This is a genomic window from Stenotrophomonas sp. SAU14A_NAIMI4_8 (genome assembly GCF_003086695.1).
Classification (GTDB): Bacteria; Pseudomonadota; Gammaproteobacteria; order Xanthomonadales; family Xanthomonadaceae; genus Stenotrophomonas.
The window spans coordinates 1,501,981-1,591,669 of sequence record NZ_CP025999.1 but is presented as its reverse complement, the minus strand read 5'-3'; the positions used below and the strand labels follow the sequence as shown (position 1 = coordinate 1,591,669).

The following is an 89,689-nucleotide window of genomic DNA, read 5'->3' as shown; positions in this document are numbered from 1 at the left end:
ATCCCCAAGGCCTTGGAAATGGTCAGGTAGGTGTGCCGTTTACGGCGGCGCTCCTTGATCTGCTCGACGACCGACGCAGGCGTGGCATGCGGCGTCTGGTGCGGGCGAGAGCTGCGGTTTTCCAGCCCCGACGCCCCGAACTCCCGGAATCGGGCCAGCCACTTGTAGGCCGTACGCACACTTACGCCACACGCTTGTGCTGCCTCCTCCGGCCGCAGGCCCTCGTGGAGGATGCGACGGACAAGAAGTTCTCGACTAAACGGCGTTAAACGGGCATTTTTATGGTTGTTCATCCGGGCTCTTTGGGATCTGGAGAGGTGTGGTAACCACCATTTTCCAGAGATGTCCCGGATGAACAACGTACAGAGAGATCACAACTAACAGTCGGCACCTACCAGTCGGCGCCTGCCAAAGGCGTGCCGACCAACGGTCGGCACCTACTGCTTTGTCAATGCGGTGCGGTAGCGCTCGGCCAGCTGGCCGACCCGGCGCACGTAGTACTGGGTTTCACTGTACGGGGGGACGCCGCCATGGCGGTCGACCGCACCCTCGCCGGCGTTGTAGCCGGCGGCGGCCAGGGTCAGGTCGCCATTGAAGCGCTTCAGCAGCCACGCCAGGTACTGCACGCCACCGCGGATGTTCTGGCTGGCATCGTAGGAATCGGCGACACCGAAGCGTGCCGCGGTGGGCGGCATCAGCTGCATCAGCCCCTGTGCCCCGGCGCGGCTGAGCGCGGTAGGGTTGTAGGCCGATTCGGCATGGATGATCGCGCGCACCACGGCTTCTTCCACACCGAACTCGCGCGCGGCCGAGGCGATCTCGGTCTGGAACGAGGTCGTGTTGAGCCGCACGCTGCCGAAATCGACGCGCGGATTGACCCCGCAGGCGTAGCAGCGTTCGATGAAGCTGTAGCGGATGGTCCGCACCGGCCCCAGGTTGGCCACCTGCGCTGGCCGCGCACTGGTGTAGTGGCGAACCCCGTCCTTCATGTACGAATAGACCTGGCCACTGACCGTGCGGCCCGCGCGCGGTGTGGCCGCAGGTGCCGTGCTGGGGGCGACTGCGGGGCTGGCCGCGCTGGCGGCCACGGCGACCGGATTGCGCTCGGCGCTGGCCACCGCCGCCGGTGCGGCGGCAGGCGTGGGCGTAGGCGCTGGCGTGACCGGGCGTGTTGGACGATTGGGCTGGCGGGTGTAGCTGATGGTGGTGCAGCGCGCACCGGCCACCCGCTTGCTGACATAGCTGGTGACCCCGTCAGCGCCTTCGCACTTGTACAGGGTGCCGGCGCTGGCCGGCGCAGCGGTCAGCGCAGCGATGATGATCGCCGTTTTCCCCAGTCTCCCCTTCATGGGCGCGAGTGTCCCAGCTTCGCCGGGCCTTGCCAAGCGCCGCGGCTCAGTCCGTGACCGCCGGCACAGCCAGCAGCTGGCTCAAGCCGCCCAGCCGCTCGGCCAGCTCCTGCCGCAGCGTTTCCGGGGTGGTCCACAGCGCCAGCGGCAGGCGGTCAAGGCTGAGGATCTGCGCCAGCATCATGCCCAGGCTCTCGGCGCCCATGCGCAGCAGGCAATGCTGCGGCCCATCGGCCTCCAGCACCCCACACCAGGGCGGAATGCGACTTTCCAGCTCGGCCTGGCTGCCGGCCAGGCGCAGGGTGGCCTGCAGGGCAAACGGCGCTTGGCTGACGGCCTGGCGCACCATCACGTCCGGCGGCGCTGGCGTGCGCCGATGCAGGCCGGGTTCGGCCAGCGCCTGCACCGCCCCCATCCGGTCCACGCGCAGGGTGCGCCAGTCCTGCCGCCCCAGGTCCCAGGCCAGCAGGTACCAGCGCCGGCCGTAGTTCACCAGGTGCTGGGCCTCGACCTGGCGCTGGGTGACCACGTCCTGTGCGCTGCGGTACTCGAAGGCCAGCCGCGAGGCCTGCCGGCAGTGCTGGGCCAGCCGCCCCAGCAGGCGCGCGTCGGTGGCCGGCAGCTCGTTCAGCGTGGCCGTGGCGGCGTGTACTTCACCGGCCTGCTGGCGGCGCCGGGTCGGCACCAGCGGGTCGAGCTTGGACAGCAGGCCGCGCGCGGTGTCGTCAATACCGGACACCGTGGCCGAGGCCGCACGCAGGGCAATGGCCAGGGTGGTCGCTTCCTCTTCATCCAGCAGCATGGGCAGCACCGGGGCGCCTGACCCCAGCCGATAGCCGCCACCGACCCCGGCCGAGGCCTGCACCGGGTAGCCCAGCTCGCGCAGCCGCTCGATGTCGCGGCGGATGCTGCGCCGGTCCACGCCCATGCGCTCGGCCAGCTCGGCACCCGACCAGTGGCGGCGGGCCTGCAGCAGGGCGATCAGGCGCAGCAGTCGGTGGGCGGTATGGCGCATGAAGGATCAAGGACAGAAGTCGTCCGCGATTGTGCCCCAGCATGGCCCCACGGTTCACCCATCTCACTGCAAGGAGCACCACCATGTCCTCACGCCTGATCACCCTCTACCACGCCGCCCGGTCGCGCTCGAGCGGTGCGGTGGCCCTGCTGGAAGCGCTGGGGGCGGACTATCGCCTGCACGTGCTGGACCTGAAGGCCGGCGCCAACCTGGCCCCGGCCTACCTGGCCATCAACCCGATGGGCAAGGTGCCGGCCATCGTCCATGACGGTGCGCTGGTGACCGAACAGGTGGCCATCTATCTGTACCTGGCCGACCTGTACCCCGAGGCCGGCCTGGCGCCGCCGATAGGCGATGCCCTGCGTGGCCCCTACCTGCGCTGGATGGCCTTCTACGGGGCCTGCTTCGAACCGGCGATGATCGACCGTGCGATGCACCGCGACCCGCCGCCGCATGCGTTCTCGCCCTACAACGACGCCGACACCGTGCTGCAGGTGATCGAGGCCCAGCTGGCGCAGGGGCCGTACCTGCTGGGTGACACCATGAGCGCCGCCGATGTGCTGTGGGGCAACGCCCTGCAGTGGACCACCGCGTTCGGCCTGGTGAAACCGGCGCCGGCCACGGCCGCGTTCATCGCGCGCATGGCGGAACTGACCGCGTTTGATCGCTCGCGGCAGATCGACGCGGAGCTGGTGGCGGCCTGACGGGTGCCGTTAGATCCACGCCATGCGTGGATGAATTCCGCCGGGCATGGCCCGGCGCTACCGGCGGGCGGCGCGGAACGTAGGTCGCGGCACACCCGGCATTCCGCCGGCCGGCGCACCGGGGGGCGGTAGATCCACGCCATGCGTGGATGAATTCCGCGGGGCATGGCCCGGCGCTACCGGCGGGCGGTGCGGAACGCAGGTCGCGGCGCACCCGGCATTGCGCCGGCCGGCGCACCCGGGGGCGGTAGATCCACGCCATGCGTGGATGAGTTCCGCCGGGCATGGCCCGGCGCTACCGGCGGGCGGTGCGGAACGCAGGTCGCGGCGCACCCGGCATTCCGCCGGCCGGCGCACCGGGGGGCGGTAGATCCACGCCATGCGTGGATGAATTCCGCCGGGCATGGCCCGGTGCTACCGGCGGGAGGTGCGGAACGTAGGTCGCGGCGCACCCGGCATTGCGCCGGCCGGCGCACCGGGGGGCGGTAGATCCACGCCATGCGTGGATGAATTCCGCCAGGCATGGCCCGGCGCTACCGGCGGGCGGTGCGGGATGCGGGTAGAATTGCCGCCTTTCCCGCCACCCGAATGGATTAAGCGCCATGACCGGGACGCCAGACGTCTTTCCGCCCGCCGCCCCGGGCGGTACCCCGCTCGTTGCCCTGCCCACTGGTCCGCGCAAGCCCGACCAGGTGAAAGGCAAGCTCTACATCAAGACCCACGGTTGCCAGATGAATGAGTACGACTCGGCCAAGATGGCCGACGTGCTTGCCGCCAGCGATGGCCTGGAATTGACCGACCGCCCGGAAGACGCCGACGTCATCCTGGTCAACACCTGCTCCATCCGCGAAAAGGCGCAGGAGAAGGTGTTCAGCCAGCTGGGCGTATGGAAGGGCCTGAAGAACAAGGGCCGCGAGGTCATCATCGGCGTGGGAGGCTGCGTGGCATCGCAGGAAGGCGAAGCGATCATCAAGCGCGCGCCGTTCGTCGATCTGGTGTTCGGCCCGCAGACCCTGCACCGCCTGCCCGAACTGATCCGCGCCCGCCGCGAACAGCAGCGCCCGCAGGTGGACATCAGCTTCCCCGAGATCGAGAAGTTCGACCGCATGCCCGAACCGCGCGCCGAAGGTGCGTCTGCGTTCGTATCGATCATGGAAGGCTGTTCCAAGTACTGCTCGTTCTGCGTGGTGCCCTACACCCGCGGCACCGAGGTCAGCCGCCCGTTCGAGGACGTGGTAGTGGAAGTGGCCCAACTGGCCGCGCAGGGCGTGCGCGAGATCAACCTGCTCGGCCAGAACGTCAACGCCTACCGTGGCCCGTATGGCGATGGTGAGTTCGCCGACCTGGGCCTGCTGATCCGCACCATCGCCGAGATCGATGGCGTTGGCCGCATCCGCTTCACCACCTCGCACCCGCTGGAGTTCAGCGATTCGCTGGTCGATGCGTTCCGCGACGTGCCGCAGCTGGCCAACTTCCTGCACCTGCCGGTGCAGGCCGGCAGCGACCGCGTGTTGTCGGCGATGAAGCGCGGCTATACCGCGCTGGAATTCAAGTCGAAGATCCGCAAGCTGCGCGCGGTGCGCCCGGACATCTCGATCAGCTCGGACTTCATCGTCGGTTTCCCCGGCGAGACCGATGCCGATTTCGAGAAGACCATGAAGCTGATCGAAGACATCGGCTTCGACCACAGCTTCTCCTTCATCTATTCGCGCCGCCCGGGCACGCCGGCGGCCGACCTGGAGGACACGATCAGCGATGCGGAGAAGCACGCGCGCCTGTCGCGCCTGCAGGAACGCATCAATGCGCACGCGGCCAGCATCTCCGAAAAGATGGTCGGCACGGTGCAGACCGTGCTGGTGGACGGTCCGTCGCGCAAGAACCCGAACGAGTTGACCGGCAAGACCGAGAACATGCGCTCGGTGAACTTCCCGGCGCCGGCGCGCCTGATCGGCCAGTTCGTGGACGTGGTGATTACCGAAGCGCTGACCAATTCGCTGCGCGCGCGGGTGGTGGCGGAGTAAGGGAGGTGTGCCGACCAACGGTCGGCACCCACCGGGGCCCCATCGATGGGGTCAGAGCCCCTTCGGGGATCTGACCCCGTCGTTGCCTGGCACATTTTTCACCAGCGCTTCACAAGCGTTGCGGGGTGGGCACCGCCCCCACTTGTCCACAGCTTTCTTGGGCGCCGATCCACACCCGGTGTGGAGAACTGTCGCCCCGCCCGTCCGCGCGCTACCCTTGTCTTCCCTGACCCACCGCGGTGGACGGCGAACCCGCCCCACCCTCTGCAATGAAAAGCATCGAGCATCGAGATTTCACCCTGTCGCCGGAAGACACCGAGCGACTGGCCAACCTGTCCGGCCCCTTCGATGGGCACCTGCGCCAGATCGAGCTGAAGCTCGGCGTGGAGATCGCCAACCGCGGCTTCGTGTTCCGCATCAGCGGCCGCGACGAAGCCACCGCCGAAGCGCAGAAGCTGATTGAAGCGCTGTACGCCGAGACGGCCGAGACCACCTTCGACAACCACGCCATCCATCTGCGCCTGGCCAAGGCCAACCTGGACCAGATCGCCGAGCGCGCGTACGAAGCGCAGGAGGTGGCGATCAAGGTCAAGCGTGGCACCGTGCGTGGCCGCGGCGCCAACCAGGCCCGCTACCTGCACCAGATCACCACCCACGACATCAACTTCGGCATCGGCCCGGCCGGCACCGGCAAGACCTTCCTGGCCGTGGCCAGTGCGGTGGAAGCGCTGAACGAATCGCGCGTGCAGCGGCTGATCCTGGTGCGCCCGGCGGTGGAAGCCGGCGAGAAGCTTGGCTTCCTGCCCGGTGACCTGTCACAGAAGGTCGATCCCTACCTGCGCCCGCTGTACGACGCCCTGTACGAAATGCTGGGCGTGGAAAAAGTGGTCAAGCTGCTGGAAAAGAACGTGATCGAGATCGCGCCGCTGGCTTACATGCGCGGGCGCACGCTGAACGATGCGTTCGTGATCCTGGACGAGGCGCAGAACACCACCATCGAACAGATGAAGATGTTCCTGACCCGCCTGGGCTTTGGCTCCACTGCGGTGGTGACCGGCGACCTGACCCAGACCGACCTGCCCAAGCACGTGAAGTCGGGCCTGCGCGATGCCATCGACGTGCTGCGTGACGTTGACGGCGTCAGCTTCACCTTCTTCGAAGCGCGCGACGTGGTGCGCCACCCGCTGGTGGCCCGCATCGTCAGTGCCTACGACCGCCGCGACCTGCACCAGATTCAACCCGGAGCCACCCCATGACCAAAGGTCCCGTGCGACTGGATGTCGCCATCAGCTATGCGCTGCCCCGCACCGGCCTGCCGGCCGCCGTCAGTTTCCGCAAATGGGTGGCGGCGGCATTGAAGGGCCGCATCCGCGAAGCCGACCTGGCCATCCGCGTGGTCGACGCCAAGGAAGGGCAGTCGCTGAACCGCCATTACCGTGGCAAGGACTACGCCACCAACGTGCTCAGCTTCCCCGCCGAGCTGCCCGAAGGCCTGCCCAAGGGGGTGAAGTTCCCGCTGCTGGGTGACCTGGTGATCTGCGCACCGGTGGTGGCGCGCGAGGCCGACGAACAGGGCAAGGCGCTGAACGCGCACTACGCGCACCTGACCGTGCACGGCGTGCTGCACCTGCTGGGCTGGGACCACGAAGACGACAAGGAAGCCGAGGCGATGGAACAGCTGGAGCGCGAGATTCTGGCCGAGCTGGGCATCGAGGATCCCTACGCCGGCGAGCGCTGAGCCGCCGATCGCGCTACCCTGCAGCGGCAACCACCCCGGAGACAAGGATGATGATGGGCGACATGGGGCCGTTCCTGGCCGGAAGTGCGATCTTTGCCCTGCTGCTGGTCGTGGCCGCCAACGTGCTGCGCCGGGTCAGTGCCCGCCACCCGGATGGACAGCACTGGTTGCTGCGTACGCTGGCCCTGGTCTGCCCGGCCAGCCTGCTGGCCGCTGTGGTGCTGGGCAATGTGGGGCCGCATCTGCTGGGCGGTCCAGGATCGGCCAGCAGTACGCCCACGTTGTGGGCCACGACGATGGTGCTGGTCCTGATCGGCGCGTTCTCCGCGCCGGTGTGCTGGCGCGTGGTAATGCAGCATCGCCTGGAGCGGGCCAGCAGCAGCCTGTCGTTCTTCCACGCCACGCGTACCCAGCTGTGCGCGCTGTTCGTGCTTGCCGCGGTCTACGTAACCGCGGTCAAGCGGATCGACGCCGCGGACGTGCCGGCCTGGCTGCTGCAGCCGGGTGTACTGCAGATCGCACTGAGCCAGACGATGCAACTGGTCCATCTGGCCATGGTCGCGGTCATGCTGACCCTGCCCCTGATGGCACTGCGCGCGTTGGCGCGGCGTACGCTGCGGCGTGCGCAGACCCTGCTCGGCCGCGCGCCGCAGGGCTGAGCCCTGCGGACATGACGGGGTCCGGCCGCTACCATGGCCGGGCATCCTCCATCGCGGACCCTCTGCCTGTGCTGCTGCGTACTGCCCTGCCCCTGCTGCTTGCCTCTGTTGCCGCCACCGCCTCGGCGGCACCGCTGGACCTGCCCGCACTGATCGAATGCCGCCAGGGCGTGGCCGACCATGCCGCCCTGGCGCCGCTGCTGGCCGACCCGTTGAAGGCCGTGGCCAACGGCCTGCAGCCGCTGCCGCAGGCCAACCAGTTCATGACCGAGTTCCGCCTGGCCAACCCGATCACCGTGTTCGGGCAGCAGACCGACCATATCGCGGTGGCCGGGGCCAGCGTGATGGCCGTGCTGGACCAGGCCGACCCGCACCCGCTGGCCACCCGCCTGGCGCTGGAAACCGGTTTCGACCAGGGCGGCAAGTTCATGGCCGGCCGCGAAGTGGTCAGCCGCGATGTCACCGACCCGAAGACCGGCGAGGCGCAGATCGAATCGATCATCCTGAGCGTGTCCACGGTGGCCAGCCACCCCGGTAGGACCCTGGCCGGCTGCACCTACAGCCTGGACCTGCCGGCCGAAGACGAGGCCCCCGGCGACGCGGCCAGCGGTCACTGAAAGGCCCCCACATCCTGCTAGACTGGGGCCAACGCCCGGGTTTCCGGGTGCCCTTTTTCCAGAGATGTCTGAAGACGACAGTAGTAGCTCCCCGCAGGAGCCCAATGAAAAGAAGCGCGGCTGGCTGGAACGCCTGACGGCCGCCTTCTCCGGCGAACCCCACACCCGCGACGAGCTGGTGGCCGTGCTGCACACCGCACAGGACGAAGGGCTGATCGCCGCCGATACCCTGAAGATGATGGAAGGCGCCATTTCGGTGGCCGAGCTGACCGTGGGCGACGTGATGATCTCGCGTTCGCAGATGGTCTCGCTGCCGGTCGAGGCGCCCTTCCTGGAACTGATGAAGCAGGTGGTCGAATCCGGCCATTCGCGCTTCCCGGTACACGGCGAGAACAAGGACGACATCCTTGGCATCCTGCTGGCCAAGGACCTGCTGCGCGGCGTGGTGGCCGACAACGGCCCGGCCAACGTGCGCGAGCTGCTGCGGCCGGCGGTGCTGATTCCCGAGGCCAAGAAGCTCAACGTGCTGTTGAAGGAATTCCGCCTGTCGCGCAACCACATGGCGATGGTGGTGGACGAATACGGTGGCGTGGCCGGTCTGGTCACCATCGAAGACGTGCTGGAACAGATCGTCGGCGAGATCGACGACGAGCACGATGAAGCCGAAGACCCCTCGGCGCAGATCGCCATCCAGGCCGATGGCCAGTACGTGGTGGACGCGCTGACCCCGATCGGCGATTTCAACGAGCGCTTTGGTGCCACGTTCTCCGATGAGGACTACGACACCATCGGCGGCCTGGTGACCGAGGCCGTGGGCCACCTGCCGGAAGTGGGCGACGAACTGGCGCTGGACCGCTTCATGTTCCGCGTGGCGCGGGCCGACGCGCGCCGGGTGCAGGCTTTCCATGTGACCGTGCTGCCGCCGGACGCGCAGGACGACGCTTGAAGCGCCGCGGCCTGTTGATGCTGGCATGGCTGGCGCTGTGCACGCTGGCCCTGGCATTGCCAAGGTCGGCCTTCGCGCAGGCCGCCGCGGATTCCGCGGTGGCTGCGGACGCACCGCCGCCGCGTATCGGCGTGGTGACCATGCAGCCGGGCACGGTGTTCTTCGAACGCTTCGGCCACGACGCCATCGTGGTGCTGGACCCGGTCAGTGGTGCGGCCACGTCCTACAACTTCGGCTATTTCGATCCGTCCGAACAGGATTTCATCAGCCGCTTCGTGCGCGGCGAGATGATGTACTACCTGGTGGCGCTGCCGCTGCAGCAGGACCTGTCCTACTACGACGAGACCGGACGCGGGGCCAGCGTGCAGTGGCTGGACCTGCGCCCGGACCAGGCGCGGGCCCTGGCCGATGGACTGGCCGAGCGGGCCAAGCCGGAAAACGCGCGCTACCACTACGATTACTACACCGCCAACTGCGCCACCATGGTGCGCGACACCCTGGACAAGGCCCTGGGTGGCGGCCTGCATGCGCAGCTGTCGGGGCGCTCGCGCGGCAACACTTACCGCAGTGAATCGGTGCGCCTGGCCTCGCCGGCACCGTGGATGTGGCTGGGCTTCGACATCGGCCTGGGTCCGTTTGCCGACCAGCCGCTGTCGCGCTGGCAGGAAGCGTTCGTGCCGATGCGCCTGGCCGATGCCCTGCGCCAGGTACGCAATAGTGATGGCCGCCCGCTGGTGCAGAGCGAGCAGGAACTGCTGCCGCACCGCATTGCCGCCGAACCGAAGGAATCGCCGCGGCGCTGGTGGCCGTGGCTGCTGTGTGGCCTGCTGGCCGCCGCGGGCATCGTGGCCCTGCGCCAGCGCCCGCGCCTGCTGGCCGGCCTGGCCCTGCCGCTGTGGCTGCTGTGCACGATTGCCGGCGGCCTGCTGGTGTTCCTGTGGGGCTTCAGCATCCACTACGCCGCCTGGGCCAACCGCAACCTGCTGCTGCTGTCGCCGCTGGCGGTGCTGCTGCTGCCCGGCGCCATCGCCCTGCTGCGCAGGCGCGTGCCGGGTCGCGTGTTCAGCGTGGTGCTGTGGCTGCTCGCCGTACAGTCGGTGGCCGCACTGGTACTGCACTGGCTGAGCCTGCACGCGCAGTACAACGTGCAGTGGATTGTCCTGCTGCTGCCGGTGCATGTGGCCCTGGCCTGGGTGCTGGGGCGTCGTCCTCACTTGTCCCACACGGCGCAGTGACGCACGATGGCGGGCATGTCATTGCCCGCCCCTGCTTCCACGGCCGCTTCGGCCAACCCCGCCTGTGTCATCAACTGCGTTCACTACGATGACCAGGGCATCCGCCACGACATCAGCCTGGATGCGATCAGCGATGTGATCGCCAGTGGCAACGGCTTCGTCTGGGTGGGTTTGTACGATCCGGCCGACGCCGTGCTGCTGAAACTGCAGGAAGAATTCTGCCTGCATGACCTGGCCATCGAAGACGCACGCAACGCGCACCAGCGGCCCAAGGTCGAGGCCTACGGCAATTCCCTGTTCGTGGTGGTGACCACCGCGCAGATGGTGGACGAGCGCATCCAGTACGGCGAAACCCATGCCTTCCTGGGCCCGCGCTTCCTGGTGACCGTGCGCCACGGTGCGTCGCTGTCCTACGCCCCGGTGCGCGCCCGCGTGGAGCGCGAGCCGCAGCTGCTGAAGATGGGCCCCTCGTACTGCCTGTATGCGGTGACCGACTTCGTGGTGGACAACTACCTGCCCATCACCAATCGCTTCCGCGACACACTGGAGCTGCTGGAGAAGGACATCTTCGCCGAGAGCTACAAGCGCAGCACGGTGGTGCGGCTGTACGAGCTCAAGCGCGAACTGAACAAGATGCGCATGGCGGTGGCGCCGCTGCAGGATGTGCTGGCCCAGCTGCGCCGTTACCAGGGCGATCTGATTCCCGACGAAGTGAAGCTGTATGTGCGCGACGTGCACGACCACGCCGTGCGCATCAGCGATGTGATCGACACCCTGCGCGAGATGCTGGGCACCGCGCTGAGCGTGAACCTGTCGCTGGTGACGCTGGCGCAGGGCGAAACGGTGAAGCGGCTGGGTGCATGGGCAGCGCTGCTGGCCGCGCCGACCCTGATCACCAGCTGGTATGGCATGAACTTCAGCCACATGCCTGAGTTGAACCAGCCGTGGGCCTACCCGTTGATGATCGTCGGCGTGGGCGCGGTGTGCGTGGGGTTGTACCGGTTGTTCAAGCGCGCCAAATGGTTGTGACCCGTATCGACCAACGGTCGATACCCACCAAAACGGTAGGCCACGACCGTTGGTCGTGGCTCTTGTCGCTCCAGTAGAGTCGAGCTTGCTCGACTGCTGTTCGCAGAGCAGTCGAGCGAAGCAGTCGAGCAAGCTCGACTCTACGGAAGCGGGGTATCAGGCCACGTAGACGGTCTTGATGTTCATGAACTCATGGATGCCGTGGTCGGCCAGTTCGCGGCCGAAGCCGGACTGCTTGCTGCCGCCGAACGGCAGCCGCGCATCGCTTTTGACGATGGCATTGACGAAGGCGGCGCCGCATTCCATGCGCTGGGCGAAGGATTCGCCGCGCACCGGATCGCGCGTCCACACGCTGCCGCCCAGGCCGAAACGGGTGTCGTTGGCCACGCGCAGGGCCTCGTCCTCATCGGCCACGCGGATCACCGCCGCCACCGGCCCGAACAGTTCCTCGTCGTAGGCCGGCATGCCCGGGCCCACCTGGTCCAGCACGGTGGCCGGGTAACCGGCGTGGGTACCGGCAATCGGTTCGCCGCCCAACAGAACGCGCGCGCCCTTGGCCACGCTGGCCTGCACCTGCTTGTGCAGCTCATCGCGCAGGTCGGCGCGCGCCATCGGCGCCAGCGTCGTGCCACGCGCATCGGGATCGCCGTACTGCCGCTCCCCCGCTGCTTCCACGAAGCGGCGGGTGAATTCGTCGGCCACGGCATCCACCACGATGAAGCGCTTGGCCGCGATGCAGGTCTGGCCGCTGTTGTCGAAGCGCGACTTCACTGCCGCCGCCACCGCCTTGTCCAGGTCGGCATCGTCGAGCACCACGAAGGCATCGCTGCCGCCCAGTTCCATCACCGATTTCTTCAGCTGGCTGCCGGCATTGGAGGCGATGGAGCGCCCTGCCCGCTCGCTGCCGGTCAGGGTAACGGCCTTGACCCGCGCATCGCGCAGTACCTCGGCGGCCTGGTCGTTGTCGATGTGCAGCACGTCGAACACACCGTCCGGCAGGCCGCCGTCACGGCACACCGCCAGGATCAGGTCGGCACACTGCGGCACGTTGCTGGCGTGCTTGAGCAGGGCCACGTTGCCGGCCATGAACGCCGGCGCCAGGAAACGGAACACCTGCCAGATCGGGAAGTTCCACGGCATCACCGCGAACACGCAGCCGATCGGCTCGTAGCGCACGTAGCTGCGCTGCGCTTCAGTGTCGATCAGCTGCGGCTTCAGGTAATCCGCTGCGTGGTCGGCGTAGTACTCGCAGGCCGCAGCGCACTTGTCCACTTCGGCCAGCGCCTCGGCCTTGAGCTTGCCCATCTCGTGGGTCATCGCCTGCTGCAGGTCGTCGCGACGGCTGCGCAGCTGCGCGGCGATCTGGCGCAGGATGGCGCCGCGCTCCTGCAGCGACCGCTGGGCCCAGCCGCAGAAGGCATCGGCGGCGGCCTGCAGGCGCTGCTCGATATCGGCAGCGCCCATCAGTTCATGGCGGTAGGTCACCTGGCCGGTGGCCGGATCGACGATCTCGACGGTCATGGGGGGTCTCCATCAGGGTGACCCCCATTGTGCGCCGCCGCCCGTGAGCCGGGCGTGGCTGCGGCCTCAGCCGTTGTCCTGGCGGGCCAGCTGCAGGTCGCGCTGGCGGCGCTTTTCCGCACGCGCATTGATGTACCAGCCAATCACTGCAGCAATCGACACTGCCGATACCAGCAGGGTGGCCAGGGCATTGATCTTCGGGCTGATGCCCATGCGCACCGAGGCAAACACCTTCATCGGCAGCGTGGTCGAACCGGGCGTGGCGACGAAGCTGGCCACCACCACGTCATCCAGCGACAGGGTGAAGGCCAGCAGCCAGCCGGCCACCAGCGCCGGGGCGATGATCGGCAGGGTGATGCGGGTGAACACGGTCAGCCGGCTGGCGCCCAGGTCCATCGCCGCTTCTTCCAGCGACAGATCCATTTCCTGCAGGCGCGAGGACACCACCACGGTGACGAAACACAGGGTGAAGGTGACGTGCGCGATCCAGATGGTGGCCAGGCCACGGGCCGGGAAGCCGGGAATGGCGCCCATCGAAGCCAGCAGGGCCATCAGCGAGAACCCCAGGATGACATCGGGCATGACCAGCGGCGCAGTGACCAGCGCACCGAACACCGGCTTGCCACGGAAGCGCTTGAAGCGGGTCATCACCATCGCTGCCAGCGTGCCCAGCACGGTGGCGGTACAGGCGGTCCAGAACGCCACCACCAGGCTGGTCCACATCGCCTCCATCAGCGCGCGGTCGGCGAACAGATCGCCGTAGGCACGGGTGGAGAACCCGGCCCAGACCATTGCCAGCCGCGAGCTGTTGAACGAATAGAACATCAACAACAGGATCGGCAGGTACAGGAAGGCGAAGCCGAGCAGCAGCACGCCCAGCCCCAGGCCCTTGGCGGTACGCGGGCTCATGCCTGCTTCCCTTCCAGCAGGCGCTGCTGGGAACGGTTGAACCACAGGATCGGGACCAGCAGCAGCACGATCATCGCCACGGCCATGGCCGAGGCACCGGGCCAGTTGCGGTTGTTGAAGAACTCGTTCCACAGCTGACGACCGACCATCAGGGTTTCCGAGCCGCCCAGCATTTCCGGAATCACGAATTCACCCACCGCCGGAATCATCACCAGCATGCAGCCGGCGATGATGCCCGCCTTCGACAACGGCAGGGTGATGCGCAGGAACGCCTGCCAGGGCTTGGCGCCCAGGTCGTACGCCGCTTCCAGCAGGCGGTGGTCATGCTTGACCAGGTTGGCGTACAACGGCAGCACCATGAACGGCAGGTAGCAGTAGACGATGCCGATGTAGGCCGCGGTCGGCGTATCGATCAGCTGCAGCTTGGGCAGGCCCATGTGGGTCATCAGCGATTGCAGGCCGGTGAACTGCAGGAACTGATCGAGCAGGCCGTTGCGGTCCAGGATCGCCTTCCAGGCATACACGCGGATCAGGAACGAGGTCCACGACGGCAGCACCACCAGCATCATCCCCACGTTGCGCGCGGCCGGTGACAGGCGGGCGATGGCATAGGCCATCGGATAGCCGATCAGCAGGGTGAGGAAGGTGGAGATCGCCGCGATCTTGATCGAACTGAGGAAGGCCTGGGCGTAGATCGAATCGCGGAACAGCGCCAGGTAGTTTTCCAGGTTCAGCTTCAGCGAGAACGCGCCATCGACGTACTGCAGCAGCCAGGTATACGGCGGCGAGCCGACCCGGCTGTGCGAGAAACTGATCATCAGCACGATCAGGAACGGCACCGCGAAGAACAGCAGCAGCCACAGGTAAGGAATGCCGATGACCGTGGCACGCGTGCCCGGCAGCCAGCGCTTCAGGCCTGCCGTGCTCATGAGGTCAGCACCACGCCGTCGTTGTCGCGCCAGTGCACCCAGACCTGATCGCCCCAGGTCAGGCCATCGCTGGCCCAGCGCTGCGAGTTGGCGAAGTTGGCCAGCACCTTGGCACCACTGGGCAGACGCACGTGGTACACCGAGTGACTGCCAAAGTAGGCGATGTCCTCGATCACGCCCTGCGCCTTGTTGGTGTGCCCTTCCGGCTCGTCCTTGCCGATCATCACCTTTTCCGGGCGCAGCGCGAACGCGACCGGCTGCCCTTCGTAACAGGTGATGCCATGGGCGATGTAGACCGGCGCCGGGAACAGCGGCGAGCGCACGGTCACGTACTCGGGCAGATCCTCGTCGATCACCCCGTCAAACAGGTTCACCGAGCCGATGAAGCCGGCCACGAAGCGGTTGGCCGGCTGTTCGTAGACCTCGTCGGGCTTGCCGACCTGCTGGATCCAGCCGGCATCCATCACCGCGATGCGGGTGGCCATGGTCATGGCCTCTTCCTGGTCGTGAGTGACCATCACGCAGGTCACGCCCGACGATTCGATGATGCTGACCAGTTCCAGCTGCATCTGCGAGCGCAGCTTCTTGTCCAGCGCGCCCATCGGTTCGTCCAGCAGCAACAGCTTGGGCCCCTTGGCCAGCGACCGCGCCAGCGCCACGCGCTGCTGCTGGCCGCCGGACAGTTGGTGCGGCTTGCGCTTGCCCAGGTGGCCCATCTGCACCAGTTCCAGCATCTCGCCCACGCGCCTGGCGATGGCAGCCTTGTCCAGGCCGTCCTGCTTCAGGCCGAAGGCGATGTTCTGTTCCACCGTCATGTGCGGGAACAGCGCGTAGGACTGGAACATCATGTTGACCGGCCGCTGGTACGGCGGCAGCGCGTCCAGGCGCTGGCCATCCAGGGTGATGCTGCCCTTGGTGGGGGTTTCAAAGCCGCCCAGGCAGCGCAGCAGGGTCGATTTGCCACTGCCCGATCCGCCGAGCAGGGCGAAGATCTCGCCCTTGCGCACGTCCAGGTTGACGTCGTCGACGGCGATGAAGCCATCGAATTCCTTGCGCAGATCACGAATGGACAGATAGCCGGGCGCGCTGGCCGTATCAACGGCGGCGGCTTCCGGCTGGGCTTCAACGGGCATGGGGGCTCCGGGAGCGGGCGGTGGACAGCGGCGGCCATTCTACCGGCCGGGGGGCGATGGCGGTATGACGGGGTGTGGCGGGCGGCGGGAGGCCCGCCGGGCAGCACGGTAGCGCCGGGCCATGCCCGGCGGACGGGGTCAACGCGCGGCCACCGGCGGCGCTTCCTGCCAGCCCAGACCCAGGCTCTTCTGCAGCGCCACGTAGCGCACCAGCAGCTGCAGGCGCGCCTGCGCCGCGCCGTCCTGGGCCTGCAGGCGCTGGCGCTGCACGTCCAGCAGGTCGATCTGCGAGGTCGCCCCGGCCTGGCGCCGCTGGGTCATCAGGGCCAGCGAGCGCTCGGCCGAGGCCTGCGCCCGTTCGCTGGCCTGCAGCTGCTCGCGCGCCGCGCCGAAACGGGCCAGCGCGGTGTTGGCGTCCTGCAGGGCCGCCAGCACGCTGCTTTCGTAGGCTGCCAGGCGCGCCTGGTTGCCGGCGCGGGCCTGCGCCACCCGAGCCTTGTTCACCCCGAAATCGAACAGCGACCAGCGCAGGAACGGGGCGACGATGGTGGCCGCCGAATCCCGCCCCAGGTCCGATGCCGAGGTCGCGCCGGCACCGATGGTGCCCAGCAGGGTCACCTGCGGGAAATAGGCGGATAGCGCCTGGCCGATCTGCGCGGACGAGGCGGCCAGCTCGCGCTCGGCCTTGCGCACGTCGGGCCGGCGCTGGATCAGCGCCCCCGCGTCATCCACCGGCACGTTGGCGGGCAGGCGTGGCAGCGGCTGGTCGACGGCCAGACGCGCATCCAGCGCGCCGGGCTCCCGGCCTACCATCAGCGCCAGCACATCGCGTGCTTCATCGGCCTGGGCGCGCAGCGGCGGCAGCGCGGCCTGCTGCTGTTGCAGCTGCGCCTGCGCGCGCTCGACCTGCAGGTCCGAATCGGCGCCGCGCTGGCGGCGTTGCCGGGTCAGCTGCAGGCTCTGCTCGGCCGCACGCAGGTTGTCTTCGGCCAGGGCAATGCGTTCGCGGCTGCTGCGGAAGCCCAGGTAGACCTGGGCCAGCTCGGCAGCCAGCTGCACCTGCGCGTCGGCCAGCGAGGCGGCATTGGCCTCGGCCTCGGCGGCGGCCTGTTCGGCCGCACGGCGGCGGCGCCCGAACAGGTCCAGTTCCCAGCTGGCATCGAAGCCAGCCACGTACAGTTCGGTGTCCAGATCGAGATCGGCAAACTGCTGGCGCAGCTGCGCGGCTTCCTGTGGGCGGCCGTTGGCTTCTGCCACGCCGGCGATGTTCTCGCCCAGCCCGCGCACGCTGTTTTCCAGCGAATCCGGCGCCTTGATGTTGGCGTAGCCGGCGGCGGCGCCGACCGATGGCAGCTGTTCGGCACGGCGCTGCCGCTGCAGCGCGCGCGAGGCCAGCAGCTTGGCCTGCGCGGCACGCAGGTCGGGGCTGTTGCGCAGCGCCTCCTTCACCAGCTGGTCCAGCAGCGGATCATTCAGCGCGCGCCACCATTGGCTGGGGGGCGTAGCCGGCTGCACGCCGGCCTGTGCGGCGCGGTGCAGCTGTGCCTGCGCGGTGGCGTTGCCGGCCAGCTCCGGCTTCACGTAATCGGGCCCCAGCATGCAGCCGGCCAGCAGCAGCGGCAGCAGGGCCAGGCACAGGTGTCGCAGGTGGAAACGAACGGGCAAGGAAGTCGAAGTCATCAGTGCATGGCCAGTGGAACGCCCTTGGGCAGGGGTTTGAGCAGGAACACCAGGGGAAAGGTGAGCACCACGATCAGGCCGAAGATCCAGAACAGATCGTTGTAGGCCATCACCATCGCCTGCATCTGCACGGTCTGCGCCAGCACGGCCACGGCCTGGCCGGCATCGCCCAGCTGCTGGCCGTAGGCGTGCAGCGCGTCCTGGGCCACGGTGGAATTGGCGGTGACGCTGCTGCCGATGGCATCCACATGCAGGGTGGTACGGCGCTCCTGGAAGGTGGAAATGATCGCCAGGCCGATCGAGCCGCCCAGGTTGCGCGCGGCGTTGAACAGGCCCGAGGCATCGCTGGTGTATTCGCGCGGCACCGAAGTGATGGCGGCCTGGTTCAGCGCCATCATCGCCAGCGCCAGCCCGCAGCCCTGCAGCAGCTGGCCGACCACGAAGTGCGGGCCGATGCTGTCCGGGCTCAGGCCCAGGTTGACGAAACACGCCGCTGCAAAGCACAGCATGCCGCCGAACACCATGATGCGCACATCCACCGTTTCCAGCATCTTCGGCATCAACGGCATCAGCAGGATGGTCGGCAGGCCGGCCAGCAGCAGCACGTAGCCGGCCTGTTCGGTGTTGTAGCCGGCGATGATCGCCAGGAACTGCGGGATCATGTACATCACCCCGAACAGGATCATGCCGACCGCCATCACCATCACAAACACGGCGCCGAAGCTGCGCTGAAAGAGGATGTTGAGGCGGATGACCGGCGTCTTGCTGGTGAACTGCGAAACCGCCAGCAGGGCAAAGCCGAGCAGCGAGACGATGCTGAGCACCACGATCAGGGTGGATTCGAACCAGCGCTCGCGCTGGCCATCTTCCAGCACCACGGTCAGCGCGGACAGGCCAGCGGTCATGCCCAGGATGCCCAGCCAATCGGCGCGCAGCAGGCCACCCCAGTCCGATTTTTCGTGCGGCAGGCCGAGCAGCAGCAGCGCGACCAGTCCGGCACAGATCGGCACGTTGATGAAGAACGCGTAGTGCCAGCTGACGTTCTCGGTCAGCCAGCCGCCCAGCAGCGGCCCGATCACCGGGCCGAGGATGACGGTCATGCCGAACAGCGCAGTGCCCAGCGGCTGCTGCTTCGGCGGCAGACGGGTACCGACGATGGTCAGCGCGGTGGGAATCAGTGCGCCACCGGCGAAGCCCTGCCCTACGCGTCCGGCAATCATCATCGGCAGTGAATCGGCCAGACCGCACATCACCGAAAACGCGGTGAACAGCGTGGCGCAGATCAGCAGGAAGGTACGCAGGCCGAGCGTGCGCACGAACCAGCCGGTGAGCGGAATCATCACGATTTCCGAGACCAGGAAGGCGGTGGAGATCCAGGTGCCTTCGGTGCCGCTGGCGCCGACCTCGCCCTGGATGGTGGGCAGTGCGGCGTTGACGATGGAGATATCCAGCGTAGCCATGAACGAGCCGATGGTGCCGGCAGCCACGGCCAGCCACGCTGCGGCATCGGCCTTGCCTTCCGCAGCGGGTGCGGCGGGTGCGGTTGCAGCGTTCATCGGGCGCGGCGTGCCTCGGCTTCGTCGCGGCTGCGATCGGCGTCGTCCTTCGCGCTGCGGGTGTCCACGGTCACCTCCACCGACATGCCCGGCACCAGCACCTTGCGCGCCTCGGCACCGGCATCCACGCGGATGCGCACCGGCACGCGCTGCACGACCTTGGTGAAGTTGCCCGTGGCGTTCTGCGGTGGCAGCAGCGCGAACTGCGAACCGGTGCCTGGCGAGATGCTTTCCACCGTGCCCTTCAGGGTGGTGCCCGGCAGCGCATCGACCTTGATCTCGGCCGGTTGCCCGGCACGCATCAGGCCCACCTGGGTTTCCTTGAAGTTGGCGCTGAGGTACAGCGCGGCCACCGGCACTACGGTCATGGTGCGGGTACCGGCGGCCACGAACTGGCCCACCTGCACGGTCTTGTTGCCGACGCGGCCGTCGATGCGCGCGCGCAGTTCGGTGTCTTCGAAGGCCACGCGGGCCTGGGCGGCGTCGGCCTGGGCCTGCTTCAGCCCTGCCTCGGCCTGTTCGCGCTGGGCCTGGCTGGCTTCGATCTGGCTCTGTGCGCCGGCAATCTGCGCCTTGGCCGCATCGTGCTGCGCCTGTGCGCGTTCCAGGTCGTGGCGCAGGCTTTCCACGTGTTCATGGGTGTCGGCGCCGCTGGCAGCCAGCGGTGTGAAGCGGGCCAGTTCGGCGCGGGCGAAGCGCAGCGAGGCGCTGGCGGCCACCAGTTGCGTGCGTGCCTGCAGCAGGCTGGACTGCTGGCCCTGCACGCCGGCGGTGGCGGCGGCGATATCGGCTTCACGCACGGCGATCACGGCTTCGGCCTGGTCCAGGGTGGCGCGGTAGGTGCGCGGGTCGATGCGCAGCAGCGGTTGCCCGGCCTTCACCCATTGGTTGTCCTGCACCAGGACGTCGGTGACGTAGCCGTTGATGCGCGGGGCGACGGCGACGGCGTCGGCCTGCAGGTAGGCGTTGTTGGTGTCCTGCAGGTAGCGGCCTACGCGCAGGTGGTAGACCAGCCAGATGATCAGTGCGATGGCGACCACGATGCCGATGATCGCCAGGGTCCAGCGGACCTTGGGATTCTTCAGGGGCGAGGGTTTGTCCTCGCTGGCCGAGGGGGGTTGGTCGGTGGGAGCGTCGTCGCGCTGGGGCTGGTCGGTCATCGTCTCGTCATGGCGGTGGTCAGTGCCATACGGGACGGTAGGGGAAGGAGTGCGGAGGTGAGGTGAAAGCGTTTGTCGCTCTGCGGGCTGCTTGATCCGTGCGGCAGGGAGGCCGGGTGGGGCGGCAGGACACGCCGTAAACCCGTCCATGGGGGCTCGTAGGCGCCTTGCTCGCGTGCGCTGTCCTGCGCACGCGGCAAGACCGGGGTTGGGCGTCCTGCCCAACCCGCCGGGCGCATGCGCCCGGCCCATGGCGCCTGCGGTCCTGCCGCCCCACCCGGCCTCCCTGCCCTCCAGTTCCCGCCGGCGGACAGGAGGTCAACGGCAGAGCAGAATCAAGAGCAAAAAAAGGGAGGCCCTTGGCCTCCCTTTTTCTTTTCTGGTGGGGGCCGACCGTTGGTCGGCCCTCCTGGAAAGCGTGCCGACCAACGGTCGGTATTTACTTGCCGGTCTTCACTTCGGTCCACAGGCGGGTGTAGAGCTTGTCGGTTTCCGGGGTGTTGATCGAGTAGGTGAACATCTTCGCGGCGACGTCGGCCGGGGGGTAGATGGTCGGGTCGGTGCGGATCGCTTCGTCCACCAGCGGGGTGGCGGCGGTCACCGGGTTGGCGTAGTGGATGAAGTTGGTGTTGGCTGCGGCGACCTTCGGTTCCAGCAGGTAGTTGATGAAGGCGTAGGCGGCTTCGGGGTGCTTGGCGTCCTTGGGGATGGCCAGCATGTCGAACCACTGCGGGGCGCCTTCCTTGGGGATCGAATAGGCCACGTGCACGCCGTTGCTGGCTTCTTCGGCGCGGTCGCGGGCCTGGATGATGTCACCCGACCAGCCCACCACCAGGCAGGTGCCGCCGTTGGCCAGCGAGCCGACGTACTGCGAGGAGTGGAAGTTCTGCACGTACGGGCGGATCGACTTCAGCAGGTCGGCGGCCTTCTGCAGTTCGGCCGGGTCGCCGCTGTGCGGGTCCAGGCCCAGGTAATGCAGGGCGATCGGGATCATGTCGGCCGGCGTGTCCAGGATGGTCACGCCGCAGTCCTTCATCTTCGCGATGTTTTCCGGCTTGAAGATGAGGTCCCAGCTGTTGGCGATGTCGGCGCTGCCGCCGAAGCGCTCCTTCAGCATGTCCACGTTGTAGCCGATGCCGGTGGTGCCGATCATGTACGGCACGCCGTACTTGTTGTCCGGGTCCTGGGTGGCGATGCGCTGCATCACCGACGGGTCCAGGTTGGCCAGGTTCGGGATCTTGCTCTTGTCCAGCGGCAGGAACACGCCGGCCTGGATCTGGCGGCCGAAGAAGTTCAGCGTGGGCACCACTACGTCGTAGCCGCTGTTGCCGGCCAGCAGCTTGGTTTCGACCATCTCGTCGCTGTCGAACACATCGTAGGTGACCTTGGTCCCGCTCTCCTTCTCGAAGTTCGGGATGGTGTCTTCGGCGATGTAGTCGCTGTAGTTGTAGACGTTCAGGACCTTGCTGTCCTGCGCGCCACCGTTGCCACCGCCGCCACAGGCGGCGAGCAAGGCGGAGGCCAGGCCGAGCGTGAGGATACGCAGCTTCATCGGGTGCTCCAGAATGCGGGTGGGGGGCCGGCCGGGCCGGCGACGGGTGCCAGCCTACCCCCCGGCGGCTCATTCATCAATTACGGGTCTTCACACGTTCAACAGCAGGAACTCGCGCTCCCACGAACTGATCACCCGGAAAAAGGTCTCGTATTCCTTGCGCTTGACCGAGATGTAGGCGCGGCAGAAGCGCTCGCCCAGCAGGGCCTGCAGCTCGCTGCACTGTTCCAGCCCGTCCAGCGCTTCGCCCAGCGAGCGCGGCAGGTTGTAGCCCAGCTCCTTGGCGCTGCCGGTCACCGGCGCGTCCGGGGCCAGCCGCTCGCGGATACCGAGCAGGCCGCAGGCCAGGGTCGCGGCCATCGCCAGGTAGGGGTTGGCATCGGAGCCGGCGAAGCGGCTTTCCACCCGCATGTTTTCCGGCGTGTCCAGCGGCACGCGCAGGCCGCAGGTGCGGTTGTCGTAGCCCCAGTGCACGTTGCTGGGCGAGACTTCGCCGAACACCAGGCGACGGTAGGAATTGACGTTGGGGGCGAAGAAGGCCATCGCCTGCGGCACGTATTTCTGCAGGCCGCCCAGGTAGTGGCCGAATACCGGGCTGAACTCACCTTCGGCGTGGGTTTCGCCGGCGAACACATTGCTGCCGTCGCTCACCCGCACCAGGCTCTGGTGGATGTGCATCGCACTGCCCGGTTCGTTTTCCATCGGCTTGGCCAGGAAGGTGGCGTACACGCCGTGGCGCATGGCCGCCTCGCGCATGGTGCGCTTGAACAGGAATACCTGGTCGGCCAGATCCATCGCATCGGCATGGGTGAAGTTGACCTCCAGCTGCGCCGCGCCGGATTCGTGAATCAAGGTGTCCACGTCCAGCTTCATGGCATCGGCGTAGTCGTACATCAGGTCGAGGATGGGATCGAATTCGTTCACCGCATCGATCGAGTACGACTGCCGCGCCGTTTCCGGGCGCCCGGAGCGGCCGGCCGGCGGCAGCAGCGGGAAGTCCGGGTCGGTGTTCTTCTGCACCAGGAAGAATTCCAGTTCCGGGGCCACCACCGGGCGCAGGCCCAGTTCGGCATAGGCGGCCAGCACGCGGCGCAGTACGTTGCGCGGGGCCAGTTCGTGCGGCTCGCCGCTCTTGGTGTAGCAGTCATGGATGACCTGCGCGGTGGCATCGGCCGCCCACGGCACCATGCGCACCGTGTCCGGGTCGGGGCGCAGCATCATGTCCGAGTCCGACGGCGAGGTCAGGTCGTAGTAATCATCGGGAAATTCGCCGGTGACCGTGGTGGCGAAGATGCCCTCGGGCAGGCGCGTGCCGTAGTCGTGCGAGAACTTGTCGGCCGGAATGATCTTGCCGCGCGCGTTGCCGGTGATGTCCGGCACCAGGCATTCCACTTCGGTGATGCGCCGTTCCTTCAGCCAGCGCAGCAGGCTGCTTTCCTGCGGCTCGGGGGGCGTGGCCGTCTTGCGCGGGCGCGGTCGGGAACTCATCGGGCATCCAGTCGTTTCTGTTGGTACTGACGGCAAGCTTGGCCGAAAGCACGGAAAATAGCGTGATAGAACGGCGTCTGCGTGACACGCCACTCCGGGTGCCACTGTACGCCCAGCACGAAGCGGTGGTGGCCACTGCGTGCGGCTTCCACCAGACCATCGCCGGCGGTGGCCTCGACCTGCAGCGCCGGTGCCAACCGCGCAATGCCCTGCCCGTGCACCGAATTGACCTGCGCCGTGTCGCCGCCGTGCCACTGTGAAAGCCAGCCGCCGGCGACCAGTTGCACGCTGTGCGCTGGCCCGTACTGCACCTCGACCGCGGCCTGCGGATCTTCGCGATGGTCGGCCAGGCCCGGCACGGCATGTACCTGCGGGTGCAGGCTGCCGCCCAGGCTGACATTCAGTTCCTGGAAGCCGCGGCAGACCGCCAGCACCGGCAGGTCCTGCGCAAGGGCGGCCTGCAGCAGCGCGAACGCGTTGACATCGCGCGCCGGGTCATGCGGGTTTCCCGGCCAGGTACGCCCGCCTTCGTAGTGCTGCGGCTCGATGTTGCTGACCGCCCCGGTCAGCAGCAGCCCATCCAGATCCTGCAGCCAGTCTGCGGCAGGCAACGGCGGTTGCAGGCTGGGCAGCAGCCACGGCGTCACCTCGGCGGCGTCCACCAGCGCGCGGACGTATTTTTCGCCGGCCACCGCGAAACGATGGTGGCCCATGACGGTGCTGTCGGTGGGCAGGCCCACCGCGGGCAGGCGGCGCATGCAGGACTCCTTGGCGTGCCTGCACGGTACCTGCGCCGCGACCACGGCGGCAAGCCGCCGCCATCACGTCCACGGGCACGCCGCTGGGCGAAACTACGCGGGTGAACAGCGCCTCCCCTGCCCCGTCCGAACCGCCCACCGCACGCCTGCGAGGAACGCTGTGAGCGCGGCCTTCCCGCCCAGCTGGTATGCGGCCAGCCTGCCCGAGCCGTCGCCACTGCCGCCCCTGCAGGGCCAGGTACGGGCCGACGTGGCGGTGCTGGGCGCCGGCTACACCGGCCTGACCGCCGCGCTGGAGCTGGCCGCGCGCGGCTACCGGGTGGTGGTGCTGGAAGCGCAGCGGATCGGCTGGGGGGCGTCGGGCCGCAACGGCGGCCAGGCGCTGGTGGGCTACGGCTGCGAAGTGGACACGCTGGAGCGCGAGGTCGGCCGCGCCGACGCCCGCCTGCTGTTCGACTGGTCGCGCGAGGCCGTGCAGGCGATGCGCCGGCGCATCGATCGCCATGCCATCGATTGCCACTGGGTGGAAGGCCACGCCAGCGTGGCCATCCGCGCCCGCCACGAACGCGACCTGCAGGGACACTGCGAACACCTGCAGCGCCACTACGACTACCCCATGCAATGGTGGGACCGCCCCACCCTTGCCGCCCAGTTGGACAGTCCGCGCTACCGCGCGGCCATGTTCGACCCACTCAGTGCCCACCTGCACCCGCTGGCCTATGCGCGCGGGCTGGCCGACGCGGCGCGTGCGGCCGGGGTGGTCATCCACGAACGCTCACCGGTGGTGCGGCTGCAGCGCGGTTCGGCGCCGGCCCTGCACACGGCCGCCGGCAGCGTGCACGCCCGCCATCTGGTGGTGGCGGGAAACGCGCTGCTGCAGGGCCTGCTGCCCGACCTGGAGCGCCGCATCATGCCGGTCGGCACCTACGTGGGCGCCAGCGCACCGCTGGGCGCCGAACGCGCGCGCGCATTGATCGCCAACAACATGGCGGTGGCAGACACCGCCTGGGCGCTGGACTACTTCCGCCTCAGCCACGACCACCGCCTGCTGTTCGGCGGCCGCGCCAGCTATTCGGCGCTGCCGCCGCCGGGCCTGCGCGGGGTGATGCAGCGGCGCATGCACCAGGTCTTCCCGCAGCTGGCCGATGTTGGCCTGGAACAGGTCTGGGGCGGCTTGGTGGACATCACCCGCAACCGCGCCCCGCACTGGGGCCGGCTGGACCCGAACCTGTACTTCGCGCAGGGCTTTTCCGGCCACGGCGTGGCCGCGGCCGGGCTGGCCGGCGAGGTGATCGCCGCGGCGATCGCCGGCCAGAGCGAACGCCTGGACGTCTATCAGCGCCTGCGCCATGCCCCCTTCCCGGGCGGGCGCCTGCTGCGGACCCCGCTGCTGGTGGCGGCCATGTCCTGGTACAAGCTGCGGGATGCGTTGTGGTAATCGCCTGATGTGAAAGTGTGAACCCGGTCAGCATCGGCGGCCCGCAGTGGCCACCGGCCGCCGCGGCACGCCGGTTGCAGGCAATTGCAAGCATCCGCGTCAGCCGATACTGTCGCGGACTGGGGCCAGGTGCGATGCCTGGGTGGCGCTTACGCGCAGCAGCAAGGGAGGCTTGCGATTGAACTGGTGGACGAATGGAATTCGCCTGGATGTGCGTATCCGGCCGGCGGGGCTTGCTCTGGCGGCGCTGTATGCGCTTGCCTGCTGGGCCACCCGGCAGATTTCGCTGGACCAGTTCTACCTGCCGGCCGGCATCCGCGTGGCCGCGCTGCTGCTGTGCCCGCCCCGGCTGTGGGGCTATCTGATCCTGGGCGAGTACGCCTACTTCGCGCAGATGCGCTACCCCATGGTCGACCGCTATGGCCTGCCGTGGGTGGTGCTGGCATCGGCCTGCCTGATACCGGCAGTCGCCCTGGTGGTGGGCCTGCACCGTCGTCGCCTGGCCACGGCCGGTGAAGGCTGGGTGCTGTCCATTGCCGCGTGGGCCGCGCTGGCTACCGCGGTACTGAAGCTGGGCCTGGCCCATCTGCTGTGGCCCACCCCGCCGTCCGATCCGGTGCTGGGCACCGCCGTACGCTACGTGCTGGGCGACTACATCGCCATCATCACCGTGGTACCGCTGGCCCTGCTGTGGTCGCAGCGCAGTGCGGGCCATGACTGGTCCAGCTGGCGGCAGTGGCCGACGCTGGCGTCGCTGGCGGCCCTGCTGCTGCTGGGTGGCGCGGCGATCTGGGCCGGCGCCAGTTCCGACCCGGCCAAGACCAGCCTGCAGCTGCTGATGGCCCTGCCTGCGGTGGCCCTGACCTGCATGCACGGCTGGCGTGGCGCAGCGGTGGCCGTGCCGCTGCTGAACATGCTGATCAGCGTGGGCACGCCCAGCAGTGGCCTGCCCGGCTCGTTCGACGAGCGCACCTTCATGACCGTGCAGATCGTGGCGGTGGCTGGTACCGCGCTGCTGGCACTGGGCTCGCGCATCAGCCAGCACTACCACCAGTACGCGCACCACGACCAGGCCGGCCGCCAGGCCGCCGACTTTTCCCGCAACGCGCACATCGCCAACGAAATGGACCTGCGCCAGCGTGCGTTGGCGCTGCGCCGGATTGCCGATGACATCGAAACGTCGCTGGGCGAGACCGCCGAACTGCTGAAGCTGCATGGCCACCACGAGCCCGCACGACAGCTGCTGGGCACCGCGACGAGCCATTCACGACAGTTCCGCGAGCTGACCAGCATGGTCTACCCCGCCGAGCTGGAGCAGCTGGGGCTGTACCTGGCCCTGCAGGCCAGCGGCATCCACCAGGCCTGGGACGCTACAGATCGGCTGGGCCGTCACCAGCTGCGGGGCGACCCCTGCCAGTTGAACCTGGGCCTGCAGCTGGCGACCTACCGCACCCTGGCCGAAGCCGTGTCGCTGCTGCTGAACGGCGAGCGTGGGCAGATCCAGGTGCGTGCACGCTGCGGCCGACGCGGCGCGCAGCGCGGCATCGTGGTGACGGTGGGTCTGCTGGACCGCCATCGCACGCTGTCGGAGGAAACCATGGCGTTGGCGCGGCGCCGCTTGAGCGCGCGGGCCATCGCCTACGGCGGTCGCGTGGACTGCCGTGGCAACCGCATCCGCATGCTGCTGCTGGATTCACCGGCGCAGGTGGAACAGGACGCTCCGCTGCGGGCGCGGCTGGCGCCGCACGGCCTGGGCTGAGCGCTGCAACGACCGGCCCCGCAAGCAGCAGGGCCGGTCATCCACGCTGCTTACTGGCCTTCGCCCGGCAGTTCCACCGACCAGATCGCATCGGCGCCCTTGCCGTAGACCACCAGCGAGAACTCGGCGCGGCGGTACACCACCTGGCGCGACGCGTTGGCCGGAATCACCAGGCGCTGCGAGGGCAGCGAGGTCTTCGCCGGTGACTTGCCCGCCGGCAGGGTCCAGAACACGTTGTCCAGCGTGCCGACGATCAGCTTCACCTGACCGGTCAGGTCATTCACCTGGAAATAGGTGATGCCATCGCGCTGGAACCCATAGACCTGCCAGGCCGGATCCTGGCTCAGGTTCAGTGCGGCGGGCAGCGCTTCGCCCAGACCACTCTTGGCCAGCTGGATACCATTGCCGTCGCTGGGGCAGCAGGCGGCTGCAGCAATCATCGGCGTGGACAGCAGCGCAGCCGCTGCAATTGCGATACGCATACGGGAAAAACGCACGGGCAACCCCCTTGTGGATTGAATGTTGATGGGCGGCCAGGCACTGCCGCGTTCGCCTGGCACAACCGGTGTGCATCGGCGCGGGCACCGGTGGTGCCCAGAAACTCCGAGGGCCCCCGGCCAGGACGGCCGGGTAGCGGCACCGAGCATACCGGTCCGCGGCCAGCGCAGCCATGTGCCGCCCCGACCTGCCCCTGACCGTCCGAGGCTAAAGTTTCGCCTGCAACGGCCGCTACCCCGGCCAAGCCCTCCCACGTGAGCCACCGCACCATGCCCGTCCTGCCGCAGGTCGTTGTCGATGGCGACCTGGCCGATCCCCTGCCGCAGCGGATCCTGCTGGTGGAAAATTCACGTGCGTTCACCGGCATGCTGCGCGAGGCGATCGAACAGCGCCTGGAGCTGCCTGTGGTGGTGGCATCCACCCTGGCCGAGGCCGGCCGCCTGCTGAGCGAGGAAGGCGGCTGGTTCCTGGTGCTGACCGGACTGGTGCTGGCCGATGGTGACCGCGATGCGGTGGTCGAGTTCTTCCTGAAGCGCGATCTGCCCACCGTGGTAGTCAGCGGCGTGTATGACGAAGACCTGCGCAAGCGCGTGCTGCAGCAGCAGATCATCGACTATGTGCTGAAGAACACGCCGGGCAGCATCGATTATCTGGTCTGGCTGGTACAGCGGCTGGAGCGCAACCGGCGCATCGCCGCGCTGGTGGTGGACGATTCGCCATCCGCACGGGGTTATGCAGCCGCGCTGCTGCGCATGTACGGCCATGAAGTGTACGAAGCGGCCGATGGCAGCGAAGGCCTGGCCGCCATCGAGGCCCATCCGGCCATCCGCCTGGCGGTGGTGGACCAGGAAATGCCGGGCATGCAGGGCGTGGAATTCACCCGCCGCCTGCGCACCCTGCGCTCGCGCGACAAGGTGGCGGTGATCGGCATTTCCGGCAACACCGACGCCTCGTTGATTCCGCGCTTCCTGAAGAACGGCGCCAACGATTTCCTGCGCAAGCCATTCTCGCGCGAAGAATTCTTCTGCCGCGTCTCGCAGAACGTGGACCAGCTGGAACTGATCGGCACGCTGCAGGATCTGGCCACCCGCGATTTCCTCACCGGCCTGCCCAACCGCCGCTGCTTCCTGGAACAGAGCCAGCGCCAGCTGCCGCAGCTGCAGTTGCATGGCCAGAGCGTGGCGGTGGCGATGATCGACATCGACCACTTCAAGCACATCAACGATACCTACGGCCACGAAGCCGGCGACGATGCCCTGCGCGCCGTCGCCCGCGCGGTGGGCGACCACGCGCGCAGCCAGGACCTGATCGCACGCTTTGGGGGCGAAGAATTCTGCCTGCTGGTGCCGGACATGGAACAGGACGAAGCGCTGCAGTACTTCGAGGAACTGCGCCAGCGCATCGCCGCGCTGGAAGTGGATATCGGTACCGCCACCCTGCGCATGACCGTCAGCATTGGCCTGTGCTGCCTGCAGCCGCAGCGCGATTCGCTGCACCGGCTGATTTCCGAAGCCGACCGCCAGCTGTACCTGGCCAAAGCCGGCGGCCGCAACCGGGTCAGCAGCACCACGGTGGCACCGCCACAGCGCGCGCGTGAGCCTGCTTTATCCTGACAGGCTTGCTTTGATCCAGATCAACGCCGCCCGCTGGGCGCGCGCCTACAGTCGCTCCCGACATCAGCATGAAGGGGGCGCACGGATGGCACTACTGCTCTGGCAGGACGATCTGAACACGGGCATCGATGTGATCGACCAGCAGCATCGTCGCATCGTGGAAATGCTCAACCACCTGCACGTGGCGCAGTCCAGCCTGCAGCGCGTGGCGGTAGCCGAGGTGATCGACGAGGTGGTGGACTACACCATGTCCCACTTCGCGTTCGAAGAGGAGTTGATGGAGGAAGCGGGTTACCCGTTCTGCGCGGCGCACAAGCGCGTGCATGAAATCTTCATCAAGCGCGTGGCCGAGTACCGGTTGCGCTTCCAGGCTGGCGAGGATGTCAGCGACGAGCTGCGCACCATGCTCTCGCGCTGGTTGTTCAACCACATCCGTGGCGACGACCAGGCCTATGCCGAGCAGGTGAAGGCGCACTTGAACCAGTTCGCCCGCGAGCACCAGAGCGGCGGTTGGCTGGGCCGCACGCTCAAGCGCATCTTCGGCTGACGGCCGTCAACGACCGCGCCGGTGCAGCGCCACCAGCGCGCACAGGGTGGCCACCGCGGTCAGGCACAGGTAGTAGCCCACTGCGACCAGGCCGAAACGTTCGGCCAGCCAGGTGGCCAGGTACGGTGCCGGCGCCGCGCCCAGGATGCCGGCCAGGTTGAACGACAGCGAGGCGCCGGTGTAGCGCACCTCCACCGGGTAGATCTCGGCCAGGAAGGTACCGCAGGGACCGTAGGTCAGGCCCATCAGGAACAGCCCCAGGCACAGGAAGGTGAGCACCAGCCACGGGCTGTGCGCCTGGAACAGCGGCGCGAACAACACACCGAAGCCCAGGATCAGCACGCTGGCGATGATCATCGTGCGGCGCGTGCCCCAGCGGTCGCCATAGCGCGCCGACAACGGGATGCCAATGGCGAAGAACAGCATGGCCACCATCTGCATCAGCAGGAACTGCTCGCGGCTGTAGCCCAGCACCGCGGTGCCGTGGCCCAGGCTGAACACCGTCATCAGGTAGAACAGCACGAAGGTGGCGAAGGCGCCCAGCGTGCCCAGCAGCATGGGCACGGCATGGTGGCGCAGCACGGTCCACATCGGCAGGCGCACCGGCGCCTTGCGATCCAGCGCCTTCTGGAAATCCGGCGTCTCGTGGATGTTCAACCGCACCCACAGCCCCAGGGTGACCAGCAGCGCGCTGGCCACGAACGGAATGCGCCAGCCCCACTGCAGGAAATCCTGCTGGCTGAGCCAGCGCCCGAGCAGCAGGAAGATGCCGGCCGACAACAGGAACCCCAGCGGCGCGCCCAGCTGCGGGAACATGCCGTACCAGGCGCGCTTGCCCGGCGGTGCGTTCTCGGTGGCCAGCAGCACCGCCCCGCCCCATTCGCCGCCCAGCCCCAGACCCTGGCCGAAACGGCACAGGGCCAGCAGTGCCGGCGCCCACAGCCCGATCTGCGCATGGGTCGGCAGCAGGCCGATTGCGACAGTGGACAGCCCCATGGTCAGCAGCGCCGCCACCAGCGTGGCCTTGCGACCGATGCGGTCGCCGAAGTGGCCGAACACCGCCGAGCCCACCGGCCGCGCGATGAAGGCCACCGCGAAGGTCGCCAGCGACTGCAGCAGGGCCGCCTGGTCGCTGCTTTCCGGGAAGAACAGGTGCGGGAACACCAGCACTGCCGCGGTGGCATAGATGTAGAAATCGAAGAATTCGATGGTGGTGCCGATCAGGCTGGCCAGCAGCACACGGCGGGGCGAATTCACGGGGGCTGCAGCAGTGGAGAGCGTGGACATCGGCGAGGCGTGGAAGGTGGATCGACCGATTCTGCCACGCGCGGACGGCCTGACGGGACGATGGTTTCAGCCGACACCAAGACAACGGAATTTTTCTGACCGGGCGTTACGCTGCGCCACCGGTTACTGCATGGATGCGCTGCCGATGGCCCCTGTTGTGGTGTTGCGCTGGTCCGATTCGCCACTGCTGCCGCGCGGCGTGGCCTGCCTGCTGGTGGTGCTGCTGCATGCGCTGCTCGGTGCCTGGCTGTGGCGCAGCGGCCGCATCGACCCGCCACCTGCCGATGAAGCACGCATCAGCCTGCGCTGGCTGCCAGCGGCGCCGGCATTGCCACCGCCCGTGCCGCTGCGCGCTGAACCTGCTGCCGCATCCACGGCGCGGCCAGCCAGGCCGCAGCGTTTGCCCTCCGCAGCGCCGCGCCCTGTCGACAGGGAGACTGATGGGGCGCCGACAATGGCACCGCTGTCGCTGGGCCTGCCAGCCGGCAGCATCGAGGGAGGTGATGGCATCACTGCGGCGGGCGTAGCGCCCAGGCTGCTGGGTCGCCGCGAAGTGCACGCGGCATTCGCCCCGCGCCGGAACTACTTCCACATGCGCCCACAGATGTCACCCGAGCAGATCGTGCAGGGCGTCGCGCAACTGCTGGGCTTGTGGCCGCCGGGCTACATGATCGATCCGTGCGAACTGGGGAAGCAGGACATGGCCTATTTCCAGGGCGCGGTGAAGGACGTGGACCGGCAGGCACTGCGTGACGCCGTGGCCGTGGTCAGCGCACGTTGCCGGTAGCGTCGAGCCTGCTCGACTGCCGTGCCGTCGTAGAGTCGAGCTTGCTCGACTGCTTTGCCGTTGTAGAGTCGAGCTTGCTCGACTGCCGTTCGCGAAGAGCAGTCGAGCAAGCTCGACTCTACAGAAAGCGAAGAGCAGTCGAGCAAGCTCGACGCTACAACTGGATCCAGGTGGCCTTGATCTCGCTGTACTTGTCGAAGGCGTGCAGCGATTTGTCGCGGCCATTTCCCGATTGCTTGTAGCCGCCAAACGGCGCGGTCATGTCACCGCCATCCCAGCCGTTCACCCACACGCTGCCCGCGCGCAGCTGGCGGGCCACGCGGTGGGCGCGGCCCAGATCGCGCGTCCACAGTCCCGCGGCCAGTCCATAACGGCTGTCATTGGCCAGGCGAACGGCCTCGGCTTCACTGTCGAAACCCAGCACCGCCAGCACCGGTCCGAACACTTCTTCGCGGGCCAGCGCCTGTTCCGGCCGCACCTGGTCGAACACGGTGGGCTGCACGTAGCATCCGCCCGCCTCGACCGGCGCGCGTTGCCCGCCCAACAGCAGGCGCGCGCCGTCGGCCTCGGCGCGGGCGATATCGGCCAACACTTTTTCCACGTGCGCCGCATCCACCAGCGCGCCCATCGGCGCGTCCGCTTCCAGCGGGTGCCGAGGTTGCATGTGCCGCGCGTACGCCAGCACCTGGTGCACGAAATCGTCACGGATCGAGCGCTCCACCAACAGGCGCGATCCGGCCGTGCAGACTTCACCCTGGTTGAAGAAGATGCCCTGTGCCACACCCTTGGCTGCGGCATCCAGATCCGGTGCATCGGCGAACACCAGGTGCGGGCTCTTGCCACCGCACTCCAGCCAGACCCGCTTCAGGTTGGAACGCCCGGCGTACTGCAGCAGCCGGGCGCCGGTGGCGGTGGAGCCGGTGAACGCCAGCACGTCCACGTGCATGTGCAGGGCCAGCGGTTCGCCCACGCGTTCGCCATGGCCCGGCAGCACGTTCAGCACACCGTCCGGCAGCCCCGCTTCGGCGGCCAGCGCGGCCAGCCGCAGCGCGCTCAACGGTGAGCGCTCGGACGGCTTCAGCACCACCGAATTGCCCATCGCCAGTGCCGGCGCGATCTTCCAGCAGGCCATCAGCAGCGGAAAATTCCACGGCACGATGGCGCCCACCACACCGGCAGGCTCGCGACTGACCAGGCCCAGCTCGTGTGGCCCGGTGGGCGCTATCCCGCCGTACAGCTTGTCCACCGCCTCGGCCGTCCAGGCCAGGCAGCGCACCACGCCAGGCAGGTCGATGCGCCGCGCATCGCGCACCGGCTTGCCCATGTCCAGGGTTTCCAGCAGGGCCAGTTCGTCGGCATGGTGTTCCACCAGCGCGGCAAGCGCCTGCAGCACGCGCTTGCGATGGGAGGGACTGGCCTGCGACCAGTGGCCCGCATCGAACGCGCGGCGCGCGGCCAGTACCGCACGGTCCACGTCGTGTGCATCACAGTCGGCCACCTGGCCCAGCACGCGCCCATCGATGGGGCTGATGCAGTCGAAGCGGGCGCCGCTGGCCGCGTCCACGTAGCGGCCATCGATGAAGGCCTGCGATGGCAGGGTCAGCTGGCCGGCCAGTGCCTGCCAATGGCTGCGGTCGGGGAAGTCGGCCATGTCCGGTTCCGGGTGAAGATCTGCCACGGTTATACCGCCACGCCCGCATTCCGCCCGTGAGCGGGCATCGCGCCCACCGGCTGCGCTACAGTCAGCGCAACGGACCCGACGGAGGCGGCATGAAGAATCCCGCGATCGACCCGCACGCGCTGGCGACCCAGCGCCCCGAATCGCTCGATGCGTACTGGATGCCGTTCACCGCCAACCGTCAGTACAAGGGTGCGCCACGCATGCTGGTGCGCGCGGCCGGCATGCACTACGAAGATGTGGACGGGCGCAGCATCCTGGATGGCACGGCCGGCCTGTGGTGCTGCAACGCCGGCCACGCCCGTCCCGGCATCATCAAGGCCATCGCCGACCAGGCCGCCACGCTGGACTACGCGCCTGGCTTCCAGATGGGGTCGCCACCGGCCTTCGCCCTGGCCCAGCGCCTGGCCGCACTGGCCCCGGCCAGCCTGAACCATGTGTTCCTGACCAGTTCCGGCTCGGAAGCGGTGGATACCGCGATGAAGATCGTGCTGGCCCACCACCGCCTGCGCGGCGAAGGCCAGCGCACCCGCTTCATCAGCCGCGAGAAGGGCTACCACGGGGTGGGCTTCGGCGGCATGGCGCTGGGCGGACTGCCCAACAACCGCAAACAGTTCGGCCTGCAACTGGGCGGCGTGGACTACCTGCGGCACACCCTGGACCTGGAGCGCAACGCCTTCAGCAAGGGCCTGCCGCGGCAGGGCGCCGAACTGGCCGATGACCTGGAACGGCTGGTCGCCCTGCACGACCCGTCCACCATTGCCGCGGTGTTCGTCGAGCCGGTGGCCGGCTCGGCCGGGGTGATCCTGCCCGCCCCCGGCTACCTGCAGCGGCTGCGCGAGATCTGCGACCAGCACGGCATCCTGCTGGTGTTCGACGAAGTGATCACCGGCTTTGGGCGGGTCGGCATGCCCTTCGCGGCACAGCGCTTCGGGGTCACCCCGGACCTGCTGACCTTCGCCAAGGGCGCCAGCAACGGCGCCGTGCCGCTGGGCGGGGTGCTGGTCAGCGATACGGTGCATGCCAGCTTCATGCAGGGACCTGCGCAGGCCATCGAACTGTTCCACGGCTATACGTATTCGGGCCACCCGCTGGCCTGTGCAGCGGCCCTGGCTACGCTGGACATCTACGCCGAAGAACGGCTGTTCGAACGCGCCATCGAGCTGGGCGAGTACTGGCAGGAACGCCTGCACGCGCTGCAGGGCCTGCCCAACGTGATCGACATCCGCAACTTCGGCCTGGTCGGTGCGGTGGAGCTGGCGCCGCGCCGCGATGCCCCCGGCAGCCGTGGCTACGAGGTGTTCCGGCGCTGCTTCCACGATGGCCGGCTGCTGGTGCGCTGCACCGGCGACATCATCGCGCTGTCGCCGCCGCTGATCGTGGACAAGCCGCAGATCGACCAGATCACCGCCATCCTGGGCGAGATGATCCGGGCCACCGCCTGAGCCGGGGCCGGCCCGGGCGAGCGGGTACAATGGTCGGTTCCGCTCCTGCCTGTTGCCGTGCCCATGGACATCGTCGTCAAAGAAGAACTGAAGGCCTACATCGACCCGCTTACCGCCGATGAACACGACGCGCTGGAGCGCAGCATCCTGGCCGAAGGCTGCCGCGATGCGCTGGTGCTGTGGGGCGATGTGCTGGTGGATGGCCACAACCGTTTCGGCATCTGCCAGAAGCACGGCCTGCCGTTCAACACCGTGCAGAACACCCGCTTCCAGAGCATGGAAGACGTACACCTGTGGATGATCGAGCAGCACCTGGGCCGCCGCAGCGTGTCCGACTTCCAGCGCGGCGTGCTGGCCCTGCGCAAGCGTGACATCCTGTCCGCACGCAAGCAGGTGGAACAGGCGCAGCTGCAGCGCGAAAGCGATGGCACCGCCGAGCCGGCCGATGACACGGGCGAAGACAGCCCGCCGTGGGAACCGGCACCGAAGGTCAGCCGCGCCGAGCTGGCCCGCGAAGCCAAGCTGAGCACCAGCCAGGTGGGCATGATCGAGCGCATCCACGCCCAGGCCGCGGCTGAAGTGGTGGAGGCGGTGAAGGCCGGGGTGATTTCGATCAGCGCGGCCGCCGCCGTGGCCGACCTGCCGGAAGAAGAGCAGCGCGCGGCTGCGGCCGGTGGCAAGGACGAGCTGAAGCAGGCCGCCAAGCGCGTGCGCGAATCCAAGCGCAAGCCGCGCGCGCCGAAGCCCGAACCGGCCGAGATGGATTTTGAAGAGCCCAGCGACGACGAGGTTGCCAGCCGCGATGCCGAGGTGCTGTCGGCGCTGGAGCAGCTGGGCGAAGACGCGCCGGCCCTGCGCCGCCGGGTGGTGGCGCTGACCCGCGAGAACGACACCCTGCGCGCGCAGCTGGCCGCGCTGCGAAAGCAGCTGGAAGCCCTGTAACCGGCTGGCGCCGGGGCCTGCCCGGCGCCACCGTTGCGTTGGCGTCATCCGGTGCCGGTTAGACTGCGGCCATGACGTCTGCCATCGATCCGCGCCGCGCCCAGCTGCGGCGCCTGAAAGCCCTGGCCCTGGGCCTGCTGCTGCTGATGCTGGCCGGTTTCGCGGTCAGCCACTGGCAGGGTGAACGGGGCATCTGGGCCTGGGTGTCGGCCTTCTGCGAAGCGGCCGCGGTGGGCGCGCTGGCCGACTGGTTCGCGGTGGTCGCGCTGTTCCGGCGGCCAATGGGGCTGCCCATTCCGCATACCGCCATCATTCCGCGCAGCAAGGAACGCATCGGTGACAGCCTGGCGCTGTTCGTGCGCGACCAGTTCCTGGAACCGGGCGTGCTGCTGGCCCGCCTGCAGGTGTTCGACCCGGCCAGCCGCCTGGGCAGTTGGCTGGCCGAACCCGAACGCGCGCGCATGCTGGCCGACATGGCCCGCGGCTGGGCCCTGCAGGCGCTGGATTTCTTCGATGAAGGCGCGGTGCGCCGGCAGCTGCATGGATTCGTGGTGCAGCAGCTGCGGCAGTGGAACGCGGCGGCCACCGCCGGCGAACTGCTGGCCCTGCTGACTGCCGATGGCCGCCACCAGCGCGTGCTGGACGAAGGGCTGCAGCGGTTAGGCCGCTGGCTGGAACAGCCAGAGGTGAAAGAACGCGCCTCGCAGCTGATCGTGCGCTACATCCAGCGCGAGTGGCCCACGCTGTCCAGCACGGTGAACTGGGTGAAGCCGATCGACGAGATCGGCGACAGCCTGGCCGAGCGGTTGGCGAGGGCCGTACTGGAGGAACTGCAGCAGGTACTGGCCGAGCCGCAGCATCCGCTGCGCCAGGATTACGAGACCTGGCTGCAGAACTACGTGCAGCGCCTGCGCGATGATCCGGCGCTGGCCGAGCGCATCGAACAGCTGAAGCAGGAAATGATCGACCACCCTGCCCTGCAGGAGTACGTGCAGGGCCTGTGGTCGCGCATCCACGCCACGCTGCGCGCCGACCTGCAGCGCGAGGATTCGGCGCTGGTGGGGCATCTGCAGCGCAGCCTGGCCTCGCTGGGGCAGACCCTGCAGGCCGACCCGGCCCTGCGCGATGCGCTGAACCAGCATCTGCTGGAAGGTGCGCAGCGCTTGACCGGGCGCCTGCGCGAAGGGGTGACCAGCCACATCGCGCAGACGGTGAAGGGCTGGGACGAGCGCCACCTGGTGGGACAGCTGGAACTGAGCGTGGGCCGCGACCTGCAGTTCATCCGGTTCAACGGCACCCTGGTGGGCGGGCTGATCGGGCTGCTGCTGCATGCCGCCACAGTGGTATTCCGGTTCTGAGGGAGGGCGACAGGGCTGCGCCCTGTACCCGCTCAATGCAACGGCAACATCAACGTCAAACGCAGGCTCTCCCGGGGATGCGGGGCGGTGTGGGTGGGCAGGACACGCCGTAAACCCGTCCATGGGGGCTCGTAGGCGCCATCCATGGCGCCTGCGGTCCTGCCCACCCACACCGCCCCGCCTTTGACCGTTTCCTGGGGCCTGCCGGGGTCGGATCCCGTTGCGCAGCAACGGGCTCTGCCCCCATTTCTGGCAAAAGGCGCAGGCGTATTGCGCGACGGGGGTCACACTCCGTATGCTCCCGCGCCATGTGGGCCAGGGTGGCCCACGGGGGGATCCATGCAAAGGATGTTGGTTCTGCTGCCGCTGCTGCTGGCGGCCGGTGAGGCGTGCGCGCAGCGCGTGTACAAGTGCAACGACGGTGGCCGCACCATCTACCAGAGCACGCCCTGCCCGGCTGGGCAGGATACCGGGGTGACCCGCCCGATCGTGCGTGATCCGAAACTGAGCTGGCAGGAGGCCGAGCGCGTGGACCGCGAGCTGCGCGTTGCCCGGCGTGAACTGCAGGCCAATGCCGGCCGTGGTGCCGCACCGGTGACCGGCACGGTGATCGAGGCGGCCAGCAATGCCGAAGCCTGCGACAAGGCCCGCACGCGCCGCGAGCTGGCCGAGTGGTTCGGCTCGCGCACGCCCGCGCGCCAGCTCAACGACGACGTCACCCGCAGCTGCGCTTCACGCTGAAGCGCGGCCACGCCACAGCGCGCGCGTACACACTTGATTAACGAAATGCGAATGCCTATCATTTACTGATCGGTTGTACGCTCAGCCACCTGGCGCCCCCCACTGCGCTTCCGCCCGTGTACATCCCCGGCTCCTCGTGCGCCGACGGCCCTGGCCGTCAGCGCGTGGCGATGGGAGATGCCTCGGGTCGCGCGATTCCGCGCGGGCGCCCGCACGCATGGATTCCATCGCTGATGTTTTTCTCCTGCATGGAATCGCACTGCATGTCCAAACCGAACGTTCCCGTTGTTTCCCCATTGGCGCTGGCGCTGGCCATGCTGCTCTGCGCGCCGCTGGCCCATGCCGATGTGCCGGCCGACGCCGATGCGCGCACGCTGGACACGGTGAAGGTGACCGCCGATGGCGAAATCCAGAACAGCTACACGGTGAAGAACACGCGCAGTGCGACCAAGCTGGACCTGTCGCTGCGCGAGACGCCGCAGTCGGTCACGGTCATCACCCGCCAGCGCCTGGACGACATGGGCCTGTTCTCGCTGTCCGATGTGATGGGCCAGGTGACCGGCGTCACTGTGTCGGTCACTGACAGCGAGCGCATCAACTATGTCTCGCGCGGTTACACCATCGAGAACTTCCAGATCGATGGCATGCTCAACACCTTCGGTGGCTCGATCAAGACCAACACCGACAACGTGATCTACGAGCGCATCGAAGTGATCCGTGGCGCCACCGGCCTGACCACCGGCGCCGGCGATCCGTCGGGCACCATCAGCATGGTGCGCAAGCGCCCGACCGATACCGTGCAGATGGGCGCCAACCTGATCCTGGGCCGCTGGGGCAACCAGCGCATGGAAGTCGACCTGGGCGGCCCGATCGCCTGGGACGGCCGCATCCGTGCACGCGTGGTCGCCGCCAAGCAGCAGAGCGATTCGTTCCGCGATGTCTACAAGCTCGACAAGGACGTGTTCTACGGCATCGTGCAGGCCGACCTGACCGACAGCACCCTGTTTGAACTGGGCTACGAATACCAGTCGCCGCGCACCACCGGTGTGACCTGGGGCGTGGTGCCGTACTGGGGCGCCGATGGCAACCCGGCCAACCTGCCGCGCTCGACCAATCTGTCGGCGTCGTGGAGCAGCTGGCCGATGGTGGAAAAGACCACCTTCGCCCGCCTGGAACAGCAGCTGGGCAATGGCTGGTCGCTGAAGGGCAACGTGACCCATGCCGTGCGCGATACCGACGGCAGCGTCTGGTACGGCGCGGCCGGCAATCCGCGCCCGGACGGCACCGGCGTGACCGCCTATGTCTCGCACTTCAACGAACACAGCACCATGGACGTGTTCGACGTGAACGTCGGCGGCCCGTTCCAGCTGTTCGGGCGCGAGCATGAACTGGTGTTCGGCCTGGGCCAGGCGGTGCGCAAGGGCGAATCGGAGGCGACCTCGTTCGATACCAGCGCACCGGGCTACATGCAGGTCGCCGACTGGCGCCACTGGACCGGCGACGTGCCGGTGCTGCCGGTCACCCGCTACGGCCGCCTGGCCTCGGAAAACGAACTGCGCCAGCGCGCCGCCTACGTGGCCGCGCGCCTGCGCCTGGCCGACCCGCTGCTGGCCGTGGTCGGCGCCCGCTACGGCAGCTGGGAAACGCGCCAGTGGGCCTACGGCTACGATGCCAACGGCAACCGCAACCGCACCACCCGCACCGGCTACAAGCCCGATGACACCCTGACCCCGTACGCCGGCCTGGTCTACGACTTCAACGACATCTTCAGCGGCTATGTCAGCTACACCGACATCTTCAAGCCGCAGAACTACCGCGACCGCAACGGCAACTACCTGGAGCCGGTGGTCGGCGACATGTACGAAGCCGGCGTGAAGGCCGAGTTCTTCGGCGGCCTGCTCAATGCCTCGGCCGCAGTGTTTGAAGGCAAGCAGGACAACGTGGCCGAGATCGATGATTCGGTGCCGCTGAACTCGCTGCCCGATGGCGGCCAGGCCTACCGCTCCACTGGCCAGGGCAACAAGGTGAAGGGCTGGGAAATCGAAACCCAGGGCAGCATCGGCGAGCAGTGGAACGTATCGGCGGGCTTCGCCCATACCAAGATCCGCAACGCCGCCGGCGTGCTGCAGCGGACCACCACCCCGCAGGACACCTTCCGCCTCAACGCCAGCTGGCGCCCCGGCGGTGCCGACAGCCGCTACTGGCTGGGCGGTGGCGTGACCTGGCAGAGCAGCATCTGGAACAACAGCGCCCGGCCGGTCGCCACCGGTGGCACCCAGAGCGCACGCATCACCCAGGACGCGTTCTACCTGCTGAACCTGGGCGGTGGCTACCGCTTCAACGAGAACTTCAGTGCGCAGGTGAACGTCAACAACCTGCTGGACAAGAAGTATTACAACAACGTCGGTTTCTACAACGGCGTGTACTGGGGCGAACCGCGCAATGTCACCATGACCCTGCGCTGGAAGCTCTGATGACCTGATGGATGGTGCCGGTTCTGCGACCGGCACCCGGCCAGGGATGGCCCCCCGGCGCACTTCGGTGCGCCGGCCTTCTTTCAACCAACCTGCAGGATTGCCGTGGATCGCTCGCCCGCTATTGCCAGCTCCCGCCTCAGCACCTTCTTCGCCAGCCCACGCTGGGGCGTGCTGTCCCGTTCGCTGGCCGCCATCTTCGGCGGCTACGCGCTGGGGTCGGTCACCAGTGTGTTCTGCGTGGTCGCCCTGCCCGGCGCGCGCGGGCAGACCGTGCTGACCGGGATGATGCTGGGCATCCTGATGGCCGCCTGCGCCGCGCTGTGGGCATTTGCCACGCGCAGTGCGCTGCGCGCCTGGGTCGGCATCCTCCTGCCCACCCTGCTGATGGCCGCGATCGCGCGCCTGCTGGGGGCCTGGGCATGAAGAACGGATTCCGCCAATCGATGGCCTGGCTGCACACCTGGACCGGCCTGCTGGTGGGCTGGCTGCTGCTGCTGATCTTCATGGCCGGCACCGCCAGCTATTACCGCGAAGAAATCAGCCGCTGGATGCGCCCGGAACTGCCCAGCGCGCGGGTCAGCACCGACGTGGCCGCGCAGCGCGCGGTCGACTACCTGCAGGCCAACGCCGGCAATGCCGAGATGTGGTACGTAACGCTGCCGCAGCCGCGCAACCCGGCCATGAGCACCTTCTGGCGCGTGCCTGCCGACCAGGCCGACCCGACCAAGGGCCGTCGCGGCGCGTTCGGCGATGCCACCCTGGACCCCAACACCGGCAACGAACTGAAGGCGCGCGAAACCCGCGGCGGTGACTTCTTCTACCGCCTGCATTTCGACCTGCACTACATCCCGGTGTACTGGGCGCGCTACCTGGTCGGCTTCTGCGCCATGTTCATGCTGGTGGCGATCATCACCGGGGTGATCACCCACAAGAAAATCTTCAAGGACTTCTTCACCTTCCGCAAGGACAAGGGCCTGCGCTCGTGGCTGGATTTCCACAACGTGAGCGCGGTGATGGCGCTGCCGTACCACGCCATGATCACCTACACCGGCATCGTCACGTTGATGATCATGTACCTGCCGTGGGGGGTGAAGGTGGCCTACCCGCAGGATGAGGACAAGTTCTTCGCCGAAGCCTTCGGCGGCATGGCCGAGGTGAGCGAGCCGGCCCAGGGCAAGGCCGCGCCGGTGGCCATCGCGCGCCTGCTCGACAGCGCCCGCGCGCACTGGCATGGCGTGGAAGTGGCCGGCTTCACCATTTCCAACCCCGGTGCGGGCAATGCGGTGATCGACATCCGCCAGCGTGATGGCAAGCGCCTGTCCATCGACACCCCGTCGCTGCGCTACGACATGGTCAACGGCACGCTGCTGCAGGAAAGCCCGCCCTCCGGCGGTGCCACCGCCACCCGCGGCGTGCTGTACGGCCTGCACCTGGCGCGCTTTGCAGATTGGGGCCTGCGTGCCCTGTTCTTCCTGTCCGGTCTGACCGGCTGCCTGATGGTGGCCAGCGGCGTGGTGCTGTGGGCGGTGAAGGAACGGCCCAAGCATGCCAAGAGTGGCCGCATCGGCTTCGGCCTGCGCCTGGTCGATGCGCTGAACATCGGCGCGGTGGCCGGCCTGCCGATTGCCTTCGCTGCGTACTTCTGGGGCAACCGCTTGCTGCCGCTGGACCTGGCCGAACGCTCCAGCGCCGAAGCCAACGTGTTCTTCTACGCCTGGGGCGCGGCACTGCTGGCGGCCTTCATCTGGCCCAAGCGGATGATGTGGGCCTGGCAGCTGTACCTGGGTGCAGCGTTGTTCGCGCTGCTGCCGGTGGTCAATGCCCTGACCACCCACGCGCACCTGGGCGTGACCCTGCGCAGCGGTGACTGGGTGCTGGCCGGCTTCGATCTGTCGATGCTTGCCTTCGGCGCGATGCTGGCCCTGTGCGGCTGGCGCATGCAGCGCTGGACGCCGCCGTTGAGCGCGGCCGAGAAGAAGAAGCGCGCGGCGGCGGCAGCGGCCAAGGCGTCGGTTGCGGCGCCCGCAGGAGCGGAGGCTGGCGCATGATGCTGCTGGCCCTGACGCTGTCGTTCGCTGCGTTCACCGCGCTGTCGCTGGCGATGGAAAAACACCAGCAGGACCTGCATGGCAAGGCCGCGGCGGCCCCGGCACGGCGCACGCAATGGCGCGTGCTGGGCTGGGCGCTGCTGGGGGTGGCCTTCGCCCTGTGCGTGGTCGACCACGGCTGGGCGATGGGCCCGGTGCTGTGGCTGGGTGCGCTGACCCTGGCCGGCGTACCGCTGGCCTTCGGCCTGTACCCGTACCGCCCGCAGTGGATCGCACCGCTGGCCATCGCCCTGCCGCTGCTGGGCCTGCTGGTGGCGCTGCTGTAACCGCGCCCGGGGTCGGATCCCCTGCGCGCAGCGCAGGGGCTCTGACCCCAGAGACAGCGTCATCCACGCATGGCGTGGATCTACCAGGGTCGGATCCCCTGCGCGCAGCGCAGGGGCTCTGACCCCATAGACGGCGTCATCCACGCGTGGCGTGGATCTACCGGGGTCGGATCCCCTGCGCGCAGCGCAGGGGCTCTGACCCCAGAGTCCCCCAGAGACGGCGCCATCCACGCATGGCGTGGATCTACCAGGATCCCGCACGCCGGGCGTGGCCCGGCGGGGCTTCACCCCACCCGCTTCAATTCCCACGCACGGTGGATGCGTGCGTTGCGCTCGAAGTCCGGACCAATCGTGCGCGCGGTGATCTCGCGGCACCGGGCGAATTCGGCGATGGCGTTCTCTTCCAGCTTGAAGCGGCGGAAGTTGTTGGAGAAGTACAGCACGCCGCCCGGCGCCAGCCGCGCCACGGCCGCGCGCAGCAGCTTCAACTGCTCGCGCTGCACGTCGAAGTCATCGGCGCGGGCCGAGTTGGAGAACGTCGGCGGGTCACAGAAGATCACGTCGTACTGGCCGCGATCGCCTTCCAGCCAGGCCATGGCATCGGCCTGAACCAGCAGGTGCTGGTTGCCGCCCTGCCCGTTCAGCGCCAGGTTGTCGTAGCACCACTGCAGATAGGTGGCCGACAGGTCGACGCTGGTGGTGCTGGCCGCACCGGCCACCGCCGCCTGCACGCTGGCCACGCCGGTGTAGCAGAACAGGTTGAGGAAGCGCTTGCCACGCACCTGCTCGGCCATCATGCGGCGCAGCGGGCGGTGGTCCAGGAACAGGCCGGTATCGAGGTAATCGAACAGGTTCACCTGCAGCAGCGCGTTGTTTTCGCGCACCACGATGAACTCATCGCGCTGCTCGAAACGGCCGTACTTGCTGCCGCCCTTGCCGCGCTCGCGCGACTTCATCGACACCTGTTCCGGCGGCACGCCGAACACCTCGCGCGCGGCGGCCAGCAGTTCGTTGCGGCGGCGGCGCACGTCGTTTTCCGGAATGGCCGCCGGTGCCGCATATTCCTGCACATGCAGGAAGGTGCGGCGCTGGCCACCGTCTTCTTCATAGACGTCGATGGCGGCCGCGTATTCGGGCAGGTCGGCATCGTAGGCGCGGAAGCAGGTGATGTCCTCGCGCGCGCGCCAGCTCTTGAATTTCTTCAGGTTCTTGCGCAGGCGGTTGGCCACCATCTGCGCGCCTTCGCTCAGCTCGCGCGGGTGCGCCGGGTCACGGCCCGGTACGGCAATCGGGTCGCAGACGATCAGCGCGCATTCCAGCGCACCGTTGAACATCTGGTACTTCTTGGACGCACGCAGGCCGGTGGCGAAGGCCAGTTCATCGTTGCCACACAACAGGCTGGCACGCCACTGCGGCACCGCCTTCTGCAGGGCGTTGCCCAGCGCGCGGTACAGGGCCGGGTCGGCGGCCAGGCGCTCGTCGTACGGCGGGTTGCAGACCACCGCGCCGATCTCCTGTTCCGGCGCGGCAAGATCGGCCACGTCGGCACGGGTGAAGCGGATGGCATGGGCCACGCCGGCCACTTCGGCGTTCTCGCGCGCGGCCTGGATCGCTACCGGGTCGATGTCACTGCCGTGGATGACCGGCTTCAAGGCGGCCAGGCCGGCCGCTTCGCGGTCGCGTGCTTCGGTCTGGATCGCCTTCCAGGCGGCCTTGTCGAAGCCCAGCCAACGGCTGGGCGGCAGGCTGCCGTGGCGCATCAGGCCGGGGGCGACGTCGGCGGCCATCAGCGCGCCTTCGATCAGCAGGGTGCCGCTGCCGCACATCGGGTCCAGCAGGCCACCGCCGGCGGCGTGCAGGCGCGGCCACTGCGCGCGCAGCAGCAGCGCGGCAGCCAGGTTTTCCTTCAGCGGTGCCTCGTGGGCGGCACCGCGCCAGCCACGGCGGTGCAGCGGGCCACCGCCCAGATCGATCGACAGCGACGCACGGCCCTTGCGCAGCGACAGGTTCACGCGCACATCGGGCAGATCGGTGTTCACCGACGGCCGTTCCAGGCCTTCATCGCGCATGCGGTCGACGATGGCGTCCTTGATCCGCTGCGCGGCAAAGCGCGCATGGGTGATCTTGTCGCCGGACACGTGCGCGTCCACCGCCAGGGTCATCTCCGGCTTGATGTGCTCGTGCCACGGCAGGGCGCGCACGCCGTCATACAGCGCCTGCTCGTCCGGGCAGTCGAACTCGTCGATCGGCCACAGCACGCGGCTGGCCAGGCGCGACCACATCACGATACGCAGGGCCTGCGCCAGCTCGCCTTCGGCGTTGACGCCGGCGATGGTGGCGGTGGCCTTGCCAAGGCCCAGGGCCGACAGTTCGTCGGCAAGCAGGTATTCCAGGCCCTTGGCGCAGGAGACGAAGAATTTCACGGGATCGGTTCGCAGGTGGACGGGCGCGGCGCGAGCGCCAGGCCTTTCGGAAGGGAGGGCCGCGGAAACGGCCAGCAGGCCCGCGCCGGGGGCGGCGGGGCTGTCATTGTAGTCAATGCGGGCGGGCGCGCCGTGCGCCCGGGCTTCACAGCTGCCGCAGCAGGCGCTCGAAGGCCTGTGCGGAGGCCTCCACGTGCTGTTCCAGGCGGTGGCCATCGTCCACCAGCAGCAGCTGCGCCGAGCGCGCCTGCGCCCAAGCGATCACCCCGGCGGCCGGCACCACGTCATCGTGCCAGGCCTGGACCACACTGGTCGGCACGGCGGCGGCGTCCAGCGCCGGCATCGGGCCCATGGTGGTGGGCGGCACCATCAGGAACAGGCCGGCCACCGGCACCTGCAGCGAGGCGATGGCGGAGATGTAGGCGCCCAGGCTGGAGCCGGCCAGTACCACCGGCCCCTGCCCGGCGGCCGCGGCGGCCCGTTCCACCAGGCGCTGCAGGCGGGTACGTACGTCGCCCACGCGGCTGACCTCGCTCATGGCGTCCAGGTCGGTGTAGTCGGGGCGCTCGTGGGACCAGCCCAGGCGCTGGGCGACTTCGGCCAGCGCGGTGACCTTGGTCGCCTCCGGGCCGCTCTCGAAGCCGTGGGACAGGATGCAGTGGCCGCGGCTCATGCGCACACGCCCGCGAAGCGGTTCGAGGTCGATCGGGAAGGCAGGTTCATCGTGCAATGCTAGCATCGCCGCATGCCCAACCCGCTCCTGCCCGGCCTGCAGCTGCAGCCGCTGCCCTACCACGACCGCCTGCCCCTGCGTGACCCGGCCAGCCTGCGCATGGTGGTCATCCACTGCACCGAACTGCCGGACCTGGCCATGGCCCGCGAGTATGGTGAGCGCGTGCTGTATGACAGTGGCGCCGGCAACAGCGGCCATTTCTACATCGATCGCGACGGCAGCGTGGTGCAGTACGTGGCGCCCGAACGCATCGCCCACCACGTGCGCGGCATGAACGCGGACACGGTGGGCATCGAACTGGTCAACACCGGGCGTTACCCGGACTGGTTCGACAGCCGTCACCAGGCGATGGACGAGCCGTATACCGAGGCGCAGCTGCAGGCGCTGGAGGCCCTGCTGCAGGCGCTGGTGGCGCGCTATCCGTCGCTGCGGCAGATTGCCGGGCATGACCAGCTGGACCTGGAACAGGTACCGGCCAGCGATGATCCAACGCTGACGGTGGCGCGCAAGCGCGATCCCGGCCCGTTGTTCCCCTGGGCACGGGTGCTGGCGAAGGTGCCGCTGCAACCGGTGGGGTGATCGGCAGGGCTGCGCCCTGCACCTGCCGAGGCAACGGCAACGGCAACGTCAAAAGCGGGCTTTCCGTGGAATGGCGAGGTGGGTCCACCTCGCCTTCGACAGTTTCCCGCGTGCTGTCGGAACGGCACGGGGTCAGATCCCGTTGCTACGCAACGGGCTCTGACCCCTTATTGGGGGTCGAATCGTTTGAAGAATGCGGTTGTAGAGTCGAGCGTTGCTCGACTGCGCTTCACACGGATTCCAACCAATGGGGTCAGAGCCGTTTCCCGCCGGGAAACGGATCCGACCCCGTGCCGTTACGCGCCGGTGGCGACCGGGCGGCTGCTGTCGCTTACCCAGCCGCTCCAGGAATCGGCGTAAAGGCGCGCGCCGCTCAGACCGGCGCTTTCCATCGCCAGCAGCAGGTGGCAGGCGGTCACGCCCGAGCCGCACATCAGCACCACCCGCTGCGGGTCCTGGTTGCCGATCACGCTCTGCAGTTCGGCGCGCAGTTCCTGCGCATCGCGCAGGCGACCGTCGGCCACGTTCAGGGCGAAGGGGCGGTTGACCGCTCCGGGCACATGCCCGGCCACCGGATCCAAGGGCTCCACTTCACCGCGGAAGCGCTCGCCGGCACGGGCGTCCACCAGCCAGCCGGGGGCGTGCTTCAGGCGTGCGGCGATCTCATCAGCGCTGGCCACCTGGGTGCTGTCGAAGCGGCCCGGATAGGGCGGCTGGGCGACGACCTCGCTGCGGCCGGTCACCACCGGCTGGCCGGCTGCAAGCCAGGCCGCCATGCCGCCGTCGAGCACGGCCACGCGGCTGTGCCCGATCAAGCGAAGCAGCCACCACAGGCGCGCGGCGGCCATGCTGCCATCGCTGCCGTCGTACACCACCACCTGGGTTTCGGGGGTGATGCCCCACTGCCCCAGCGTTGCGGCAAAGGCATCGCTGTCCGGCAGTGGGTGGCGGCCGTGGCCGCTGCGGCCCAGGTCGGACAGATCGTGGTTCAGATCGGCGTACACCGCACCGGGAATATGGCCGGCGGCGTACTGCCCTGCCCCGGCCTGCGGGTCGGCCAGCGATGCGCGCGCATCGACCACGCGCACGGCGGTGCTGGCAGTGGCGCGGGCATCGACCACGCGGATGGATTCGCCCAGTGCAGCGGCCAGGCGGGGCACATCGACCAGGGTGGTCCACGTCGTGTCGTTCGGCGTCATGTCACTTGCTCCAGGCGGCGGCGCAGGTTGTAGAGGATGGCGGCCGTGGCGCCCCAGATCCGTTGCCCGGGCCAGCCATATTCCAGCACGTGGCGCACGCGCCCACGATGGTTGATTTCGACCTGGTGCAGGTTGTCCGGCGCCATCAGGTAATCCAGCGGCACTTCGAATACTTCGGCCACTTCGCTGGGCTGTGCCACCGGCACGAAGTCCGGATCGATCACCGCCACCACCGGGGTGACCCGATAACCGGTAATGGTCACGAACGGGTCCAGGTAGCCCAGCGCCTGCACCTGGGTGGGCGCCAGCGCGATCTCTTCCTGGCTTTCGCGCAGCGCAGCTGCCAGTGCGTCGCGGTCATCCGGTTCGGTGCGCCCACCGGGAAAACCGACCTGGCCGCCATGCTGGCGCAGGGTTTCGGTGCGGCGGGTCAGGATCACCTGCGCGCCATTGGCACGCGGCACGATGCCGGCCAGCACGGCCGCCTCCACCGCCGGGCCCGGCGGCAGCAGGTCGATCAGTTCGCTGCGGTTCCAGCCATCGCCCTGCGGCGGCTCGGCCAGCGGGTGCAGCGCACGCAGCAGGCGTTCGTGGTCGGCCAGCGAACCCCGCAGGGAGTGCTGCAGTTGTTCGCGCAGCGGCAGCAGCCGATGCAGCACGTGGTCGCGTTCGGTGTCGCTCATCGACGACCACCGCGCGATTTCATCGAGGGTGCGCCCGCAGCCGGTACAGTGCCGGGCCAGGTCCAGCTTGCACACGCCGATGCAGGGGCTTGCGACAACACGCGACGTTTCTTCCATAGATTGCACCCCTGCAACAGTAGCGCGAATGGCCATGTTTGGGGCGGCGTCGGCCACCGTGTGGCGCACAAATGAAAACGCGCCGGTGGAAGCCACCGGCGCGTTCGGTTCACTACTTCGATTTACTTGACGCTGACCAGCTTCACTTCGAACTGCACCGCCACGTTCGGCGGGAAGCCGGTACGCGGGTCGGCGCCGTACGCCTGGTCCGGCGGCAGGGTGATTTCCCACTTCGAGCCTGCCGGCATCTGCAGCAGGGTCTCGCGCATGGCCTTCATTTCGACTTCGCTGACCTTGATCGACGGAATCTGCTGAGCCGGACGCGCTTCGGTCGGACGCTGGCCGAACGGGTACGGACCGGCCACTTCCAGCTGCACGGTGCTGGCCTGGGTCGGCTTGGCGCCCTTGCCGGCTTCGATCACGCGGTACTGCACACCGCTCGGCAGCGACTGCACGCCCGCCTTGGCCTTGTTGGCCGCAACGAACTGGTCGCTCTTGGTCTTGTTTTCGGCAGCAGCCTTTTCGTACTCGGCCTTGGCAGCCTGGGCACGGCCCTGCTCGCGCTTCTGGAAAGCTTCAACGGCCGGCTTCAGCTGGTCGGCGGTGATCGCCGGCTGCTTCTTGGCGTAGGCGTCCTGCAGACCCTTCACCACCGAGTTGATGTCCAGCTGCTCACCGCGGGCGGTCAGCTCTGCCAGGTTGTTGCCGTAGTCGTAACCGAAGTAGTAGCTCAGCTTGCCCTTTTCGGACGAGACGTCCTGGGCGAAGGCATTGCCCGTCAGGGCCAGGGCCGCGACGGCGACCGCGATAGAACGCAACTTCATCAAACAGTTCTCCAGGGGTGGTAACTCAGGGACGTTCTGCGCCGCCCTGAGGCGACGGGTTAGGATAGCGGCCATAAGGTGGAACCGCCACTGACCACGCAGGCTATGACCTGTCTGCGTTTCAAGAGTTCAATCTCACTTTTTTTTAACGTTTCAGGAGTCTTCCGTGGCCCCAGCCCCCGCCGAGCACCCCGTTACCGTGGCCGACGACGGTGCCGTCCGCACCCTCACCGTGCAGCGCCCGGAGAAGCTCAATGCACTGAACGCGGCCACCCTGCAGGCTTTGGCGCAGGCATTCAGCGCCGCGGCGGCCGAGCCTTCGGTGCGGGTGGTGGTGCTGACCGGGGCCGGCCCCAAGGCCTTCGTGGCCGGGGCCGATATCGCGGAAATGAACACGCTCAGCGCGGTTCAGGGACGTGACTTCTCGCTGTTGGGCCAGCAGCTGATGCGGCAGATCGAGCGCATGCCCAAGCCGGTGGTCGCCCGGGTGAACGGGTTCGCACTGGGCGGCGGGCTGGAACTGGCCATGGCATGCCACCTGCGCATCGCGGCCGATACCGCCAAGGTCGGCCAGCCGGAGATCAATCTGGGGCTGATTCCCGGTTTCGGCGGCAGCCAGCGCCTGCTGCGCCTGTGCGGCCGCGCCGCCACCCTGCAACTGTGCCTGCTGGGCACCCCGATCGATGCCGCCCGTGCGCTGGCGCTGGGCATCGTCAACGAAGTGGTGCCCGCCGATGCGCTGGACGCGCGCGTGCAGGCCGTGGCGCGGCAACTGGCGCAGTCGGCGCCGCTGGCCCTGCGTGGCCTGCTGGACGCGGTACACGTGGGGGGCGAATGCAGCCTGGAATCCGGTCTGGAATACGAGAGCGCGCAGTTCGGCCTGCTGTTCGCCACCGAGGACATGCGCGAAGGCACCAGCGCGTTCCTGCAGCGGCGCCCGCCGGCCTTCCAGAACCGCTGACGCCATGGCATCCCGACCCAACCCCGTGCAGCTGTTTGCCCGGGTCCAGGCAGACGATCTCGATGGTGCGCTGCAGGCAGGCCTGATGGACTACGTGGCCAGCGCAGACGATGCGCGCCTGTTGCCCGACCACCCCGAACTTGCGCAGCGCCTGCTGCACGCCCAGCAGCAGCTGCAGCGCGCCTGGGCCGCACGCGAGCGCTATCGCGACCGTGCCGTGCGCCTGGCCCGCCGCGAAGCCGAGCGCGATGCACGGCGCATGCCGGCACCGGCGCCGGACGTGAAACCCGCCCTGCCCTCCGCCGCGGCTGCCATCCTGGCCCGGGCCAAGGCACGCGCGGCAGGCAAGGAACAGTAATGGCCACGGCGAAGAAGACCCCGCGCGCACCGGCGCGCCGCGGCAGCGTGATGCCGCGCGCCGACGTGGTGGAGATGTTCACCCGTCTGCGCGAACTCAATCCGCACCCGAAGACCGAACTGGAATACAGCACGCCCTTCGAGCTGCTGGTGGCGGTAGCGCTGTCCGCGCAGGCCACCGACGTGGGCGTGAACAAGGCTACCCGCCGCCTGTTCCCGGTCGCCAATACCCCAGCGGCGATCCTGGCACTGGGCGAGGAAGGCCTGAAGAAGTACATCGCCACGATTGGTCTGTTCAACGCCAAGGCGAAGAACGTGATCGCCACCTGCGCGATCCTGCTGGAAAAGCATGGCGGCGAAGTGCCGCGCGATCGCGACGCACTGGAAGCCCTGCCCGGCGTGGGCCGCAAGACCGCCAACGTAGTGCTCAACACCGCGTTCGGCGAGCCGGTGATGGCGGTGGACACGCACATCTTCCGCGTGGCCAACCGCACCGGGCTGGCCCCGGGCAAGAACGTGCGCGAAGTCGAGGACCGGCTGGTGAAGGCCATTCCGGCCGAGTTCCTGCTGGATGCGCACCACTGGCTGATCCTGCACGGGCGCTATGTGTGCAAGGCACGCAAACCGGATTGCCCGGGCTGCGTGATTGCCGATCTGTGCCGGTTCAAGGAAAAAACCCCCGCGTAGGCGGGCGTGCCAGGGTCGGATCCCTTTCGCAGAAAGGGCTCTGACCCGCCAGCGAAAAGCATCCACGCGTGGCGTGGATCTACTGCAATCGGGGCGCGCCCCGGGTCGGATCCCTTTCGCAGAAAGGGCTCTGACCCGCCGCGCAGAAGCATCCACGCGTGGCGTGGATCTACGGCAATCGGGGCACACCCTGGGTCGGATCCCTTTCGCAGAAAGGGCGCTGACCCGCCGACGAAAAGCATCCACGCGTGGCGTGGATCTACGGCAATCGGGGCACACCCCGGGTCGGATCCCTTTCGCAGAAAGGGCTCTGACCCGCCGCCGAAAAGCATCCACGCATGGCGCGGATCTACTGCAATCGGGGCACACCCTGGGTCGGATCCCTTTCGCAGAAAGGGCGCTGACCCGCCGACGAAAAGCATCCACGCGTGGCGTGGATCTACGGCAATCGGGGCACACCCTGGGTCGGATCCCTTTCGCAGAAAGGGCTCTGACCCGCCACCGAAAAGCATCCACGCGTGGCGTGGATCTACTGCAATCGGGGCGCAACCGCAGCGTCACACGCAACCGTTTACATCGGCAGGCCCTGCCGTGGCGGGGCGTGTACTTGTGCGTGAACTGTCACATTTACGCAATCTTCACCTTCTAGCCTGCGCGCATCTTCCCACCTGCCTGCAAGGCTCCTTCCCATGAAACTGCATCACCAACTCCTGACGGTGGCCGTGGCTGCTGCGCTGTATGTGCCGGCTGCCCACGCTGAAGTCGCCATCGATGTGATCGGCGGTTCGGAAATCACCTTCGAAGGCCTGGTCCAGGCCGACGGCAACTGGTTCGACAATGACGTCGTGGACCTCAACGGCGGTGACGCCGGCAACGGCAAGGACAGCGAATTCGAACTGCGCCGCGCCGAGCTGGTGCTGAAGGGCAAGGGCCCGGGCAACGTGGAATGGGTAGTCGGCTACGACGCCAAGGCCGACAAGTTCCTGGACACCAACGTGAAGTACAAGCTGGCCGGCAACAGCAGCCACTTCCTGCAGCTGGGCCAGTTCAAGCAGCCCAACAGCCTGGAAGAACTGTCCAGCACCAAGAACAACGACTTCATTTCCAAGGCCGCAGTGACCAACACCTACGCCGTCGCCCGTCGCCTGGGTGGCGCGTACAGCTACGGCCAGGACAACTGGTCGGTCACCGCCAGCGCCTTCGGCCGCGAACTGACCCGCAACCTGGCCCACGGCAGCGGCTACGGCGCACGCGGTACCTGGGCGCCGATCAACGACAAGGGCCAGGTGCTGCACTTCGGCCTGAGCTATGTGGACTACGACGCCGACGCCGACACCCTGCGCGTGCGTGCCCGTCCCAACGCCGACCTGGCCACCGCGCGCCTGGTCGACAGCGGCAACATGACCGACACCGACCGCGTCAGCACCGTCGGCGCCGAAGCCATGTACTTCCAGGGCCCGTTCAAGGCCCAGGCCGAGTACTACAGCAGCAAGGCCAAGCGCTATGACCACGACAACTACACCAGCGACGGCTACTACGTCAGCGGCGTGTGGAACGTGACCGGCGAAACCTGGAGCTACAAGGGCGGCACCCCGGGCACCGGCCTGCCGGACAACCCGGCCAGCGGCCAGTGGCAGCTGGGCGTGCGCTACGACCACATGGATCTGAACGACGGCAACCTGAGTGCCAACCCGGTGGCCGGCCGTCCGCCGATCGTCGATGGCGTGCTGGGCGGCAAGATGGACATCTGGACCGTCGGCGCCAACTGGTACTGGCGTTCGAACTTCAAGCTGATGCTGAACTACGTGATGGTGGACAGCAAGAAGTACAGCTCCAGCGCCCGCGGCTTCGTCAATGACGATCCGAACATCCTGGAAGCCCGCGCCCAGTTCTTCTGGTAAGCGGCGAGCGCCGCGGCGCCCGCGCTGCGCGTACCCAAGGCACGGCTTCGGCCGTGCCTTTTTTTGTTGCGGCCACCGCCACCCACGCTGTCATGGATGCGTCATGTGACAGACGCCGGGGTGTCACGCAACCGTTATGGAATGTGCACCGAAACGTCGGGCAGCCGCCCTTCGACCACCCCAGGAGTCTCTCCCGTGATCCACGCCTTCAAGTCGCGCGCCGCTGTCGCCATCCTGGCCGCATCGTCCGTGTTTGCCGCCAATGCCGCCGATGTGACCGGCGCGGGCGCATCGTTCATCTACCCGGTCATGTCCAAGTGGTCGGCCGACTACAGCGCCGCCACCGGCAAGAAGGTGAACTACCAGTCGATCGGTTCGGGCGGCGGCATTGCCCAGATCAAGGCGGCCACCGTGGACTTCGGCTCGTCCGATGCCCCGCTGAAGCCGGAAGAACTGGCGGCCGCCGGCCTGGCCCAGTTCCCGTCGGTGATCGGCGGCGTGGTGCCGGTGATCAACGTGGCCGGTGTTGCCCCGGGCGCGCTGAAGCTGGACGGCCCGACCCTGGCCAACATCTTCCTGGGCAAGATCAAGACCTGGAACGACCCGGCCATCGCTGCCCTGAACAGCGGCCTGACCCTGCCCAACGCCAAGATCACCATCGTCCACCGTTCGGACGGCTCGGGCACCACCTTCAACTTCGTCAACTACCTGTCCAAGGTCAGCCCGGAGTGGAAGAGCAAGGTTGGTGAAGGCACCTCGGTGCAGTGGCCGGCCGGCATCGGCGGCAAGGGCAACGAAGGCGTGGCCGCCTACGTGAAGCAGATCAAGGGCGGCATCGGCTACGTCGAACTGTCCTATGCGCTGCAGAACAAGATGTCCTACGCGGCGATGAAGAACGCCGCCGGCAAGATCGTGCAGCCGTCCGACGCCTCGTTCTCGGCCGCTGCCGCCAGCGCCGACTGGGCCAGCGCCAAGGACTTCTACCTGGTCATGACCAACGCCCCGGGCGCCGAAGCGTGGCCGATCACCGCCACCAACTTCATCCTGGTGCGCAAGCAGCCGAAGAACGTGGCCGGCGCCAAGGCCACCCAGGAATTCTTCCGCTGGGTCTACAAGAACGGTGATGCACAGGCCAAGCAGCTGGACTACGTGCCGCTGCCGGGCACCCTGGTCAAGCAGATCGAAACCTACTGGACCCAGAACCTGAAGTACTGAGTGGCGTAGCAAGGCGTTCCCCCGCAGGAACGGGGGCCGGCGGGTCCTCTCTCCCCCGCCGGCCCCAACGGGCGCTGGACCTTCGGGTCCGGCGCCTTTCTGTTTGTGGGCCCGGGTGGGTAGAGTCGAGCTTGCTCGACTGGCATGGATGTTCAGTCGAGCAAGCTCGACTCTACGAAGGCGAAAGGCAGTCGAGCAAGCTCGACTCTACGAAGGCTGCGCCCGCGCAATATGCGGGCCGCGGGCCCTCCCGCGGCGGTCGCGCACCCCGTGTAAGCCCCGTCAGAACGTGATGTCCGACACCTCTGTCATGGACGTCATACGGCTGTAACAAAAACATCATTTCATAGCCGCATCCGCCGACGGTGTCGGCTCTACCCCGCTATGGAGTGACCATGAAACTGCACTCGGCCGGCCTCGCCGCCCTTTCCCTGGCCATCGCCCTGGGCCTGTCGGCCTGCGGTGGCGACAAGCAGGCCGCGCAGCAGCCGGCCGCCGACAGCGCCGCCGCCCCGGCCGCCGCCGGCGACAAGGTGACCGCTGAAGTGTCCGGCGCCGGCGCCTCGTTCATCTTCCCGCTGGTGTCCAAGTGGTCGGCTGACTACAACACCGCCACCGGCGCCAAGATCAACTACCAGTCCATCGGTTCGGGTGGCGGCATCGCCCAGATCAAGGCCGGTACCGTCGACTTCGGTTCGTCGGACAAGCCGCTGGCCAGCGACGAACTGGCCCAGGCCGGCCTGGCCCAGTTCCCGTCGGCCATCGGCGGCGTGGTGCCGGTGGTGAACATCGAAGGCCTGGAAGCCGGCAAGCTGCGCCTGACCGGCGCCCTGCTGGCCGACATCTTCCTGGGCAAGGTGAAGACCTGGAACGACCCGGCCATCGCCGCCGCCAACCCGGGCGTGACCCTGCCGGACGGCAAGATCACCTTGGTCCACCGTTCGGATGGTTCGGGCACCACCTTCAACTTCTCCAACTACCTGTCCAAGGTCAGCCCGGAGTGGAAGACCAAGGTCGGCGAAGGCACCTCGGTGCAGTGGCCGGACGGCGTGGGTGGCAAGGGCAACGAAGGCGTGGCCTCGTACGTGAAGCAGATCAAGGGTTCGATCGGCTACGTCGAACTGGCCTACGCGCTGCAGAACGCCATGCCCTACACCGCCCTGCAGAACGCAGCCGGCACCTGGGTGCAGCCGAACGCTGAAACCTTCGCCGCGGCTGCCGCCAGCGCCGACTGGGCCAGCGCGAAGGACTTCAACCTGGTCATCACCAATGCGCCGGGTGAGCAGGCGTGGCCGATCACCGCCACCAACTTCATGCTGATGCAGAAGCAGCCCAAGGATGCCAAGCGCAACCAGGACGCCCTGGCGTTCTTCAAGTGGGCCTTCGAGAACGGCCAGGCCCAGGCCAACGAGCTGCACTACGTGCCGCTGCCGGCCGAGCTGGTCAAGCAGATCGAGGCCTACTGGGGCACCGAGCTGAAGTGATGGACCCGACGGTGCCCGCCGCGTGCGGGCACCGTCTCTACCACGCCGTGCCGCCCCGCCCTTTCTTGGCCCTGCCGTCCCCATGAATGCCATCGCCCAGCCTGTAGCCGCCCCGTCCACGCGTGACACGCGTGATGCCCGCAACGACAAACTGTTCCGATGGGTGCTGGTCGGCACCGTCATCTTCGTCCTGATCGCCCTGGCCTGCGCCGCGCTGTCGATGCTGTGGGGTGGTCGCCACGCCCTGCAGATGCAGGGCCTGAGCTTCTTCTTCTCTTCCGACTGGAACCCGGTCGAAAACAAGTTCGGTGCGCTGGCCCCGATCTACGGCACCCTGGTCACCGCGCTCATCGCGATGGTCATCGCCGTACCGGTCAGCTTCGGCATCGCCTTCTTCCTCACCGAGGTCGCCCCGCGCTGGCTTCGCGGCCCGGTCGGCACCGCCATCGAACTGCTGGCGGGCATTCCCTCGATCATCTACGGCATGTGGGGCCTGTTCGTGCTGGTGCCGGTGATGACCGAGTACGTGACCCCGTTCCTCAATGAAACCCTGGGCGAGTGGCCGATCATCGGCCCGGTGTTCCAGGGCCCGCCGCTGGGCATCGGCATGCTCACCGCCGGGTTCGTGCTGGCGATCATGGTCATTCCCTTCATCTCGTCGGTGATGCGCGAAGTGTTCCTGACCGTGCCCACCCGCCTGAAGGAGTCGGCCTATGCGCTGGGTTCCACCAAGTGGGAAGTGAGCTGGGACATCGTGCTGCCCTACACCCGCTCGGCGGTGATCGGTGGCATCTTCCTGGGCCTGGGCCGTGCGCTGGGCGAAACCATGGCCGTGGCCTTCGTGATCGGCAACAGCGTGCGCCTGTCGCCGTCGCTGCTGGAACCGGGCACCACCATCGCCGCGCTGATCGCCAATGACTTCGGCGAAGCCACTGAAACCTACCGCTCGGCGCTGCTGCTGCTCGGCTTCGTCCTGTTCATCGTCACCTTCGTGGTGCTGGCCATCGCCCGCCTGATGCTGATGCGCCTGTCCCGCAAGGAGGGCAACTGATGTCCACCACCGCTGATTCGCTGTACCTGCGCCGCCGCGTCGGCAACGTCGTTGCCATCGCGCTGTCCTGCGCCACTGCGCTGTTCGGCCTGTTCTTCCTGGGCTGGATCCTGTTCACCCTGGCCGCCAAGGGCCTGGCCGGCATCAACTGGGATCTGTTCACCAAGATGACCCCGCCGCCCATGCAGGAAGGCGGCCTGGCCAATGCCTTCTTCGGCAGCGCGGTGATGTGTGCGCTGGCGATCGGCATCGGCACCCCGCTGGGCGTGCTGGCCGGCACCTGGCTGGCCGAGTACGGCAACGCCCGCAAGGCCGGCACCGTGGTCCGCTTCGTCAACGACATCCTGCTGTCGGCACCGTCCATCGTGCTGGGCCTGTTCGTCTACACCCTGTACGTGATGCAGACCGGCGGCAGCTTCTCCGCCTTCGCAGGTGCGCTGTCGCTGGCCTTCATCGTGCTGCCGGTGGTGGTGCGCACCACCGACGAAATGCTGCGCCTGGTGCCTTCGCAGATGCGTGAAGCGGCCCTGTCGCTGGGCATCCCGCAGTGGAAGGTGATCGTGCAGGTGCTGTACCGCAGTGCATCGGCCGGCATCATCACCGGCATCCTGCTGGCCCTGGCCCGCATTTCCGGTGAAACCGCGCCGCTGCTGTTCACCGCCTTCGGCAACCAGTACTGGAACAGCAACGTGTTCCAGCCGATGGCCTCGGTGCCGGTGGTGATGAACCAGTTCGCCGGCAGCCCGTATGAATCCTGGCAGGTGCTGGCCTGGGCCGGCGCCCTGGTGCTGACTGTCTTCGTGTTGCTGGTCAGCCTTGCCGCCCGCGGCATCCTGCTGCGCAACCGTATCTCCCATGACTGACCTTTCCGTGGATACCGCCATGAACGACCTTTCCAACGCCGTGCCGATGCAGCGCATCGCCGTGCCGTCCTCGCACGAGAGCCTGCACACGCCGGCTCCGGTCAAGCTTGCCGCGCGCGGACTGGACTTCTACTACGACAAGTTCCATGCCCTGAAGGGCATCAACCTGGAAATTCCGGAAAAGCGCGTGACCGCGCTGATCGGCCCCTCCGGCTGCGGCAAATCGACCCTGCTGCGCATCTTCAACCGCATCTACGCGCTGTACCCGAAGCTGGAAGCGCGCGGTGAAGTGCTGCTGGACGGCGAGAACATCCTGTCGCCGAAGTACCCGATGAACCGCCTGCGCAGCAAGGTCGGCATGGTGTTCCAGAAGCCGGTGCCGTTCCCGATGACCATCTTCGAGAACGTGGCCTACGGCATCCGCCACCACGAAAAGCTGAGCAAGGCCGACATGGCCGACCGCGTCGAACAGGCCCTGCGCCAGGGCGCGCTGTGGGACGAAGTGAAGGACAAGCTGAACCAGAGCGCGTTGGGCCTGTCCGGCGGCCAGCAGCAGCGTCTGTGCATCGCCCGTGCCGTGGCCCTGCGCCCGTCGGTGCTGCTGCTGGACGAACCGACCTCGGCGCTGGACCCGATCTCCACCAGCCGCATCGAACAGCTGGTGGAAGAACTCAAGCACGAGTACACCATCGTCATCGTCACCCACAACATGCAGCAGGCCGCGCGTGTGTCCGACTACACCGCCTTCATGTACCTGGGCGACCTGATCGAACACGACCGCACCGAAGTGATCTTCTCGCAGCCGTCGCAGCGGCAGACCGAGGACTACATCACCGGTCGTTTTGGCTGATCGACGCCGCTCCTTCGCCATATGTCCCAGCCAGGCATGGCCTGGCTCTACCCGGATTGCAGACCATGAATCTTCCCAACGACCATATCGTCAAGAGCTACGACGAAGAGCAGCAGCGCCTGGTGGCCGAAATCGTGCGCATGGGCGAGATGGCCGTCGCCCAGCTCGAAGCGTCGATGGACGTGATCGAGAAGCGCGATGAGAACGCCGCCCATCGCATCATCGCCAACGATGAAGCCATCGATGCACTGGAACAGCAGATCAGCCACGACGTGATGCGCCTGGCCCTGCGTGGCCCGATGGCCCGCGACCTGCGCGAGATCCTGGCCGGCCTGCGCATTCCGGCCGACATCGAGCGCATTGGCGACTACGCCGCCAACGTGGCCAAGCGTTCCATCGCGCTGGGCAAGGTGCCGCCGCTGCCGCAGATCCAGGGCCTGCGTGCGCTGGGCCGCCTGGCCGCGCAGCAGGTGCGCCGCGCCATCGCCGCCTACCGCGACAACGATGCCGACGCTGCGCTGGAACTGCGCCAGGACGACGCCCGCCTGGACGCGCAGTACACCGCGCTGTTCCGCGAGCTGCTGACCTACATGATGGAAGACCCGCGCAACATCACCCCGTGCACCCACCTGCTGTTCATGGCCAAGAATCTGGAGCGCGTGGGCGACCACGCCACCAACATCGCCGAGAACGTGTGGTTCCTGGTGCATGGCGAACAGCCGCTGCCGCCGCGTGAAAAGCGCGACGAGACTTCCAGCACCGACGCAATCTGATCCCGCAGTGCAACACTGAAGTGGGGTCCAAGGCGCCGCTGTCGATGTGACAGCGGCTTTTTTTTGCGGGTTTCCCGGCGGCCCATCCACGCATGGCGTGGATCTACTGCCGCACGCGCCATGCGTGGATGCCCCGTGCCCCACCCCGCCATGCGTGGATGCCCCGCGCCTCACCGCCCGGTAGATCCACGCCATGCGTGGATGCCCCGCGCCCCACCCGCCCGGTAGATCCACGCCATGCGTGGATGCCCCGCGCCCCACCACGCCATGCGTGGATGGCCCGTGCCCCACCCCGCCATGCGTGGATGAGGGGTCAGCACCCTTTCCTGCGGAAAGGGATCCGACCCCGACCTCGCGCGCGAGTGGATCCACGCCACTCCTCACGAAAATTTTAGCTTTCGGCGAAGATTCCTTGAGTAGGATCGCTGCACCATCGTTTCACCCCGGGCAGCCGCCCACCACCCAAGGAGTACGACCGATGAGCAGTTCCAACAAGACCCTGTCCCTGCTGACCGCCACTGCCCTGGCCGCAGGCCTGGGCGTGACTGCCAGTGCTTCGGCCCTGAGCATGACCGACCTTGCCCAGGGCTATCTGGTGGCCGGCCAGGCGGCCAAGTCCGGCGATGCCAAGGCCACCGACGCCAAGGCCGCCGATGCCGCCAAGCACGCCGAAGGCAAGTGCGGCGCGGACGGCAAGAGCGCCGAAGGCAAGTGCGGGGGTGACAAGGGCAAGGCCGCTGCCGGTACCGCCGCCGACAGCAAGGCCAAGACCGAGGCCGGCAAGAAGGCCGCCGAAGGCAAGTGCGGCGAAGGCAAGTGCGGTGGCAAGCACTGACGCTGCGGCCAGCGTCGTCCACCCACGGTTGCCGCTGCCCGCGGCAGCCGTCGGGTTGGGCCTGCGGCGGGCGCTGCTGCAGGACCTGCGCGATGCCCCGGCCGGCGATTTCGATTTCCTGGAGTGCGCGCCGGAAAACTGGATCAACGTGGGCGGCCCTGCCGGCGAGGCGTTGGATGAACTGGCCCAGCGCCATCCACTGAGCTGCCACGGCCTGTCGTTGTCGCTGGGTGGCAGTGCTGCGCTGGACACCCAGCTGCTGCAGCTGGTCGGCCGTTTCCTCGATCGCCACCGCGTGCCGCTGTACAGCGAGCACCTGAGCTACTGCAGCGACGAAGGCCAGTTGTACGACCTGCTGCCGATTCCCTTCACCGATGAAGCCGTGCGCCATACCGCCGCCCGCATTGCCCGCGTGCAGGACATCCTGGGCCGCCGCATTGCGGTGGAAAACGTGTCCTATTACCTGGCCCCGCAGCCGGCGATGGATGAGCTGGCCTTCACCAACGCCGTGCTGGCCGAGGCCGACTGCGACCTGCTGCTGGACGTCAACAACGTGTACGTCAATGCCTGCAACCATGGCTACGATGCCGACGCGTTCATCGCAGGCCTGCCGGCGCAGCGCATCGTCTGCCTGCACGTGGCCGGCCACCTGGACGAGGCCCCGGACCTGAAGATCGATACCCACGGCAGCGCGGTGATCGACCCGGTGTGGGCGCTGCTGGAACGCAGCTATGCCCGCTTCGGCCCGCGCCCCACCCTGCTCGAGCGCGACTTCAACTTCCCGCCCTATGCCGAACTGCAGGGCGAACTGCACACCATCCGCCGCCTCCAGGCGGGTGCCAGCGAGGCCGCCAATGGCTGACGCTCCCACCATCCTGCGCGCGCAACAGCATGCCTTCACAGCGCACCTGCGCGACCCGCAGCACGTACCCGCGCCCGCCGACCTGGATCCGCGACGGGTAGCGGTGTACCAGCGGCTGCTGTTCAACAACCTGCTGGGCCTGCTCGGCAATGGCTTCCCGGTCTGCGTGCGCCTGCTCGGGGAACCGGCCTGGGCCGACCTGGTACGGCACTACTTCGCGCACCATCACGCGCGCACGCCGCTGTTCACCGCGGTGGCGGCCGAGTTCGTGCAATGGTTGCAGGCGCAGCCGCAGCTGCCCCACCCCGCGCTGGCCGAGCTGGCGCACTACGAATGGGTGGAAACCGAGCTTTACCAGCGCGCAGCCGACCCGCTGCCTCCGGCCAGCGGCATTGACCCGATGCAGGTGCCGCTGCGCTGTTCGGCGCTGGCCTGGCCGCTGCTGTACGCCTGGCCGGTGCACCGGCTGAGTAGCGATGATGCCCCTGCCGAAGTGCCCGCCGAACCTACCGGGCTGCTGGTCCGCCGCGATGCCGACGGCGTGGTGCGCTTTGCCCAGCTCAGTCCGTTGGCCGCGCACCTGCTGATGCGGATCGCCGAGGCGCCAGGCGCGACCGGCCAGCAGCACCTGCAGCAGCTGGCCGGCCTGCACCAGCTCGACGCCGGTGCATTGATCGAACCTGGCACCCACCTGCTGCAGCAGTTCCTGCAGGCCGGCGTGATCGGCCCGTTGCCCACCGTGGCCTGACCCGCCCAAGGAGATTCCCCGATGAAGACCTCGCCCCTGGCCGCCCTGCGCGGCCAGCTGGACCGCTGCGGCCCGTGGTTGGCCCCGCTGGGCCTGCGCCTGCTGCTGGCCTGGGAGTATTTCGAATCCGGCCGCGAAAAGCTGCAGGGCCAGAACTGGTTCGCCGAACTGCAGCACGCTTTTCCGTTTCCGTTCGACCAGCTGCCGGCCAGCGTGAACTGGCAGCTGGCGACCTGGTTTGAACTGGTCGGCGCGGCCTGCCTGCTGCTCGGCCTTGGCACCCGCTTCGCGGCGGCCAGCCTGCTGGTGCTGACCGCGGTTGCCACCTACGCCGTGCACTGGCCCATGCACTGGGATTCGCTGGCAGACCTGGCGATGGGCTATGCGATCAGCGACCAGGGCTTTGGCAACTTCAAACTGCCGGTGCTGTTCATGGCCATGCTGCTGCCGCTGCTGTTCAGCGGTGCGGGACAATTGAGCCTGGATGCGTGGATGGCACGCTGGGGCGCTGCAGATCGGTAGGTGCCAACCTTGGTTGGCACGCGGTTGGCCAACCAAGGTTGGCACCTACCGGAATCCGGGTCGGCCAGGTCGCACACGTTACACGCCGATACGCACCGAAACCGCAGAAACGGCCGATTTAATCGCCTATTCATGAAAAAAATCCGATGCTGGATCCGTGGCCTCGACGACCACGTCCTTCCCCCGGAGTTGCCCCATGAAGCGCCTGATTGCCGCCACCCTTTCGCTGACCCTGCTGGCCACCGCCATCTCGCCCGCCATGGCCGCCCCCTACGGCGCCGGTGGCCGCGACGACCACCATGGCCACAAGGATCACCACGACGACCGTCGCGATCCGCCGCGTCGCGGCCACAAGCTCGCCCACGACCATCGCGGTGAATACGTGCGCGATTACCGCCACCATGGCCTGCGTGCCCCGGCCCGCGGCCAGGAATGGCGCAAGGTGGACGGCCGCTACGTGCTGATTGCCGTGGCCACCGGCGTCATCGCCGACGTCGTGCTGGCACGTCGCTGACCTGTCTGCAGCGCGCCGGTCACGCACTGCGTGGCCGGGCGCTCAGGGTCGCTCTGCTAGAATCCGCGCATGAATGACCCCACCCCCGCACCTGACGCCGCACCCGTTTCCGTAGCACCGCCGGCGCAGCGCGCGATGTCGCAACGCTTCCGCGGCTTCCTGCCGGTGGTGGTGGACGTGGAAACCGGCGGCTTCGACAGCCAGCGCAATGCGCTGCTGGAAATCGCCGCGGTGCCGATCGAGATGGACGAGAACGGCCTGCTCTACCCCGGCCAGACCGCCAGCGCGCACGTGGTTCCCGCCGAAGGCCTGGAGATCGATCCGAAGTCGCTGGAAGTGACCGGCATCATCCTGGACCACCCGTTCCGCCTGGCCAAGGAAGAAAAGGCCGCGCTGGACCACATCTTCACCCCGGTGCGCGCAGCGATGAAGAAGTACGGTTGCCAGCGCGCGATCTTGGTCGGGCATAACGCCCATTTCGACCTCGGCTTCGTCAACGCGGCGGTGGCCCGCACCGGCCACAAGCGCAATCCTTTCCACCCCTTCAGCGTGTTCGACACCGTCACCTTGGCCGGCATCGCCTACGGGCAGACCGTGCTGGCACGCGCTGCCAATGCCGCCGGGCTGGGCTGGGACGCCAACGAAGCGCACAGCGCGGTGTACGACACCGAACAGACCGCACGGCTGTTCTGCACCATCGCCAACGCCTGGCCGCGATAAACAGCCAACGGCGGCGCCCCTCGCGGCGCGCGCGGCAGCGCTTGGGCTGGGCCGGGCGGGTGGACTGCGCAGGGGACGCTGCAAGTACGTCCCTGTAAGCTCGGTCGCCGCATCCATGCGGCTCACGCCCCTGCGCAGCCCACCCGCCCGGCCACGGACAGTTTCCTGTGCCCGCCACGGAAACATCAGAAAAACAAAGTGCAGTAGATCCACGCCATGCGTGGATGAATGCATCGGTCGTGCGGACCAACGGTCCGCACCCACCGCCCACCGGGCTGTGGATGGGCATCAACCGATGCTGGTGCGGTCGCGGCCGTCGCTCTTGGCGCGGTACAGCGCGCGGTCGGCGCGCTGGTACAGCAGGGCCGGCGTGCGGTCGTCCGCCGCCAGTTCCACCAGGCCGGCACTGAAGGTCACCCGCAGCGCGGGCACGCCTGCCCAGTCGGCATGGTCGTGGAACAGGCCGCGCAGGCGCGCGCACAGCTGCGCGGCTTCTTCCAGCCGGGTGTCGTTGAGCAGCAGCGCGAACTCTTCGCCACCGGTACGCGCCGGCAGGTCGGAATCGCGGCTGGCCGCGGCGATCAACTGCGCCACTTCCACCAGCACGGCATCACCGATGCTGTGGCTGTAGGTGTCATTCACGTCCTTGAAGTGGTCGATGTCCAGCACCACCAGGCACATCGGGTGGCCGCTGCGCTGGGCACGTGCGAAGTCGCGCGCGAGCGTTTCATCGAAACCACGGCGGTTGGCCAGGCCGGTCAGCGCATCCTCGCGCGCCTGCCGTTCGAATGCTTCGGCCTGCCGCGCCAGGCGCTCGGCCAGCTCGGTCTTTTCCTGGTTCAGCGCCTGCAGGTGCACGGTCTGTGCCTGCAGATCGAAGGTGGCCTCATCCACGCGCTGGGCCAGCCGCAGGTTGCTGGTGCGGTAGCGCTGCAGCAGGAACCGGTACAGGGCCACCAGCCCGGCAATCAGCAACAGGGCGATCAGCGCCTGCACGCTGTGCCGCTGCCACCAGAACGGCTGCACGCTGAAGCTCCAGACCGCTTCCTGCTGGCCCCAGGCGCCGCCGGGATGCGCGGCCGATACATGCAGGGTGTAATCGCCCGGCGGCAGGCCGATGAATTCCACGCTGCGCTGGGCACCGCGTTCCACCCAGCCATGGTCCAGCCCTTCCAGCCGCGTGCGGTAGCGGATGCGGTCGGACATCAGGTAGCTCAGGCCAACGAAGCTGACCGCCAGCCGGCGCCCGCCCGGAATGGAATTGTGGTCGGTGCCTTCCCAGTGCACCGGCACGCCATCCACCTGCACGCTTTCGATGGCGGCAGGCGGCGCCGGGCGCTCGCGGAAGCGCTGCAGGCGTTGCGGGTCGACCGTGCTCAGGCCGCCGGCGGTCACCACCCAGAAGGTGCCGTCCTGGCGCAGGATCGCCGACGGACCGGAACTACCATTGGCCTGCGCGTTGGCCATGCCATCGATCTCGTTGTAACGCTCCACCGACACCCGCGGTGCGCGCCCATCGGCCACCGCGTTGAGGGTGGCCATGTCGGTCCGCAGCACGCCGCGGTTGCTGCTTACCCAGACATTGCCCAGGCGGTCGGGCACCAGCTGGAACACCGTATCCACCGGCATGCCCTGTTCCAGCCCCACGCGCGACAGGCGCCCGCCCTGCCAGCGGTACAGGCCACGGTCGCTGCTGATCCACATGGCTTCGCCGATCTGGCGGAAGCCGAACACACTGCGGCCGCCGCCCAGCGCGGTCAGGTCGATGCGCTGCACCTTGCCGCCGCGCAGTACATGGATGCCTTCGATCGTGCCGATCCACAGGTTGCCCTGGTGGTCGTGCTCCAGCGCCGTGATCAGGCCGCTGGGCATGCCCGGCACGCGTGACACCTGCACATGGCTGCCCTCGATGGAGACCACGCCCTTCTGCGTGCCGGCCCACACCACGCCGTCGGCGCCTACGCTGATCGCGCGGATGTTGCCGCCGGGCATGCCGTCGGCCGCATCGTAGTTGTGCCGCAGCTGGCCCTGCGCATCCAGCCGGTACACGCCGTCGCCGAAGGTCCCCACCCACAGGTCGCCGTCCGGCCCCTGCGCCAGACTCAGCACCGACGGCGCCTTGCCGCCGCGGTTGTGCAGCGGCATGGCACGGAAGTGCCCATCATCGGTCTGCACGTCCAGGCCACTGGCACTGCCCACCCACAGGCAGCGGTCGCGGTCCTCGAACACCGTGCGCACGTAATCGCCGCTCAGGCCATCGCGCTCGGTGTAGCTGCTGAACAACGTTTCGCGCAGCCGGTACAGGCCGCCATTGGCGCCCACCCAGATGCTGCCTTCGGCATCCTCGCGCAGGCTGACCACGCGCCCGCCCGGCAGGTTCAGGCCGGCCGGCAGGCGCTCCATGCCGTGCGCGGAAATGCGCAGCAGCCCCTGGTTCTCGGTGCCCAGCCAGATATCGCCGTGGCGGTCCTGCAGCATGGCGGTCATGTGCAGCTGTCCGGGCAGGCGGTGCACCAGCACCAGGCGGTCATCTTCCACCCGGTACAGGCGCTCACCGGCCACGATCCACAGCGCGCCATCGGGCGCCCGGTACGGCCAGGACAGGCCACTGCCCACGCCCCAGCCCGGCGGCGCGCGCTTCAGGTCGCCGTCGGTGTCGCGCAGCAGCAGGCCGTCCAGGGTGCCGATCCACACCCGGTCCTGGGCGTCCACCACCAGCTTGGTGAAGCTCATCGCCACCGGCAGGCCCGGCGGCGGGGTCTCGAACACCATGCCCCCGTCGGGGGTCAGGTAGCCCAGGCCCTTGCCTTCGTACAGCAGCCACAAGCGGCCCTGGCTGTCCATCTGCATGGCCTGGATCAGCACCTGCGGGCTGTTCGGCCCGTGCTCCCAGACCCGCCAGCGGCCATCACCGGAGCGGTAGCTGACGTTACCGCGCGAATCGCTGATCCACAGGCCGCCCTGCCGATCGACGTAGAGCGCGCCGATGCCATTGTCCGGCAGCCCCGGTCGGGTGCTGCGGTCGAAGACGGTGAAATCCAGCCCGTTGTAGCGCACCAGCCCTTCCCAGGTGGCGAACCACAGGTGCCCTTCCGGGGTCTGCGCGATGTCGCGCAGCGAGTTGTGCGGCAGCCCGTTGCGCGAGGTCCACACGTCGATGGCGTAATCGCGCAGCGGCGGCGCGCCCTCCTGGGCCGCGGCCAGTGGCGGCGCCAGGGCCAGCAGCAGGCACAGCAGCGCCCACCGCAGCAGCGGTGCGATCCAGGTTCCCGGGTGGCGCCCCGCCAGGCGCCTGCCAGCCCCCTTTCCGCCCATTACCGCAGGGGCAAGGGCCAGGTGCGGTTACCCGGGCGGGCAACGGGCAGCAACGGGGTCAGCTGGGCGGCACGGGGCCGCACGCCGGCACGAACGGGCTGGGTCATCGGTCAAGCGCTGGGAAGTTGACGCGAATGATAGGGCAAACACCCCCTTCGGCGTCACCGCAGCCCCGGCGCCGGGGATGGGAGCATAGGGTCAGATCCGTTTTTCCTGCGGAGAACGGCTCTGACCCCGGGCGCAACGTCATCCACGCATGGCGTGGATCTACGGGCGCGCCTGGGTGCTGGCCGGCCAGTGCACCACGGCCTCCAGGCCGCCGGCCGGCCGGTTGCGCAGCCACAGCCGGCCGCCATCCTTTTCGGCCAGGGCCCGGGCGATGGTCAGGCCCAGCCCGGCGCCGCCGGTCTCGCGCGAACGCGACGTCTCCACCCGCACGAACGGGTCGAACACCGCTTCCAACTGGTCGTCGGCCAGGCCGGGGCCATCGTCGGCCACCACCACGGTGATGCCCTCCTGATCGCGCTCCACCCGTACCCGCACCCGCTGCGCGTACATCACCGCGTTGTCCACCAGGTTGGAGAACAGCCGGTGCATGGCCAGCGGGCGCAGCATCAGCACCGCCCCGCTGCGGCCCTGGAAGGCCACGTCGGCACCGCCCTCGGCGGTGTCTTCGACAATGCTTTCCAGCAGCGAATCCAGGTCCAGGGCGGCGCGCTGCTCGGAACTCTCGGCGCTGCGTGCCAGTTCCAGGCCTTCGCGCACCAGCGCCTGCATCGCGGCCAGGTCGCCGATCAGGCGTTCGCGCAGGGCTTCGTCGCCCACGTTTTCCAGGCGCAGGCGCAGCCGGGTCAGCGGCGTCTGCAGGTCGTGGGTGATCGCCGCCAGCATCTGCGTGCGCTCGGCCAGGTGCCGCTGCAGGCGCTGCTGCATGGCGTTGAAGGCCTCGGCGGCACGCTGCACCTCGCGCGGGCCGCGCAGCGGCAGCGGTGCACGCTGCAGATCGTCGCCCAGTTCTTCGGCAGCCGATGCCAGTTCCTGCAGCGGCTTGCTGGACATGCGCGCCACGACATAGGCCAGCACGCCGATGGCCAGCACCAGCAGGGTCAGGAACAGCGGATCGACCGCCAGGATGCCGTTGTGCGCCACGGCCGGCGAATCCAGCGCCAGCTTCAGCAGGGTGCCGTCGCTCAGCGTGACATCCACGGCCCGGCACTTGGGCGGAATGAAGGACGGATCGCGCTCGCGCGGCGGGCGCCGATGGCCATTCGGCGGCGGCGGTGGCGGCAGGAATTCCTGCAGGCGGGGAATGCAGGAACGGAACGAGGTGAAGTGCACATGCGCGCGCGCCACCGGTCCGGCGCGGTCATCCAGCACCTGCATCAACGCGGTGTCCTGCCGGCCCAGGCGCGCATCCGGCGGCAACGAACGCACGCTCGGCCCGCCGGTCTCCAGCAGCCGCTCGCGCAGCTCCGGGTTGCCGTCGAGCATGTTCACGTAGCCCTGCAGGCGATCGGCCACGCGGTTCAGGTTCTGCCGCTCGAATTCCTGCTGGCGCTTCGAAGAGGCCAGCATGGTCGCACCGATCGCGGCCACCGCCATGCCCAGCAGCAGGATCACGAACAGCCGTCCCACCATCGAGGACAGGAAATGGCGCAGGCGCTGCATCGTGGTTATTCCATCTGCACCGACGAGGCCAGCACGTAGCCTTCGTTGCGCACGGTCTTGATCAGGCCATCGGGGCCGCCATCATCGGCCAGCTTGTTGCGCAGGCGGCTGACCTGCAGGTCGATCGCCCGGTCCTGCGCTTCATAGTTGCGGCCACTGCTCAGCGCCACCAGCTGCTCGCGCGACAGCACCTTGTTGGCATGGGCGATGAACACACGCAGCAGGCGGAATTCGGCACCGGACAGCACCACCACGCGGCCATCGGGATCCACCAGATGGCGGTGTTCCAGGTCGAACACCCAGCGCGAGAAACGCGCGCGGCGCACGGCCAACGGCTCCAGGTTGGCCGGCAATGCTTCGGTCCGGCGCAGCACGTTGCGGATGCGCGCCAGCAGCTCGCGCGGTTCGAACGGCTTGGCCAGGTAATCGTCGGCGCCCATTTCCAGGCCCAGCACGCGGTCGATCGGCTCGGCGCGCGCGGTCAGCATGATCACCGGCGTGTTGGACCGTGCGCGCAGGTCGCGGCACAGGGTCAGGCCGTCTTCGCGCGGCAGGTTCAGGTCCAGCACGATCAGGTCCACGTGCTCGCGGTCCAGCAGCTGGCGCATGCTGGTGCCGTCGGCGGCCGTGCTGACCAGATAGCCGGCCTTGCCCAACTGCTCGGCCAGCAGGGTGCGGATGTCGTTGTCGTCGTCGACGATCAGCAGTCGATGCATCGGGGTTTCGGTCTCCATGTGGCGATTTTCCCGTGTCGGGAGCTGAACCGCATCCTGGCCATTGCGTAGCACTGTATCCACGGCGGGGCCGGATACCTGTGGTTACGCACTCTGCCCGACAGTGTTACATACAGACACACCCCGAGGATTGAGCGCGGCCTCGTCGGCTCTTCACAATGCCTGCCAACGCCGCCCCGCGGCCCCCAGAGTGAAGCCCCCGACGTGATCTCCCGCCTGTTGCCCGCGACCCGCAAAGGTCGCCTGATGCTGATCGCCGTGCTTGTCCTGGTCGCTGCCGTGGCCGCCTGGTGGCTGCTGCGCAAGCCGGCCGCACCGGCCCTGGCCACCACTGCGGTCAGCCGTGGCGATATCGAACAGACCGTGGAAGCCACCGGGGTGATCGATGCCTACAAGCTGGTCAGCGTGGGTGCCCAGGCCTCGGGCCAGATCAAATCGCTGAAGGTGCAGCTGGGCGACACGGTGAAGGAAGGTGACCTGATCGCCGAGATCGATGCCACCACCCAGCAGAACCAGGTGCTCAATGCCCAGGCATCGCTGGACCAGGTGATCGCCCAGCGCGCCGTGCAGCAGGCCACCCTGCGCCAGGCCGAACTGGATTTCGCCCGGCAGAAGCAGATGCTGGCCGCCGAAGCGACCTCGCGCCAGGAATACGATGCCGCCGAAGCCACGCTGAAGACCGCCCGCGCGCAGCTGCAATCCTACGAGGCGCAGATCAAGGGGCGCGAAACCGAACTGGGCACCGCCCGCGCCAACCTGGCCTACACCCGCATCACCGCGCCGATGGATGGCACCGTGGTGGCCGTGGTGGCCGAAGAAGGCCGCACCGTGAACGCCAACCAGACCGCACCGACCATCGTGATGCTGGCGCGGCTGGACGTGGTGACCGTGAACGCCGAAGTGTCCGAGGCCGATGTGGTGAAGATCAAGGCCGGCATGCCGGTGTACTTCACCACCCTGGGCGACCCGGACCGCAAGTACCACGCCACGCTGCGCCAGATCAATCCGGCGCCGTCGTCCATCGCCAATGAAAGCTCGTCCAGCTCCAGCAGCTCGTCCAGTTCCAGCTCCAGCAGCGCGGTGTACTACAACGCCCTGTTCGACGTGGAAAACCCCGACGGCACCCTGCGCATCGACATGACCGCGCAGGTCTCGGTGCTGTTGAACCAGGCCAAGGGCGCGCTGCTGGTTCCGGCCGTGGCGCTGGGCCCGAAGACCCGCGATGGCCAGCGCATGGTGCGGGTGGTGGGCGAAAACGGCCAGCCGCAGCCGCGCAAGGTGAAGGTGGGCATCAGCAACGGTGCCAGCGCGCAGATCCTGTCCGGGCTGGAAGAAGGCGAACGCGTGGTGGTGGGTGAAGCCAGCGCCGCGGCGGCCAGCAATGGCAGCAGCAACCGCAGCGGCGGCATGCGCATGGGCCCGCCCGGTGGCATGGGGCCGCGCCGATGAGCCACGGCGCCCCCCTGCTGCGCCTGCGTGACCTGCGCCGCGAGTTTCCCGCCGGCGACGAGATGATCGCCGTGCTGCGCGATGTCAACGTGGATATCCATGCCGGTGAAATGGTGGCCATCGTTGGCCAGTCCGGCTCGGGCAAATCCACCCTGATGAACATCCTGGGCTGCCTGGACCGGCCCACCCGCGGCAGCTACCAGGTGGCCGGCCGCGAGACCGGCAACATGGAACCGGATGCGCTGGCCGAACTGCGCCGCGAACATTTCGGCTTCATCTTCCAGCGCTACCACCTGCTGGGCGACCTGGACGCGCGCGGCAACGTGGAAGTGCCGGCCGTCTACGCCGGCAGTCCCGGCCCGGTGCGCAACGCCCGTGCAGAACAACTGCTGCAGCGCCTGGGCCTGGGCGACCGCATGCACCACAAGCCCGGCCAGCTGTCCGGTGGCCAGCAGCAGCGCGTGTCGATCGCCCGCGCCCTGATGAACGGTGGCGAGGTGATCCTGGCCGACGAACCGACCGGCGCACTGGACACGAAATCCGGCGAAGAAGTGATGGCGATCCTGGGCGAGCTGCATGCCGAAGGCCACACCATCATCATCGTCACCCACGACATGAGCGTGGCCGAACACGCCCAGCGCATCATCGAAATCCGCGACGGTGAAATCATCGCCGACCGCGCCAACCCGAAGGCGCCCAGCCATCGGGCGCAGCGCGAAGCGAGCATCGGCGTGGCCCACGGCAGCAACTGGCGCGCCGCACGCGACCGCTTCACCGAAGCCTTCCGCATGGCCCTGCTGGCCATGAACGCGCACCGCCTGCGCACCTTCCTGACCATGCTCGGCATCATCATCGGCATCGCCTCGGTGGTCTCGGTGGTGGCCCTGGGCAACGGTTCGCAGCAGCAGATCCTGCAGAACATCAGCGCGCTGGGCACCAACACCATCGACGTCTACCCCGGTCGCGGGTTTGGTGACATGCGCTCGGCGCGGGTGCAGACCCTGAAGGCCACCGACGCCGACGCACTGGCCACCCAGAGCTACGTGGACAGCGCCACGCCCAGCGTGTCGACCTCGGTTACCGCGCGCTACCGCAACCAGTCGGCCACCGCGCAGATCAGTGGCGTGGGCGACCAGTACTTCCGGGTGAAGGGCATCACCCTGCTCAGCGGCAGCTTCTTCGACACCGATGCGGTGAAGGGCCTGGCGCAGGAAGCGGTGATCGACGAGAACACCAAGACCCAGTTCTTCCCCGACAGCGACCCGGTCGGCCAGGTAATCCTGCTCGGCAACGTGCCGGTTCGCGTGGTGGGCGTGGCCAAGAAGCAGAGTTTCGGCTTTGGCGGCAGCACCAGCCTGGGCGTGTTCGTGCCCTACACCACGGTGATGTCGCGCATGCTGGGGCAGAGCCACGTGTCCAGCATCACCGTGCGGGTGAATGACGAAACGCCGATGGATGCCGCGCAGGAGGCCATCACCCGCCTGCTGACGCTGCGCCATGGCACCGAGGATTTCTTCCTGAGCAACAGCGCGGAAATCCGCGAGACCATCGAGCAGACCACCCGCACCATGACCCTGCTGATCGGCGCCATCGCCGCCATCGCGCTGCTGGTGGGCGGCATCGGGGTGATGAACATCATGCTGGTGTCGGTGACCGAGCGCACCCGCGAGATCGGCGTGCGCATGGCCGTGGGCGCGCGGCAGAGCGACATCCGCCAGCAGTTCCTGATCGAAGCGGTACTGGTCTGCCTGCTCGGTGGCCTGCTCGGCGTGGGCCTGGCACTGTTGCTGGGCGCGCTGATCGGACGCTTCTCCAGTGATTTCCAGGTGCTGTTCTCCACCGCCTCGATCGTGGCCGCGTTCGCCTGCTCCACCCTGATCGGCGTGGCCTTTGGATTCCTGCCGGCACGCAGTGCCGCCCAGCTCGACCCGGTGGAGGCACTGGCCCGCGAATGAAGATGATGATGACCCGACTGCCCTTCCCTGCCCCCACCCGCCTGCTGCTGGCTGGCGCCGTGCTGCTGGCCCTGTCCGGCTGCGCATCGGTGGGCCGCTACCCCACCCAGGATCCCGAAGTGGCTGCCACCTGGGGCCGCGGCGATGCCACCCTCAACGCGCCCGCCGACGACCCGCGCAGCAGCCTGGATACGCCCAGCCGCGATATCCGCCAGGACACCTGGTGGCAGGGGTTCGGCGATGAACGCCTGGACCGGCTGGTGGCACGCGCACTGCAGGCCAACAGTGACCTGGGCGCTGCCGGGTTGGCCGTGCAGCGCGCGCGCCTGCAGGCCGGGCTGGCCAGCAATGCGCTGTGGCCGCAGCCGTCCTCGTCGGGCGTGAGTGGCAGCGGCAGCCGTGCCACCGACCAGGCCGACGACTGGAGCCGCAGCTATTCCACCGGCGTGTCGCTGGGCTGGGAAATCGACCTGTGGGGACGCCTGCGCACGCAGCGCGACATCGCCCGCTGGGAAGCCCAGGCCAGCGAGGAAGACCGGCAGAACACCGCGCTGCTGGTGATCGGCGACACCATCACCCAGTACTGGACCCTGGCCTATCTGAACCAGTCCATCGCCAGCGGCCAGGCCAACCTGGAGCGCCTGCAGCGCACCCGCGACCTGGTGCAGGCGCGCTTCGACGCCGGTGCGGTATCGCGGCTGGAAGTACGCCAGGCAGAGCAGAACCTGCAGTCGCAGCGCTCGGCGCAGAGCGCGCTGGAACAGCAGCGGGTGGAAGTACGCAATGCGCTGACCGTGCTGCTGGATGGCACGCCGTGGCCGCAGCAGGACGAACCGCAGAACCTGGACGATGCACGCAGCCCGGCCATTGCCGAGGGCCTGCCGGCCGATCTGCTGGGCCGCCGCCCCGACCTGCGCGCGGCCGAGCTGCGCCTGCGCAACAGCCTGAAGACCATCAAGGTGACGGCCACCCAGTACTACCCCGCGCTCAGCCTGACCGGCAGCGTGGGTTCCAGCGCCACGTCACTGGGTGATGTGCTGCGCAACCCGGTGGCCACGCTGGGCGCGGGCCTGTCGCTGCCGTTCCTGAACCTGCAGCGGGCGCAGCTGGATACCGACATTGCCGGCACCGCCTACCAGATCGACGCCACCAACTTCCGCAAGACGCTGTACACGGCACTGTCTGAAGTGGACAACGCGCTGTCGGCACGCGAACAGCTGGCACGCCAGGTCGAAGCCTCGCAGGCCTCGTACGACCAGGCGGTGGAAGTGGAACGCGCGCAGGAAGTGCGCTACCGGGTGGGTGCCACCGATCTGCGCACCTGGCTGGAAGCGCAGCAGACCCGGCGCGATGCCGAACTGTCGCTGGCGCGCGTGCGGCAGAGCCAGTTGAACAACGACGTCACCCTGTTCAAGGCACTGGGCGGCAGCGCGGGGTAAGGGGGTCGGACCCCTCTCGCAGAGAGGGCTCTGACCCCACTGTGCCGAGGGGTCAGAGCCCTTTTCCATGGAAAAGGGATCCGACCCCGCGCTCAACCGCGCTGGCGCACGGCCTCGAACAGGCTCACGCCGGCGGCCACCGACACGTTCAGGCTCTCGATCTCGCCCGGCATCGGAATCTTCACCAGTCCATCGCAGTTCTCGCGGGTCAGGCGGCGCAGGCCGTCGGCCTCACCGCCCAGCACCAGCGCGATGTTGCCCTTCAGGTCCAGGTCGTACAGCGAAGCGGTGGCTTCGCCGGCCAGGCCGTAGATCCACACGCCCTGCTTCTGCAGGTCCTTCAGGCAGCGCGACAGGTTGGTCACCGCCACCACCGGAATGCGGTCGGCGGCGCCGGCCGAGGTCTTGCGCACGGTGGCGTTCACCGTGGCCGACTTGTCCTTGGGAATGATGACCGCCGTGGCACCGGACGCTGCAGCCGAGCGCAGGCAGGCGCCCAGGTTGTGCGGGTCCTGCACCTCGTCCAGCACCAGCAGCAGGGCCTTGCCCTCGGCAGCGGTCACCAGGCCTTCCAGCTCGTTCTCACTGTAGGTGCGGGCAGCGGCGTAGCGCGCGGCCACGCCCTGGTGGCGCACCGAACCGCCCACGCCATCCAGCGCCTGGCTGTTGACCTTGCGCACGTCGATGCCCTTGCGGCGGGCGTTCTCTTCGATTTCGGTCAGGCGCGGGTTCTTCGCACCGGCCTCGACCAGCACTTCGCGGACGTTGTCGGCGTCGTTCTCGATGGAGGAGGCGACGGCGTTGACGCCGACAATCCACTGGCTGTTCTTGCTCATGCGGGCGGGGACCGGAAAGGGGGTGGCTATGGTAGAGCATCGGCGGCGGCCGCGCTGCGTGGCCGCCGGGCATGGCCCGGCGCTACCCGCCGTTCATCCTTCGGCTGAACGGCTGCGCGCGGGCCAGTGCGGGGTGTCGTGGTCGGGGTGCTGGTGGGACACGATCGTGGCCAGGAACTCCAGCGCGGCCACGTCCTCCTCGGTGCGCCGCGCCGGCAACCGGGCCAGATCATCCACGAAGGGCAGCTTGCGCTCGGCCCCGTACTGGATGGTCGGTGGCAACCGCTCGGGCTGGTCGAACGCCCCGGCCGCCACCGCCATGCCATCGGGCGCCTCGTAGGTGAGCGGCGTGCCGCAGTCGGCGCAGAACCCACGCTGCACCACGTTGGAGGACTGGAAATGGCGCGGCTGTCCGCGGGTCCAGGCGAACTGTGCGCCGCGTACCGAGACCAGCGGCGCGTAGTAGGCACCGAAGGCTTTCTGGCACATGCGGCAATGGCAGATCGAGCTGTCGGTCAGTTGGCCGCGCACCTGGAAGCGGATCGCGCCGCATTGGCAGCCGCCGCTGTATTCGGGATGGCCCTGCATGGTGGGTTCCTCGGAAACATCGTGCCAACCAAGGTTGGCACCTACCGGGTGAGGGATGTGCCAACCAAGGTTGGCACCTACCGGGTGAAGTGGGTGCCGACCGTTGGTCGGCACACCTTACCTTCAATATTTCTCTTTCTTGCGCTTGGCCGGCTTGCCGCGCTCGGGCAACGGCGGCAGGCCGTCACCTTCGTCCTCGCCCTTGTGCTCGACCAGGCGGAAGTCGATCTTGCGTTCTTCCATGCTGGCCTTCAGCACCAGGATGCGCACGCGGTCACCCAGCCGGTAGCTGGCGCCACGGCGCTCGCCGCTCAGCGTTTTCCGGGTCGCGTCGAACTTGTAGTAGTCCTGCGGCAGCTGGGTCACGTGGACCAGGCCCTGCACCTTGGAATCGTCCAGTTCCACGAACAGGCCGAAGCTGGTCACGCCGCTGATCACGCCGTCGAACTGGCCGCCCACGTGCTTTTCCATCCACGCCGCGCGGTAACGCTCGTCCACTTCGCGCTCGGCCTCGTCGGCACGGCGCTCGCGTTCGGAGCACTGCAGGGCCAGCGCAGCCATCTCGCGGGCGTTGTAGGTGAAGGTATCCAGCGGCTTGCCGGACAGCGCGTGCTTGATCGCACGGTGCACCAGCAGATCGGGGTAGCGGCGGATCGGCGAGGTGAAGTGCGCGTACGCCTCCAGCGCCAGGCCGAAGTGACCGTGGTTGTCCGGGCTGTAGATGGCCAGGCTCTGGCTGCGCAGCAGCACCGATTCCAGCAACGTGGCATCGGGACGGTCGCGGATCTTCTTCAGCAGCTTGGTGTAGTCGCCCGGGCGCACCTTCGACCACGGCGGCAGGCTCAGCTTGAACTCCTTGAGGAATTCCAGCAGGTCGGCGTACTTGGTTTCCGGCGGCTTTTCGTGAATGCGGTACGGCGCCGGCACGTGGCGCGACAACAGGTATTTGGCCGCCTCCACGTTGGCGGCGATCATGCATTCCTCGATCAGCTTGTGCGCATCGTTGCGCACCAGCATGCCGGCCTGGGTCACTTCGCCGCGGTTGTCCAGCACGAAGCGCACTTCGCTGCTTTCGAACTCGATGGCACCGCGCTTGGCACGCGCCTTGGCCAGCACCTTGTACAGCTGGTGCAGGCGCTGCACCTGCGGCAGCAGTTCGCCCATCCAGGCCTTGGTATCGGCATCGTCCTCGCCCACCGCCTTCCACACCTGGGTGTAGGTCAGGCGCGCGTGCGAGTTCATCACTGCTTCGTAGAAGCGCGAGTGGCTGACCACGCCGTCACGGTCGATCTGCATGTCGCAGACGAAGCACATGCGGTCGACCTTGGGCATCAGCGAGCAGATGCCGTTGGACAACGTCTCCGGCAGCATCGGCACCACGAAGCCCGGGAAATACACCGACGTGGCGCGCTTCTGCGCTTCCTCGTCCAGCGGCGTGCCGGGGCGCACGTAGTTGGACACATCGGCGATGGCCACCACCAGGCGGAAGCCGTCGGCATTCGGTTCGCAGTACACCGCGTCGTCGAAGTCCTTGGCGTCCTCGCCGTCGATGGTGACCAGCGGCGTGCTGCGCAGATCGACGCGGCCGCCGATCATCGCCGGCTCGACCACCAGCGGCACCGAGGCGGCTTCGTCCAGCACCTCCTGCGGGAACTCGAACGGCAGTTCGTGGCCGTGGATGGCCGTTTCCACCACCAGCGAAGCGGTCAGCTTGTCGCCCAGCACGGCGATGATGCGGCCGATCGGCGGGCGGCGGCTGTCCGGTGCCTGGGTCAGTTCGCAGACCACCAGTTGGCCATCGCGCGCACCACCGGTCTGGTCCGGCGGCACCTGCACGTTGCGCTGGATCCGCTTGTCATCGGGCACCACGTAGTTGATGCCCATTTCAATGCTGAAGCGACCGATCAGGCGGGTCATGCCGCGCTCAAGCACGCGGGCGATGCTGCCTTCGCGGCGGCCGCGGTGGTCGATGCCGGTCACCCGCGCCAGCACCTTGTCACCGTGCATGACCTTGCGCATCTCATAAGGCGGCAGGAACAGATCGTCGCCGCCCTCGACCGGGCGCAGGAAGCCGAACCCTTCCGGGTTGGCGATCACCACGCCGGTGACCAGGTTCAGCGTCTGGATCGGCGCGAAGCCGCCGCGGCGGTTCTGCACCAGCTGGCCATCGCGCACCATCGCGCCCAGCCGGCGCGACAGCGCTTCGGCACGGTCGGCGGCGGTCAGGCCCAGGCGTGCGCCCAGTTCTTCGGCGGTCTGCGGCCCTTCGCAACGTTCCAGCAGCGCCAGGATCGCCTCGCGGCTGGCAATGGGTTGTTCGTATTTTTCAGCTTCGCGGGCCGCATAGGGATCGTCGATCACCTTGCCGGCCGGCGGCAGCTTGCGGCCCGGGGCCGGGCCCGGGGCGGCGGCATCGGCGCTGCGGCCCTTGCGGCCGCGCGGCGGTGCACCGCCTTCATTCAATTCCGGGAACCAGCCCGGCAACGGCTTGCCCGGCTTGGTGGTGCGGGCTGCGCCCGCCTTGGCACCCTTGGTCGGGGCCTGGCTGCGGGACTTGCTCCCGCCCTTGCTTGGTTTTTTGGTAGTCATCGCCCTACATGGTAGCCGTTGCAGGCGTGCACAGCGGGTCAGCGGCCACCTTTGCAGGCGGGCGTGAAATTTTTGCGCGAAAGCGTTGACAGCCTGCCGATTCATCTTCACAATTGCGCCTCTGGAACGCCCAGGTGGCGGAATTGGTAGACGCACTAGTTTCAGGTACTAGCGGGTAAAACCGTGGAGGTTCGAGTCCTCTCCTGGGCACCAACGAAAAAACTCCTCGCTTCGGCGGGGATTTTTTTTTGCCTGCAATCCGGCAAAGGGGTCGGATCCCTTTCCAAAGGAAAGGGCTCTGACCCCGACGTCCGACCCCGGCGCTGCAAAAGGTGTTGACACCCCCGTAACAACACCCCATAATCTCGCTCCTCGGCGCCCAGGTGGCGGAATTGGTAGACGCACTAGTTTCAGGTACTAGCGGGTAAAACCGTGGAGGTTCGAGTCCTCTCCTGGGCACCACGTCGAGAATGAAAAAGACCCGCGAAAGCGGGTTTTTTCATGCCCGCGATCCGGGCAACAGACACGCATCACGGTAGCGCCGGGCCATGCCCGGCGAACGTCATCAAAGCAGCGGCCGCAGCACCAGCTCCAGCCCCAGCAGCAGCAGGAACCCCAGGAAGCACGCGCGGAACACCCGTGCACTGATGCGCTGCCGGATCACCTGCCCCAGCCACATGCCGGCCAGCGCCGGCACCACCGCCAACGCACTCATGCCCAGCTGCTGCACGCCAAAGGCGCCATGCAGCATCAGGCCCGTGGTCAGCGAAATCGTCGATACGGTGAACGCCAGGCCCAGCGCCTGCACCAGTTCGTCGCGCTGCAGGCCCAGCGACTGCAGGTACGGCACGGCCGGCATCACGAATACGCCGGTGGCGCCGGTCACCACGCCGGAAATCGCCCCGACCAGCGGCCCCAGCCAGCGCTCGCGCCGCTGCGGTACATGGAATACCGGCGCAACCAGGGCGTACAGCGCGTAGACCACCAACGCCACGCCCAGCGCCATGCGCGAAAGATCGCGGTCCACCCGCACCAGCAGCGCCGCCGAACCCAGCGTCACCACCACCACCGCCAGCATCATCGGCCACAGCCGCCGCACGGTATGGCCCAGCGATGGGCCGGACAACAACTGCCAGGCATTGGTCACGAAGGTGGGAATGAACAGCATCGATGCGGCCGCCACCGGCGACAGCGCGCCGCCCAACAAGCCCATCGCCACCGTCGGCAGCCCCATGCCGGTCACGCCCTTGACCACGCCGGCCAGCACGAACACCACCACCAGCAACCCATAGAAGTACATCGTCTCGTTCATGCCGCCATTGGAGCGGCCGCGGCAACGGCGCACAATGCGGCTTTGCGGCCCCACCCTTCGGACCAGCCGAAGGCAGCCGCCCTGCCGAGGTCATTCCCATGCGACTGGACATTGCCGATCTGCGCCTGTTCCTGGCCGTCGCCGACGCGGGCAGCATCACCGCCGGTGCGGCACAGGCCAACCTGGCCCTGGCGTCGGCCAGTGAACGCCTGCGCGCCATCGAAGCCGATGCCGGCAGCACGCTGCTGGACCGGCATCCACGCGGGGTAAGCCTGACCGAAGCCGGTGCCGCCCTCGCCCACCATGCGCGACTGATCGTGCAGCAGCAGACGCAGCTGCGCGGCGAGCTGCAGGCATTCGCACAGGGCGCGCGCGGCACCCTGCACCTGTATGCCAATACCGCTGCGCTGACCAACTACCTGCCCGCGCGCCTGGCACCGTGGCTGGCCCAGCGGCCGCGGCTGCGGGTGGAACTGCACGAGCGCACCAGCAACGAGGTCGTTCGCGCACTCCGCGCCGGACAGGCCGAGGCCGGCATCATCAGCGACGCCGTGCCGGCCGAGGGACTGCAGCGCCATGTGGTGGCCGAAGATCCGCTGGTGATGCTGCTGCCCGGCCACCACCGCTTCGCCCAGCGCCGCAGCGTGTCCTTCGCCGATGTGCTGGGTGAAACCTTCGTCGCGCTGGCCGACGGCAATGCCCTGCAGACCTACATCGAAGAGCTGGCCGCTGCCGCCGGTCGCGTGCTGGATGTGCGCATCCGCATGAAAACCTTCGAGGGCCTGTGCACGATGGTCGGCCACGGCATCGGCGTGGGCATCATGCCGCGCACGCTGGCCCGGCAGCACCGGCGCAGCACCGGCACCGTTGCCGTTCCACTGGAAGATGGCTGGGCGCAGCGCCGTCTCTGCGTGTGCATTGCCGACGCGCAGGCACTGTCGGCACCGATGCGCAGCCTGCTGCAGCACCTGGGCGTTCGCACTGAAAAATAAGTGTGAAATTGTGTTGACACATCGGCGGGCTTACCGCACAATTTCTCTCCTGAGTCGCCCAGGTGGCGGAATTGGTAGACGCACTAGTTTCAGGTACTAGCGGGTAAAACCGTGGAGGTTCGAGTCCTCTCCTGGGCACCATGACTCAAGATGATCAAACCCGCGAAAGCGGGTTTTTTCTTTTCCGGGGTTTGACGATTGCACGGCGTGGGATCCATCCACGCATGGCGTGGATCTACCGGATGATCAATCCCGCGAAAGCGGGTTTTTTCGTTTCCGGGGTTCGACGATTGCACGGCGCGGGATCCATCCACGCATGGCGTGGATCTACCGGATGATCAATCCCGCGAAAGCGGGTTTTTTCGTTTCCGGGGTTTGACGATTGCACGGCGCGGGATCCATCCACGCATGGCGTGGATCTACCGGATGATCAATCCCGCGAAAGCGGGTTTTTTCGTTTCCGGGGTTTGACGATTGCACGGCCCCGGGATCCATCCACGCATGGCGTGGCTCTACCGACACGCCGACGCACCCGCAGTAGATCCACGCCATGCGTGGATGCGGTGCAAACAAAAACCCCGCCTTGCGGCGGGGTTCTTGCATTTCAACGGCAATGATCGATCAATGCCCGCCGGCCGATGCGGCACCGGCACCGGCGCCAAACGGCGGCTTGGCCAGCCACAGGAACGCGATGATCGCCAGGAACGTCCAGCCCAGCAGGTAGAAGATGTCGTTGAACGCCATCTGCGAGGCCTGGTGGTTGATCATGTTGTTGAGCACCGCGGCGCCATGCTGCAGGTCGCCCTGCCCCATCGCGGTCACCTGGTCCTGCATGCCCGGCTGGTAGGCCGAGATGTGTTCGGTCAGGTCGGCGTGGTGCACCTGGGTACGCCGCGCCCACAGCCAGGTGGTCAACGATGCGGCGAAACTGCCGCCCAGCGTACGCAGGAAGGTGGCCAGGCCAGAGCCCGCCGCGATCTCGCGACCGTCCAGGTCCGACAACAGGATCTGCAGCACCGGCATGAAGAACAGCGCCACGCCAATACCCATGATCAACTGCACGCCGGCCACATGCGTGTAGTCCACCTGCAGGTTGAAGTCCGAGCGCATGAAGCTGGTGAAGGACAGGAACACGAACGCAAACGACGCGATCATCCGCATGTCGAAGCGCGAGGCGTACTTGCCAACGAACGGGGTCATGATCACCGGCAGGATGCCGATCGGCGCCGTGGCCAGGCCGGCCCAGATGGCGGTATAGCCCATGTCACGCTGCAGCCATTGCGGGATCAGCAGCGACACGCTGAAGAACGCCGCGTAGGCCACCACCATCGCCAGCGTACCGGCGCGGAAGTTGCGGTGGCGGAACAGCTTCAGGTCGACGATCGGGTCCTTGTCGGTCAGTTCCCAGATCAGGAACACCGCCAACGCCACCACCGCCACGCAGGCCAGCACCACGATCTTGGTCGATGCGAACCAGTCTTCGTCGTTGCCCAGATCCAGCACCAGCTGCAGTGCGCCCACGCCGATCACCAGGGTGACCAGGCCGACGTAGTCCATCTTCGGCTTTTCAATCTGCTCCGGGCGGCCCTTCAACTGGTTGCCCACCACCAGCGCGGCGAAGATGCCCAGCGGCACGTTGATCAGGAAGATCCATTCCCAACTGTAGTTGTCGGTGATCCAGCCGCCCAGGATCGGGCCGCAGATCGGCGCCACCACGGTGATCATCGCCAGCAGGGCAAGCGCCTGCCCACGTTTCTCGCGTGGATAGATCGACACCAGCAGCGACTGGGTGATCGGGTACATCGGGCCGGCCACGAAGCCCTGCAGGGCACGCGATACCACCAGCATGCCCATGCTCTGCGCCAGGCCACACAGCAGCGAGGTGATGACGAAGGCCAGCGTGGCCCAGATGAACAGCTTGCGCTCACCGAAGCGGCGGCTGAGCCAGCCGGTCAGCGGCAGCGCGATGGCCGTACTGACCGCGAACGAGGTGATGACCCAGGTAGCCTGCTGCGAACTGGCGCCCAGGTTACCGGCGATGGTGGGCAGCGAAACGTTGGCGATGGTGGTGTCGAGCACCTGCATGAACGAGGCCATCGCCAGGCCCACGGTGCACAGGGCCACGCTGGGCGGCAGGAATCCGGCGGCCGCACCCGGCGCCGCCGGTGCGCCCGGCGTTCCGGGCGCGGCTGGAGCTTGTGCGGACATGGCCGACCTCAGCTCGCCTTGGCCTGCTGCGGCAGGTTGCCCTGGATGATCGTGTGGATCACCTCGTCGGCATCGTGCAACTGCTTGGCATACACATCGGTGTCGAACACGGTGCCCTTGGCGGCAGCGGTCGGCAGCACTTCACCCTTCTGGTCGCGCAGGCTCACTTCGGCCTTCATCGACAGGCCAATGCGCAGCGGGTGTTCGGCCAGCTGCTTGGCGTCGATGGCAATGCGCACCGGCACGCGCTGCACGATCTTGATCCAGTTGCCGCTGGCATTCTGCGCCGGCAGCAGCGAGAACGCCGAACCGGTGCCCAGGCCCAGGCTCTGGATGCGGCCGGTGTACTTCACATCACCGGCGTACAGGTCCGACTTCAGCTCCACTTCCTGGCCCAGGCGCATGTGGCGCAGCTGGGTTTCCTTGAAGTTCGCTTCCACCCACATCTGTTCGGTCGGCACCACGGCCATCAAGGCATTGCCCGGCTGCACGCGCTGGCCCACCTGCACCGAACGACGGGCAACGTAGCCGGTCACCGGCGCAACGATGCCGGCGCGGGCGTTGTTGAGGAAGGCCTGGCGCAGCTGTGCGGCGGCGGCCTGCACGTCCGGCTGGGTGGCGATCACGGTGTCATCGACCAGCGCGCGGTTGCGCTCGACGGTCTCGCGCGAACCGGCCACGGCCGCTTCGGCGGCAGCCAGCTCGTCGCGGGCGTGGGCCAGTTCTTCGTTGGAAATGGCGCCGGTGGCGGCCAGGTCCTTGCGGCGGGCGAAGTCTTCGCGCACGCGCTTCAGGGTCACCTGGCGGGCGTTCAAGTCCGCCTGGGCACCTTCCACGCTGCGGTACAGGCCACGGGTCTGGCGCACGGTCTTGGCCAGGTTGGCTTCGGCCTGCTGCAGCGCCACCGAGGTGTCGGCCGGGTCCAGCTGCACCAGCAGCTGGCCGCGCTCCACGCGCATGCCGTCATCGGCATTGATGGCGACCACGGTGCCGGGCACCAGCGGGGTGATCTGCACCAGGTTGCCCTGCACGTAGGCGTCGTCGGTTTCTTCGAACCAGCGACCGAACATGAAATACCACAGCGCCAGTGCCGCAAGCAGCAGCACGACGATCACGAACAGGCCGCGCAGCAGGTTGCCGCGGCGGTTGGGGGCGGCGGGTGCCGCAGGAGTCTGGGTCTGGCTCATGGCAGGAATCTTCAGGAATGCGAGGAATCGGAATGGGAGGCGACCGGTGCGCGGTCGGCGTCGCTGGGCTGGAAACCACCACCCAGCGCCTTGCTCAGGCGCACCGAGGTCTGCACCTGCTGCGACTGCAGGCCGGCCAGCTGCTGCTGCGACTGCAGCAGGGTGGACTGCGCGCTCAGCACGTCCAGGTAGCTGCCGATGCCGGCGCGGTAGCGCTGCTGGGCGATATCGAAGGCGGCACGGGCGGTATCGACCGCCTGCTGCTGCGACTGTGCCTGCTGGCCCAGCGAGCGCACCGCGTTGACCTGGTCGGCCACGTCGCGCAGCGCATCCAGCACGGCCTGGTTGTAGTTGGCCACGGCCAGGTCGTACTGCGCATCGGTGTTGGCCAGGTTCGCGCGCAGCTTGCCGCCTTCGAAGATCGGCATGCTCAGCGCCGGGCCGATGTAGGCGAAGGTGGAGCTGCTCTGCAGCAGGTCACCCACGTTCGGCGCCACCACGCCGGCCAGCGCGGTCAGGTTGAAGCTGGGGTAGAACTTGGTCCTGGCCACCTTGATCTGCTTGTCGGCCGCTTCCACGCGCCAGCGTGCGGCAACGATGTCCGGGCGACGGCCCAGCAGCTCGCTGGGCAGCACGCCCGGCAACTGCAGGGCGAGCGGGTTCAGCGGCTGCGGGCGTTCGATCGACAGGCCACGGTCCGGGCCCTTGCCGACCAGCGCGGCCAGTGCGGTGCGGCCGGCGTCGATACGCTGCTGGGCGGCCTGCAGCTGTTGCTGCGCGGCCGGTACGCGGGCCTCGGCCTGGCGCACCTGCAGGTCACTGTCGATGCCGGCGTGGCGGCGCTGGCGGGTCAGCTCCAGCGACTTCTGCGAACGCGCCAGTTCTTCCTCGGCCACATCGTTGAGCTGCCACGCATAGGCCAGTTCGGCGTAGGCCTGGGCAATGCCGGTGGACAGGTTCAGGCGCGCAGCCTGCGCGTCGACGGTGGCCGCGTGTGCGCCATCCACGGCCGCTTCCCAGGCGGCGCGCTTGCCGCCCCACAGGTCGATGCCGTAGCTGAAATCGAAGGCGACCTGGCCGCTGCCGCCGTAATGGCCGCCCACTTCATCGCCCACCATCGATTCGGGCAGGCGCACGCCGGTGTAGCCACCGGACACCGACAGGCTGGGCAGGCGATCAGCACGTGCGGTGCCGACCTGCGACTGGGCCTGGCGCAGGCGCGCGTCGGCCGCATCCAGGCTGGGGTGGCTGGCCAGCCCTTCGGCAATCAGCGCATCCAGCTGCGCGTCACCGAAGGCCTTCCACCAGTCCTGGGCGGGGAAGCCGGCCGCGCTCAGGTCGCTGTCGGCCAGGGTGCGTTCGCTGTGCAGGCTGTCCACGTCCAGGACGTGGCCCTGCGGGGTCAGGCCGCGGCTGCTGGCGCAGGCGGCCAGGGCCAGGGCCAGCGCAGATACCAGCAGCGCACGCCCGGACCGGCGGAGAGTAAGGGACGGGATCGGGTTCATGGGGTCGTCAGGGAATCGCGGATACGGGTCAGGAGGGACAACAACAGCGCGCGTTCGTCGGCGGACAGATCGCGCAGGGCGAAATCCATCACCGCGTCGCCGCGCTTCTGCAGCCGTGCCCACAGGGCGCGGCCTTCATCGGTCAGCACGATCTGCAGCGCCCGGCGGTCCTGCGCATGCGGCTCGCGGCGCACGCAGCCCAGCGCTTCCAGCTTGTCCAGCAGGCGGGTCACCGCGCTGGGCACCTGGTCGATGGCCTGGGCCAGTTCGTTGGCCGTGCACGGGGCCATGCGCGCCAGCAGCTTCAGGCCGATGTAATGGGTGAAGCCGATGCCGAGGTCTTCTTCGGCCATGGACGCATCGAGCTGGCGGACCAGGCCGTCGCGCACCTGGCGCAGCAGCAGACCAAAGCTGGGGGGGCCGAAGCCGGCCGGGGTCGTGGGAGGACAGATCATGGGAGAGCATTTTCTTCCAAAAAAAATATTTCTCAATGGAAATATTCGATCTGGCATCAAATGCTGTGTTGCAGCAATGGGCTGGATTCGATGAAGGCGCACACCTTAATGGGCCTCTGCGCTGGCCCGGTAGTACAATCCAGCCAATGAATGTCACATTCCAGCCACCCCCGGCGCGCGTGAATGCCGGTGAACCGGGCCCGCCCACCCTGCTGCGCGAGGTGGCGCTGGACTGGTTCGAGCGCAACGATGGCCCGCCGATCATCGCCTTCCGCTTCGACAGCCCGCAGGGCCTGGCCCGTGAAGTGGACTGGCACCACCATGCGCGGGCGCAGCTGATCTGCGTGGAACGCGGCCTGCTGACCACCCGCACCTCGCACGGCACCTGGTCGCTGGCGCCGGGTTCGGCCGGCTGGATGCCGCCGCTGGAGGCCCACACGGTCAGCCTGGACGGGCCGATGCGCGGCTGGGGCATGGCCCTGGCCGCGCCCCTGTGCAGCGACCTGCCCGCCGACCCCTGCGTGCTGGGCTTGTCACGGCTGGCGCAGGCGGTGGCCGAGCGCATCTGTGAGTGGCCGCTGGAATACGAAGGCAGCGAGGACCGCCGCCACATCATCCAGGTGATGCTGGATGAGATCCGCAACGCGCCCCGCCAGCGCATGCACCTGCCCATGCCGCGTGACCGGCGCCTGCTGAAGATCGCCTCGCAGCTGCTGGCCGAACCGTCCGACGAGCGCAGCCTGGCCGACTGGGCACACTGGGCCGGGCTGTCGCCGCGCAGCCTGACCCGGCACTTCCGCGACGAGACCACCCTCAGCTTCGCCCAGTGGCGGCAGCAGGCGCGGCTGGCCGAGGCCCTGCGCCGGCTGAGCGAGGGCCACAGCGTGGCCGACATCGCCCACGCACTGGGTTTCAGCAGCGCCAGCGCCTTCGTCACCGTGTTCCGCCGCCACTTCGGCCTGCCCCCCGGGCGCTACCTGGCGCGGGTCGGCAACGGCCTGGAATCGACCCTGGACCCCGCGCGCGGCTTGGCATCCCCCGCCGCATCCGGATAATCAGCGCATTGAGAGCGCCGACCGCCGTCTTCGCCTCCCGACATAGGTAACAACGCCGCATGACCGAACTTGCCCGCCCCGTGTTCCACGGTTTCGAACAACTGCCGCTGCGCGAGTACGCCGAACGCGCTTACCTCGACTACTCCATGTACGTGGTCCTGGACCGCGCCCTGCCGTTCATCGGCGACGGCCTGAAGCCGGTGCAGCGCCGCATCATCTATTCGATGAGCGAGCTGGGCCTGAACGCCGCGTCCAAGCCGAAGAAGTCCGCGCGTACCGTCGGTGACGTCATCGGTAAGTACCACCCGCACGGCGACAGCGCCTGCTACGAAGCACTGGTGCTGATGGCCCAGCCGTTCTCGTACCGCTACCCGCTGATCGAAGGCCAGGGCAACTTCGGTTCCAGCGACGACCCGAAGTCGTTCGCGGCCATGCGTTACACCGAATCCAAGCTGACCCCGATCGCCGAAGTGCTGCTGGGCGAGCTGGGCCAGGGCACCACCGACTGGGCGCCGAACTTCGACGGCACCCTGCAGGAACCGACCTGGATGCCGGCGCGGCTGCCGCACCTGCTGCTGAACGGCACCACCGGCATTGCCGTGGGCATGGCCACCGACGTGCCGCCGCACAACATCAACGAGATCGTCAGCGCCCTGCTGCACCTGCTGGATGACCCCGACGCCAGCGTGCGCGACCTGTGCGAACACGTGAAGGGCCCGGACTATCCGTCCAACGCCGAGATCATCACCGCGGCCAACGATCTGCGGAACATGTACGAAACCGGCAACGGCAGCGTGCGTGCGCGTGCGACCTTCACCAAGGAAGCCAACAACATCGTGGTGACCGCGCTGCCGTTCCAGGTGTCGCCGTCGAAGGTGATCGAACAGATCGCCGCGCAGATGCGCGCCAAGAAGCTGCCGTGGCTGGAAGACATCCGCGATGAGTCCGACCACGCCAACCCGGTGCGCGTGGTGCTGGTGCCGCGTTCCAACCGCGTGGACGCCGACCAGCTGATGGGCCACCTGTTCGCCACCACCGACCTGGAGCGCAGCTACCGCGTCAACCTCAACGTGATCGGGCTGGACGGGCGTCCGCAGGTGAAGAACCTGAAGACCCTGCTGAGCGAGTGGCTGGCATTCCGCAGCAGCACCGTCACCCGCCGCCTGCAGCACCGCCTGCAGAAGGTCGAGCGCCGCCTGCACCTGTTGGAAGGCCTGCTGGTGGCGTTCCTGAACCTGGACGAGGTGATCCACATCATCCGTACCGAGGACGAACCGAAGGCGGCGCTGATCGCGCGCTTCGGGCTGTCCGAAGACCAGGCCGAGTACATCCTGGAAACCAAGCTGAAGCAGCTGGCCCGCCTGGAAGAAATGAAGATCCGCGGCGAGCAGGACGAGCTGGCCAAGGAACGCGAGAAGATCCTCGGCATCCTGGACAGCAAGGCCAAGCTGAAGAAGCTGATCCGCGACGAGCTGCAGGCCGACGCCAAGAAGTTCGGCGATGCACGCCGTTCGCCGCTGGTGCAGCGCCAGGCCGCGCAGGCCATCGACGAAACCGAACTGGTGCCCAGCGAGCCGATGACCGTGGTGCTGTCGGAGAAGGGCTGGATCCGTGCCGCCAAGGGCCACGACGTCGATGCGTCCGCTCTGTCCTACCGCGATGGCGACGCCCTGCAGGGCGCGGTACGCGCGCGCAGCACCCAGCAGGTCGCGTTCCTGGACAGCGAAGGCCGCGCCTATTCCACGCCGGTGCATACCCTGCCCTCGGCGCGCGGCAATGGTGAACCGCTCACCGGCCGCTTCTCGCCGGCGCCGGGCACCAGCTTCGTCACGTTGGCCAGCGCCGAACCGGACACCCGCTTCGTGCTGGCGTCCACCCACGGCTATGGCTTCGTCACCCGCTTCGAGAACCTGATCGGCCGCAACAAGGCCGGCAAGGCCATGCTGAACCTGTCGGCCGGCTCGTCGGTGCTGACCCCGGCGGTGGTGGCCAACGTGGCCACCGACCGCATCGTGGCGGTCACCAGCTCGGGCAATCTGCTGGCGATCACCGCCAGCGACCTGCCGGAACTGGACAAGGGCAAGGGCAACAAGATCATCGAGATCCCCAAGGCCAAGCTCGCCACCGAGCGCGTGGTGGCCGTGGTGGCCATCAGCCCGGGGCAGACCCTGCAGGTGCGCAGTGGCCAGCGCACCATGGGCCTGAAGTTCAACGAACTGGAAGCCTACCTGGGCGCCCGCGCCACCCGCGGCCACCTGCTGCCGCGCGGCTGGCAGAAGGTCGAAGGCCTGTCGGTGGAGTGACGCAGCGGGGTCGGATCCCTTTCCTCGGGAAAGGGCTCTGACCCCGGCCCCCGCTTCAACCCATGGGGTCAGAGCCGTTTTCGTTGAAAACGGATCCGACCCCGGCCCCGCGACCCCCGCCCCCCGCTTCGGTAGGTGTCAACCTTGGTTGACACGCCCTGGCGGCCAGCCGACAAACGAAAAAGCCGGGGCATTCCCCGGCTTTTTCGTTTGTCGGCTGGCGGGCGGCGGAGCGGCAGGCTGGCGAAAGCGGGC

76 protein-coding genes, 3 tRNA genes and 1 pseudogene are annotated in these 89,689 nt (G+C 67.9%); 48 read left to right on the top strand and 32 right to left on the bottom strand.

Annotation, left to right across the window (positions count from 1 at the left end; genetic code table 11):
- The 3 genes from C1930_RS20505 to C1930_RS07305 all read right to left on the bottom strand — a co-directional run.
- A partial coding sequence (locus C1930_RS20505; RefSeq protein ID WP_234412744.1) for a leucine zipper domain-containing protein occupies positions 1–293 on the bottom strand: 293 nt, incomplete at its 3' end.
- 144 nt (positions 294–437) lie between these two features.
- On the bottom strand, positions 438–1,349 hold the full coding sequence (locus C1930_RS07310) for a lytic transglycosylase domain-containing protein (protein ID WP_108771412.1): 912 nt from the start codon (positions 1,347–1,349) through the stop codon (positions 438–440).
- A gap of 46 nt (positions 1,350–1,395) precedes the next feature.
- Positions 1,396–2,364 carry a WYL domain-containing protein gene (locus C1930_RS07305; protein ID WP_108755839.1) on the bottom strand — a complete coding sequence of 323 codons (969 nt, stop codon included), beginning with the start codon at positions 2,362–2,364 and terminating at the stop codon, positions 1,396–1,398.
- Between the two features lie 83 nt (positions 2,365–2,447).
- Here C1930_RS07305 and C1930_RS07300 point away from each other — a divergent pair, with 83 nt between their 5' ends.
- The 9 genes from C1930_RS07300 to C1930_RS07260 all read left to right on the top strand — a co-directional run bounded on the left by C1930_RS07300 (position 2,448) and on the right by C1930_RS07260 (position 11,313).
- Entirely contained in the window at positions 2,448–3,068 is a 621-nt protein-coding gene (locus C1930_RS07300; RefSeq protein ID WP_108755838.1) for a glutathione S-transferase family protein, read from the top strand.
- 602 nt (positions 3,069–3,670) lie between these two features.
- On the top strand, positions 3,671–5,089 hold the full coding sequence (gene miaB / locus C1930_RS07295) for a tRNA (N6-isopentenyl adenosine(37)-C2)-methylthiotransferase MiaB (protein WP_108755837.1): 1,419 nt from the start codon (positions 3,671–3,673) through the stop codon (positions 5,087–5,089).
- Positions 5,090–5,358: 269 nt separating this feature from the next.
- Positions 5,359–6,345: a PhoH family protein gene (locus C1930_RS07290; RefSeq protein WP_108752669.1), complete on the top strand. Its 987-nt coding sequence runs from the start codon at positions 5,359–5,361 to the stop codon at positions 6,343–6,345.
- Positions 6,342–6,827, top strand: coding sequence for an rRNA maturation RNase YbeY (gene ybeY, locus C1930_RS07285; protein ID WP_108752668.1), 486 nt, complete (start codon positions 6,342–6,344; stop codon positions 6,825–6,827). Before C1930_RS07290 ends, ybeY begins: the two co-directional genes overlap by 4 nt.
- Positions 6,828–6,874: 47 nt before the next feature.
- Positions 6,875–7,486 carry a hypothetical protein gene (locus tag C1930_RS07280; protein WP_108771411.1) on the top strand — a complete coding sequence of 204 codons (612 nt, stop codon included), beginning with the start codon at positions 6,875–6,877 and terminating at the stop codon, positions 7,484–7,486.
- Between the two features lie 71 nt (positions 7,487–7,557).
- A complete protein-coding gene (locus tag C1930_RS07275) occupies positions 7,558–8,103 on the top strand; it encodes a hypothetical protein (protein ID WP_108772555.1) in 546 nt (181 codons plus the stop codon).
- A gap of 64 nt (positions 8,104–8,167) precedes the next feature.
- Positions 8,168–9,049: a transporter associated domain-containing protein gene (locus C1930_RS07270; protein WP_108749147.1), complete on the top strand. Its 882-nt coding sequence runs from the start codon at positions 8,168–8,170 to the stop codon at positions 9,047–9,049.
- Positions 9,046–10,284, top strand: coding sequence for a DUF4105 domain-containing protein (locus C1930_RS07265; RefSeq protein ID WP_108771410.1), 1,239 nt, complete (start codon positions 9,046–9,048; stop codon positions 10,282–10,284). The genes C1930_RS07270 and C1930_RS07265 overlap by 4 nt, the downstream gene beginning before the upstream one ends.
- A 6-nt stretch (positions 10,285–10,290) precedes the next feature.
- The gene (locus tag C1930_RS07260) at positions 10,291–11,313 is read left to right on the top strand and encodes a magnesium and cobalt transport protein CorA (RefSeq protein WP_108752665.1); all 1,023 of its coding nucleotides are present in this window, start codon (positions 10,291–10,293) and stop codon (positions 11,311–11,313) included.
- 156 nt (positions 11,314–11,469) lie between these two features.
- Here C1930_RS07260 and C1930_RS07255 read toward each other — a convergent pair whose 3' ends face one another.
- From C1930_RS07255 to C1930_RS07210, 10 genes and pseudogenes are all read right to left on the bottom strand, one after another.
- Positions 11,470–12,834 (bottom strand): NAD-dependent succinate-semialdehyde dehydrogenase, encoded by a 1,365-nt coding sequence (locus C1930_RS07255; protein ID WP_108771409.1) that lies wholly within the window; start codon positions 12,832–12,834, stop codon positions 11,470–11,472.
- A 66-nt stretch (positions 12,835–12,900) separates the two neighbouring features.
- Positions 12,901–13,743: an ABC transporter permease subunit gene (locus tag C1930_RS07250; RefSeq protein ID WP_108752663.1), complete on the bottom strand. Its 843-nt coding sequence runs from the start codon at positions 13,741–13,743 to the stop codon at positions 12,901–12,903.
- The gene (locus C1930_RS07245; RefSeq protein WP_108771408.1) at positions 13,740–14,672 is read right to left on the bottom strand and encodes an ABC transporter permease subunit; all 933 of its coding nucleotides are present in this window, start codon (positions 14,670–14,672) and stop codon (positions 13,740–13,742) included. The genes C1930_RS07250 and C1930_RS07245 overlap by 4 nt, the downstream gene beginning before the upstream one ends.
- Positions 14,669–15,805, bottom strand: a complete 1,137-nt coding sequence (gene potA / locus C1930_RS07240; RefSeq protein WP_108771407.1) for a polyamine ABC transporter ATP-binding protein — start codon at positions 15,803–15,805, stop codon at positions 14,669–14,671. The genes C1930_RS07245 and potA overlap by 4 nt, the downstream gene beginning before the upstream one ends.
- A 138-nt stretch (positions 15,806–15,943) precedes the next feature.
- Positions 15,944–17,485: an efflux transporter outer membrane subunit gene (locus tag C1930_RS07235; RefSeq protein WP_108771406.1), complete on the bottom strand. Its 1,542-nt coding sequence runs from the start codon at positions 17,483–17,485 to the stop codon at positions 15,944–15,946.
- Positions 17,485–19,041, bottom strand: a complete 1,557-nt coding sequence (locus C1930_RS07230) for a DHA2 family efflux MFS transporter permease subunit (protein WP_108761661.1) — start codon at positions 19,039–19,041, stop codon at positions 17,485–17,487. The genes C1930_RS07235 and C1930_RS07230 overlap by 1 nt, the downstream gene beginning before the upstream one ends.
- Positions 19,038–20,138, bottom strand: a pseudogene (locus tag C1930_RS07225) (HlyD family secretion protein); the annotation flags it as partial. The pseudogene C1930_RS07225 and the gene C1930_RS07230, both read right to left, overlap by 4 nt.
- Positions 20,139–20,640: 502 nt before the next feature.
- Entirely contained in the window at positions 20,641–21,753 is a 1,113-nt protein-coding gene (locus C1930_RS07220) for a polyamine ABC transporter substrate-binding protein (protein WP_108761659.1), read from the bottom strand.
- Between the two features lie 90 nt (positions 21,754–21,843).
- Positions 21,844–23,241: a glutamine synthetase family protein gene (locus C1930_RS07215; protein ID WP_108752656.1), complete on the bottom strand. Its 1,398-nt coding sequence runs from the start codon at positions 23,239–23,241 to the stop codon at positions 21,844–21,846.
- Positions 23,238–23,999, bottom strand: coding sequence for a gamma-glutamyl-gamma-aminobutyrate hydrolase family protein (locus C1930_RS07210; RefSeq protein ID WP_108771404.1), 762 nt, complete (start codon positions 23,997–23,999; stop codon positions 23,238–23,240). The genes C1930_RS07215 and C1930_RS07210 overlap by 4 nt, the downstream gene beginning before the upstream one ends.
- A gap of 199 nt (positions 24,000–24,198) precedes the next feature.
- Here C1930_RS07210 and C1930_RS07205 point away from each other — a divergent pair, with 199 nt between their 5' ends.
- Both C1930_RS07205 and C1930_RS07200 read left to right on the top strand, forming a co-directional pair.
- Positions 24,199–25,437 carry an FAD-binding oxidoreductase gene (locus C1930_RS07205; RefSeq protein ID WP_234412773.1) on the top strand — a complete coding sequence of 413 codons (1,239 nt, stop codon included), beginning with the start codon at positions 24,199–24,201 and terminating at the stop codon, positions 25,435–25,437.
- A 178-nt stretch (positions 25,438–25,615) separates the two neighbouring features.
- Positions 25,616–27,196, top strand: a complete 1,581-nt coding sequence (locus C1930_RS07200; protein ID WP_234412743.1) for an MASE1 domain-containing protein — start codon at positions 25,616–25,618, stop codon at positions 27,194–27,196.
- Between the two features lie 50 nt (positions 27,197–27,246).
- Here C1930_RS07200 and C1930_RS07195 read toward each other — a convergent pair whose 3' ends face one another.
- Positions 27,247–27,678: a hypothetical protein gene (locus C1930_RS07195; protein ID WP_108749131.1), complete on the bottom strand. Its 432-nt coding sequence runs from the start codon at positions 27,676–27,678 to the stop codon at positions 27,247–27,249.
- Positions 27,679–27,963: 285 nt separating this feature from the next.
- Here C1930_RS07195 and C1930_RS07190 point away from each other — a divergent pair, with 285 nt between their 5' ends.
- Together C1930_RS07190 and C1930_RS07185 are read left to right on the top strand one after the other, a co-directional pair.
- Positions 27,964–29,307 (top strand): diguanylate cyclase, encoded by a 1,344-nt coding sequence (locus C1930_RS07190; RefSeq protein WP_108772554.1) that lies wholly within the window; start codon positions 27,964–27,966, stop codon positions 29,305–29,307.
- Positions 29,308–29,392: 85 nt separating this feature from the next.
- Complete coding sequence (locus C1930_RS07185) at positions 29,393–29,854, top strand: bacteriohemerythrin (RefSeq protein ID WP_108755823.1); 462 nt, start codon at positions 29,393–29,395, stop codon at positions 29,852–29,854.
- A 6-nt stretch (positions 29,855–29,860) separates the two neighbouring features.
- Here C1930_RS07185 and C1930_RS07180 read toward each other — a convergent pair whose 3' ends face one another.
- Positions 29,861–31,141 (bottom strand): MFS transporter, encoded by a 1,281-nt coding sequence (locus C1930_RS07180; RefSeq protein ID WP_108755822.1) that lies wholly within the window; start codon positions 31,139–31,141, stop codon positions 29,861–29,863.
- Positions 31,142–31,271: 130 nt separating this feature from the next.
- On the opposite strand from C1930_RS07180, the gene C1930_RS07175 reads away from it, so the two are divergent.
- Positions 31,272–31,928, top strand: a complete 657-nt coding sequence (locus C1930_RS07175) for a hypothetical protein (protein WP_108755821.1) — start codon at positions 31,272–31,274, stop codon at positions 31,926–31,928.
- Positions 31,929–32,082: 154 nt separating this feature from the next.
- Here the strand turns inward: C1930_RS07175 and C1930_RS07170 are convergent, their stop codons facing one another.
- Positions 32,083–33,579, bottom strand: a complete 1,497-nt coding sequence (locus C1930_RS07170; protein ID WP_108771401.1) for an aldehyde dehydrogenase — start codon at positions 33,577–33,579, stop codon at positions 32,083–32,085.
- Positions 33,580–33,698: 119 nt separating this feature from the next.
- On the opposite strand from C1930_RS07170, the gene C1930_RS07165 reads away from it, so the two are divergent.
- From C1930_RS07165 to C1930_RS07130, 8 genes are all read left to right on the top strand, one after another.
- Positions 33,699–35,051, top strand: coding sequence for an aspartate aminotransferase family protein (locus C1930_RS07165; protein WP_108771400.1), 1,353 nt, complete (start codon positions 33,699–33,701; stop codon positions 35,049–35,051).
- 63 nt (positions 35,052–35,114) lie between these two features.
- Positions 35,115–35,993: a plasmid replication/partition related protein gene (locus C1930_RS07160; RefSeq protein WP_108771399.1), complete on the top strand. Its 879-nt coding sequence runs from the start codon at positions 35,115–35,117 to the stop codon at positions 35,991–35,993.
- Between the two features lie 71 nt (positions 35,994–36,064).
- The gene (locus C1930_RS07155) at positions 36,065–37,351 is read left to right on the top strand and encodes a DUF445 family protein (protein ID WP_108771398.1); all 1,287 of its coding nucleotides are present in this window, start codon (positions 36,065–36,067) and stop codon (positions 37,349–37,351) included.
- Between the two features lie 348 nt (positions 37,352–37,699).
- Positions 37,700–38,092 carry a DUF4124 domain-containing protein gene (locus tag C1930_RS07150; protein ID WP_159091884.1) on the top strand — a complete coding sequence of 131 codons (393 nt, stop codon included), beginning with the start codon at positions 37,700–37,702 and terminating at the stop codon, positions 38,090–38,092.
- Positions 38,093–38,355: 263 nt separating this feature from the next.
- Positions 38,356–40,566, top strand: a complete 2,211-nt coding sequence (locus C1930_RS07145; protein ID WP_108757683.1) for a TonB-dependent siderophore receptor — start codon at positions 38,356–38,358, stop codon at positions 40,564–40,566.
- Between the two features lie 105 nt (positions 40,567–40,671).
- The gene (locus C1930_RS07140) at positions 40,672–40,992 is read left to right on the top strand and encodes a DUF3649 domain-containing protein (RefSeq protein ID WP_108755815.1); all 321 of its coding nucleotides are present in this window, start codon (positions 40,672–40,674) and stop codon (positions 40,990–40,992) included.
- Entirely contained in the window at positions 40,989–42,617 is a 1,629-nt protein-coding gene (locus C1930_RS07135; protein ID WP_108771397.1) for a PepSY-associated TM helix domain-containing protein, read from the top strand. The genes C1930_RS07140 and C1930_RS07135 overlap by 4 nt, the downstream gene beginning before the upstream one ends.
- Positions 42,614–42,943: a DUF3325 domain-containing protein gene (locus tag C1930_RS07130; RefSeq protein ID WP_108755813.1), complete on the top strand. Its 330-nt coding sequence runs from the start codon at positions 42,614–42,616 to the stop codon at positions 42,941–42,943. The genes C1930_RS07135 and C1930_RS07130 overlap by 4 nt, the downstream gene beginning before the upstream one ends.
- A 284-nt stretch (positions 42,944–43,227) precedes the next feature.
- Here the strand turns inward: C1930_RS07130 and rlmKL are convergent, their stop codons facing one another.
- Both rlmKL and C1930_RS07120 read right to left on the bottom strand, forming a co-directional pair.
- Positions 43,228–45,366 (bottom strand): bifunctional 23S rRNA (guanine(2069)-N(7))-methyltransferase RlmK/23S rRNA (guanine(2445)-N(2))-methyltransferase RlmL, encoded by a 2,139-nt coding sequence (gene rlmKL, locus C1930_RS07125; RefSeq protein WP_108771396.1) that lies wholly within the window; start codon positions 45,364–45,366, stop codon positions 43,228–43,230.
- A gap of 145 nt (positions 45,367–45,511) precedes the next feature.
- Entirely contained in the window at positions 45,512–46,039 is a 528-nt protein-coding gene (locus C1930_RS07120) for a hypothetical protein (RefSeq protein ID WP_108755811.1), read from the bottom strand.
- A gap of 72 nt (positions 46,040–46,111) precedes the next feature.
- On the opposite strand from C1930_RS07120, the gene C1930_RS07115 reads away from it, so the two are divergent.
- Positions 46,112–46,678 (top strand): N-acetylmuramoyl-L-alanine amidase, encoded by a 567-nt coding sequence (locus C1930_RS07115; protein ID WP_108771395.1) that lies wholly within the window; start codon positions 46,112–46,114, stop codon positions 46,676–46,678.
- A 296-nt stretch (positions 46,679–46,974) separates the two neighbouring features.
- Here the strand turns inward: C1930_RS07115 and C1930_RS07110 are convergent, their stop codons facing one another.
- The 3 genes from C1930_RS07110 to C1930_RS07100 all read right to left on the bottom strand — a co-directional run bounded on the left by C1930_RS07110 (position 46,975) and on the right by C1930_RS07100 (position 49,501).
- On the bottom strand, positions 46,975–47,877 hold the full coding sequence (locus C1930_RS07110; protein ID WP_108755809.1) for a sulfurtransferase: 903 nt from the start codon (positions 47,875–47,877) through the stop codon (positions 46,975–46,977).
- A complete protein-coding gene (locus tag C1930_RS07105; RefSeq protein WP_108755808.1) occupies positions 47,874–48,677 on the bottom strand; it encodes a CoA pyrophosphatase in 804 nt (267 codons plus the stop codon). The genes C1930_RS07110 and C1930_RS07105 overlap by 4 nt, the downstream gene beginning before the upstream one ends.
- 122 nt (positions 48,678–48,799) lie before the next feature.
- Positions 48,800–49,501 carry an FKBP-type peptidyl-prolyl cis-trans isomerase N-terminal domain-containing protein gene (locus C1930_RS07100; protein WP_108752639.1) on the bottom strand — a complete coding sequence of 234 codons (702 nt, stop codon included), beginning with the start codon at positions 49,499–49,501 and terminating at the stop codon, positions 48,800–48,802.
- A gap of 166 nt (positions 49,502–49,667) precedes the next feature.
- Here C1930_RS07100 and C1930_RS07095 point away from each other — a divergent pair, with 166 nt between their 5' ends.
- From C1930_RS07095 to rnt, 16 genes are all read left to right on the top strand, one after another.
- Positions 49,668–50,462 carry an enoyl-CoA hydratase-related protein gene (locus tag C1930_RS07095; protein ID WP_199912413.1) on the top strand — a complete coding sequence of 265 codons (795 nt, stop codon included), beginning with the start codon at positions 49,668–49,670 and terminating at the stop codon, positions 50,460–50,462.
- Positions 50,463–50,466: 4 nt separating this feature from the next.
- A complete protein-coding gene (locus tag C1930_RS07090) occupies positions 50,467–50,820 on the top strand; it encodes a hypothetical protein (RefSeq protein ID WP_108761642.1) in 354 nt (117 codons plus the stop codon).
- Positions 50,820–51,506 carry an endonuclease III gene (gene nth, locus C1930_RS07085; protein ID WP_108755805.1) on the top strand — a complete coding sequence of 229 codons (687 nt, stop codon included), beginning with the start codon at positions 50,820–50,822 and terminating at the stop codon, positions 51,504–51,506. The genes C1930_RS07090 and nth overlap by 1 nt, the downstream gene beginning before the upstream one ends.
- A 689-nt stretch (positions 51,507–52,195) precedes the next feature.
- Entirely contained in the window at positions 52,196–53,407 is a 1,212-nt protein-coding gene (locus C1930_RS07080; protein WP_108755804.1) for an OprO/OprP family phosphate-selective porin, read from the top strand.
- A 195-nt stretch (positions 53,408–53,602) separates the two neighbouring features.
- Positions 53,603–54,622, top strand: a complete 1,020-nt coding sequence (gene pstS / locus C1930_RS07075; RefSeq protein ID WP_108771394.1) for a phosphate ABC transporter substrate-binding protein PstS — start codon at positions 53,603–53,605, stop codon at positions 54,620–54,622.
- A 395-nt stretch (positions 54,623–55,017) separates the two neighbouring features.
- Positions 55,018–56,106: a phosphate ABC transporter substrate-binding protein PstS gene (gene pstS, locus C1930_RS07070; protein WP_108755803.1), complete on the top strand. Its 1,089-nt coding sequence runs from the start codon at positions 55,018–55,020 to the stop codon at positions 56,104–56,106.
- A gap of 82 nt (positions 56,107–56,188) precedes the next feature.
- Positions 56,189–57,157 (top strand): phosphate ABC transporter permease subunit PstC, encoded by a 969-nt coding sequence (gene pstC, locus C1930_RS07065; RefSeq protein ID WP_108749106.1) that lies wholly within the window; start codon positions 56,189–56,191, stop codon positions 57,155–57,157.
- The gene (gene pstA / locus C1930_RS07060; RefSeq protein WP_108755802.1) at positions 57,157–58,020 is read left to right on the top strand and encodes a phosphate ABC transporter permease PstA; all 864 of its coding nucleotides are present in this window, start codon (positions 57,157–57,159) and stop codon (positions 58,018–58,020) included. The genes pstC and pstA overlap by 1 nt, the downstream gene beginning before the upstream one ends.
- A gap of 19 nt (positions 58,021–58,039) precedes the next feature.
- Positions 58,040–58,870 carry a phosphate ABC transporter ATP-binding protein PstB gene (pstB, locus tag C1930_RS07055; protein WP_108757682.1) on the top strand — a complete coding sequence of 277 codons (831 nt, stop codon included), beginning with the start codon at positions 58,040–58,042 and terminating at the stop codon, positions 58,868–58,870.
- Between the two features lie 65 nt (positions 58,871–58,935).
- Positions 58,936–59,643 carry a phosphate signaling complex protein PhoU gene (phoU, locus tag C1930_RS07050; RefSeq protein WP_108752631.1) on the top strand — a complete coding sequence of 236 codons (708 nt, stop codon included), beginning with the start codon at positions 58,936–58,938 and terminating at the stop codon, positions 59,641–59,643.
- Positions 59,644–60,121: 478 nt separating this feature from the next.
- Positions 60,122–60,478 (top strand): hypothetical protein, encoded by a 357-nt coding sequence (locus C1930_RS07045; protein WP_108761637.1) that lies wholly within the window; start codon positions 60,122–60,124, stop codon positions 60,476–60,478.
- The gene (locus C1930_RS07040) at positions 60,465–61,340 is read left to right on the top strand and encodes a DUF692 domain-containing protein (protein ID WP_108771393.1); all 876 of its coding nucleotides are present in this window, start codon (positions 60,465–60,467) and stop codon (positions 61,338–61,340) included. Before C1930_RS07045 ends, C1930_RS07040 begins: the two co-directional genes overlap by 14 nt.
- Complete coding sequence (locus C1930_RS07035) at positions 61,333–62,088, top strand: putative DNA-binding domain-containing protein (protein ID WP_108771392.1); 756 nt, start codon at positions 61,333–61,335, stop codon at positions 62,086–62,088. The genes C1930_RS07040 and C1930_RS07035 overlap by 8 nt, the downstream gene beginning before the upstream one ends.
- A 21-nt stretch (positions 62,089–62,109) precedes the next feature.
- Positions 62,110–62,610 carry a DoxX family protein gene (locus tag C1930_RS07030; RefSeq protein WP_108771391.1) on the top strand — a complete coding sequence of 167 codons (501 nt, stop codon included), beginning with the start codon at positions 62,110–62,112 and terminating at the stop codon, positions 62,608–62,610.
- A 196-nt stretch (positions 62,611–62,806) separates the two neighbouring features.
- On the top strand, positions 62,807–63,124 hold the full coding sequence (locus C1930_RS07025) for an RcnB family protein (RefSeq protein ID WP_108755798.1): 318 nt from the start codon (positions 62,807–62,809) through the stop codon (positions 63,122–63,124).
- A 135-nt stretch (positions 63,125–63,259) separates the two neighbouring features.
- Positions 63,260–63,844 (top strand): ribonuclease T, encoded by a 585-nt coding sequence (rnt, locus tag C1930_RS07020; RefSeq protein ID WP_012510544.1) that lies wholly within the window; start codon positions 63,260–63,262, stop codon positions 63,842–63,844.
- 288 nt (positions 63,845–64,132) lie between these two features.
- Here the strand turns inward: rnt and C1930_RS07015 are convergent, their stop codons facing one another.
- The 3 genes from C1930_RS07015 to C1930_RS07005 all read right to left on the bottom strand — a co-directional run bounded on the left by C1930_RS07015 (position 64,133) and on the right by C1930_RS07005 (position 69,561).
- Positions 64,133–67,159 carry a ligand-binding sensor domain-containing diguanylate cyclase gene (locus tag C1930_RS07015; protein WP_108771390.1) on the bottom strand — a complete coding sequence of 1,009 codons (3,027 nt, stop codon included), beginning with the start codon at positions 67,157–67,159 and terminating at the stop codon, positions 64,133–64,135.
- A gap of 267 nt (positions 67,160–67,426) precedes the next feature.
- The gene (locus tag C1930_RS07010) at positions 67,427–68,827 is read right to left on the bottom strand and encodes an ATP-binding protein (protein WP_108771389.1); all 1,401 of its coding nucleotides are present in this window, start codon (positions 68,825–68,827) and stop codon (positions 67,427–67,429) included.
- A 5-nt stretch (positions 68,828–68,832) separates the two neighbouring features.
- Complete coding sequence (locus C1930_RS07005) at positions 68,833–69,561, bottom strand: response regulator (protein ID WP_108752624.1); 729 nt, start codon at positions 69,559–69,561, stop codon at positions 68,833–68,835.
- A gap of 204 nt (positions 69,562–69,765) precedes the next feature.
- On the opposite strand from C1930_RS07005, the gene C1930_RS07000 reads away from it, so the two are divergent.
- From C1930_RS07000 to C1930_RS06990, 3 genes are read left to right on the top strand one after another with little or no spacing between them, the layout of a single operon-like run.
- Positions 69,766–71,010, top strand: coding sequence for an efflux RND transporter periplasmic adaptor subunit (locus C1930_RS07000; RefSeq protein ID WP_108771388.1), 1,245 nt, complete (start codon positions 69,766–69,768; stop codon positions 71,008–71,010).
- On the top strand, positions 71,007–72,965 hold the full coding sequence (locus C1930_RS06995) for a MacB family efflux pump subunit (RefSeq protein ID WP_108771387.1): 1,959 nt from the start codon (positions 71,007–71,009) through the stop codon (positions 72,963–72,965). Before C1930_RS07000 ends, C1930_RS06995 begins: the two co-directional genes overlap by 4 nt.
- Complete coding sequence (locus C1930_RS06990; RefSeq protein WP_108771386.1) at positions 72,962–74,404, top strand: TolC family protein; 1,443 nt, start codon at positions 72,962–72,964, stop codon at positions 74,402–74,404. The genes C1930_RS06995 and C1930_RS06990 overlap by 4 nt, the downstream gene beginning before the upstream one ends.
- Positions 74,405–74,496: 92 nt before the next feature.
- Here the strand turns inward: C1930_RS06990 and rlmB are convergent, their stop codons facing one another.
- From rlmB to rnr, 3 genes are all read right to left on the bottom strand, one after another.
- Positions 74,497–75,240, bottom strand: coding sequence for a 23S rRNA (guanosine(2251)-2'-O)-methyltransferase RlmB (rlmB, locus tag C1930_RS06985; RefSeq protein ID WP_107230358.1), 744 nt, complete (start codon positions 75,238–75,240; stop codon positions 74,497–74,499).
- Positions 75,241–75,333: 93 nt separating this feature from the next.
- Positions 75,334–75,828, bottom strand: a complete 495-nt coding sequence (locus tag C1930_RS06980) for a GFA family protein (RefSeq protein WP_108752620.1) — start codon at positions 75,826–75,828, stop codon at positions 75,334–75,336.
- A 123-nt stretch (positions 75,829–75,951) separates the two neighbouring features.
- Positions 75,952–78,417 carry a ribonuclease R gene (gene rnr, locus C1930_RS06975; RefSeq protein WP_108771385.1) on the bottom strand — a complete coding sequence of 822 codons (2,466 nt, stop codon included), beginning with the start codon at positions 78,415–78,417 and terminating at the stop codon, positions 75,952–75,954.
- A 128-nt stretch (positions 78,418–78,545) separates the two neighbouring features.
- Between rnr and C1930_RS06970 the strand changes: the two genes are divergently transcribed.
- Both C1930_RS06970 and C1930_RS06965 read left to right on the top strand, forming a co-directional pair.
- Positions 78,546–78,630: transfer RNA gene (locus C1930_RS06970), tRNA-Leu, on the top strand.
- Positions 78,631–78,794: 164 nt separating this feature from the next.
- Positions 78,795–78,879: transfer RNA gene (locus C1930_RS06965), tRNA-Leu, on the top strand.
- Between the two features lie 103 nt (positions 78,880–78,982).
- Here the strand turns inward: C1930_RS06965 and C1930_RS06960 are convergent.
- Positions 78,983–79,729, bottom strand: a complete 747-nt coding sequence (locus C1930_RS06960; protein WP_108771384.1) for a sulfite exporter TauE/SafE family protein — start codon at positions 79,727–79,729, stop codon at positions 78,983–78,985.
- 98 nt (positions 79,730–79,827) lie between these two features.
- On the opposite strand from C1930_RS06960, the gene C1930_RS06955 reads away from it, so the two are divergent.
- Positions 79,828–80,721 carry a LysR substrate-binding domain-containing protein gene (locus C1930_RS06955; RefSeq protein ID WP_108755789.1) on the top strand — a complete coding sequence of 298 codons (894 nt, stop codon included), beginning with the start codon at positions 79,828–79,830 and terminating at the stop codon, positions 80,719–80,721.
- Between the two features lie 56 nt (positions 80,722–80,777).
- Positions 80,778–80,862: transfer RNA gene (locus C1930_RS06950), tRNA-Leu, on the top strand.
- 480 nt (positions 80,863–81,342) lie between these two features.
- Here C1930_RS06950 and emrB read toward each other — a convergent pair.
- From emrB to C1930_RS06930, 4 genes are read right to left on the bottom strand one after another with little or no spacing between them, the layout of a single operon-like run.
- Positions 81,343–82,929, bottom strand: coding sequence for a multidrug efflux MFS transporter permease subunit EmrB (gene emrB, locus C1930_RS06945; RefSeq protein WP_108755788.1), 1,587 nt, complete (start codon positions 82,927–82,929; stop codon positions 81,343–81,345).
- An 8-nt stretch (positions 82,930–82,937) separates the two neighbouring features.
- A complete protein-coding gene (gene emrA, locus C1930_RS06940) occupies positions 82,938–84,116 on the bottom strand; it encodes a multidrug efflux MFS transporter periplasmic adaptor subunit EmrA (protein ID WP_108749086.1) in 1,179 nt (392 codons plus the stop codon).
- An 11-nt stretch (positions 84,117–84,127) separates the two neighbouring features.
- On the bottom strand, positions 84,128–85,621 hold the full coding sequence (emrC, locus tag C1930_RS06935; RefSeq protein WP_108771383.1) for a multidrug efflux transporter outer membrane subunit EmrC: 1,494 nt from the start codon (positions 85,619–85,621) through the stop codon (positions 84,128–84,130).
- Positions 85,618–86,076, bottom strand: a complete 459-nt coding sequence (locus C1930_RS06930) for a MarR family transcriptional regulator (protein WP_108752608.1) — start codon at positions 86,074–86,076, stop codon at positions 85,618–85,620. The genes emrC and C1930_RS06930 overlap by 4 nt, the downstream gene beginning before the upstream one ends.
- A 146-nt stretch (positions 86,077–86,222) precedes the next feature.
- On the opposite strand from C1930_RS06930, the gene C1930_RS06925 reads away from it, so the two are divergent.
- Positions 86,223–87,131: a helix-turn-helix transcriptional regulator gene (locus C1930_RS06925; protein ID WP_108749083.1), complete on the top strand. Its 909-nt coding sequence runs from the start codon at positions 86,223–86,225 to the stop codon at positions 87,129–87,131.
- Positions 87,132–87,190: 59 nt separating this feature from the next.
- Positions 87,191–89,434: a DNA topoisomerase IV subunit A gene (parC, locus tag C1930_RS06920; RefSeq protein WP_108771382.1), complete on the top strand. Its 2,244-nt coding sequence runs from the start codon at positions 87,191–87,193 to the stop codon at positions 89,432–89,434.
- Positions 89,435–89,689: the final 255 nt, after the last annotated feature.

What these genes read in the sequence shown, in the direction of transcription:
- C1930_RS07310 (WP_108771412.1), bottom strand. Translation starts at nt 1,349, where the DNA reads ATGAAGGGGAGACTGGGGAAAACGGCGATCATCATCGCTGCGCTGACC.
- C1930_RS07305 (WP_108755839.1), bottom strand. Translation starts at nt 2,364, where the DNA reads ATGCGCCATACCGCCCACCGACTGCTGCGCCTGATCGCCCTGCTGCAG.
- C1930_RS07300 (WP_108755838.1), top strand. Translation starts at nt 2,448, where the DNA reads ATGTCCTCACGCCTGATCACCCTCTACCACGCCGCCCGGTCGCGCTCG.
- miaB (WP_108755837.1), top strand. Translation starts at nt 3,671, where the DNA reads ATGACCGGGACGCCAGACGTCTTTCCGCCCGCCGCCCCGGGCGGTACC.
- C1930_RS07290 (WP_108752669.1), top strand. Translation starts at nt 5,359, where the DNA reads ATGAAAAGCATCGAGCATCGAGATTTCACCCTGTCGCCGGAAGACACC.
- ybeY (WP_108752668.1), top strand. Translation starts at nt 6,342, where the DNA reads ATGACCAAAGGTCCCGTGCGACTGGATGTCGCCATCAGCTATGCGCTG.
- C1930_RS07280 (WP_108771411.1), top strand. Translation starts at nt 6,875, where the DNA reads ATGATGATGGGCGACATGGGGCCGTTCCTGGCCGGAAGTGCGATCTTT.
- C1930_RS07270 (WP_108749147.1), top strand. Translation starts at nt 8,168, where the DNA reads ATGTCTGAAGACGACAGTAGTAGCTCCCCGCAGGAGCCCAATGAAAAG.
- C1930_RS07260 (WP_108752665.1), top strand. Translation starts at nt 10,291, where the DNA reads ATGGCGGGCATGTCATTGCCCGCCCCTGCTTCCACGGCCGCTTCGGCC.
- C1930_RS07255 (WP_108771409.1), bottom strand. Translation starts at nt 12,834, where the DNA reads ATGACCGTCGAGATCGTCGATCCGGCCACCGGCCAGGTGACCTACCGC.
- C1930_RS07250 (WP_108752663.1), bottom strand. Translation starts at nt 13,743, where the DNA reads ATGAGCCCGCGTACCGCCAAGGGCCTGGGGCTGGGCGTGCTGCTGCTC.
- C1930_RS07245 (WP_108771408.1), bottom strand. Translation starts at nt 14,672, where the DNA reads ATGAGCACGGCAGGCCTGAAGCGCTGGCTGCCGGGCACGCGTGCCACG.
- potA (WP_108771407.1), bottom strand. Translation starts at nt 15,805, where the DNA reads ATGCCCGTTGAAGCCCAGCCGGAAGCCGCCGCCGTTGATACGGCCAGC.
- C1930_RS07235 (WP_108771406.1), bottom strand. Translation starts at nt 17,485, where the DNA reads ATGACTTCGACTTCCTTGCCCGTTCGTTTCCACCTGCGACACCTGTGC.
- C1930_RS07230 (WP_108761661.1), bottom strand. Translation starts at nt 19,041, where the DNA reads ATGAACGCTGCAACCGCACCCGCCGCACCCGCTGCGGAAGGCAAGGCC.
- C1930_RS07220 (WP_108761659.1), bottom strand. Translation starts at nt 21,753, where the DNA reads ATGAAGCTGCGTATCCTCACGCTCGGCCTGGCCTCCGCCTTGCTCGCC.
- C1930_RS07215 (WP_108752656.1), bottom strand. Translation starts at nt 23,241, where the DNA reads ATGAGTTCCCGACCGCGCCCGCGCAAGACGGCCACGCCCCCCGAGCCG.
- C1930_RS07210 (WP_108771404.1), bottom strand. Translation starts at nt 23,999, where the DNA reads ATGCGCCGCCTGCCCGCGGTGGGCCTGCCCACCGACAGCACCGTCATG.
- C1930_RS07195 (WP_108749131.1), bottom strand. Translation starts at nt 27,678, where the DNA reads ATGCGTATCGCAATTGCAGCGGCTGCGCTGCTGTCCACGCCGATGATT.
- C1930_RS07190 (WP_108772554.1), top strand. Translation starts at nt 27,964, where the DNA reads ATGCCCGTCCTGCCGCAGGTCGTTGTCGATGGCGACCTGGCCGATCCC.
- C1930_RS07185 (WP_108755823.1), top strand. Translation starts at nt 29,393, where the DNA reads ATGGCACTACTGCTCTGGCAGGACGATCTGAACACGGGCATCGATGTG.
- C1930_RS07180 (WP_108755822.1), bottom strand. Translation starts at nt 31,141, where the DNA reads ATGTCCACGCTCTCCACTGCTGCAGCCCCCGTGAATTCGCCCCGCCGT.
- C1930_RS07175 (WP_108755821.1), top strand. Translation starts at nt 31,272, where the DNA reads ATGGATGCGCTGCCGATGGCCCCTGTTGTGGTGTTGCGCTGGTCCGAT.
- C1930_RS07170 (WP_108771401.1), bottom strand. Translation starts at nt 33,579, where the DNA reads ATGGCCGACTTCCCCGACCGCAGCCATTGGCAGGCACTGGCCGGCCAG.
- C1930_RS07165 (WP_108771400.1), top strand. Translation starts at nt 33,699, where the DNA reads ATGAAGAATCCCGCGATCGACCCGCACGCGCTGGCGACCCAGCGCCCC.
- C1930_RS07160 (WP_108771399.1), top strand. Translation starts at nt 35,115, where the DNA reads ATGGACATCGTCGTCAAAGAAGAACTGAAGGCCTACATCGACCCGCTT.
- C1930_RS07155 (WP_108771398.1), top strand. Translation starts at nt 36,065, where the DNA reads ATGACGTCTGCCATCGATCCGCGCCGCGCCCAGCTGCGGCGCCTGAAA.
- C1930_RS07150 (WP_159091884.1), top strand. Translation starts at nt 37,700, where the DNA reads ATGTTGGTTCTGCTGCCGCTGCTGCTGGCGGCCGGTGAGGCGTGCGCG.
- C1930_RS07145 (WP_108757683.1), top strand. Translation starts at nt 38,356, where the DNA reads ATGTCCAAACCGAACGTTCCCGTTGTTTCCCCATTGGCGCTGGCGCTG.
- C1930_RS07135 (WP_108771397.1), top strand. Translation starts at nt 40,989, where the DNA reads ATGAAGAACGGATTCCGCCAATCGATGGCCTGGCTGCACACCTGGACC.
- C1930_RS07130 (WP_108755813.1), top strand. Translation starts at nt 42,614, where the DNA reads ATGATGCTGCTGGCCCTGACGCTGTCGTTCGCTGCGTTCACCGCGCTG.
- C1930_RS07120 (WP_108755811.1), bottom strand. Translation starts at nt 46,039, where the DNA reads ATGAGCCGCGGCCACTGCATCCTGTCCCACGGCTTCGAGAGCGGCCCG.
- C1930_RS07115 (WP_108771395.1), top strand. Translation starts at nt 46,112, where the DNA reads ATGCCCAACCCGCTCCTGCCCGGCCTGCAGCTGCAGCCGCTGCCCTAC.
- C1930_RS07110 (WP_108755809.1), bottom strand. Translation starts at nt 47,877, where the DNA reads ATGACGCCGAACGACACGACGTGGACCACCCTGGTCGATGTGCCCCGC.
- C1930_RS07105 (WP_108755808.1), bottom strand. Translation starts at nt 48,677, where the DNA reads ATGGAAGAAACGTCGCGTGTTGTCGCAAGCCCCTGCATCGGCGTGTGC.
- C1930_RS07100 (WP_108752639.1), bottom strand. Translation starts at nt 49,501, where the DNA reads ATGAAGTTGCGTTCTATCGCGGTCGCCGTCGCGGCCCTGGCCCTGACG.
- C1930_RS07090 (WP_108761642.1), top strand. Translation starts at nt 50,467, where the DNA reads ATGGCATCCCGACCCAACCCCGTGCAGCTGTTTGCCCGGGTCCAGGCA.
- nth (WP_108755805.1), top strand. Translation starts at nt 50,820, where the DNA reads ATGGCCACGGCGAAGAAGACCCCGCGCGCACCGGCGCGCCGCGGCAGC.
- C1930_RS07080 (WP_108755804.1), top strand. Translation starts at nt 52,196, where the DNA reads ATGAAACTGCATCACCAACTCCTGACGGTGGCCGTGGCTGCTGCGCTG.
- pstS (WP_108755803.1), top strand. Translation starts at nt 55,018, where the DNA reads ATGAAACTGCACTCGGCCGGCCTCGCCGCCCTTTCCCTGGCCATCGCC.
- pstC (WP_108749106.1), top strand. Translation starts at nt 56,189, where the DNA reads ATGAATGCCATCGCCCAGCCTGTAGCCGCCCCGTCCACGCGTGACACG.
- pstA (WP_108755802.1), top strand. Translation starts at nt 57,157, where the DNA reads ATGTCCACCACCGCTGATTCGCTGTACCTGCGCCGCCGCGTCGGCAAC.
- pstB (WP_108757682.1), top strand. Translation starts at nt 58,040, where the DNA reads ATGAACGACCTTTCCAACGCCGTGCCGATGCAGCGCATCGCCGTGCCG.
- phoU (WP_108752631.1), top strand. Translation starts at nt 58,936, where the DNA reads ATGAATCTTCCCAACGACCATATCGTCAAGAGCTACGACGAAGAGCAG.
- C1930_RS07045 (WP_108761637.1), top strand. Translation starts at nt 60,122, where the DNA reads ATGAGCAGTTCCAACAAGACCCTGTCCCTGCTGACCGCCACTGCCCTG.
- C1930_RS07035 (WP_108771392.1), top strand. Translation starts at nt 61,333, where the DNA reads ATGGCTGACGCTCCCACCATCCTGCGCGCGCAACAGCATGCCTTCACA.
- C1930_RS07030 (WP_108771391.1), top strand. Translation starts at nt 62,110, where the DNA reads ATGAAGACCTCGCCCCTGGCCGCCCTGCGCGGCCAGCTGGACCGCTGC.
- C1930_RS07025 (WP_108755798.1), top strand. Translation starts at nt 62,807, where the DNA reads ATGAAGCGCCTGATTGCCGCCACCCTTTCGCTGACCCTGCTGGCCACC.
- rnt (WP_012510544.1), top strand. Translation starts at nt 63,260, where the DNA reads ATGTCGCAACGCTTCCGCGGCTTCCTGCCGGTGGTGGTGGACGTGGAA.
- C1930_RS07015 (WP_108771390.1), bottom strand. Translation starts at nt 67,159, where the DNA reads ATGGGCGGAAAGGGGGCTGGCAGGCGCCTGGCGGGGCGCCACCCGGGA.
- C1930_RS07010 (WP_108771389.1), bottom strand. Translation starts at nt 68,827, where the DNA reads ATGCAGCGCCTGCGCCATTTCCTGTCCTCGATGGTGGGACGGCTGTTC.
- C1930_RS07005 (WP_108752624.1), bottom strand. Translation starts at nt 69,561, where the DNA reads ATGGAGACCGAAACCCCGATGCATCGACTGCTGATCGTCGACGACGAC.
- C1930_RS06995 (WP_108771387.1), top strand. Translation starts at nt 71,007, where the DNA reads ATGAGCCACGGCGCCCCCCTGCTGCGCCTGCGTGACCTGCGCCGCGAG.
- C1930_RS06990 (WP_108771386.1), top strand. Translation starts at nt 72,962, where the DNA reads ATGAAGATGATGATGACCCGACTGCCCTTCCCTGCCCCCACCCGCCTG.
- rlmB (WP_107230358.1), bottom strand. Translation starts at nt 75,240, where the DNA reads ATGAGCAAGAACAGCCAGTGGATTGTCGGCGTCAACGCCGTCGCCTCC.
- C1930_RS06980 (WP_108752620.1), bottom strand. Translation starts at nt 75,828, where the DNA reads ATGCAGGGCCATCCCGAATACAGCGGCGGCTGCCAATGCGGCGCGATC.
- rnr (WP_108771385.1), bottom strand. Translation starts at nt 78,417, where the DNA reads ATGACTACCAAAAAACCAAGCAAGGGCGGGAGCAAGTCCCGCAGCCAG.
- C1930_RS06960 (WP_108771384.1), bottom strand. Translation starts at nt 79,729, where the DNA reads ATGAACGAGACGATGTACTTCTATGGGTTGCTGGTGGTGGTGTTCGTG.
- C1930_RS06955 (WP_108755789.1), top strand. Translation starts at nt 79,828, where the DNA reads ATGCGACTGGACATTGCCGATCTGCGCCTGTTCCTGGCCGTCGCCGAC.
- emrB (WP_108755788.1), bottom strand. Translation starts at nt 82,929, where the DNA reads ATGTCCGCACAAGCTCCAGCCGCGCCCGGAACGCCGGGCGCACCGGCG.
- emrA (WP_108749086.1), bottom strand. Translation starts at nt 84,116, where the DNA reads ATGAGCCAGACCCAGACTCCTGCGGCACCCGCCGCCCCCAACCGCCGC.
- emrC (WP_108771383.1), bottom strand. Translation starts at nt 85,621, where the DNA reads ATGAACCCGATCCCGTCCCTTACTCTCCGCCGGTCCGGGCGTGCGCTG.
- C1930_RS06930 (WP_108752608.1), bottom strand. Translation starts at nt 86,076, where the DNA reads ATGATCTGTCCTCCCACGACCCCGGCCGGCTTCGGCCCCCCCAGCTTT.
- C1930_RS06925 (WP_108749083.1), top strand. Translation starts at nt 86,223, where the DNA reads ATGAATGTCACATTCCAGCCACCCCCGGCGCGCGTGAATGCCGGTGAA.
- parC (WP_108771382.1), top strand. Translation starts at nt 87,191, where the DNA reads ATGACCGAACTTGCCCGCCCCGTGTTCCACGGTTTCGAACAACTGCCG.